General features: G+C 73.0%; 84 protein-coding genes (1 of these 84 only partly in view). 47 read left to right on the top strand and 37 right to left on the bottom strand.

Annotated elements, in window-relative coordinates; translation table 11 throughout:
- A protein-coding gene (locus tag LV78_RS05910) for a DUF349 domain-containing protein (protein ID WP_253843688.1) crosses the window boundary here: on the top strand, positions 1–142 show its 3' portion. The gene continues 1,205 nt to the left of window position 1, outside the view; the window shows 142 of its 1,347 coding nt (coding positions 1,206–1,347); its start codon lies beyond the left edge, outside the window; the stop codon is at positions 140–142.
- Between the two features lie 69 nt (positions 143–211).
- On the opposite strand, the gene LV78_RS05915 is transcribed toward LV78_RS05910, so the two are convergent.
- Together LV78_RS05915 and miaB are read right to left on the bottom strand one after the other, a co-directional pair.
- Positions 212–763, bottom strand: a complete 552-nt coding sequence (locus tag LV78_RS05915; RefSeq protein WP_253843689.1) for an Rv2732c family membrane protein — start codon at positions 761–763, stop codon at positions 212–214.
- Positions 760–2,235: a tRNA (N6-isopentenyl adenosine(37)-C2)-methylthiotransferase MiaB gene (gene miaB / locus LV78_RS05920; protein ID WP_253843787.1), complete on the bottom strand. Its 1,476-nt coding sequence runs from the start codon at positions 2,233–2,235 to the stop codon at positions 760–762. Before miaB ends, LV78_RS05915 begins: the two co-directional genes overlap by 4 nt.
- A 399-nt stretch (positions 2,236–2,634) precedes the next feature.
- Here miaB and LV78_RS05925 point away from each other — a divergent pair, with 399 nt between their 5' ends.
- On the top strand, positions 2,635–3,579 hold the full coding sequence (locus LV78_RS05925; protein ID WP_253843690.1) for a TAXI family TRAP transporter solute-binding subunit: 945 nt from the start codon (positions 2,635–2,637) through the stop codon (positions 3,577–3,579).
- A 56-nt stretch (positions 3,580–3,635) separates the two neighbouring features.
- On the opposite strand, the gene LV78_RS05930 is transcribed toward LV78_RS05925, so the two are convergent.
- Both LV78_RS05930 and LV78_RS05935 read right to left on the bottom strand, forming a co-directional pair.
- Positions 3,636–5,021 (bottom strand): sensor histidine kinase, encoded by a 1,386-nt coding sequence (locus LV78_RS05930; RefSeq protein WP_253843691.1) that lies wholly within the window; start codon positions 5,019–5,021, stop codon positions 3,636–3,638.
- Complete coding sequence (locus LV78_RS05935) at positions 5,022–5,690, bottom strand: response regulator transcription factor (protein ID WP_253843692.1); 669 nt, start codon at positions 5,688–5,690, stop codon at positions 5,022–5,024. It abuts the gene before it with no gap.
- 163 nt (positions 5,691–5,853) lie between these two features.
- Between LV78_RS05935 and LV78_RS05940 the strand changes: the two genes are divergently transcribed.
- From LV78_RS05940 to LV78_RS05965, 6 genes are all read left to right on the top strand, one after another.
- Positions 5,854–6,582: an amino acid ABC transporter ATP-binding protein gene (locus LV78_RS05940; protein ID WP_253843788.1), complete on the top strand. Its 729-nt coding sequence runs from the start codon at positions 5,854–5,856 to the stop codon at positions 6,580–6,582.
- A 65-nt stretch (positions 6,583–6,647) separates the two neighbouring features.
- Positions 6,648–7,535, top strand: coding sequence for a glutamate ABC transporter substrate-binding protein (locus LV78_RS05945; RefSeq protein ID WP_253843693.1), 888 nt, complete (start codon positions 6,648–6,650; stop codon positions 7,533–7,535).
- Positions 7,536–7,617: 82 nt separating this feature from the next.
- Positions 7,618–8,265, top strand: a complete 648-nt coding sequence (locus LV78_RS05950; protein WP_253843694.1) for an amino acid ABC transporter permease — start codon at positions 7,618–7,620, stop codon at positions 8,263–8,265.
- Positions 8,262–9,134 (top strand): amino acid ABC transporter permease, encoded by an 873-nt coding sequence (locus LV78_RS05955; protein ID WP_253843695.1) that lies wholly within the window; start codon positions 8,262–8,264, stop codon positions 9,132–9,134. Before LV78_RS05950 ends, LV78_RS05955 begins: the two co-directional genes overlap by 4 nt.
- A 99-nt stretch (positions 9,135–9,233) precedes the next feature.
- Positions 9,234–10,046, top strand: coding sequence for an EcsC family protein (locus LV78_RS05960; RefSeq protein ID WP_253843696.1), 813 nt, complete (start codon positions 9,234–9,236; stop codon positions 10,044–10,046).
- A 217-nt stretch (positions 10,047–10,263) separates the two neighbouring features.
- Positions 10,264–10,458 (top strand): hypothetical protein, encoded by a 195-nt coding sequence (locus LV78_RS05965; protein ID WP_096492065.1) that lies wholly within the window; start codon positions 10,264–10,266, stop codon positions 10,456–10,458.
- Positions 10,459–10,913: 455 nt separating this feature from the next.
- On the opposite strand, the gene LV78_RS05970 is transcribed toward LV78_RS05965, so the two are convergent.
- Positions 10,914–11,447 (bottom strand): CGNR zinc finger domain-containing protein, encoded by a 534-nt coding sequence (locus tag LV78_RS05970; RefSeq protein ID WP_253843789.1) that lies wholly within the window; start codon positions 11,445–11,447, stop codon positions 10,914–10,916.
- A 94-nt stretch (positions 11,448–11,541) separates the two neighbouring features.
- On the opposite strand from LV78_RS05970, the gene LV78_RS05975 reads away from it, so the two are divergent.
- The 3 genes from LV78_RS05975 to LV78_RS05985 all read left to right on the top strand — a co-directional run bounded on the left by LV78_RS05975 (position 11,542) and on the right by LV78_RS05985 (position 14,056).
- Complete coding sequence (locus LV78_RS05975) at positions 11,542–12,201, top strand: maleylpyruvate isomerase family mycothiol-dependent enzyme (protein ID WP_253843697.1); 660 nt, start codon at positions 11,542–11,544, stop codon at positions 12,199–12,201.
- Between the two features lie 32 nt (positions 12,202–12,233).
- Positions 12,234–13,169, top strand: a complete 936-nt coding sequence (locus LV78_RS05980; protein ID WP_253843698.1) for a DUF3500 domain-containing protein — start codon at positions 12,234–12,236, stop codon at positions 13,167–13,169.
- Between the two features lie 215 nt (positions 13,170–13,384).
- On the top strand, positions 13,385–14,056 hold the full coding sequence (locus LV78_RS05985) for an endonuclease V (RefSeq protein WP_253843790.1): 672 nt from the start codon (positions 13,385–13,387) through the stop codon (positions 14,054–14,056).
- Here the strand turns inward: LV78_RS05985 and LV78_RS05990 are convergent.
- Positions 14,053–15,276, bottom strand: coding sequence for a family 4 glycosyl hydrolase (locus LV78_RS05990; RefSeq protein ID WP_253843699.1), 1,224 nt, complete (start codon positions 15,274–15,276; stop codon positions 14,053–14,055). The genes LV78_RS05985 and LV78_RS05990 overlap by 4 nt on opposite strands.
- Before the next feature lie 28 nt (positions 15,277–15,304).
- A complete protein-coding gene (gene add, locus LV78_RS05995; RefSeq protein ID WP_253843700.1) occupies positions 15,305–16,303 on the bottom strand; it encodes an adenosine deaminase in 999 nt (332 codons plus the stop codon).
- A 126-nt stretch (positions 16,304–16,429) separates the two neighbouring features.
- On the opposite strand from add, the gene LV78_RS06000 reads away from it, so the two are divergent.
- Entirely contained in the window at positions 16,430–18,253 is a 1,824-nt protein-coding gene (locus LV78_RS06000; RefSeq protein WP_253843701.1) for a Xaa-Pro dipeptidyl-peptidase, read from the top strand.
- A gap of 151 nt (positions 18,254–18,404) precedes the next feature.
- Positions 18,405–19,415 (top strand): DUF4192 domain-containing protein, encoded by a 1,011-nt coding sequence (locus LV78_RS06005; RefSeq protein ID WP_253843702.1) that lies wholly within the window; start codon positions 18,405–18,407, stop codon positions 19,413–19,415.
- 502 nt (positions 19,416–19,917) lie between these two features.
- Here LV78_RS06005 and LV78_RS06010 read toward each other — a convergent pair.
- The 4 genes from LV78_RS06010 to LV78_RS06025 form a co-directional block, all read right to left on the bottom strand.
- The gene (locus LV78_RS06010) at positions 19,918–21,960 is read right to left on the bottom strand and encodes a S9 family peptidase (protein ID WP_253843703.1); all 2,043 of its coding nucleotides are present in this window, start codon (positions 21,958–21,960) and stop codon (positions 19,918–19,920) included.
- Positions 21,961–21,965: 5 nt separating this feature from the next.
- Positions 21,966–22,928 carry a UDP-glucose 4-epimerase GalE gene (gene galE / locus LV78_RS06015; RefSeq protein WP_253843704.1) on the bottom strand — a complete coding sequence of 321 codons (963 nt, stop codon included), beginning with the start codon at positions 22,926–22,928 and terminating at the stop codon, positions 21,966–21,968.
- A gap of 1,036 nt (positions 22,929–23,964) precedes the next feature.
- On the bottom strand, positions 23,965–25,149 hold the full coding sequence (galK, locus tag LV78_RS06020) for a galactokinase (protein WP_253843791.1): 1,185 nt from the start codon (positions 25,147–25,149) through the stop codon (positions 23,965–23,967).
- Positions 25,150–25,154: 5 nt separating this feature from the next.
- Positions 25,155–25,847, bottom strand: coding sequence for an iron-dependent transcriptional repressor DtxR (locus tag LV78_RS06025; protein ID WP_253843705.1), 693 nt, complete (start codon positions 25,845–25,847; stop codon positions 25,155–25,157).
- Between the two features lie 97 nt (positions 25,848–25,944).
- Between LV78_RS06025 and LV78_RS06030 the strand changes: the two genes are divergently transcribed.
- The gene (locus tag LV78_RS06030; protein ID WP_253843706.1) at positions 25,945–26,793 is read left to right on the top strand and encodes a sulfurtransferase; all 849 of its coding nucleotides are present in this window, start codon (positions 25,945–25,947) and stop codon (positions 26,791–26,793) included.
- Positions 26,794–27,364: 571 nt separating this feature from the next.
- Here the strand turns inward: LV78_RS06030 and LV78_RS06035 are convergent.
- A complete protein-coding gene (locus LV78_RS06035; RefSeq protein ID WP_253843707.1) occupies positions 27,365–28,000 on the bottom strand; it encodes a hypothetical protein in 636 nt (211 codons plus the stop codon).
- A gap of 190 nt (positions 28,001–28,190) precedes the next feature.
- Between LV78_RS06035 and LV78_RS06040 the strand changes: the two genes are divergently transcribed.
- The 5 genes from LV78_RS06040 (at position 28,191) to LV78_RS06060 (ending at position 34,612) form a co-directional block, all read left to right on the top strand.
- On the top strand, positions 28,191–29,384 hold the full coding sequence (locus LV78_RS06040) for an acetoin utilization protein AcuC (RefSeq protein ID WP_253843708.1): 1,194 nt from the start codon (positions 28,191–28,193) through the stop codon (positions 29,382–29,384).
- Entirely contained in the window at positions 29,384–32,095 is a 2,712-nt protein-coding gene (locus LV78_RS06045; RefSeq protein WP_253843709.1) for a bifunctional acetate--CoA ligase family protein/GNAT family N-acetyltransferase, read from the top strand. The genes LV78_RS06040 and LV78_RS06045 overlap by 1 nt, the downstream gene beginning before the upstream one ends.
- Before the next feature lie 276 nt (positions 32,096–32,371).
- Complete coding sequence (locus LV78_RS06050) at positions 32,372–33,196, top strand: glutamate ABC transporter substrate-binding protein (RefSeq protein ID WP_253843710.1); 825 nt, start codon at positions 32,372–32,374, stop codon at positions 33,194–33,196.
- 59 nt (positions 33,197–33,255) lie between these two features.
- Positions 33,256–34,029: a GntR family transcriptional regulator gene (locus LV78_RS06055; RefSeq protein WP_253843711.1), complete on the top strand. Its 774-nt coding sequence runs from the start codon at positions 33,256–33,258 to the stop codon at positions 34,027–34,029.
- Between the two features lie 256 nt (positions 34,030–34,285).
- Complete coding sequence (locus LV78_RS06060) at positions 34,286–34,612, top strand: hypothetical protein (RefSeq protein WP_253843712.1); 327 nt, start codon at positions 34,286–34,288, stop codon at positions 34,610–34,612.
- 260 nt (positions 34,613–34,872) lie between these two features.
- Here the strand turns inward: LV78_RS06060 and LV78_RS06065 are convergent, their stop codons facing one another.
- From LV78_RS06065 to LV78_RS06085, 5 genes are all read right to left on the bottom strand, one after another.
- Complete coding sequence (locus LV78_RS06065; protein WP_253843713.1) at positions 34,873–35,574, bottom strand: hypothetical protein; 702 nt, start codon at positions 35,572–35,574, stop codon at positions 34,873–34,875.
- On the bottom strand, positions 35,571–36,131 hold the full coding sequence (locus LV78_RS06070) for a hypothetical protein (RefSeq protein ID WP_253843714.1): 561 nt from the start codon (positions 36,129–36,131) through the stop codon (positions 35,571–35,573). Before LV78_RS06070 ends, LV78_RS06065 begins: the two co-directional genes overlap by 4 nt.
- Before the next feature lie 106 nt (positions 36,132–36,237).
- The gene (locus tag LV78_RS06075) at positions 36,238–37,392 is read right to left on the bottom strand and encodes an RtcB family protein (protein WP_253843715.1); all 1,155 of its coding nucleotides are present in this window, start codon (positions 37,390–37,392) and stop codon (positions 36,238–36,240) included.
- A 96-nt stretch (positions 37,393–37,488) separates the two neighbouring features.
- A complete protein-coding gene (locus LV78_RS06080) occupies positions 37,489–38,292 on the bottom strand; it encodes an ABC transporter permease (protein WP_253843716.1) in 804 nt (267 codons plus the stop codon).
- Positions 38,289–39,254, bottom strand: a complete 966-nt coding sequence (locus LV78_RS06085) for an ATP-binding cassette domain-containing protein (protein WP_253843717.1) — start codon at positions 39,252–39,254, stop codon at positions 38,289–38,291. Before LV78_RS06085 ends, LV78_RS06080 begins: the two co-directional genes overlap by 4 nt.
- A 102-nt stretch (positions 39,255–39,356) precedes the next feature.
- Here LV78_RS06085 and LV78_RS06090 point away from each other — a divergent pair, with 102 nt between their 5' ends.
- The 3 genes from LV78_RS06090 to LV78_RS06100 all read left to right on the top strand — a co-directional run bounded on the left by LV78_RS06090 (position 39,357) and on the right by LV78_RS06100 (position 40,960).
- The gene (locus tag LV78_RS06090; RefSeq protein ID WP_253843718.1) at positions 39,357–39,785 is read left to right on the top strand and encodes a GNAT family N-acetyltransferase; all 429 of its coding nucleotides are present in this window, start codon (positions 39,357–39,359) and stop codon (positions 39,783–39,785) included.
- Between the two features lie 144 nt (positions 39,786–39,929).
- A complete protein-coding gene (locus LV78_RS06095; protein WP_253843719.1) occupies positions 39,930–40,784 on the top strand; it encodes a helix-turn-helix domain-containing protein in 855 nt (284 codons plus the stop codon).
- Positions 40,781–40,960: a DUF397 domain-containing protein gene (locus tag LV78_RS06100; protein WP_015800321.1), complete on the top strand. Its 180-nt coding sequence runs from the start codon at positions 40,781–40,783 to the stop codon at positions 40,958–40,960. The genes LV78_RS06095 and LV78_RS06100 overlap by 4 nt, the downstream gene beginning before the upstream one ends.
- A gap of 444 nt (positions 40,961–41,404) precedes the next feature.
- Here the strand turns inward: LV78_RS06100 and LV78_RS06105 are convergent, their stop codons facing one another.
- The 4 genes from LV78_RS06105 to LV78_RS06120 all read right to left on the bottom strand — a co-directional run bounded on the left by LV78_RS06105 (position 41,405) and on the right by LV78_RS06120 (position 49,795).
- Positions 41,405–46,510: an NACHT domain-containing protein gene (locus LV78_RS06105; RefSeq protein WP_253843720.1), complete on the bottom strand. Its 5,106-nt coding sequence runs from the start codon at positions 46,508–46,510 to the stop codon at positions 41,405–41,407.
- A 163-nt stretch (positions 46,511–46,673) separates the two neighbouring features.
- Positions 46,674–48,167, bottom strand: a complete 1,494-nt coding sequence (locus tag LV78_RS06110) for an aldehyde dehydrogenase (NADP(+)) (protein WP_253843721.1) — start codon at positions 48,165–48,167, stop codon at positions 46,674–46,676.
- Positions 48,164–48,988, bottom strand: a complete 825-nt coding sequence (locus tag LV78_RS06115) for an NAD-dependent epimerase/dehydratase family protein (protein ID WP_301305845.1) — start codon at positions 48,986–48,988, stop codon at positions 48,164–48,166. The genes LV78_RS06110 and LV78_RS06115 overlap by 4 nt, the downstream gene beginning before the upstream one ends.
- Before the next feature lie 24 nt (positions 48,989–49,012).
- On the bottom strand, positions 49,013–49,795 hold the full coding sequence (locus LV78_RS06120) for an IclR family transcriptional regulator (protein ID WP_015800327.1): 783 nt from the start codon (positions 49,793–49,795) through the stop codon (positions 49,013–49,015).
- A 248-nt stretch (positions 49,796–50,043) separates the two neighbouring features.
- On the opposite strand from LV78_RS06120, the gene LV78_RS06125 reads away from it, so the two are divergent.
- From LV78_RS06125 to LV78_RS06145, 5 genes are all read left to right on the top strand, one after another.
- Positions 50,044–51,036: a 5-dehydro-4-deoxyglucarate dehydratase gene (locus LV78_RS06125; protein ID WP_253843722.1), complete on the top strand. Its 993-nt coding sequence runs from the start codon at positions 50,044–50,046 to the stop codon at positions 51,034–51,036.
- Positions 51,033–52,289 carry a glucarate dehydratase family protein gene (locus LV78_RS06130; RefSeq protein WP_253843723.1) on the top strand — a complete coding sequence of 419 codons (1,257 nt, stop codon included), beginning with the start codon at positions 51,033–51,035 and terminating at the stop codon, positions 52,287–52,289. The genes LV78_RS06125 and LV78_RS06130 overlap by 4 nt, the downstream gene beginning before the upstream one ends.
- Positions 52,283–53,422: a hypothetical protein gene (locus LV78_RS40575; protein WP_301305846.1), complete on the top strand. Its 1,140-nt coding sequence runs from the start codon at positions 52,283–52,285 to the stop codon at positions 53,420–53,422. The genes LV78_RS06130 and LV78_RS40575 overlap by 7 nt, the downstream gene beginning before the upstream one ends.
- Before the next feature lie 44 nt (positions 53,423–53,466).
- A complete protein-coding gene (locus LV78_RS06140; RefSeq protein WP_253843724.1) occupies positions 53,467–53,970 on the top strand; it encodes a hypothetical protein in 504 nt (167 codons plus the stop codon).
- An 87-nt stretch (positions 53,971–54,057) separates the two neighbouring features.
- Positions 54,058–54,612, top strand: a complete 555-nt coding sequence (locus LV78_RS06145; RefSeq protein ID WP_253843725.1) for a hypothetical protein — start codon at positions 54,058–54,060, stop codon at positions 54,610–54,612.
- 67 nt (positions 54,613–54,679) lie between these two features.
- Here the strand turns inward: LV78_RS06145 and LV78_RS06150 are convergent, their stop codons facing one another.
- The 5 genes from LV78_RS06150 to LV78_RS06170 form a co-directional block, all read right to left on the bottom strand.
- Positions 54,680–56,344 carry a fumarate hydratase gene (locus LV78_RS06150; RefSeq protein ID WP_308208677.1) on the bottom strand — a complete coding sequence of 555 codons (1,665 nt, stop codon included), beginning with the start codon at positions 56,342–56,344 and terminating at the stop codon, positions 54,680–54,682.
- 347 nt (positions 56,345–56,691) lie between these two features.
- Positions 56,692–57,684 carry a sigma-70 family RNA polymerase sigma factor gene (locus LV78_RS06155; protein WP_253843726.1) on the bottom strand — a complete coding sequence of 331 codons (993 nt, stop codon included), beginning with the start codon at positions 57,682–57,684 and terminating at the stop codon, positions 56,692–56,694.
- A gap of 221 nt (positions 57,685–57,905) precedes the next feature.
- On the bottom strand, positions 57,906–58,331 hold the full coding sequence (dtd, locus tag LV78_RS06160) for a D-aminoacyl-tRNA deacylase (protein WP_253843727.1): 426 nt from the start codon (positions 58,329–58,331) through the stop codon (positions 57,906–57,908).
- Positions 58,328–59,818, bottom strand: a complete 1,491-nt coding sequence (locus tag LV78_RS06165) for a DUF7782 domain-containing protein (RefSeq protein ID WP_253843728.1) — start codon at positions 59,816–59,818, stop codon at positions 58,328–58,330. Before LV78_RS06165 ends, dtd begins: the two co-directional genes overlap by 4 nt.
- Before the next feature lie 491 nt (positions 59,819–60,309).
- On the bottom strand, positions 60,310–61,818 hold the full coding sequence (locus LV78_RS06170) for a PucR family transcriptional regulator (RefSeq protein WP_253843729.1): 1,509 nt from the start codon (positions 61,816–61,818) through the stop codon (positions 60,310–60,312).
- Between the two features lie 56 nt (positions 61,819–61,874).
- Here LV78_RS06170 and LV78_RS06175 point away from each other — a divergent pair, with 56 nt between their 5' ends.
- Positions 61,875–62,201, top strand: a complete 327-nt coding sequence (locus tag LV78_RS06175) for a DUF3099 domain-containing protein (RefSeq protein ID WP_253843730.1) — start codon at positions 61,875–61,877, stop codon at positions 62,199–62,201.
- Here the strand turns inward: LV78_RS06175 and LV78_RS06180 are convergent.
- Both LV78_RS06180 and LV78_RS06185 read right to left on the bottom strand, forming a co-directional pair.
- Positions 62,183–63,085 (bottom strand): carbohydrate kinase family protein, encoded by a 903-nt coding sequence (locus LV78_RS06180; RefSeq protein WP_253843731.1) that lies wholly within the window; start codon positions 63,083–63,085, stop codon positions 62,183–62,185. The genes LV78_RS06175 and LV78_RS06180 overlap by 19 nt on opposite strands.
- Positions 63,082–63,990, bottom strand: coding sequence for a pseudouridine-5'-phosphate glycosidase (locus tag LV78_RS06185; RefSeq protein ID WP_253843732.1), 909 nt, complete (start codon positions 63,988–63,990; stop codon positions 63,082–63,084). The genes LV78_RS06180 and LV78_RS06185 overlap by 4 nt, the downstream gene beginning before the upstream one ends.
- 31 nt (positions 63,991–64,021) lie before the next feature.
- Here LV78_RS06185 and LV78_RS06190 point away from each other — a divergent pair, with 31 nt between their 5' ends.
- The gene (locus LV78_RS06190) at positions 64,022–64,267 is read left to right on the top strand and encodes a DUF3039 domain-containing protein (RefSeq protein WP_015800341.1); all 246 of its coding nucleotides are present in this window, start codon (positions 64,022–64,024) and stop codon (positions 64,265–64,267) included.
- Between the two features lie 95 nt (positions 64,268–64,362).
- Here the strand turns inward: LV78_RS06190 and LV78_RS06195 are convergent, their stop codons facing one another.
- On the bottom strand, positions 64,363–65,631 hold the full coding sequence (locus tag LV78_RS06195) for a YihY/virulence factor BrkB family protein (RefSeq protein WP_253843733.1): 1,269 nt from the start codon (positions 65,629–65,631) through the stop codon (positions 64,363–64,365).
- A gap of 185 nt (positions 65,632–65,816) precedes the next feature.
- Here LV78_RS06195 and LV78_RS06200 point away from each other — a divergent pair, with 185 nt between their 5' ends.
- The 5 genes from LV78_RS06200 (at position 65,817) to LV78_RS06220 (ending at position 73,017) form a co-directional block, all read left to right on the top strand.
- Positions 65,817–67,535 (top strand): DEAD/DEAH box helicase, encoded by a 1,719-nt coding sequence (locus LV78_RS06200; RefSeq protein ID WP_253843734.1) that lies wholly within the window; start codon positions 65,817–65,819, stop codon positions 67,533–67,535.
- 812 nt (positions 67,536–68,347) lie between these two features.
- On the top strand, positions 68,348–69,484 hold the full coding sequence (locus LV78_RS06205) for a sugar ABC transporter substrate-binding protein (RefSeq protein ID WP_253843735.1): 1,137 nt from the start codon (positions 68,348–68,350) through the stop codon (positions 69,482–69,484).
- Positions 69,485–69,579: 95 nt separating this feature from the next.
- Positions 69,580–70,353: an ATP-binding cassette domain-containing protein gene (locus LV78_RS06210; RefSeq protein ID WP_253843736.1), complete on the top strand. Its 774-nt coding sequence runs from the start codon at positions 69,580–69,582 to the stop codon at positions 70,351–70,353.
- Between the two features lie 65 nt (positions 70,354–70,418).
- Positions 70,419–71,843: a sugar ABC transporter permease gene (locus LV78_RS06215; protein WP_253843737.1), complete on the top strand. Its 1,425-nt coding sequence runs from the start codon at positions 70,419–70,421 to the stop codon at positions 71,841–71,843.
- Between the two features lies 1 nt (position 71,844).
- Positions 71,845–73,017: an ROK family protein gene (locus tag LV78_RS06220; protein WP_253843738.1), complete on the top strand. Its 1,173-nt coding sequence runs from the start codon at positions 71,845–71,847 to the stop codon at positions 73,015–73,017.
- A 553-nt stretch (positions 73,018–73,570) separates the two neighbouring features.
- On the opposite strand, the gene LV78_RS06225 is transcribed toward LV78_RS06220, so the two are convergent.
- Positions 73,571–73,750 carry a DUF7455 domain-containing protein gene (locus tag LV78_RS06225; RefSeq protein ID WP_015800348.1) on the bottom strand — a complete coding sequence of 60 codons (180 nt, stop codon included), beginning with the start codon at positions 73,748–73,750 and terminating at the stop codon, positions 73,571–73,573.
- A 528-nt stretch (positions 73,751–74,278) separates the two neighbouring features.
- Between LV78_RS06225 and LV78_RS06230 the strand changes: the two genes are divergently transcribed.
- Positions 74,279–74,836 carry a DUF4232 domain-containing protein gene (locus LV78_RS06230; RefSeq protein ID WP_253843739.1) on the top strand — a complete coding sequence of 186 codons (558 nt, stop codon included), beginning with the start codon at positions 74,279–74,281 and terminating at the stop codon, positions 74,834–74,836.
- A 97-nt stretch (positions 74,837–74,933) separates the two neighbouring features.
- Here LV78_RS06230 and LV78_RS06235 read toward each other — a convergent pair whose 3' ends face one another.
- Together LV78_RS06235 and ppgK are read right to left on the bottom strand one after the other, a co-directional pair.
- On the bottom strand, positions 74,934–76,241 hold the full coding sequence (locus LV78_RS06235; protein ID WP_253843740.1) for an RNA polymerase sigma factor: 1,308 nt from the start codon (positions 76,239–76,241) through the stop codon (positions 74,934–74,936).
- Positions 76,242–76,449: 208 nt separating this feature from the next.
- Entirely contained in the window at positions 76,450–77,211 is a 762-nt protein-coding gene (gene ppgK / locus LV78_RS06240) for a polyphosphate--glucose phosphotransferase (RefSeq protein ID WP_301305849.1), read from the bottom strand.
- Between the two features lie 94 nt (positions 77,212–77,305).
- Here ppgK and LV78_RS06245 point away from each other — a divergent pair, with 94 nt between their 5' ends.
- Entirely contained in the window at positions 77,306–78,106 is an 801-nt protein-coding gene (locus tag LV78_RS06245; RefSeq protein WP_253843742.1) for an inositol monophosphatase family protein, read from the top strand.
- A 539-nt stretch (positions 78,107–78,645) separates the two neighbouring features.
- Here the strand turns inward: LV78_RS06245 and cei are convergent.
- Positions 78,646–79,353 (bottom strand): envelope integrity protein Cei, encoded by a 708-nt coding sequence (gene cei, locus LV78_RS06250; protein WP_301305850.1) that lies wholly within the window; start codon positions 79,351–79,353, stop codon positions 78,646–78,648.
- A 418-nt stretch (positions 79,354–79,771) separates the two neighbouring features.
- Between cei and LV78_RS06255 the strand changes: the two genes are divergently transcribed.
- Positions 79,772–80,071 carry a DUF4193 domain-containing protein gene (locus tag LV78_RS06255; protein ID WP_015800354.1) on the top strand — a complete coding sequence of 100 codons (300 nt, stop codon included), beginning with the start codon at positions 79,772–79,774 and terminating at the stop codon, positions 80,069–80,071.
- Positions 80,072–80,599: 528 nt separating this feature from the next.
- Here the strand turns inward: LV78_RS06255 and LV78_RS06260 are convergent.
- Positions 80,600–81,148 (bottom strand): DUF3093 domain-containing protein, encoded by a 549-nt coding sequence (locus LV78_RS06260; protein ID WP_308208678.1) that lies wholly within the window; start codon positions 81,146–81,148, stop codon positions 80,600–80,602.
- A gap of 24 nt (positions 81,149–81,172) precedes the next feature.
- Between LV78_RS06260 and dut the strand changes: the two genes are divergently transcribed.
- Entirely contained in the window at positions 81,173–81,640 is a 468-nt protein-coding gene (gene dut / locus LV78_RS06265; protein WP_096492116.1) for a dUTP diphosphatase, read from the top strand.
- 4 nt (positions 81,641–81,644) lie between these two features.
- The gene (locus tag LV78_RS06270) at positions 81,645–82,268 is read left to right on the top strand and encodes a DUF3710 domain-containing protein (protein ID WP_253843744.1); all 624 of its coding nucleotides are present in this window, start codon (positions 81,645–81,647) and stop codon (positions 82,266–82,268) included.
- A gap of 137 nt (positions 82,269–82,405) precedes the next feature.
- On the opposite strand, the gene LV78_RS06275 is transcribed toward LV78_RS06270, so the two are convergent.
- The gene (locus LV78_RS06275; protein WP_253843745.1) at positions 82,406–83,197 is read right to left on the bottom strand and encodes an alpha/beta fold hydrolase; all 792 of its coding nucleotides are present in this window, start codon (positions 83,195–83,197) and stop codon (positions 82,406–82,408) included.
- Positions 83,198–83,309: 112 nt separating this feature from the next.
- On the opposite strand from LV78_RS06275, the gene LV78_RS06280 reads away from it, so the two are divergent.
- Both LV78_RS06280 and LV78_RS06285 read left to right on the top strand, forming a co-directional pair.
- Positions 83,310–83,687 (top strand): OB-fold nucleic acid binding domain-containing protein, encoded by a 378-nt coding sequence (locus LV78_RS06280; RefSeq protein WP_253843746.1) that lies wholly within the window; start codon positions 83,310–83,312, stop codon positions 83,685–83,687.
- On the top strand, positions 83,684–84,502 hold the full coding sequence (locus LV78_RS06285) for a DUF3159 domain-containing protein (RefSeq protein WP_253843747.1): 819 nt from the start codon (positions 83,684–83,686) through the stop codon (positions 84,500–84,502). Before LV78_RS06280 ends, LV78_RS06285 begins: the two co-directional genes overlap by 4 nt.
- Before the next feature lie 109 nt (positions 84,503–84,611).
- On the opposite strand, the gene LV78_RS06290 is transcribed toward LV78_RS06285, so the two are convergent.
- Both LV78_RS06290 and LV78_RS06295 read right to left on the bottom strand, forming a co-directional pair.
- Entirely contained in the window at positions 84,612–85,268 is a 657-nt protein-coding gene (locus LV78_RS06290; RefSeq protein WP_015800361.1) for a potassium channel family protein, read from the bottom strand.
- Positions 85,268–85,930, bottom strand: a complete 663-nt coding sequence (locus tag LV78_RS06295; protein WP_015800362.1) for a potassium channel family protein — start codon at positions 85,928–85,930, stop codon at positions 85,268–85,270. The genes LV78_RS06290 and LV78_RS06295 overlap by 1 nt, the downstream gene beginning before the upstream one ends.
- 83 nt (positions 85,931–86,013) lie before the next feature.
- On the opposite strand from LV78_RS06295, the gene LV78_RS06300 reads away from it, so the two are divergent.
- The 6 genes from LV78_RS06300 to LV78_RS06325 all read left to right on the top strand — a co-directional run bounded on the left by LV78_RS06300 (position 86,014) and on the right by LV78_RS06325 (position 93,889).
- On the top strand, positions 86,014–88,038 hold the full coding sequence (locus LV78_RS06300) for an APC family permease (RefSeq protein WP_253843748.1): 2,025 nt from the start codon (positions 86,014–86,016) through the stop codon (positions 88,036–88,038).
- On the top strand, positions 88,035–89,270 hold the full coding sequence (locus LV78_RS06305) for a class I SAM-dependent RNA methyltransferase (RefSeq protein ID WP_253843749.1): 1,236 nt from the start codon (positions 88,035–88,037) through the stop codon (positions 89,268–89,270). The genes LV78_RS06300 and LV78_RS06305 overlap by 4 nt, the downstream gene beginning before the upstream one ends.
- A gap of 87 nt (positions 89,271–89,357) precedes the next feature.
- The gene (gene dxs / locus LV78_RS06310) at positions 89,358–91,259 is read left to right on the top strand and encodes a 1-deoxy-D-xylulose-5-phosphate synthase (RefSeq protein WP_253843750.1); all 1,902 of its coding nucleotides are present in this window, start codon (positions 89,358–89,360) and stop codon (positions 91,257–91,259) included.
- Positions 91,260–91,480: 221 nt separating this feature from the next.
- Positions 91,481–92,044 (top strand): SPFH domain-containing protein, encoded by a 564-nt coding sequence (locus LV78_RS06315; RefSeq protein ID WP_253843751.1) that lies wholly within the window; start codon positions 91,481–91,483, stop codon positions 92,042–92,044.
- A gap of 35 nt (positions 92,045–92,079) precedes the next feature.
- A complete protein-coding gene (locus LV78_RS06320; protein ID WP_253843752.1) occupies positions 92,080–92,757 on the top strand; it encodes a response regulator transcription factor in 678 nt (225 codons plus the stop codon).
- Between the two features lie 100 nt (positions 92,758–92,857).
- On the top strand, positions 92,858–93,889 hold the full coding sequence (locus LV78_RS06325; RefSeq protein WP_253843753.1) for a sensor histidine kinase: 1,032 nt from the start codon (positions 92,858–92,860) through the stop codon (positions 93,887–93,889).
- The last annotated feature ends 237 nt before the right edge of the window (positions 93,890–94,126 follow it).

A 94,126-nucleotide genomic window follows, 5' to 3' on the forward strand; every position in this document is an offset into this window, starting at 1 on the left:
CGAGCGGGTCGAGCAGTTCGAGGCGCAGGCCGCCAAGGCCAAGGCCTCGGGCGACAAGCGCCGCGCCGAGCAGGCCGAGGCGCAGGCCAAGCAGTGGCGCGAGTGGCTCGCGGCGGCCGAGCAGGCCGTGGCCAGCCGCTAGTCGTCCCGGCACGTGGCAGAGGGGGCGTTCCCGAACACGGGAACGCCCCCTCTCCGCGTCGTGAGCCGCTCAGGCCTGCCCGGACTCCGGGAAGCCGGGGCGGGACACCGCGACCTTCAGCCAGCGCACCAGCAGCACCACCACGGCGACCACGGCGACGATCAGCCCCGCGCCGGGACCGGGGCCGGGGTCGTGGCCGTTGGTGGTCTGCGTCGTCCAGATCGACAGCACGCCCACCACCGAGCCCGCGAAGCACGCGAACCCGCTCACCCACGCCAGCGCCCACCGGCGCAGCACCAGGGTCAGCGCGGACAGCAGCACGCCGCCCACGACGGCGACGACCGCGAACATCCTCGGCACGATCGGCGCCGAGGTCACCAGCACCTCGAAGCCGCTGTGCTCCTCCAGCCACGGCAGCACCATCGACACCAGCACCGCCAGCACGCACAGCGCGATCACCAGCGCGCCGGGGCCGGGGTCGAACCGCTTGGCCGCCGCCCTGCCCACGCCGTCGATCTCGTCGCGCAGCCCGGACACGTCGTCGTCGTGCTGGTCGGACATCGTCTCCCCGGCCGTCCTCTCCTCGTCCGCCGCGCTGTTCCGCGCACCCGCGCCGCTCATCCGACCGAGCACCCGCCCACCGCCACCGGCTGCTGCGCGGGCGCGCCGAACGACGGCAGCCCGAGCGTCACGCCCTGCGTGGTCGGCCGCTCCCCGGCCTCGGAGCGGTCGCCCGCCCTGGTCCGCCGGTGGCTGATCAGCTCGCCGTCGGCGATCAGGTTGTGCGGCGCGCCGTAGGTGATCACCGTCTCGACCACGTCGCCCGGCCGCACCCGCGCGTCGCCGGGGGTGAAGTGCACGAGCTTGCCGTCGCGGGCCCGGCCGGACATCCGGTTGGTCTCGGTGTCCTTGCGGCCCTCGCCCGCCGAGGCGAGCACCTCCACGACCTTGCCGACCTGCGCCTTGTTCTCCGCCCATGCCAGCTCGTTGACCAGCGTCACCAGCCGGTCGTAGCGCTCCTGGACCACCTGCTTGGGCAGCTGGTCCGGCAGCTCGGCGGCGGGCGTTCCCGGCCGCTTCGAGTACTGGAACGTGAAGGCGCTGGAGAACCTGGCCTCGCGCACCACGTCCAGGGTGCCCTGGAAGTCCTCCTCGGTCTCGCCGGGGAAGCCCACGATGATGTCGGTGGTGATCGCCGCGTCCGGCATGGCCGCGCGCACGTTCTCCAGGATCGACAGGTAGCGGCCGGTCCGGTAGGAGCGGCGCATCTCCTTGAGCACCCGGTCCGAACCGGACTGCAGCGGCATGTGCAGCTGGTGGCACACGTTCGGGGTCTCGGCCATCGCCGCGATCACGTCGTCGGTGAAGTCCTTCGGGTGCGGCGAGGTGAACCGGACCCGCTCCAGGCCCTCCACGTCGCCGCAGGCGCGCAGCAGCTTGCCGAACGCGTGCCGATCGCCGAACTCGACGCCGTAGGAGTTGACGTTCTGCCCGAGCAGCGTCACCTCCAGCACGCCCTCGGCCACCAGCGCCTGCACCTCGGCCAGCACCTCGCCGGGGCGGCGGTCCTTCTCCTTGCCGCGCAGCGACGGGACGATGCAGAAGGTGCAGGTGTTGTTGCAGCCCACCGACACCGACACCCAGCCCGAGTACGCCGAGTCGCGGCGGGCGGGCAGCGTCGACGGGAAGGTCTCCAGCGAGTCCAGGATCTCCACCTGGGCCTCGCGGTTGTGCCTGGCCCGCTCCAGCAGCACCGGCAGCGAGCCGATGTTGTGGGTGCCGAACACGACGTCCACCCAGGGGGCGCGCTTGACGATCGCGGCCTGGTCCTTCTGGGCGAGGCAGCCGCCGACGGCGATCTGCATGTCCGGGTTGGCGGCCTTGGCGGGCGCCAGGTGCCCGAGCGTGCCGTACAGCTTGTTGTCGGCGTTCTCCCGCACGGCGCAGGTGTTGAACACGACCACGTCGGCGTCCTCGCCGCCGGACGCCGCCGCGTAGCCCGCCGCCTCCAGCATCCCGGCCAGCCGCTCCGAGTCGTGCACGTTCATCTGGCACCCGAAAGTGCGGATCTCAAATTTCTTCGGCCCCTGCATCCCGTCCACCCACTCACCATAACCACAGGTCAGCGGGCTGCAAGACCCGCTCGTCCGGCTCAGCGCGCCCCGCCCCGTCGGGCGTCCCACTCCGAGACCCTTCTCAGGAGCCCCGGCCCGCGCGCACGGGGAAGCGCGCCCTGCGCGCACGCACCGCCCGGTGCACCCGCCCGAGGTAACTCCGGAGTCCAACAGTGCCACACGCCGCCATCGGGCCGGGGAGCCCACCGGGCAGCGGGCGCCAGTGCCGCCGTGCCCGCCCCGCGAGGGCCGCCCGACCCGCGCCCGGCAGGGCACTGCGGCCGTCCCGGCGACTACCCCCGGTGACCCGGTGTGACCCGCCGCCCACATCGCCCATCCGGTGGACGCGCGCCCACCCCGACGTGCGACGATTCGGGTGTGTCGCGAACCCCTGCGGTCGTGCGCGCCGCACTGGCGGCGCTGCTCGCGCTGGCCTCCGTGGCGCTCTCCGGCTGCTCGGGCGAGTTCGCCTCGGTCCGCCTCACCATCGCCAGCGGCTCGACCGGCGGCGTCTACTCCAAGCTCAGCACCGCGCTCGCGGGCGCCTGGAGCCGCGACCCCGGCGTCCCCGCGCCCGAGGTGGCCGCCACGGCGGGCTCGCTGGACAACCTGGAGCGGCTGCGCAGCGGTCGCGCCCAGATCGGGTTCAGCGCCGCCGACGCCGCCCAGTCCGCCGCGTCCGGCCCGCACCGGCTGTACGCGCTGGCCCGGATGCACGACGACTACCTCCAGGTCGTGGTCCGCGGTGACCTGACCGCCACCAAGGTCGCCGACCTGCGCGGGTTGCGGGTCTCGCTGGGCGCGGTCGACTCGGGCGTGAAGCTGATCTCCGAGCGGCTGCTGTCCGCGGCGGACATCTCGCCCTCGTCCGACCTGAAGGCCCAGTACCTGTCGCTGGACGCGTCGGTCAGCGCGATGCGCGAGGGCGAGCTGGACGCGTTCTTCTGGTCGGGCGGCGTGCCGACCGACCTGGTCACCGACCTGTCCACCAGCGTCGCGCTGCGGATGCTGGACCTGGGCGACGTGCTGCCCGAACTGCGCGAGCGGTGGCCGGTCTACTTCTCGGCGACCCTGCCCGCCTCGGCCTACGAGCTGCCCGGCGGCCCGGTCACCACCCTGGTGGTGCGCAACTTCCTGCTGGTCAACGACCAGGTCACCGACGAGGTGGCCACCGCGCTCCTGCGCGGCATGTTCGCCGCGCAGGACGCGCTGGTCGCGGCGAGCCCGGTGGCCCGCTCCATAGAGGCCCGCTCGGCGATCGAGACCACGCCGATCCCGCTGCACCCCGGAGCCGTCGCCTACTACCGGGACGTCAAGGTCTGACGGCGGCGGGGCGGGCGCCCCTGGCCCGACGCCCCTGGCCCGCCGCCTGCCCGGCGTCACCCGGAAGCGGGAAAGTCCACCTCGACGCCCAGGCCGCCCTCGTCGCCCCGGAACAGCCGCACCCGGCCGCCGACCCGCTCCACGATCCGCCGCACGATCGACAGCCCCAGCCCCGAGCCCGCCACGTTCTGGTGCGAGGGCGAGCGCCAGAACCGGTCGGTGGCCCGCTCCATCTCCTCCCCGTCCAGGCCGGGGCCCTCGTCCACCACCGAGATCCGCACCCGGCCGTCGGCCCGCCGCACCACCACGTGCACGAGCGTGCCCTCGGCGGTGAACTTCAGCGCGTTGTCGAGCAGCGCGTCCAGCACCGTCTCCACCCCCCTCGGCGGGGCCAGCGCCACCCGTCCGGGTTCACCCCCGAGCACCAGGTGCACGTCGCGGGCGGTCGCGGCGGGCATCCACGCGGTCAGCCTGCCCGCCACCGCCCGGTCCACGTCCACCTCGACCGGGGCGACCGAGGACGACTCGGCGCGGGCCATCGCCAGCATCTCGTCCAGGATGCGGTTGAGCCGGTTCGCCTCGGCGAGCGCCGCCGCCTGGTGCGGCCTGCCCTCCTCGGTGACCGCGTCCTCCAGGTTCGACAGCCGCAGCTTCAGCGCGGTCAGCGGGTTGCGCAGCTGGTGCGAGGCGTCGGCCACGAACGCCCGCTGGGCGGCCAGCACGTCGCCGACGCTGGCCGCCATCTGGTCGAACGAGCGCCCGAGCTGCCGCAGCTCGGGCGGCCCCGACGAGCCGCCCACCGGCGGCACCGGCCTGCCCGAGACGATCGCGCCGACCAGCCCGCCGGTCGCGTCGTCCAGCGCCCGCACCGGGCGCAGCATCCAGCGCACCAGCGGCAGCGCCGCGAGCACCGCCAGCGCCAGCGCGCCGAGCGCCCCGGCCAGTATCGCCAGCCACCACAGGGCGACCCCCGTCCTGGTCTTGCCGGTGGGGGAGAAGGTCACCACGGCGCCGCGCACCTCGCCGTCGACCAGCACCGGCTCGGCCACCACCAGCGGGTCGTCCTGCCACGGCATCACCAGGTCGGGGTTGCTCGGCAGTCGCCCGGCCAGGGCGCCCCGGACCGTCTCCTGCACCGCCGGTGACGACAGATCGGGCTCCCGCTCAGCGGTGGACAGGGCAACCGCGCCGTCACGCCCCAGCAACACGACGTCGATCCCGTAAAGCTCTGAATAACGCTCGAGCTCGGGGAGCACGACCTTCGGCTGGTCGTCGATGACGGGCCGCTGCACCAGCGAGGCGAACCGCGCGGTGTCGGTCAGCCGGTCGAGGAACATCTCCTGCTGCTCGGTCGCGGCGACCCCGCGACCGAGCGGCACACCCATCCCCACCAGCACCAGCACCACCAGGGCGAGCACCACGCCGAGCAGCCTGGAGCGCACCTACGACCCCAGCCGGTAGCCGACGCCGCGCACCGTCTCCAGCAGCGAGGGCCTGCCGAGCTTGGTCCGCAGGGTCGCCACGTGCACGTCCAGCGTCCGGTTCGCCCCGGCCCAGGTCCGCCCCCACACCTCGGCGAGGATCCGCTCGCGGGTGCACACGGCCCCGCCCGCGGCCATGACCAGCGCCAACACCTGGAACTCCTTCCGCGACAGGGCCACCGCCGCCCCGCCGACGACCACCTCGTGCCTGGCCAGGTCGATCCGGACGTCCCCCGACTGGAAGACCTCCGTCCCGGTCCCGCCGTGCCCCAGCGGGTCGCCCCTCCTACGCCGGACGGCGTGCACCCTGGCGACCAGTTCCCCCACGTCGTACGGCTTGACGAGGTAGTCGTCGGCGCCCGCGTGCAACCCCAGAATCCGGTCGTCGATTTCCCCGCGGGCGGAAACCACGATGATCGCGACATCGGACGCCGCCCGAATGTTTCGGCAAAGTGTCACGCCGTCGATGTCGGGGAGCCCGATGTCCAGCAGAACGACATCAATGCCGGTCAGCCGGTCGAGCGTCCCCCGCCCGGTTGATTGGCGGTCGACGGTGAAGCCACGTCTGACCAGCGCGGGGACCAGCGCCTCTGCGACGCTGTCATCGTCCTCGACCAGCAGCACCCGCACTACAGCCCTCCCGGAAAAGGTGTCTTCGTCCTGTGACAGAGTTGAGACCCTAAGTCTTGCTCAACCGTCTGGACCGGTGTGGTGATTCACACCTAGGTTTCCCGCCATCGCACGACAACCCCCACTGGAGGAACGGATGACCGCCCCCACTCCTGCTCCGCCGATGATCCGGATGGCGGGCGTGGACAAGTTCTTCGGGCCCCTCCACGTCCTCAAGAACGTGGAGCTCGAGGTCCCGAAGGGCCAGGTCGTCGTGGTGCTCGGCCCCTCGGGCTCGGGCAAGTCCACGCTGTGCCGCACGATCAACCGGCTGGAGCCGATCAACTCCGGGACCATCGAGGTGGACGGCCAGCCGCTGCCCGCCGAGGGCAAGGACCTGGCCCGGCTGCGCGCCGACGTCGGCATGGTGTTCCAGTCGTTCAACCTGTTCGCCCACAAGAGCATCGTCGAGAACGTGATGCTCGCACCGGTGAAGGTCCGCAAGACCCCGACCGCCGAGGCGCGCAAGACCGCGATGGAGCTGCTGGAGCGGGTCGGCATCGCCACGCAGGCCGACAAGTTCCCCGCCCAGCTGTCCGGCGGGCAGCAGCAGCGCGCGGCGATCGCCCGCGCGCTGGCCATGAAGCCCAAGGTCATGCTGTTCGACGAGCCGACCTCCGCGCTGGACCCCGAGATGGTCCAGGAGGTCCTCGACGTGATGACCACCCTGGCCAAGGAGGGCATGACCATGCTCGTGGTCACCCACGAGATGGGCTTCGCCCGCAAGGCCGCCGACCGCGTCATCTTCATGGCGGACGGCGAGGTCGTGGAGGACAGTGCCCCGGAAGAGTTCTTCTCGGCGCCGAAGTCCAACCGCGCGAAGGACTTCCTTGGGAAGATCCTGACCCACTGAAGTCCCGTGAACGCGGCGCTCGCCCCTGGCGCCGCTCCACCAAGCAAAAGAGCAGGAGAACGACGATGAGGGTTCGCTCCCTTGCGGCGCTGTTGCTGGCCGGCGGCCTCGCCCTGACCGGTTGCGGCAAGGAGGGTTCGCCGACCGACACCGGCGCCGCCCCCTCCCAGGCCGCCGAGGCCGACGTGAAGGTCGACGGCTCCGCGACCTTCGAGAAGATGAAGAGCCGCGGCAAGGTCGTCATCGGCGTCAAGGAGGACCAGCCGGGCCTGGGCTTCAAGGACGCCACGACCAACAAGTACAGCGGTTTCGACGTCGACATCGCGCGCCTGGTCGCCGCGAAGCTGGGCTTCGACGAGACCAAGATCGAGTACAAGGCGATCGCGTCCGCAGGCCGCGAGCAGGCGCTGATCAACGGCGACGTGGACTACTACGTCGGCACCTACACGATCAACGACGGCCGCAAGGAGAAGATCGCCTTCGCGGGGCCGTACTTCGTCGCCGGGCAGGACCTGCTCGTCCGCAAGGACGACGCCAGCATCACCGGCAAGGACACCCTCATGGGCAAGAAGGTCTGCTCCGTGACCGGCTCCACGCCGATCAAGCGGATCAAGGACGAGAAGCTCACCGAGGACGCCAACATCACGGAGTTCCAGAACTACTCCCAGTGCGTCTCGAAGCTGGCTGAGGGCGCCGTCGACGCCGTCACCACGGACGACGCGATCCTCAAGGGCTACGCCGCCCAGGAGCCCGACAAGTTCAAGGTCGTCGGCGCGCCGTTCTCCAAGGAGCCCTACGGCATCGGCCTCAACAAGGAGGACAAGCCGCTGCGCGACAAGGTGAACGACATCCTGCAGGCCGCCATGGACGACGGCACCTGGAAGAGCATCTACGACGCCACGCTGGGCAAGTCGGGCTCCCCGGCCGAGGCGCCCGCCATCGACCGCTACTGAGCGGAGCTTCAGTGGCCGGTGACCCGCGCGAGCGGGGTGGGTCACCGGCCACTCCCATGACCTCTCCCGGCGAGGAAAGACGATGAGCGTCCTAACCAACTACTCCGACCTCTTCCTGAAGGCTTTCGGCACCACCATCCAGCTCTTCCTGTTCTCAGCGGTCGGGTCGTTGGTGCTGGGGACGATCCTGGCGATGCTGCGGGTCAGCCCGGTACCGGTGCTGCGCGCGGCGGGCGCCACCTACGTCACGGTCCTGCGCAACACACCGCTGACCCTGGTGTTCTTCTTCTTCGCGTTCGCCTACCCGCTGTTGAAGATCCTGGAGCTCGACCCCTTCAAGGGCGCGGTCGTGTCGTTGACCGTCTACACCTCGGCGTTCATCTGCGAGGTCATCCGGTCCGGCATCAACACCGTCCCGGTCGGCCAGGCGGAGGCCTCCCGCGCGCTGGGCCTGTCCTTCGGGCAGATGCTCGGCAGCGTGGTGCTCCCGCAGGCCCTGCGGACCGTGGTCCCGCCGCTGGCGAGCACCATGATCGCACTGCTGAAGAACACCACCATCGCGGCCGGCTTCTCGGTCGGCGACGCCGGGGCGATCATGTACACGTTCTCCGAGGACGGCGTGAACATGCTGGTCGGCCTGGGTTGGGTGGCCTTCATCTTCATCCTGCTGGTACTGCCGCTGACCGCCGTTCAGCGCGGCCTGGAGAGGCGCTGGAGCGTGGCCCGATGAGTTCTGTGCTGTTCGACGTCCCCGGCCCGAAGGCCAAGGTCCGGCACGCCGTCATGGCCGTGGTCGGTGTCGCGGCGGTGCTCGGCATCGTCGGCTTCATCGGCTACCGCTTCTACGACAGCGGCCAGTTCGAGCCGCGCATGTGGGAGTGGATGCAGTACGAGACCGTCCAGCTGGAGCTGATCAGCAGGCTCGGCAACACGCTCTCGGCGTTCGCCGTCGCCTCGGTGGCCGCCCTCGTGCTGGGCGCGGTGCTCGCCGCGGGCAGGCTCTCGGACCACGCCTTCTGGCGGATCCCGGCAGGCTTCCTCGTCGAGGTCTTCCGCGCGATCCCGCTGCTCATCATGATCTTCATCTTCTACTTCGGCCTGCCGACGATCGACATCAAGATGTCGCAGTTCACGGCCGTCGTGCTCGGTCTGACCCTGTACAACGGGTCGGTGCTCGCCGAGGTGTTCCGCGCCGGTGTCGCCTCGCTGCCGCGCGGGCAGGCCGAGGCCGCCTACGCGCTCGGCATGCGCAAGACCCAGGTGATGATGCAGGTCCTGCTGCCGCAGGCGCTGCGCGCGATGCTCCCGGCGATCATCAGCCAGCTGGTGGTGCTGCTCAAGGACACCGCGCTGGGCTTCATCATCAACTACAAGGAGCTCCTGGACTACACCAAGTACCTGGGCACGCAGGGCCAGTTCGGCCGTCCGCTGGTCCCGATGACGATCGTCACCGGCGCCATCTACGTCGCGCTGTGCCTGCTGCTGACCTGGTTCGCGGTGTGGCTGGAGAAGCGCAACCGGCGCAGCAAGAAGAACGTCGTCAAGGAGACCGAGGCCGAGCTGGAGCAGAAGGCCCACGCGGCCAGCGCCGCAGGCTGATCCTCGCGCTCGCTTTCCGTGCTGAAGGGCCCGACCGGGTGGTCGGGCCCTTCACTCGTTCAGGCGTTATCCGGGCCACTCGTGGGTAGTCTCGGTGGCATGGTCGAGGAGTCCTCCAGCGCGGTCCAGCGGGCCCAGCAGGGTGCCGTCGAGCAGCTCCTGCGGTTGGGCATCGACGGCTTCGGGCCGTTCAAGAGCGCGCAGCAGACCGCCGACGAGGCGCTCGCCGCCGGGCTGACCCGCGAGCGCGCGATCCGGCGGATCATCCGGCAGCACGTGGCCGCCGCGGGCGCCCAGGGGTTCGTGACCAACCTCGGCGGGCTGCTCACCCTCCCGGTGGCGCTGCCCGCGAACCTCACCGCCTCCTACCTGGTCCAGGCGCACATGATCGCGTCCATCGCGGCGGTGCACGGGCACGACCTGGAGAGCCAGGAGGTGCAGACCGCCGTGCTGGTGTGCATGGTCGGCAACGCGGGCACCGAGGTGCTCAAGAAGGCGGGCATCAAGGCCGGGACCAAGCTGACCGTGAACCTGATCGAGCGAATCCCGGCGAAGGTCATCGTCGAGATCAACAAGCGCATCGGGTTCACCCTGCTGGCCAAGTACGGCACCTCGCGGGCGACCCTGGTGCTGGCCAAGGGCGTGCCGCTGGTGGGCGGGGTGATCGGCGGCGGGGTCGACGCGGTGGCCACCAGGGCGCTCGGGGCGTTCGCGCAGCGGTTCTTCGGCGGGAAGGACGGGCAGCCCGAGGTCGAGGACGGCGAGGTGCTGGACGAGCGGCTGGAGGGGCGTGTGGTCGATGGCCGCGTCCTGGGGTCCGCCCCGGCCCCCGAGCTCGCCGACGAGGACGCGTCGGGCGCGGCGCGGGTGATCCGGCTGCCCCCGCGCGGCGAGCGCCGCGAGGACCGCTGAGGCGGCGTTCCCCCAGGTCGGAAAATCGGTTGGCGGGGGTCGGCGGGGCCCACTACCGTTCCCGCCATGAGCATCTGAGTTCCCCGCCCGAGGACGTCTTCCTCGCACGCGCTTGATCCAGCGCGCTCTTCCGGATGCCCCCGTGCGGGCACGCGCCGCAGACCGTCCAGCGGTCCGCGTTTTCCGTTGCGCCTCGACGTCGAGGAGGATCACCCCCGTGACCCAGCCCCAGCACGACCAGGTGGAGCCCGCAGAGCAGGCGCTCCCCACCGAGGACCTGCCCCAGGTCGTCCCCAACCGCAGGGAGCGCCGAGGCGGCAAGCAGCCGCGCGCGGGCGCCGTCCCCGGCCAGGGCAGGCCGAACCAGGCGGACTTCGTCGGCAAGCGGCTGTTCCGCCGCTCCGGCGGCTGACCGCACCAGGACCAACCGGGCCCGTCCCGGTTCGGAAGTGAAGTTCCACCCCCTTGGAGGGCAGCAGAGATGAAGAACTCCCGCTAACACCCCATGACGCGCCGAGGTCCGAGGTGGACCCGGCGTTCCCCAGGTCCGGTTGGTGTCGGACCGCACGCCTCGGAGGGCTGTCGTCATGAAGGACCAGCGCTAGGACCCAGCACATCGGAGCCCGTCGTGGGCCCGGTGTTCCCGAGGTCCGGCCGGAGCGGCCAGGACCCCGTCGTGGAGGGCTGTCGTCATGAAGGACCAGCGCTAGGACCCAGCACGCCGGAGCCCGTCGTGGGCCCGGCGTCCGAACGGGCCGGCCGACCGCCGGACCGGTATCGAGGAGGACCGTCGACATGGACCACAAGCGGTAGCTGTGAAGTGAGGACCGGGGCTCGTCGCAGGCAGCGGCGGGCCCCGGACCCGTCTCAGGCGCGCTTGCGCCGGTGGTGCCTGCTCACCCTGGCCCGGTTCCCGCACGAGGGCAGGCACCAGACCTGCTGCGGGTGCGAGCGCACGAAGTAGCGCACGCACCGGGGCGCCGGGCAGGCCCGCAGCTCGGCCGCCTCGCGCCCGGCCAGCAGCTCGATGGCGCCCGTGGCCAGGTCGGCGAGCAGCCGGTCCCGCGCGCCCGCGCCGGACAGGTGCACCAGCCTCGGCCCGTCCGCCCACTCCAGCCGGGCCACCCTCGGCGCCAGCGCGGCGGTCCGGTTGACCACGTCGAGCGCCCGCTCCCACGGCACCGCGAGCGGCGCGTCCAATCGCTCCCCGGCGCCCGTGACGCGCGCGAGCAGCGCCCGCACCGCCGCTCGCAGCTCCAGCGCGCGCAGCCGCAGCTCCTCGTCGTCCCGCTGCCCCGGCCAGGCCCGCTGCCCCAGCCAGGCCGCGAACCCCTCGGGCGTGCCCAGCTCGTCGACCAGGCCACCCCGGCCGTCGCCGTGCAGGGTGCCCACGAAGTCCATGACCCTCACCCGGACCAAGCTAATGGACTTGACCGGTCAACCCCGCTAGTTTCGAGGGGTCCTGTTCCGGCCGACCGATCCACCGGGGGTCGCTGTGCAGATCATCGAGCGGGTGCTTGAGGGGTACGCCAGGCTCGCCGACGCGCTCCACGAGCTGCCCGACGAGCAGCTGGGCCTGCCCACCGACCTGCCCGGCTGGTCGCGCGGGCACGTGCTGGCCCACGTCGAGGGTGTCACCTCCGCGGTGGCGCGGCAGGCCGAGCTGGAGGGCACGCCGACCGAGATGTACGAGGGCGGCAGGCCCGCGCGCGACGAGGCGATCGAGCGGGGGGCCGCCAGGACGGCGGCCGAGCACCGCCAGGCCATCGCGAGCGCCGTCGCCCGCCTCGGCACGGCCTGGTCCGGCGTGTCGGACTGGTCGGCCCGCGTGGTCTACCGGGACGGCACCCTCCTGGACACCGCGCAGGCGCTGTGGCGCGAGGTGGAGATCCACCACCGCGACCTCCTGCTCGGCCCGGTCCCGTGGTCGCAGGACTTCCGCGACCACGCGGTCGCCTTCCTGACCCCGCGCGTGCCGGACGGCGTCAAGCTCGTCCTGACCCCCGCCGACGCCCCCGGCTGGGTGCTCGGCGCGGGGGAGCGGGTGGAGCTGGCGGGCGCGGCGGACGACCTGGTCGCCTGGCTGGCCGGGCGCACCCCGGCGGGTGAGCTGACCACGACCGGCGAGCTGCCCGAGCTCAAGCCCTGGCCCTGACCGGCGGCCCCCGGCCGGGTAGCTTCGGTCCCGTGCGCGAGGAGATCACCGAGGCGACCGGGTCCCTGCTGGGCCTGCTCACCGCAGCCCAGCGCGAGAGCGCCGTGCGGGAGCTGGACGGCGGGCTGCTCGCCGAGTGGGCCTACGCGCCGATCGCGCGTCCCGGCCTGGTCGTCGGCGAGCTGGCGCGCGAGCAGCGCAAGGCCGTGCACCGGCTGCTCGCCTGCGTCCTGAGCCCCCACGGCTACGCCCAGGCCGCCGCCGTGATGGCGCTGGAGGACGTCCTGGACCACCGCGAGGGCGGCGTCAAGGACCGCCATCAGGGTGATTACTCGGTGCTGCTGTTCGGTGAGCCGGGGGACGCCCCGTGGGGGTGGCGCGTCGAGGGGCACCACCTGTCGGTGACCGCCGTGGTGGCCGAGGGCCGGGTGTCCGCGACCCCGGTGTTCCTGGGCGCCAACCCGGCCCGCACCACCTACCGGGGCCGCACCGTCCTGCAGCCGCTCGGGCTGGAGGAGGAGCTGGCCAGGGAGCTGCTGGACCGGATGGGACCCACCGCGCGCGGGCTGGCGGTGGTGGCCGACGCCCCACCGAAGGACATCCGATCGGGCAACGCGCCGTCGGTGACCGGGGACGTGGAGCCGCTGGGCATCGCCGCGAGCAGCCTGGACCGCGCGTCGCGCGCCCTGCTGGCCGCCCTGACCAGGCTGTACTTCGACCGCCTCCACAGCGACCTCGCCGACGAGGAGTTCGAGGCGCTGGACGCGGAGCGGCTGCACTTCGCCTGGGAGGGGTCCACCCGACCGGGCGAGGGGCACTACTACCGGTTGCAGGGGCCGGACCTGCTGATCGAGTACGACAACGCCGCGAACGGCGCGAACCACGCCCACTCGGTGTGGCGCAGGCGGGCGGGCGACTTCGGCCGGGACCTCCTGGCCGCGCACCGCGCGTCGACGCACCACCCCTGACCCGCCGAGGACCCCGACCCGCCGTGACCCCCGATCCCGCCGCCGCGCCCCGAACGGCCGCAGAGGCCGCGCCCCTCGCCGAGCCCGCAGCCGCCACCGTGCCCGTCATCGGCGCCGAGCCCGGCGTCGTCGAGCCCACCGCTGTCGATCCCGCAACCGTCGGCACACCTGCCGTCGCCGAGCCCGCCGCCGACCCCACCCCGGTCGCCGCGCCCGTGACGCGCGCCCAGGCCCGCCGACCCGCCGACGTCCGCACCGCCGAGGAGGCGATCGCCGAGCAGGAGCGCCTGCGCCCGCTGGTCCGCCCCACCGCCGACCCCGACCTGGACGTCCGCCTCGCCGCGGGCCTGGACGTGGGCTACGCCGACGACGACCGCCTGGTGGCCGCGATCGTCGTGGTCGACGTGGCCACGATGGAGACCGTCGACACCTCGGTCGTGCGCGCGACCGCCGAGTTCCCCTACGTCCCCGGCCTGTTCGCGTTCCGCGAGCTGCCCTCCCTGCTCACCGCCCTCGACCGCCTCACCACCATCCCCGACCTGCTGGTGTGCGACGGCCAGGGCCTGGCCCACCCGCGCAGGTTCGGCCTCGCCTGCCACCTGGGCGTGCTGGCCGACCTGCCGAGCGTCGGCGTGGCCAAGACCCCCATGGGCCGCTTCGAGCAGCCCGGCCCCGCGCGCGGCGCGTCCACCGACCTGCTCGACGACGGCGAGGTCGTCGGCCGGGCCCTGCGCACCCGCGCGGGCGTGAAACCGGTCTTCGTGTCCGTCGGCCACCGCGTCGACCTGGACCGGGCGTGCGCCGAGGTGCTGCGGCTGTGCCGGGACTTCCGCCTCCCCGAGACCACCCGCCGGGCCGACGCGCTGGGCCGCCGCCACCTCCGCTAGCGCAGGTGCGCCAGCTCCGGGTGCCTGCGGGCGTAGGCGTCCAGCAGATCGCGCGCCACCGCCACCGAGTCCACCAGCGGGTGCAGCGCGAACGCCTTCAGCGCGGCGGCCCTGGTGCCCTCGGCGACCAGCCGGTCCACCGCCTTGACCGAGCGCACCAGCCCGGCCGCGTGGTCCGGGAGCTGGCCCACCGCCAGCGGCCTCGCCCCGTGCCCGTCCACCGCGCACGGCACCTCCACGACCGCGTCGCCGTCCACGGCGGACAGCGCGGAGCCGTTGCGCACGTTCAGGATCAGCTCGGTCCGCTCGTCCCGCGCGAGCGCGGCCATGAGCGCCAGCGCCACGTGCTCGTACCCGCCGCCCTCCACCGAGTCCCGCTCCCGGCCCTCGGCCATGTAGGTGGCCTCGCGCTCCAGCCGGGTGGTCTCCCAGTCGACCTCGCCCGCGTAGAACCGCTCCTGCTGCCGCAGCAGGAACGCCCCGCGCTCGCCGCCGAACGACTCCCGCGTCGAGTAGTAGTAGTGCAGGTACTCGTTGGGCACCATCCCCAAGGCGCGCAACCACTCCGCGCCGAACAGCCTGCCCTCCTCGAAGCCGTCCAGCCGGTCCGAGGCGAGCAGCCCCGGCAGCAGGTCCTCCCCGTCGACCCGGACGGCCTGCAACCAGCCGAGGTGGTTCAGCCCCGCGTAGTCGAACTCGGCCCCGGTCACCCCGAGCGCGTTCGCGACCCGGTTGCACAGCCCCACCGGCGAGTCGCAGATCCCGATGACCCGGCTCCCCAGCCGCTCCGCCATCACCTCGGTGATCAGCCCGGCGGGGTTGGTGAAGTTCACGACCCACGCGTCCGGCGCGACCGCCGCGATCCGCTCGGCGATCCGCCGCGCCACCGGGACCGTGCGCAGCCCGTAGGCGATCCCGCCCGCCCCGACCGTCTCCTGCCCGACGACGCCGTGCGCGCGGGCGATCCCCTCGTCGGCGGCCCGACCGGCGAGCCCGCCGACCCGCACCGCCGAGAACACGAAGTCCGCGCCGCGCAGCGCCTCGTCCAGGTCGGTCGTCGCGCGCAACCGGGGGCCGCCCACCAGCACCCGGCGGATCGCCTCCAACCGGTCCGCGTCGACGTCGTGCAGCACCAGCTCGTCCACCAGGTCGCCGCCCACCAGCGCCTTGTGCACCAGCGGCACGCGGAAACCGCCGCCGCCCAGGATCACCAGCCTCATGCTCCCCATACTGCCCAAGGGGACCGGCTCAGCGCAGCGCGTCGATCCCGGCGACCAGCTCGGCCTTGAGCGCGTCGGGCGCGAAGCTCGCCGCGACCGCCGACGCGGCCAGGTCCGCCAGCTCCGCCCGACCAAGGCCGAACCGCTCGTGGCAGAGCAGGTACTCGCGGTTCAGGTCGGTGTGGAACATGCCGGGGTCGTCGGTGGCCAGCGCGACCGGCACGCCCGCCGCGAGCAGCGCGGGCAGCGGGTGCTCGTCCAGCGACCGCACCGCGCCCGTGCGCAGGTTCGACGTCGGGCAGACCTCCAGCGCGATCCCGCGCTCCGCCAGGTGCCGCAGCAGCTCCGGGTCGCGCGCGGCCGACGTGCCGTGCCCGATCCGCTCCGCCCCCAGCTCCCGCAGCGCCGCCCACACCTCGTCCGGGCCGGTGGTCTCGCCCGCGTGCGGCACGCTGCGCAGCCCGGCGTCGCGGGCCATCGCGAACGCCTCGCGGAAGCTCGCGCGCGGCGAGTCGGCCTCGAACCCGCCGATGCCGAACCCGACGCTGCCCTCCGGCCGGTGCTCCACCGCGTAGCGGGCGCTGGTCAGGCCGAAGTCGCGGTCCCACAGGCCGGGCACGTCGAACACCCAGGCCAGCTCCACGCCGTGCTCGGACCTGGCGCGCTCGCGGCCCTCCTCCAGCGCGGCGGTCAGCTCGGCGGCCGGGATGCCCGCGCGCAGGTGGCTGCTCGCGGTCACGGTCACCTCTGTGTAGCGCACGTTCCGCGCGGCCTGCTCGCGCGCCAGGCCCAGCACCAGGTCGGTGACGTCGGCCCCGGTGGTGACCAGGTCGTTGACCTTGCCGTAGACGTCGATGAAGTGCCCGAAGTCGGTGAACTCGTAGAAGCGCAGCAGCTCGGCCTCCTCGGTCGGCACCGGGCCGTCCGGGTGGCGGCGGGCCAGCGACAGGACCGTGGCGGGGGAGGCGGAGCCGACCAGGTGGACGTGCAGCTCGACCTTGGGCAGTGCGGCGATGAAGGAGCGCATGGTGCCCCCGAGCCTAGATCAGCCACGCGTGGAGTCCATTGTGGACTTCGGGTTCCCTTGACACCCCGCGCGCGGTACCGGGAGGGTCGGCCTACCTGAGTCCTGCGACGTGGATGGGGGTGTGCGGTGCGAGGTTCGTGGAGGGCCGCCGGTCTGGCCGCTGTGCTGGCGCTGCCGCTGGGGGCTGTTCCTGCCGCTGCGGCCGAGGAGGGGCCGGTCTTCGTGGACGGCGAGGCCCAGCCGGTGTTCAGCGCTTCGGACGTGGTGCGGGAGAGCCTGTGGGTGCGGGCGCCCGTGGACAGCGACCGCGACGGGCACGACGACGAGGTGTACACCGAGGTGGTGCGGCAGCGGGCCACCGAGCGCGGGCTGAAGGTGCCCGTGGTGTTCCTGCCCAGCCCCTACTACTCCGGCGGCAACGACGTCGACAACCACGACGTGGACGTCGAGCTGCACGTGCCCGGCGGTCGCGGGTCCGGGACGCCGCTGCGGGCCCGGTCCGACGAGCGGATCGCGGCGGCGGTCGGGCCGGGCGCCGCGCCGATCACCTCGACCCGGTACGAGTCGTACTTCGTCTCGCGCGGGTTCGCCGTGGTCTACGCCGAGTCGCTGGGCACCGGCAGGTCCACCGGCTGCCCGACCTCCGGCGGTCGGAACGAGACCACCGGGATGAGGTCGGTGGTGGACTGGTTGAACGGCCGGGCCACCGCGCGCGACGCCTCGGGCGGGGCCGTGTCCGCGGCCTGGAGCACCGGGAAGACCGCGATGATGGGCACCTCCTACAACGGGACGCTGCCGAACGCGGTCGCGGCCACCGGGGTGCGCGGGCTGGAGACGATCGTGCCGATCGCGGCGATCTCCAGCTGGTACGACTACTACCGCGCGGGCGGGGCGGTCGTCGCGCCCGGCGGGTACCAGGGCGAGGACGCCGACGTGCTCGCCGAGTACGTGCACACCCGCGCCGACCGGGCCGTCTGCGCGCCGGTGCTGGCCGGGCTGACCCGCGAGCAGGACCGGGTGACCGGCGACTACGGGCCGTTCTGGGCCGAGCGGGACTACGTCAAGGACGCGCCGCTGGTGCGGGCCTCGGTGCTGGCGGTGCACGGGCTCAACGACTGGAACGTCAAGGTCAAGCACGTGGCGCAGTGGTACGAGGCGCTCAAGCTCAACGGGGTCGAGCACAAGATCTGGCTGCACCAGTCCGGGCACACCGACCCGGACACGCTGCGGTCGGCGCAGTGGCGGCGCACGCTCAACCGGTGGTTCAGCCACTACCTCTACGACGTCGACAACGGGGTGGAGCGCGAGCCGAGGTCGACGGTGCAGCGCGAGGACCGCAGCTGGGTCGACGAGGCCGAGTGGCCCGCGCCGGGGACCGCGCCCGCGCGGCTGAACCCGTGGGTCGGCGGCGGGACCAAGGGGGTGCTGCGCACCGACGCGATGCCCGGTCGGCCGCTGGTGGAGGAGCTGCGCGACGACGCGGGGAAGTCCGTGGAGCAGCTGGTGGACCTGCCCGCCTCCGGCAACCGGCTGGCGTACGGGACCCGCGCGCTGACCGAGCCGGTGCGGCTGTCCGGCACGCCGAGGGCGGACCTGGCGGTGTCGTTCGACCGGCCCGCCGCGAACGTGACGGCGGTGCTGGTCGACCGGTCGCCGGACGGGACCAGCCGGGTGATCACGCGCGGGTGGGCCGATCCGCAGAACCGGCTCGACCCGGCGGTGACCAGGCCCGTCGAGCCGGGGAAGCGGTACCGGGTCGAGGTGGAGCTCCAGGCGAACGACTACGTGGTGGCGGCCGGGCACCGGCTCGAACTGGTGCTGCTGTCCAGCGACCACGACTACACCCTGCGGCCCGCGCCGGGGGCCGGGCTGTCGGTGGACCTGACCGGGACCTCGGTGGAGCTGCCGGTGGTCGGCGGGAAGGCGGCGCTGCGCCGGGCGGCGGGCTGATCCGCTCCGGGATCTCGCGGCGGTGGCGCGGGGCGGGCAAGTTACCCGTCCCGCACCACCGCCGTTCCCGTTTCTCCACAACCCGCCGGGTTGTCCACAACTCGTGCTCTTCCCCGCTGACCGCCCGTCCCGCGCCGGTCACAGTGGGGGCATGACAACACCCGTCCTGCCCTCGGCGAGGATCCACGGCCCCGGTGACCTGGTGGCCGCCGTCCCGCACCTGCTGGGGTTCCACCCCACCGACTCGGTGGTGGTGCTCGTGCTGCGCGGGGACTCCGTCGCGGTGGTCCTGCGCGCGGACCTGCCCGACGTGGAGCAGCTGCGCGACGCGGCCGAGAAGCTGGTCCCCGTCGTGCGCAGGAACCCCGGCTGCTCGGTGGCCGTGCTCGTGGTGGGCGGCGGCGGCGCCGACCCGCCCGAGGTGCTGCCCAGGCCGGACGTGGTGCGGAGCCTGCTGGTGCGGCTGGACGCGCTCCGCGTGCCGCTGGCGCGCGCGGTGTGGGCGCCGGGCACCTCGGGCGGCGAGCCCTGGTTCGACTACGCCGACGTGGGCCGGACCGGCACCGCGCCGGACGCGCGCGCCACCTACCTGGCCGCGCTGTCGGCCGCCGCGGGGCACGTGACGTACGGCAGCAGGGCGGAGATGGCCGAGCTGCTGTCCCCGGACCCACCGGAGGCGCTGGCCCGGCGCGCGGCGCTGCTGGACCGCCTCACGGCGGCGCTGGAGAGCGCCGACCCGGACGAGCTGGTGGCCAGGCACCGCAGGGCGCTGCTCGCGGCGGTGGAGCGGACCCCGAGCCGGACCACGCCGCTGCCCGACGACGAGGTGGCGGAGCTGGCGTTCGCGCTGTCCAGCCCGCGCGTGCGCGACCTGGCGCTGACCCTGGCGCTGGGCGCGCACGCCATGGCGGCCGAGCGGCTGTGGACGGAGCTGACCAGGGCCGCGCCCGCCCCCGAGCGGGCCGAGGCCGCCGCGCTGCTGGCCTTCGCGACCTACCTGAGGGGCGAGGGCGCGCTGGCCGTGCTCGCACTGGAACGCGCGGAGGCCGCGTCCCCAGGCCACCGCATGACCACCCTGCTCCGGGGCGCGCTGCAGGGCGCGATGCCACCGGACTACCTGCGCTCGCTCGCCGAGGAGGCCGCCCGTGCCTACCCGTCCTGACCGGGCCTGTTCTGGCTCAGCCCGTTCTGTCCAGGCCCGTCCTGGCCCGACCCGTCCTGACCGGGCCTGTTCTGGCTCAGCCCGTCCTGACCAGGCCCGTCCTGGCTCGGCCCGTTCTGTCCAGGCCCGTCCTGGCCCGACCCGTTCTGGCTCGACCTGTCCTGCCCGGGCCTGTTCTGCCCAGGCCGGTCCTGGCCCGACCCGTTCTGCCTGGGCCCGTTCTGATCCGACCGGGTTCCTGGCCCGTTTTCCGACCCGTGCTCTGGCCCGGTTCGCCGCCCGTGCTGCGGGCCGTGCTGCGCACTGCGTCCTGGCACGCGTGCGCCGGGCGTGCTCACCACCCGCCCAGGAAGCACGAAGCCCCCTCGACGCCCGGACCGGTTCGTCCGAGCGCCGAGAGGGCCGTGGTGCCGTGCGCTCCGCTGCCGCATGTTCCGCTGCCGCGCGCTTCGCTGCCGCGTGTTCCGCTGCCGCGGGCTTCAGCGCCGCGCGCGCCGCTCCGTCAGAGCAGTTCCGGCCTGCGCCAGGGCTCCCCGTGCACGTGCTGCGCGAGGAACGCGAAGACCGTCTCGTACCAGACCGTCGCGTTGCCGGGGGTCAGGATCCAGTGGTTCTCGGTCGGGAAGTACAGGTACTTGGCGTCCACCCCGTGCCGCACGAGGTCGAAGTACAGCCGCTGCCCCTCGCCGATCGGGACCCGGTAGTCCTTGTCCCCGTGGATGACCAGCACCGGCGTGCGCACGTTCGCCACGTACAGGTGCGGCGAGTTCTCGGTGATCCGCTCCGGGCGCTGCAGCGGGTCGCCCATCTCGCGCATCCAGTAGTACGAGTCGTCCGTCGTGCCCGTGAACGCGTCCAGGTTCCACAGCGACGCGTGCGTCACGATCGCCTTGAACCGGTCGGTCCGGGTGGCGATCCAGTTCGCCATGTACCCGCCGAACGACCCGCCCATCGCGGCGGTCCTGGTCTCGTCGACGTCCGGCCTCGCCTCGGCGACGTCGGTGATCGCCATCAGGTCGGTGTACGGCTTGCCGCCCCAGCTGCCCCAGCCCGCGCGGACGAAGTCCTGCCCGTAGCCCAGCGACAGCGCCGGGTCCGGCAGCAGCACCGCGTAGCCCTTGGCCGCCATCAGCCACGGGTTCCAGCGCCAGCTCCAGCCGTTCCAGCTCATCACCGGACCGCCGTGCACCCACAGCAGCAGCGGCGCGGGCCGCTCGGGGGACGCGCCCTCCGGCAGCACCAGGTACGACCGGACGGTGCGGCCGTCCTCGACGACCACCTCGATCTCGGTCAGCGTGCCGGGGAGCGAGTCAAGGCCGCCGGGGGCCTGGAGGTACACCGGCTCCTGCTCGACCCCGGCCGGGTCCAGCCGGACCGGGCGGGCGGGCGAGTCCACGGCGTTGCGCAGCGCGTACAGGGCCGTGCCGTCCCGGCTGACCCGCACGTCCTGGTAGGCGCCGGTCGTGGTCATCCGCACCACGGCGCCGGTGGCCAGTTCGAGCCGCCACAGCGCCTGGTGGCCCACCGCGAAGCAGGTGAAGAACACCACCGCGCCGTCCGGGCTGACCAGGGGGTGCTCGGGGGCCAGGTCGAAGCCGGGCAGCAGGTCGGTGACCTCGCCGCTGGCGGCGTCGATCCGGACCAGGGTGGACTCCCACGGCTCGTCCGCAGTCGAGTCCAGGCTGCGCACGGCGATCACGGCCGACGCGTCCGGCAGGAACGCGGGCTCGTCGTACGAGTGGCCCGCGTCCTGGGCCAGCACCCGGTCCTGCGTCCCGTCGGAGCTGGTCAGCCGCAGCCGGACGTGGTTGCCGTAGGCGGCGTCCACCTCGACGGTCTCGGTGTGCGCGACCCACCGCCCGTCGTCGCTGATCGCGGCCGAGGCGAACCGGGCCCGCTCGGTGACCGGCGTCAGGTCGACCAGGTCCTCGGTCCCCAGCCGGGGCGAGTCGCCGTCGACCGGGGCGGTGCTGGCCAGCAGCCTGCTGTGGAACGGGCCGAGGTCGTGGTCCCAGTACCGGATCGGGTAGCTCTCGTGCAGGACCGCCGTGACCCCGGCGTCCTCGCGCGCCTTGCGCACGTCCGCGTCCGACTCGCCGAACTCCGCGCCCCGGTGCACCGACGAGCCGAGCAGCACCGTGCCCGAGCCGCCCGCCACCAGCACCCGGTCGACACCGCCCGAGGGCCGGTGCAGCTCGCGGGCCTCACCGGAGGTCGGCAGCAGCCACAGCGCAGGCTTGTCCTTGGCCTCGCCGGGCTTGCGCTCCTGGTCCGGCCGCGCCGACAGGAACAGCAGCGAGCCGTCCGGGGTGAACACCGGCGACGAGTCGCCCTTGGCCGAGCGGGTGAGCCTGCGCGCGGGCCGCCCGCCGGTCGGGTCGACCTCCCACAGGGAGCCCTGCCAGGTCTTGCCGTCGGCCGACAGCTCGGACACGACCGTCACCAGGCGGTCGCCGTCCGGTGACACCGCCAGCGAGCCGAGCCTGGGCAGCGCGGCGAAGCGCGCCAGGTCGGCGAAGTCCGCCGCTGATCCCGTCGTCGTCATGCGGCTCAGGCCTCCTGGCGGGCCTGGGTGAACTCCCAGGCGTCGCGGACGATGCCGGACAGGTCGGCGCGCTCGGGCTTCCAGCCCATCTCGGTGCGGGCGCGCTCGCTGGAGGCGATCAGCACGGCGGGGTCGCCCGCGCGGCGGCCGTCGACCACGGCGGGGATCGCGTGGCCGGTGACCTCGCGGCAGGCCTCGATGACCTGGTTGACGGAGAAGCCGAGCCCGTTGCCCAGGTTGTAGATGCGGTGCTCGCCCGCCGTGGCGTGCTCCAGCGCCTTCATGTGCGCGTCGGCCAGGTCGAGCACGTGGATGTAGTCGCGCACGCACGTGCCGTCGTCGGTGGGCCAGTCGTCGCCGAAGACCTTGATGCTCTCGCGCTTGCCCAGGGCGACCTGGAGCACGAGCGGGATCAGGTGGGTCTCGACGGCGTGCCGCTCGCCGAAGCGGCCGTACGCGCCCGCGACGTTGAAGTACCGCAGGCTCACGGCGGCCAGGCCGTGCGCGGCGGCGTAGGAGGTGATGGCGTGGTCGATCGCGAGCTTCGACGCGCCGTAGGTGTTGGTCGGCCGGGTCGGCGCGGTCTCCAGGATCGGCACCTGCTCGGGCTCGCCGTAGGTCGCGGCGGTCGACGAGAACACCAGCCGGGGCGTGCCGTGGGCGCGCATCGCGTCGAGCAGCTTCAGGGAGGTGACCACGTTGCCCTGCCAGTACTTGGCCGGGTCCACCATCGACTCGCCGACCAGCGACTTGGCCGCGCAGTGCACGATGCCGTCGAAGCCACCCGCGAGCACGTCGCCGATCGCGTCGTCGATGTCGGCCTGGACGAACTCGGCGCCCTCGGGCACGGCGTCCGCGTGCCCGGTGGACAGGTCGTCGAGCACGACGACCTCGTGCCCGGACTCGACCAGCCGTGCGGCGGTCACGCTGCCGACGTACCCCGCACCGCCCGTGACGAGCAGCTTCACCCTGTGTTCCCCGCTTTCCGCTTGTTCTCCACCGGTGGTCCCACCAGGTCCGGCCACGCGGTCGTGCCACGCGCTCCGGTCGAGCCGGGACGTTCGGTCCAGGTCGTGCAGTTCGGTTCGGGACCGGGGAGGAGAGCGGACGGCCCAGGCTCGCGCCGACCGCTCCGCACCGACCGCAGCCGGTGCTCCCGCTCCGCACCGGAGGCCGACGCGCGCGCCACCTCCGGCGGATGTTCAGTTGTCCCCGCCCGAGCGGGCGGGCGCGGGGTCCGCCACGAGAGCGGACCTGCGGACCCCAAGCTTGCCGGATCGCCGAAACCACCGCTCCGGCGACCGCACCCAACGCCCACGAACCGCGCTGACCAGCGGACACGGTGAGGAAGGAGGATCCAGCGAACCCCGTCGCAGCCGCAGCGACCACGACCCAAGCCTGAGGGGGATCGTTCTGCGGCCCGCCGAGGGCTGCCGGCTGCCCGAGCCGGTCTGCGGAAGCTGAAGCTGATTCGCGTGGCCTGCGCGCGGGTCCCGGCGGGGCCTATCCGAGGTGACCCCTGCCGCCTGCCGCTGCTGTCTGCCGTTGACGCCTGCCGTTGACGCCTGCCGGGTGAGTTGATCTTGCTTGTCGGGCAACTCGCCGCTGTCCGCCGCTGTTCCGCCTGGTAGCGGGCTAGTCGGTAGCGCCCCGGTCGTTAGTGCTCTCCACCCGTCGAGCCCAAAGGAGGCTGCTCGCGTCCGCACGCCAAAGCGGGGGAGTGCTCTCGTGGGGACCGCACGGTTGTCGCGCAGGTCCGCTGAGGACAGTGCCCGCCGCTCGGTCGACCTGCCTGGCGGGTGTCGTGTGGTCTGGCCCTGCTGCCCAGCCCGGCCGCCGCCGGATTCGGCAGTCGTCGGCTCTGCTGGATCTGGCTGCCATTGCTCTGGCCGCCGTTGGGCCTGCTCGCCGACCGGTTGGTCAGCGAGCAAGCCCGCTCGGTGGTCCGCTGGATCGCGCGATCCGCTGGATGGCGCGTTCCGCCGGACTCGTGCTCCGCCAGCGCTAGATGTCGCGGCCGGCGCCAGGGGACGGCACGGCCGTGAAGGTGCGCGGCGCGGTCCAGCCCTTCGCCGCGAACGCGGCCTCGACGTCGGCGACCACCTTGTCGTGCAGCTCGACGGGCACCAGCGCGATCGCCGAGCCGCCGAAGCCGCCGCCGGTCATGCGGGAGCCCAGGGCGCCCGAGGCCAGCGCGGAGTCCACCGCGACGTCCAGCTCCGGGCAGGACACCCGGTAGTCGTCGCGCAGGCTGACGTGCGACGCGGTCAGCAGCGGGCCCAGCTCGGCCAGTTCGCCCGAGCGCAGCACCTCCACCGCACGCAGCACCCGCTCGTTCTCGGTCACCACGTGCCGCACCAGCGGGCGCAGGTTCTCCGGGAGCTTCGCCAGCGCCTCGTCCAGGCCCTCGGCCGTGACGTCGCGCAGCGCGTCGACGCCCAGCAGCGCCGCCGCCTCCTCGCACCCCGCCCTGCGGGCGCCGTAACCGCCGTCGCTGTGCGAGTGGCTGGCGCGGGTGTCGATCACCAGCACCTCCAGGCCGCGCGCCGACGCGTCGAACGGGACCTGCTCGGCCTCGCCCGAGCGCACGTCCAGGAACAGCACGTGCGCGTCGGTGCAGCACAGCGACGCGGTCTGGTCGAGCAGACCGGTCGGCGCGCCCACGAAGTCGTTCTCCGAGCGCTGCACCAGCCGCGCGACCTGGGCCAGCGAGGGCGTGCCCGGCCCGGAGTTCGCGGGCTTGCCGCCCAGCTCCAGCAGCGCCAGCGCCACCGCGCACTCCAGCGCGTGCGACGAGGACAGGCCCGCGCCGGAGGGCACGTCACCGGCGATGACGACGTCCGCCCCGCCCTTGAGCCCCTCGGAGCGCAGCGCCCACGCCACACCGGCCGGGTAGGCGGCCCAACCGGGCACCGAGCCCGGCTCCAAGTCCGCGACCAGCACGTCCTCGGCGTGGCGGGCCGCACCGTCGTCGCCGACCGTGACGACGCTCAGCACGCCGTCCTCGCGCGGCGAGGCCGCGGCGGCCAGCCGGTGGGGCAGGGCGAACGGCAGCACGAAGCCGTCGTTGTAGTCGGTGTGCTCACCGATCAGGTTCACCCGACCGGGAGCCGACCAGACGCCCGCAGGCGCACGGCCGTGCAACTTCTCGAACTCGGCGGCCGCCTTGTCGGCGGGCCGCTGCCGCACGGCGCTCACCTGGCCTGCACCAGCACGGCGTGGGCGATGGACTGGCTCAGCTCGGCCGTCGTCCCACCGCTGCCGACCCGCACGACCTTGCTGTCGTCCAGCGACTCGACCTTCACAACACTTCCCGGCATCACACCCGCAGCTTTCAGATCCGCCATGAGATCGGGGTCGAGCTGAACGTGCTCGGCGATCCGCTTGACCTCCACCTGGCCCCCACCGCGCCTGGCCACCTCGTCGATGCGCTGCAGGTCCGCCTCCACGGGGGGAGCGGGCTCGCCGTCGCCGAGCTTGTCCAAGCCGGGGATGGGGTTGCCGTAGGGGGAGGTGGTCGGGTTGCCGAGCAGCTTCACCAGCTTGCGCTCGACGGCCTCGCTCATCACGTGCTCCCAGCGACATGCCTCGCTGTGCACGTGCTCCCACTCCAGGCCGATGATGTCGACCAGCAGCCGCTCGGCCAACCGGTGCTTGCGCATCACCGACACCGCGAGGTTGCGGCCCTGCTCGGTCAGCTCCAGGTGCCGGTCGTCGGCGACGACGACCAGCCCGTCCCGCTCCATGCGGCCGACGGTCTGGCTCACGGTCGGGCCGCTCTGGCCCAACCGCTCGGCGATGCGGGCGCGCAGCGGAACCACGCCCTCTTCTTCGAGCTCGTAGATCGTGCGGAGGTACATCTCCGTGGTGTCGATGAGGTCGTTCACACCCGCTCCCCTTCTTATGCCTTCATGCTAGTCGCACCGGTCAGGGCGACCTCTCGCGCTCACGGCGAACAGGTGCGCGCCGGTGCAGGATGGCACCGTGCACCCCTTGATCAGCACTGAAGCACTGGCTGTCGCGCTGGCGGGCGAGCGCCCCCCGGTCGTGCTCGACGTCCGCTGGCGGCTCGGCGGTCCGCCCGCACGACAAGACTACGAGGTCGGTCACGTCCCCGGAGCCGTCCACACCGACCTGGACGCGGCTCTGGCCGCACCGCCCGGTCCGGAGGGCAGGCACCCGCTGCCGGAGGCGTCCGCGCTGCAGCGCGCGCTGCGTGCGGCGGGCGTCCGCGAGGGCGTCCCGGTGGTGGCCTACGACGACAAGGACGGCTCGGTGGCGGCCAGGGCGTGGTGGCTGCTGCGCTGGGCGGGCCACGACCAGGTGGCCGTCCTGGACGGCGGTTACTCGGCGTGGTCGGCCGAGGGCAGGCCGGTCACCGCCGAGGAGCCGGAGCCCGCGGAGGGCGACGTCGTCGTGCGGCCGGGCCGGATGCCGATCGTGGACGCGGACGGTGCCGCCGAGCTGGCCCGCGAGGGCGTCCTGCTGGACGCGCGCGCCGGGGCCCGCTACCGGGGCGAGGTGGAACCGGTCGACCCGAAGGCGGGCCACATCCCCGGCGCGGTGAGCGCCCCGTCCGCCGAGCACGCGGGCGAGGACGGCCGCTGGCTGCCCGCGCGGGCACTGGCGGACCGCTTCCAGGCGCTGGGCGTGACCCCGGACCGCCCGGTGGGCGCGTACTGCGGCTCGGGCGTCACGGCGTCCTCGGTGGTCCTGGCCCTGGAGGCGGCGGGCCTGACCACCAGCGACACCCCGGCCCTGCTGTACCCCGGCTCGTGGTCGAACTGGTCCGCCCAGGACCGCCCGGTGGCGACCGGAGACCAGCCCGGTTAGTCGGTGGGTCGACCAGCCCGATTGACCAGCCCGATTGACCGGCCCCGTTGGCCACCTCGGTTGATCGGCCCGGCTGATCGGCCCGGCTGACCGGCCCGGCTGACCGGCCCGGCTGACCGGCCCGGCTGACCGGCCCGGTCGGCTGGCTCGGTCGGCTGACTTGGCTGACCGAGCCGGTTGGCCGGTTCGGCTGACCTGCCCGGCTGACCCGCCCGGTTGGCCGGCTCGGTTGGCCTGCCGGGCAGGGTCGGTCCGGCTGACCCGCCCACCCGCTTGGTCGGTTCGGCTGGCTGGCCGGGTCGGCTGGTGGAGCCCGGCTCGGGTGATCTCAGGCGACCTGCCCGACCGATTACCTGCGATCTGCGAGGTTCGTCACCGGAGACGGCTCGGCTGAGCATCGACGCCCGGCTCGGCTGATCACCGATGTCCGATCCGGCCGATCACCGGCAGTCAGCCCGGTTGACCACCGGCGTCCAGCCCCACCGATCACCGCGAAACCGATCATCGCCAACCACTCCGCGCGAGCCCGCGCGGTCGGGACCGAGCGGGTTCCGGCCGCGCGCTCCGCTCGTCAGGCGTCGGGGATGCGGTCGAAGGCCTTGGTCGCCAGGTCCAGCGCCAGCTGGCACGGCTCGGCCGAGCCGTCCGTCGTCACGTCGACGCGCAGCGCCGCCGTCGCCTCCTGCGGGTCCTCCGTCAGCGCCACCAGCACCGCGCACCCCTGCTCGGTCTTCATCCGGTACGCGCTGTTCCCACCCACCTGGATCTTCCCGACCTCGGCGTTCGCGTCCGGGATGAAGTACGAGGACTGCAAGATCACGATCTTCATCGGGTCGTAGGACGAGTGCAGGCACCCGTTGGTCTCCAGCATCTCGCTCGCCCCGAACACCACGGCCACCTCCTGCGCGCTCAGCAGCTTGCAGGCGTCGTACCCGGCCTTCTTCCGCTTCCCCAGCGCCACCTCGCCGCTGCCGCTCTGCCCGGAACCGGAACCGGGATCGGTCGCCTTCGGCTCGGTCGCGCCCGGCTCGTCGGAGCCGCTCGGCTCGGCGGCCCCGCTCTCGGCGGAGGCGGGAGCGGAGGCGGGAGCGCTGGCCCCGCCGCCCGAGGCGCTGCTCGCGCTCCCGGTGACGGGGCTGCTGCACCCCACCACCCCGAGCACGGCGGCGAGGCAGGCGGTCACCACTGAGGCACGTCGCAGGCGCATGGTCGGTTGGACCCCGTTCCCCCGCTCGGGGTTCCCGCCCACCCGGCGGCGCTCGCCCCCGGCGCGTCGACCCGACCCTAGGGCCCACCACCGACGACCACGGCGCCGCCGCCGGGGAAACCACCGACCGGGCAACACCGACCCGCCGCAGCCGTCGTGCGATTACCGGTCAGTAGGCTAAATTTCGGACATGGGAGCGGAACAGCGCGAAGCGCGGCCACCCGCCGTGGTCTGGGACGAGTCGGTGCTCGCCTACGACCTCGGCGGCGACCACCCGCTCAACCCCGTGCGCCTCGACCTCACCGTCCGGCTCGCCACGGCGCTCGGCGTCCTCGACGGCGTCGACCCGGTCGCCCCCGCCCACGCCACCGACCCCGAGCTCGAACGCGTCCACGACCCCGCCTACCTGGCCGCCGTGCGCGCCGCCCCGAGCACCGCCTGGGACCTCGGCCACGGCCTCGGCACCACCGACAACCCGGTCTTCGACCGGATGCACGAGGCGTCCTCCCTGATCGTCGGCGGCTCGCTCGCCGCAGCCCGCCGGATCGCCTCCGGCGCCGCCGACCGGGCCGTCAGCATCGCGGGCGGCCTGCACCACGCCATGCGCGACCGCGCCGCGGGCTTCTGCGTCTACAACGACTGCGCCGTCGCCATCTCCTGGTTGCTGGACAACGGCTTCGACCGCGTCGCCTACGTCGACACCGACGTGCACCACGGCGACGGCGTCCAGGCCGCGTTCTACGACGACCCGCGCGTGCTCACCATCTCCCTGCACCAGAGCCCGCTGAGCCTGTGGCCCGGCACCGGCCGCCCGACCGAGCTCGGCGGCCCCGGCGCCGAGGGCACGGCGGTCAACGTCGCCCTCCCGCCCGGCACCCCCGACCGGGGCTGGCTGCGCGCCTTCCACGCCGTCGTGCCCTCGCTGCTCGGCGCGTTCCGCCCGCAGGTCCTCATCACCCAGTGCGGCGTGGACAGCCACCGCGAGGACCCGCTCGCCGACCTGTCGCTGACCGTCGACGGCCACCGCGCGATCTACCGCGCCCTCCGCCACCTCGCCGACACCACCGCGAACGGCAAGTGGCTGGCGCTCGGCGGCGGCGGGTACGAGCTGGTGCGCGTCGTGCCCCGCTCCTGGACGCACCTGCTCGCCACCGTGCTCGACCGCGACGTCGACCCGCGCACCCCGCTGCCCGCGTCCTGGATCTCGCACGTCAGCAGGACCGCCCCCAACTGGCCGCTGCCCACCGCCATGACCGAGGGCGCCGACACCTCCTTCACGCCGTGGGACGGCTCCGGCGGCGACCCGGTTGACGAGGCCGTCCGGGCCACCCGGCGCGCCGCGTTCCCCCTGCACGGCCTGGACCCCGAGGACGCGAGGGACTAGTGGACCCGTTCGACTACCCGCGCAGCTGGGAGGCCGACGTCGTGCTCGCCGACGGCGGCACCGCCCACCTGCGCCCCATCACCCCCGACGACGGCCAGCGCCTGCTGGCGTTCCACTCCCGGCTCTCCGAGCGCACCCGCTACTTCCGCTACTTCGGCCCCTACCCGAGGATGCCCAAGCGCGACGTCGTCCGGTTCACCACCGTCGACCACGCCGACCGGGTCGCGTTCGTGACCATGCTCGGCGACGACATCGTCGCGGTGGGCCGCTACGACCGGCTGAACAACGGGTCCTCCGCCGAGGTCGCGTTCGTCGTGCAGGACGAGCACCAGGGCCGGGGCCTCGGCTCGATCCTGCTGGAGCACCTGGCCGCCGCCGCCCGCGAGCGCGGCCTGACCCGGTTCACCGCCGAGGTGCTCGCCGAGAACGGCCAGATGGTCCGGGTGTTCCGGGACGCCGGCTACTCGGTCAGCCGCGCGTTCGACGAGGGCGTGCTGCACCTGGAGTTCGACGTGGACCCGACCGAGCAGTCGCTGGAGGTCGCCCGCGCCCGCGAGCAGGCCGCCGAGGCGCGCAGCGTCCACAACCTGCTGCACCCGCGCTCGGTCGCCGTGATCGGCGCCTCCACCGACCGCACCAAGATCGGCCACGCGGTGCTGGCGAACCTGCTCGTCGGCGACTTCCACGGCCCCGTCTACCCGGTCAACGCCGAGCACCGCGCGGTGCGGGGCGTGCGCGCCTACCCGTCCGTGCTGGACATCCCCGACGACGTCGACCTGGCCGTCGTCGCGGTGCCCGCCGCCGGGGTCGACGAGGTCATGGACGCCTGCCTGGCCAAGGGGGTCAAGGCGCTGGTGGTGGTCACCTCCGGCTTCGGCGAGACCGGCCCGGACGGGCGCACCGCCGAGCGCAGGCTGGTCACCGAGGCCCGCGCGCACGGGATGCGCGTGGTCGGCCCGAACGCGCTGGGCGTGGTCAACACCGACCCGGACGTGCGGCTCAACGCGACCCTGGCGCCGACCCTGCCCGCGCGCGGGCGCACCGGGTTCTTCTGCCAGTCCGGCGCGCTCGGCAGCGCGATCCTGGCCACCGCCGCCGAGCGGGGCCTCGGCCTGTCCACGTTCGTCAGCGCGGGCAACCGGGCCGACGTGTCCGGCAACGACCTGCTCCAGTACTGGGAGACCGACCCGGCCACCGACGTGGTGCTGCTGTACCTGGAGTCGTTCGGCAACCCGCGCAAGTTCGCCCGCCTCGCCCGGCGCCTGGGCCGCAGCAAGCCGATCGTGGCGGTGAAGTCCGGCAGGCACGCGGTGACGCCCGCGCTCGCCGCGACCTCGGTGCACGTGGACGAGCAGAGCGTGCAGGCCCTGTTCGAGCAGGCGGGCGTGATCCGGGTCGAGTCGCTGGCGCAGCTGTTCGACACCGCGCTGCTGCTGGCCCACCAGCCGCTGCCCGCAGGTCCCAGGGTCGCGGTGGTCGGCAACTCCACCGCGATCGGCGTGCTCGCCGCCGACACCGTGCTCGGGCAGGGCCTGGACCTGGTCGGCGACCCGGTGGACGTGGGCGCGCAGGCCGGGCCGGAGGAGTTCGCGGACGCGGTCCGCACCGCGCTCGCCGACCCGGACACCGACGCGCTCGTCGTGGTCTTCGCGCCACCGCTGGCCGTTCCCGGCACCGAGTACGCCCGCGCGCTGCGCGCCGCCGTGCAGGGTGTCGCTGAGCAGGCGGGCGCGGGGCAGGCGGGCGCAGGGCAGGGAGGCGCCGCGGGGGCCAAGCCGATCGTGTCCACGTTCCTGGCCGTGGAAGGGGTTCCCGCCGAGCTGGCGGTGACCGGTCCGGACGGCGCGCCGGGACGCGGCTCGGTGCCGTCGTACCCGAGCCCGGAGCGGGCCGTGCTCGCGCTCGCGCGGGTGACCCGCTACGCGCGCTGGCGCTCCCGGCCCGCCGGGTTCTTCACCCGTCCCGGTGGCATCGACCCGGAGGCGGCGCGGGCGCTGGTCGAGGCGGTTCCGCACGCCGAGCCGGTCAAGCTGGACGACGACGCCGCGATGCGGCTGCTGGCCTGCTACGGCATCGACGTGGTGCCGTTCCGGGTGGTGTCCTCGGCGGACGACGCGGCCCAGGCCGCCGCCGAGCTGGGCTACCCGGTGGCGCTCAAGTCCACCGCCGAGCGGCTGCGGCACCGCACCGACCTGGTCGGGGTGCGGCTGGACCTGGCAGCCGAGGAGGCCGTGCGCGAGGCGTACCGGGGGCTCGCGGACATCTCCGGGCTGACCGAGGTCTACGTGCAGCGCATGGTCCCCAAGGGGCTGTCCTGCGTGCTGGGGCTCCAGGACGACCCGTCGTTCGGGTCGCTGGTGTCGTTCGGGCTGTCCGGGTTGGTGAGCGACCTGCTGGGGGACCGGGCGTACCGGGCGGTGCCGCTGACCGACGCGGACGCCGCCGCGCTCGTGCGCGCCCCCAAGGCCGCGCCGCTGCTCGCCGGGTTCCGGGGCGGGCAGGTCGCGGACCTGGCCGCGCTGCAGGAGCTGGTGCTGCGGCTGGCCGCGCTCGCCGAGGACCTGCCGGAGGTGCGGGAGCTGGCGCTGGAACCGGTGCTGGCGTCGGCGGAGGGCGCGTTCGTGGCCAGCGCGCGGGTCACCCTCGGGCCGAGGCCGTCGCCGCGCGACTCCGGCCCCCGGCGGCTGCGGCTGCCCGGCGGGGCGCGCTGACGGCCCGCGTTCACAGTTCCGCAGGTCGACCCCGCACCCCGCCGGGGTCGACCACCGCCGGTGCGCGAACCCCGCCACCACAGGCGTTCCCGCCACCCGCGCCCGTCCGGACCCCGGAGCACCGCACGGCCACCCGCACCAGCGCGCTGCGGTGTTCAGGTCCGTTCGGGACGATCTTCTGGGGTCTTTCGGCCTGATTCCGCCGTGAAGCGCAGACGCCGCGCCCCCCGGCCCCTAGGTTCCCCCGAAAGCACGGGACAGGGGAGGGGAACCACCGTGGCAGCGTTAAGCAAGTCATCCCTGGTCTGGGCCACCGCGGCGGTGCTCGCGCTGACCTCCTGCGGGGCGGACGACAGCACCGTCGTCGGCCGCGCGGAGCAGGGGAGGATCACCATCGGGGTCGCCCACGACCAGCCGGGGCTCGGCCTGCGGCGCCAGGACGGGAACCTGCGCGGCTTCGACATCGACGTGGCCCGCTACGTCGCCACCGAGCTGGGCGTCCCCGAGTCGGGCATCACCTGGGTCGAGGCCCCGCCCGAGGACCGCGAGCGGCTGCTCACCTCGGGGGAGGTCGACCTGGTGGTCAACGGCTACTCCATCACCCCGAAGCGGCGCGAGGTCGTCGACTTCGCGGGTCCGTACTACACGGCGGGCCAGGACCTGCTGGTGCTGATCGACAACCAGGAGATCACCGGGCCGGACTCGCTCAGCCGGGGTCAGCGGCTCTGCTCGGTCACCGGAACCACCTCGGCGCAGTACGTGAAGGACACGTTCGCGAAGAACGTGAAGCTGGTCGAGCAGCCCAGGTTCAGCGAGTGCGTGACCGCGCTGCTCGCCGGGGAGGTCGACGCGCTCACCACCGACGACGTCGTGCTCGCCGGGTACGCCGCGCAGAACCCGGAGCTGCTCAGGGTGGTCGGCGAGCCGTTCAGCGAGGAGGAGTACGGGATCGGCCTGCCCAAGGGGCAGCAGGAGACCAAGGACGCGGTCACCGCCGCGCTGCGCAAGATGGTCGACAGCGGCGAGTGGAAGCGGGCGCAGGAGGCCAACGTCGGCGGCTCCGACTACCGGTTGCCCGAGCCGCCGCAGATCGCTTCGTGACCTCCGACCCACCCCGTTGGCGGGTCCTGCGCGGACCCGCTGGGGCCTAGGGTCGCCGGGTGATCAGCTCCCACACCTCCCCCGGCCGCCGGGCCGACAAGCCCGTCCGCGCCGGGATTCCCGAGCACGGGCGGGTTCCCCGCTACTACGCGGTCAAGACCGAGCTGCTGTGGCTGGTCGAGGCGCTGGGGGAGGGGGCGGCGCTGCCGTCGGAGCGGGAACTGGCCTGCCGGTTCTCGGTGTCGCGGGTGACGCTGCGCCAGGCCGTCGCCGAGCTCGTCCTGGAGGGCAGGCTCCTGCGGCGGCACGGCAGCGGCACCTACGTCGCCCCGCCCAAGCTCGTGCAGCCGCTGTCGCTGGTGAGCTATGCGGACGGGATGCGCGCGCAGGGCATCCGGCCCGAGCGGGGTGTGGTGACCGTCGAGCGGTTACCCGCCGACGAGGTGCTCGCCGAGGACCTGCTGGTGCCGCACGGGGACCCGGTGCTGCACCTGGAGCGGGTCATGCTCGCCGACGGCGCGCGGGTCGGGCTGGAGTCGACCTACCTGCCGCTGTCCCGCTTCCCCGGCCTGCTCGACGCGCTCGACCCGGCCGGATCGCTGCACGCGTGCCTGCGCGAGCGGTTCGGCGTCGAGTTCGGCGGGGCCGAGGAGCGGGTGGAGACCGTGCTGGCCGCGCCGCGCGAGGCGCTGCTCATCGGCACCAACCCCGCGCTGCCCATGCTGCTGCTGCACCGGGTCGCGCACGACCGGGCGGGCACGCCGGTGGAGCGCTCGCGCTCGCTGTACCGGGGCGACCGCTACAGCCTCGCCGCGCGGTTGCGCGCGGAGTAGGGACCGGGCCGTTCCGAGGAATGCCGGTTTCGAGTCCGCGCAACCGGAACCGGGGCGTGAACGTCCACAGTGGACTCAATTTCTCCGGATATCACCCGGATGTGCGCTCAAGTTCCGAAAAATGGCCTGAACGTTGCCGATTCGACGCTTTGCGCCCCCCATTAGCAGGCATTTCGCCCTGCCTTCGCGGCGGTACCGTTGGTACTCGGATCGAGTGCTCCTCGCTCGCAGCGGTGCGGGGGAAGCGGGGTGGATCGTGACATTCAAGGAGGAGTTCCTCAGGGAACTGGACGACTGCCTGCGCGGTTTCGGGGCGGTGCCCGCCGCGCACCCGGCCGAGCTGGCCAGGTTCGTGGACTACGTCCGGGCGCTGCCCGAGGACGACAACCGGTTGCGCTCGCTGGCCGGGGTCGACCAGGGATCGGGCTCGTTCTGGAACAACCCCGCCGTGTGGTGGGAGCAGGTCCCCGGATTCGGCGCGGACGACGCGGATTGCGCGCGACTGCTGGACCGGATGCTCGACGAGGCCATCAGCGACGAGATCGACGTGCTGGAGATGGAGATCAGGGAACTGCCCGGCTGATCCCGCTCCGCCGGTCCGGGGCGCGGTCGGGCGCGCCGGACCGGAAAGCGCGAGGCGTGCGAAAGGGCCCTGAAAAGGCTGACACCCGCTGTGCGTCCGGGTCGCCGGACGCACAGCGGGGTGCTCATCGCTCTGCTGTTCCTCTTTTGCGTTCTGACGCCTGCCGCGCCGGGCTTCGGGACAAGCGTTGTGGCGTGCTGCCCAGCGGTCAGGTGGTGCTGGTCTGGCGTGCTGTGAGGCTGCGCCTCACAGGCTGCGCCTCACACGGAGAGCAGCTTGTCGAAGAACGACCGGTAGCTCTTGAGCGCGAGGCGCAGCTCCTCGGTCTCGGCCTCGCTGCCCTCCTGCCAGCGGCCCTCCAGGGTCCGCTTGTGCTCGGAGAACGTGGTGGCCAGGCTCTGGATCACCTGGGCGACCAGCTCGTCGGCCCGGTGCACGGCCTCGCGGGGGTTGTCCACGAAGTCGCCCTGCAGCGAGCGCCACTCCTCGCGGAAGCCGCCCGCCTCGTCCTGGCCGAACAGCGGGGACTCGGCGTCGAAACCGCTGTGGTGCGCGGGCTCGACCTCGGCCTGCACCGGGATCTCGGTGGTGGCCATGGCCTCCGCGCCGGGGGCGTCGGTGACCGGGGTGGTGGTGCCGGTCGTGCCGTGGGCCTTGGCCGGGTCGTGGGTCTTGTCCGCGTCCAGGTCGGCGGACGCCACCGGCTCGGTCACCGGCTCGCGGGTGCTCTGCGCGGGCACCAGGTCGTCCTCGCGGTCCCGCTCCTCGTTGTAGGCCGCTTCCTCCGCGTAGGCCAGGTCGTCCTCGCGCTCCGGCGAGTCGTGGCCGTGCTCCAGCACCGGGTCGTGGTGCTTGCCGCGCTCGTCCACGAGGTCCTCGCGGACGTCGGTCCGGCCCTGGGGGCGGGCGAAGTCGTCGGTGGTGAGCCGGTGGTCCTGGCGCTCGTCCGGTCGATTGATCATCGTGCTCCCTCCTTGCGCTCGCCTCGGTCGCCGAGCAGGTCGTTGAACAGGGTTCGGTAGTGCACCATCGCGGCCCGCAGGTCCTCCGTGGACGCCTCGCCCTGCTCCTGGCGGCGGGTGATGGCGTGGGCCTGGCGGTAGCTGTCGATGGTCCGGGAGTGCTCGACCGACAGCACCGAGGCGTTCGCCTCGTGGTCGCCGTTCGTGGGGTAGCCGCGCTCGGACATCAGGTCGGTGACGAGCCGGTGGGCGCTGGCGACCGCGTCGCTCGGCGCGTCCACGAACTGCTCCTGCACCTGGACCCAGTGGCGGGAGTAGCTCTCCCGCGTGCCCTGCGTCAGCGGCTTCAGCTCCAGGGACCGGTGGGCGCGCTCGCGCTCGGCCAGCTCGCGCTCGGCCTCCATGCGGTTGCCGCTGCGCTCCACGACCCGGTCGTACTCGGGACCGAACTGCCGCCGCAGGTGCTTGCGCTGGGAAGCCTTCCTCCACAGCACCACACCGACTGCGACGACGACCAGCACGGCGATCACAACGCCGATGGTGGTGCCGGTGGACATCTTCGCCTCCCGTTGGGGTCTCTCTCAGCTGCCCCACGGGTAACCCTGTCGTGTGAGAGGCAAACCTGGCCCTTGACAAACCGGGCCAGGTCCGCCTCGCTCCGCGTCAGCCCTTCACGCAGAGCACCTGCTTGAGCTTCGTGACGACCTCCACGAGGTCGGCCTGCTGCTCGATCACGCTGTCGAGGTCCTTGTACGCGGCCGGGATCTCGTCGACCACGCCCGCGTCCTTGCGGCACTCCACGCCCGCCGTCTGCGCCGCCAGGTCCTCGGCGGTGAACAGCTTGCGCGCCTTGTTCCGCGACATCCGGCGGCCCGCGCCGTGCGAGGCCGAGTGGAACGAGTCCGGGTTGCCCAGCCCGCGCACGATGTACGAGCCGGTGCCCATCGAGCCGGGGATGATGCCCAGCTCGCCCCGGCGCGCGCTGATCGCGCCCTTGCGGGTGACCAGCACGTCCTCGCCGAAGTGGCGCTCCTCCGACACGTAGTTGTGGTGCGCGGAGATCGGCTCGTCGAACCGGACCTGCGGGAACTGCCCGATGAGCACCTTCGTGACCAGGTCGAGCATGGTGGCCCGGTTCAGCCGCGCGTACTCCTGCGCCCAGTACAGGTCGTGCCGGTAGGCCGCCATCTCCGGCGTGCCCGCGAGGAACACCGCCAGGTCCGGGTCGACCAGCTCGTCGTTGTGCGCCAACGTCTTCGCGATGGCGATGTGGTGCTGCGCCAGCTGGTTGCCGATCCCGCGCGACCCGGAGTGCAGCATGACCCACACCCGGCTGCTCGTGTCCAGGCAGACCTCCAGGAAGTGGTTCCCGCCGCCCAGGGTGCCCATCTGGTTCAGCGCCTTCTCCTCCGACAGGGTCGGGGTCAGGTCGCCGAACGAGCGCCACAGCCGGTCGTGGAACACCACCGGCGCGCGGTGCTGCCCGAAGCCCACCGGCACGGCCGCCTCGATCAGCGAGCGCAGCCGCGACAGGTCGGCGGGCAGGTCCTCGGCGGACAGCGACGTGCGCACCGCGGTCATCCCGCAACCGATGTCGACGCCCACCGCGGCCGGGGACACGGCGTCCTTGAGCGCGATGACCGAGCCGACCGTGGCGCCCTTGCCGAAGTGCACGTCGGGCATCACGGCCACGTGCTTCACGGCCCACGGGAGGGTGGCGATGTTCTGCAGTTGCCGGAGCGCCTCGCCCTCCACCTCGTCGGGACGTGCCCACAGGCGGATGTCTACGCGTGCTCCGGGGAGCGTGGTCGGGGACATGCGGGCAAGGCTAGGTCGGCCCCCTCCCGCCGGGCGAGGGAATTAACGCAGGTGGGCGGCCCCGGACGGCCCGCCCACCCGCGCCATCACCGGGCGTCAGCGGCTCACCGCCCTGCGGTACTGGCGGGTCGCCAGCGGCACGAACACCAGCAGGATCAGCACCACCCAGCCGAGCGTGGCCAGCACCGGGTGCTGGAGCGGCCAGGCGTCCGGCGGCGGGAACGCGTCGTTGGTGTTGCCGAACAGCACCCGCGCCGCCTGCGTCACCGCCGACACCGGGTTCCACTGCGCGAACACCTTCAGCGGACCGGGCAGGTTGCCCTCTTGCACGAACGTGTTGGCGATGAACGTCAGCGGGAAGATCGCCATGAAGCTCGCGTTGTTGAACACCTCCGGCGTGCGCACCATCAGCCCCACCAGCGCCATCACCCACGACATGGCGTAGGCGAACAGCAGCAGCAGCGCGAACCCCGCCAGCGCCTCCAGCGGCGACGAGTGGATCCGCCAGCCCACCAGCAGGCCGGTCAGCGACATCACCACCACCGAGATGCCGTTGCTGACCAGGTCGCTCGCCGTGCGCCCGGCCAGCACCGCCGACCGCGCCATCGGCAGCGAGCGGAACCGGTCGATCACGCCCTTCTGCATGTCCTCGGCGAGCCCGCTGCCGGTGGTCGTCGACCCGAAGATCACCGTCTGCGCGAAGATCCCGGCCATCAGGAACTCCTCGTACGCCATGCCGGGGATGTCGATCGAGCCGCCGAACACGTAGCTGAACAGCAGCACGAACATGATCGGCTGCAGGGTCGCGAACACCAGCAGGTCCGGCACCCGCTTGATCCTGATCAGGTTGCGCCTGGCGACCACCGCGCTGTCGCCCAAGGCCTGGATGAACGCGCTCACCGGTCCCCCTCGCTCTCGTCCAGCTCCGCCGCGCGCCCGGTCAGCGCCAGGAACACGTCGTCCAGCGTCGGCCTGCGCAGGCCGACGTCCAGCACCTTCACCGCCTCGGCGTCGAGCCTGCGCACCGCCTCCACCAGCACCTGCGCCCCGCCCGCCACCGGCACGAGCAGCCGGTGCGACCGCTCGTCCAGCACCACCTCGCCCACCGCCAGCGGCGCCAGCGCGCGCGAGGCCGTCGCCGCGTCGGCGGCCGTGCCCACCGACAGCTCCAGCCGCTCGCCGCCCACCTGGTCCTTCAGCTCGTCCGCCGTGCCCAGCGCGATCACCCGACCCCGGTCGATCACCGCGATCCGGTCGGCCAGCCGGTCCGCCTCCTCCAGGTACTGGGTGGTCAGCAGCAGCGTCGTGCCGCCCGCCACCAGCTCGGAGATCACCTCCCACATGCCGAGCCTGCTGCGCGGGTCCAGGCCCGTGGTCGGCTCGTCCAGGAACAGCACCGGGGGAGCGGCCACCAGCGCGCCCGCCAGGTCCAGCCGCCTGCGCATCCCGCCGGAGTAGCCCTTCACCGGCCGGTCGCCCGCCTCCACCAGGTCGAACCGGGCCAGCAGCTCGCGGGCCCGCTCCCGGCTGCGCCGCCTGCCCAGGTGGTAGAGCCTGCCGATCATGTCGAGGTTCTCGAACCCGGTCAGCGCCTCGTCCACCGCCGCGTACTGCCCGGAGAGCCCGATCCGGCCGCGCAGCTCGCGGGCCTGCGTGCGCACGTCCAGCCCGGCCACGCTCGCCCGGCCGCCGTCCGCCTCCAGCAACGTGGTCAGCACCCGCACCGCCGTCGTCTTGCCCGCCCCGTTGGGGCCCAGCAGCCCCATGACGGTGCCCTCGGGCACCTCCAGGTCGAGCCCGTCCAGCGCCACCACCGAGCCGTAGCGCTTGACCAGGCCCTCGGCCGTGATCACGTTTCCCATGCCGGCCATGATGACCGCGAACCCCGACAAGAACGGTCCGCGTTCGGGCTCCCGGCGGGGGGATCCTGCGGGAATTGCCCGTTCGGGTGGCGCGGGTGTGCGATGACCGGCGTGCTGATCAGAAGAGCCGCGCCCGAGGACCTGGGCGCCCTGCTGGAGCTGGTCCGCGAGTTCTACCTCGTGGACGGGCACGACTACGACCGCGACGCGCTGGCGCGCGCCCTGGGCCCGCTGCTGAGCGGGGACGAGCACGGTGGCGCGTGGCTGTTCGACACCGGGTACGCGGTGCTGACCTGGGGGTACTCGCTGGAGTCCGGCGGGCGCGAGGCGCTGCTCGACGAGTTCTACGTGCGCGACCGGGGGCGCGGCACCGGGTCGGCGGTGCTCGCGGAGCTGGTGGGCGTGGCGCGGGACGCGGGGGCGTCGCGGGTGTTCCTGGAGACCGAGCGGCCGAACGGCGCGGCCCGCAGGTTCTACCGCCGCAACGGTTTCACCCAGGAGGACTCCACCTGGCTCAGCCTGGTGCTCTGACCGGGTGAGCGCGGCGAGCCTCCGCCACCCGTTCGCGTTTTTCCTGCTATTGGGTGGTAAGTGCACCCGTGAAGCGGGCGATCGAGTGAACGGTCGCCCCTCACTAGGGTGTTCGCGAATCGTGCCGAGGTGGAGGAGCGTCCGATGGCAGCCGTCCAGACCCGCCGCAAGCGCAAGCTGGGTCAGTTCCTGAACGCGCTGCGCAAGCGCGCGGGCAAGACCGAGGTCGACTACCACGCGCTCACCCGCAAGACGCAGTCGACGCTGTCGCGGATGGAGAACGGGTACATCAGCCCGAGCTGGACCGAGCTGGGCGCGCTGCTCGGGCTCTACGGCGCCAGCGACGTGGAACGGCGTGAAGCCGAAGCGCTGTGGGAGGACGCGAAGCAGGACGGGACCCGGTTGGTCTACGCCGCCGCGTTCACCCCCGAAGCGCGTACGTACGCGCGGCAGGAGGCGGACGCGACGGAGGTCCGCACCGTGGAGATGAACGTGATCCCAGGGCTGTTGCAGACCCCCGCCTACGCGGCGGCGGTGCGGCGGGCGGGCAAGCGGTTCGTCGACGGGGGCGTCAGCGTCGACCAGGCGAAGGCGGCGCTCGCCGGGCGGCAGCGGAGGTTGCGGACGGTCCGGCTCGACGCGGTGATCGACGAGTCGGCGCTGCACCGCCTCGTCGGCGGAGCGGACGTCATGCACGAGCAGCTGCTGCACCTCGTGGCGGCCACGCAGAATTCCAACACCACCATTCGGGTGATTCCTTTCAGCGTCGGTGCTTACGGAACCATGTCAGGAGGCGGGGCAACCGCCCTCCTATTCGAGGACGGCGATCCCTCGGCCGTGTACTTGGAGTACGCGGGCGGGGGTAAGTGGGTGGACAATCCCGCCGATGTGCAGAATTACCTGCTGCACTTCAGCGAGATCGCCGGCGGGCTGGCCCTGTCGCCCAAGGACTCGGTCTCGCTGATCCGAAAAATGGCTTCGGCACTGAAGGAAACATGAACAACACCAAGACGTGGCGCAAGAGCACCCATTCCGGCGCGGGCAACAACTGCGTCGAGCTGGCAGTGGGTCGAACAGCCACACACGTGCGGGACAGCAAGAACCCCGGTCACGGGCGCCTGACCTTCGCGGACCGCCCCTTCCGGGCGTTCCTCACCACCCTGGTGCAGGCCTGATCCACCTCGGCGGGCAAGGCGGGCGCAACGAGGCGCCGCCCCGGCCGACAGCCATACCGACCCCTCCCCTCACCCGCGCGGGGGATGGTGGTGAACGCCCCACCGGGTGAATCACCCGGTCGGCGCGGGTTGAGAACGATTGCACCCACCCACGGCAGCGTCGTCGTTTTCCCGGTGCACTCGTTCGGCCTACTGGCGGGGGGTGAACGTCCCCCGAACCGGCCAACGCGGCGTGAATAATGTTCCGCTATGTCGCGGAACGCCGCCGTGAATAAGTTTCCCGACCGAAGTTCCTTCGGTCCAACCGGGTAATCCCGGTTCGTGGTCTTGCCGGAGTCATCCGGTTGTGCGTGCAAAGCCGGGAGGCGGACCCTGTGGCCGCCTCCCGGCTTTGGCATGTTCGGGGGTGGATGGGAATTGCGAGGAATGCTCGGGTTGAGGTGACTAGTGGGGGAGGGCGCGGAGGAGTTCGCGGGCTTCCTCGCGGCAGACCTCGCTCCAGCGGGCGAGGTGCCGGGCGGCCGTGCGACGTACGTGCCACGGGACGCGTACGTCGAACGCGATCTGCCGCGCGGTGAGGGCGGCCTTGTCCTTCCAGTCGCGCCGGAGGATCGTGATCGCCTCGGCGCAGCGGACGCGGGTGACCGGGGTGTGGGCGGGGTTCCTGGCCATCTCCAGCAGCCCCAGGGCGGCCTCGGTGGGCTCTGCGACGCCGATCGCCAGCCAGACCCCGCGGCGCTGGAACGGGGTGGTGGTGGGCAGGAGGCTGCGGAGGGTCTTCAGCGCGCGGGAGCGGCTTGCGGGGGCCTCCTCAACTAGAGCTCGCGCTGCCCTCGTGCGGGCGGACGCCGGGAGTGCTTCGTCCTGGGCCAGTCCGAGGAGCAGGGGGAGGGCTTGCTCCCGGCCTGCCGCACCACAGCCGAGCAGATCGACGGCGCTCCTGACGCGCAGTGCGGGCGGTGCTGCCCGGTCGTGCGCGATGGTCTTCAGCAGGTGCGTCTTGGCGACCCTGTCCTGGGGCGCGAAATGCCCGAGAAGATCCCCGGCTTGGCACCGCATTGCCGCAGAGGTCTGCTCGTCATCCCGAACCCGACGCAGTGGCGACAGCCCGATCACGTGCCTGAGAGCGTGCAGCACCGTGACCCGGTCCCGGACCGAGAGACGGAGGTCCCCGGACAGGTCTCGCACCCCGTCCGCGAGTTCGGGTGGTGCGATGTCCACGACGAGGGACATGGCGGCGACCCGATCGCGAGGCGGGAGCCGTCGGTCCGAGGCGATCCGCACGGCTTCGGGCACCACGTCCTGCCAACCCTCCGTGCCGGACTCCGCCAGCGTACGCAACGCCTGTCGCCTGTGGGAGGGGCGCCGGGTCAGCTCGCGGAGGGTGTCAACGGCTTCGTCGGCAAGTCGGGTCGAGAGGCTCAGCAGAGCCTCTACTGCGGCGACCCGTTCGGCGGGACCGCTCTCCGGCGCTGAGAGGCGATCGCGCATGATCGCCTCTGCTTCTCCTTGAAGCGGCAGGTTGCCCCAGCGGTCTTTGGTAGGCGTGCTGCTCTTCGGCGGCAGAGTGCGGTCCTCCAGGAGATCGCGTTCCACCTCGGTGCGCAGGCTCCTGGGGAGGTGAGGTAGCAGTGAGCTGGAGATGTGAGGGAAGTTCCGAGCGGTCTCGGCGATCAGATCGACTTCCAACGTGGTGTGCTGGCCCAGCAGGATGAGCCAGCGCGTGTACTCGGCTCGATCGCTGTCCCGCAGGTCGCGCAGGAGGGAGACAGCGCTCTGCGCGGTCGAGCGGGCGAGCCTGGTCAGTTCGACCGCAGCCCAGGCGCGGTCGTGGGCCCGTGCGGTCTCGTCCCCCGCCACCTCGCGGTGGAAGGCGACGGCTGCTCCCAGGTCTGATTCGCTCACAGCCGCGAGCAGCATGTGAGCCTCGCTGCGCCGCGCTGGAGGTAGGTGCTCTTCCACTGCCAGGTGGCGAAGTGCGGTAAGTCCCCTGCCGTCGCCAGGGATCAGGGTGCACAACACCTGTCCCGCTGTCATGCGCACTCGGTAGTCACAGGTCTCGTCGTCGATGAGCGACACCAGCCCTGGAACGACGTCTGCGCCCATGCTCGCCAACTCCGTCACCGAACTTCCCCAAGCGTGGGTGGTGACTTCCTCGGGGGGCAGCGCCTTTCTTGTTACGGAAGCGAGGTGCGTCGGGGCGATGCGGGCTAGAAGGACACCAGCCTCCCGCTGTGCTCCACGATCGGCCACCGGGTGCTCGAAAGCGGAGCGCAGCGCCTCCACGATGACGGGGTCCGAATCGAAACCCAGCTTGAACACGGCGTACGCGATCACCACCACTTGCCGTGGACTCGCGTGTAGCACCTCGTGCATCGCGTCCGCGACCTCTTTGCGCAGTGGTGCACTGAGAAAGGAGACCAGACCTGCGAGGTAGAGGAAGTCGAAACCGGGCACCATGGTCGAACGTGCCAAGTCGCAGGTCAGGTCCGCCGCACGTCGGTGGAACGGCTTGCCGAGCGCCAGCAGGCAGGACAAGGCGGAGAAGCGGACATAGCGCCCGGCCGACGTGGCCGCCACTGAGGCCAGCGCATTGCCGACCACCTGTCGATCCCCGGATGACTTGGTGAACTTGGTTATGGAGTAGAGCCAGAGGTCCTCGGGGGGAGCCGTGAGCAGGTCGAGCAGGAACGCCAAAGCCGGGCCTTGAAAGCTCTCGTCGAGTGACAGCAACCCTTCCCATGCTTTGAGCGCAACTGCTGGGTCCTGAGCGCTACCAGCGATCTCCACCAGACACGCACGGGCTTCCGCGTGGAACCGGGGATCAGAGGTGATCAACCACGTCGCCGCCTCGCAGCGGTCCAGGGCAGGACTGAGTCGATCGGTCATCAACTCGTGCAGTTCACCCAACGCCCTGTCCCGGTGAGGGGTTCCGAGAGCTGCCATATCGCTGAGGGCGCTCGCTCGTCCCTGCCCGTGCGTGGGGAGCTCGACCAGCAGGGCCCACAACACTTTTGCGGCCTCCTCGAAGTACTCCGGGCTTATGTCGCCCAGGGCACTCGCCGCCATGCGAACCAATGGCGTTGAGGTGCTGTGGTGAGTGATCACGGCTCGGAGTTCTTCCACCGCGCGATCCCTGAACCGGGAGCCGAACCCCGACAGCGCGCTCGCGCAGGTGTACCGATCACCGATGGTGCGACCGGGCTCTTCGAGCAGCGCGATCGTTAGTTCGCCCGCCACCGCTTCGTGTTGTAGGCCAAGTCCTGCTAGAGCCTGTGCGGCTATCACCCGGATAAAGCAGTTCCGCGCACGGTCCTGCACCACGGCCTGCAAGGAGCGGACCGCCTCGGCGGTGTGGTCGGGTCCGAGTTGGGACATGCCCAACGCCGCGTCATCCCACCCCAGAGTGCTCGAATTGGGATCGTTCAGCACTCGGCGGTACACCTCGGCGGCCTTCACCTGGTGGGCAAAGTCGATTTCTAGCAGGCCGGTCGCCGCTGTCACCAGGTCGTTGGGGGGTGTCTCGGCGTCGTCCAGCTCGCCCAGCAGGAAGTCGGTGGCATCGCGGTTGCCGTCCGGACCCATCGCCGCCAGCAGTACGGCGGCCGTTCGGTGGTCATTGGGGGAGGCGTACCGGTCCGCTAGAACGGCGCGCAACCCCCGCTCCGCCGGAGCCCGGTGGGCGGTTCCCGCCTCGGACAGCGCCTCTGCGGCCTTCAACTTGATCTCCGCGACTGCGGTCCCATCGTCGACCAGTGCGGTGAGGAACGCGATCGCCTCCTCTCGGTGCTCTCCCCGCAGCCGCACGCCCAGCGCCTTGGCCGCCTCAGTTCTGCTCGCCCACGGGGCGAGCGGGTCCCGCATCAGGTCGAGCAGCCAGTCCCGGAGGCCGGGATACCCGGTCGCCCTGCTGGCCCGCGACACCAGGGCCAGGCTCGGGTACTGGCTGGTCATTGCCCAGCCGCGCGCGGTGGTGAAGAACTCCGTAGTGGCGTCCGAGCCGGTGGGCAGGTGCATGGCCAGCAGCCGCGCAGCGAGCAGGTGTGCCTCCCGGTCGCCGTTGTGCAGCCAGCGCAGCAGCGGGTCCGCTTCACCGGGGTGCAGGTGGCTGTGGTGCAGCAGCACCGACCGCGCGAACCGGCCTCGGTCCTCGCCACGTGCGGTGTGCAGCAGCGTCGCGAACGGCTCGCCTGGGGTGAAGGTCTCCGGCAGCTCCTTGGCCCGTGACGTGGCCGCCAAGTGCTCGGCGAAGCTGTGGTGCAGGAAGCGCAGGTCGTCGTTGCGGACGGTCAGCAAGCCCGCCGAGGTCAGGTCGTCCAGTTGCACGGCCGGGGCGTGCTCGGCCGTCCACTCGCGCGCGGCGACGGCCAGGGACGTGTCCGTCTCCACCCGCACCCTGCCCAGGTGCTCCAGCAGCGGCGTCCGGTGCGGGGCGAACGTCGCCGAGGGCGTGCGCAGGGACAGCAGGAACCCCAGGTACGCCTCGTACAGCTCGTACTGGCTGTCCGGCAGCGGTCGCCACCCGCGCTGCTCGAAGACGATCGCCGCGAGCGTCGCCAGCAGCGGGACGCTGACCAGCTCCCCCAGGTGCGCCTTGTCGATCTCGCGGATGAACCGCTCCGCCACCTCCGGCCCCTCGTCGAACCACTGGGCCGCGAACCGCTTCAGCGCCTCCTCGTCGAACGGTTGCAACTCGTACCGCCGTGCCCCCGCTCGGTGCAGCGGGGCGAGTGCCGCGCCGTCCAGGGGGCGGCTGGTGAGCACGACCCGGTAGGGCGAGTCCACCGCGCACCGCGCCAACGCCCGCACCAACCGCTCCTGGTCATCCAGGTCTGCCACCTCGTCCAAGCCGTCGACCAGCAGCAACCACCGGCACCCCGCGAATCTGCCGCGCAGCAGCTCGGGGGACGGCGGCGAGTGGAGCAGGGAGTCGTACTCGGCCTGCAGGCTCTCCGCCAGCACCTCGGGGAACGGGCCCCGCCGCTTGGCCAGCTCCCGCGCGGTCACCCGCAGCGGCAGCACCGGCTCAGCCAGTGGACGCGCCGTGCTCGCGGTGAGCCAGCAGGCCGCGATGTCCGATGCCAGGCGCAGCGACAGGGTCGACTTGCCCTGGCCCGCCGCCCCGACGACGAGCAGGTGCGCGTCACCGTCCAGCGCCTCCCGCACGGTCTTCGCGGGTGGTCGCACCGACAGGCGGATCGCCTTGGGCGGCACGGGCTCCACCCAGTTGCCTCGCTCGTCCAGGACCGGCTTCGGCTGCTCGCTCGAACGCTCCTCGATGCTGTTGCCCAAGTCCTGGCGCACGTACACCGTCGACAGCGCCGGGTTGCGCGCCCCCGGCAACTTGTGGGGTGTGTGCTCGGCCGCCTCGATCTGGGCGTGCAGCAGCGAGACGACCGCAGCAGGCAGCGTCACCTGGTCACCCCAGGCCCGGACGTGCTGCTCCGGCGGCGGTGGCGGAGGACCGTGGAAGTGGATACCGCCGCTGACCGTTCCCGCCAGCACCGCCTGTCCCAGCGAGCTGTCCCGGATCGTGTTGGTGGCGACCACCCTCGGGTCCTCGTGCACGCCTGGCCGCCTCTCCGCACTGAGCGCGTGTGACCCCGCCATCAATAGGCCACGTCACGCCAATGCCAACCGCACTCCTGCGGACAACCCCAACAAAAGCGGGGCGGCAGCCCGAAGACCACCGCCCCGCCCGTCAGAACCGCCCTCAGCGCGTCCCCAGCACCCCGTCCACCCGCCTCGGGATGCCCAGCGGGTTCCCCGCCTGCAACTCCGGCGGCAGCAGTTCGTCCGGCCACGACTGGTAGCTCACCGGCGCCAGCCAGCGCCGGATCGACGTCGCGCCCACCGACGTGTGCAGCGGGTTCGTCGTCGCGGGCCACGGTCCGCCGTGGTGCATCCCCCACGCCACCGCCACGCCGGTCGGCCAGCCGTTGAAGATGATCCGGCCCGCCACGCCCCGCAGCGCCTCCGCCGCCTGGGCCGCCAGGCCGTGCTCCTCCGGGTCCGCGTGCACCGTCCCCGTCAGCGTCCCCGGCAGCGACGGCAGCATCGCCAGCACCCGCGCGGGGTCGTCGTAGGTCACCACGACACCCGCCGGGCCGAAGTGCTCCTCGGTCAGCTTCCCGGCGTTCTCCTCGAACACCTCCACCGGCACGGTGAACAGCTTCGGCGCCGCCGTCCAGCCCTCCTCCGGGGCCGTGCCCTCGGCGACCAGCGACGCCAGGCCCGACGCCGCCAGGCCCTCGGTGCCCGACCGGTACGAGTCGCGCATCCGCTCGTTCAGCATCGCCCCGCCCGCCGACGCCGACACCGCGTCCGCCAGCGCGGGCACCAAGCCCGCAGGGGCGAACAGCAGGCCCGGATTCGTGCAGAACTGGCCGACGCCCATCACCAGCGACCCGGCGAACCCCGCCGCGATCTCCGCCCCGCGCGCCGACGCCGCCGCGGGCAGCACCACCGCCGGGTTCACGCTCCCCAGCTCGCCGTAGAACGGGATCGGGTCCGGCCGCGACGACGCCAGGTCGAACAGCGCCCGACCACCGCCCGTGGACCCGGTGAAGCCCACCGCCCGCACCGCCGGGTGCCGCACCAGCGCCACCCCGGCCTGCGTGCCGTACACGATCCCGAACACCCCGGCGGGCAGCACCGACGCCACCACCCGCGCGGTCTCCCGCGCCGTGCCCGGGTGCGCCGAGTGGGACTTCACCACCACCGGGCAGCCCGCCGCCAGCGCCGACGCCGTGTCGCCGCCCGCCACCGAGAACGCGAACGGGAAGTTCGACGCCGAGAACACCGCCACCGGCCCGATCGGGCGCAGCAGCCGCCGCAGCTCCGGCCTCGGCGGGATGATGTCCGGATCGGCGCCGTCCAGCACCGCCTCCACGTAGCTGCCCTCGCGCAGCACCCCCGCGAACAGCCGCAGCTGGTTCGTGGTCCGCTTCAGCTCCGTGGTCAGCCTCGGCACGCCCAGCGCCGTCTCGCGGTCGGCCGTTTCCACCAGCAGCCCGGACTCCGCGTCCAGCGCGTCCGCCAGCCGCTCCAGCACGTCGGCCCGCTCCGCGCCCGGCAGCGTCGACCAGGACGGGAACGCCGCCTGCGCCGCCCGCGCCAGCGCGTCCACCTCCGCGTCCGTCGTCACCGGCACCGGCTCGCCGAACGGCTCCCCGGTCCTCGGGTCGTACCCCTGCACGACGCTCATCGCCCGGCCTCCTGAACCGCCGTGTCGAAGTCCGGACCGACCCACACGCCGCCCAGGTACTTCAGCGCCAACGACTCCGGGTCCGGCTCGCCGTGCTGGGCGATGACCTCCGCCGCGAACACCTCCGAGTCGTCCTCGGACACGTACCCCAGCTCCCGCGCCGCGTCCAGCGAGAACCACCGCCGGGTGTTGTCCGAGACGCCCCACACCACCCGGAAGCCCGGCGACGGCGCCGACAGGCACGCCTCGAACAGTCGCGCCCCGTCGTCCGGGGACAGCCACGTCGACAGCATCCGCACGTCGCGCGGCTTCTCGAAGCACGACCCGATCCGAATCGCGATCACGTCCAGCCCGTACCGCGCCGAGTACATCGACCCCAGCGCCTCCAACGCCACCTTGCTCACGCCGTAGTAGCTGTCCGGCTGCGGGAACAGCGCGTCACCGGCCTCGCCGGACGCCCGCTCGTAGAACCCCACCGCGTGGTTCGAGCTGGCCAGCACCACGCGCTTCACGCCCGCCCGCCTGGCGGCCTCCAGCACCGCGTGCGTGCCGTTGATGTTCACCTCCAGGATCTCCGCCCACGGCCGCTCCAGGCTGTGCCCGCCGAGGTGGATCACGGCGTCCACGCCCTCGCAGGCCCGTTCCACCGCCTCCAGGTCGGTCACCGAGGCGGTCACCAGCTCGACCTCCTCGCCCTCCTCGGCGGGGCGCTGCTCGGCGACGTCGAGCAGGCGCAGCACTCGGCCGGGCGCGGCCAACCGGGGGCGCATCAGCGAGCCGACGATGCCCGCCGCGCCGGTGATCAGGATCCGTGCGGTCAACGGGGGAGCCTTTCCGTGAGGGGATCAGCGGCCGAACTGCCGCAGCAGCTCGGTGACGGTGCGGGCCGCGTGCAGCAGCGCCCCCACCACCTGGCGCTCGTGCTCGCCGTCGAGCCTGCCCAGCGGCACCGAGCAGCTCATCGCGTCGAGCACGGGCGTGCGGTAGGGCAGCGCCACCGCGAAGCAGCCGAGACCGGGCGTGTTCTCCTCGCGCTCGTGGGCGTAGCCCACCCCGCGGAAGCCCGCGAGCTGCGCGTGCAGCGCCGCCCGGTCGGTGACGGTGTTCTGGGTGAGCGGGTCCAGCGTGGCGGGCAGGACGGCGTCGACCTCCTGCGGGGTGCGCGCGGCCAGCACCGCCTTGCCCAGCGACGTGGAGTGCGCGGGCAGCCGCCTGCCCACGCGCGAGACCACCCGCAGGTGGTGCTCGGACTCGCGGCTGGCCAGGTAGACCACGTCCGAGCCGTCGAGCCGCGCCAGGTGCACGGTCTCGTTGACCTCGCGCCTGACCTGCTCCATCACCCGGATGGCGACCTGCACCACCGGGTCGTGGTCCAGGTACGAGGTGCCGACGAGCAGCGCCCTCACCCCGATGCCGTACGTGCCCCTGGTGGAGTCCAGCTCCACCCAGCCCCGCGCGACCAGGGTCTGGAGCAGCATGTACAGGCTGGACTTCGGGTAGCTCAGCTCGCGGTGCAGCTCGGTGAGGGTGAGCGGGCGCTCCGAGGAGGACAGCACCTCCAGCAGTTCCACGGTCCGGTCCGCCGACTTCACCGCGTTCGGCCGAGCGGGTGACGTGCCTCCAGCCACTGGGTCCTCCACGGAAACGTTCAGGCAACACGCACTTGACACGTCGCTGCGCCGATTCTTACAGTCCGCCCCAGGGGTTCACAAGTACGACCGTAATTCAGATATGTGAACACAGCTGAGCGTCGACAAGTGAACACCGCCAACGAGACGCGGGAGCGCCGGCCGCCGCCGGTCCCGCCCCGGCGCCGGGGGCGCGATCGGCCACCCGGCGCGGGAGCCACCCAGCGATCAAGGGATGAAGGTCTGGTATGCAACTCGACGGGGTGCTGTTCTTCCCGGTGACGCCGTTCGACGCGGGCGGCGGGCTCGATGAGGCGGTGCTCGCCGAGCACGTCAGGCGCGGCGTCGCCGCCGGGGCAGGCGGGGTCTTCGTCGCGTGTGGCACCGGGGAGTTCCACGCGCTGGATCCGGACGAGTTCGAGCGCGCGGTCGCGGTCGCCGCACGGGTCACCGAAGGCCGGGTGCCGGTGTTCGCGGGCGCGGGCGGGCCGCTGCCCACCGCGCGCCGCTACGCCGAGGCCGCCCACCGCTCCGGCGCGGACGGCCTGCTGCTGCTCCCGCCCTACCTGGTGTCCGGACCGCCCGCCGGGCTGGTCCGCTACGTCGCGGGGGTCGCGGACGCCACCGACCTGCCGGTGATCGCCTACCAGCGCAACAACGCCGTGTTCACCCCGGCCACCGCGGTCGAGATCGCCGCGCTGCCGACCGTGGTGGGCCTCAAGGACGGCCTCGGCGACATCGACCTGCTGCACCGGATCGTGCTCGCCGTGCGCGACCAGGTCGACAAGCCGTTCCAGTTCTTCAACGGCCTGCCCACCGCCGAGCTGACCGTCCCGGCCTACCGGGGCATCGGCGTGGACCTGTACTCGTCGGCGGTGTTCTGCTTCGCCCCCGAGGTCTCGCTCGGCTTCTACCGGGCCGTGCACGCCGACGACACCGCGCTGGTCCGCCGCTACCTCACCGAGTTCTACCGGCCGCTGGTCGAGCTGCGCGACCGGGTCCCCGGCTACGCGGTCTCGCTGGTCAAGGCCGCCGTGCTGGCCACCGGCCTGGACGTCGGCGGCGTCCGCCCGCCCCTGGTCGACCCCTCGCCCGAGCACCTCGCGGAGCTGGAGCTGATCGTCGCGGCCGGTCGGGCGCTCGCGCTGGAGACGGCCGAACCTGGCCGGGGGACGAACGGGGCAGCGGCGAACGGGACGGCGGCGGGCGGGGCGGTCGGCCAGCCGGAGCTCGCCGGATGAGGATCACCGACGTCGTCGTCACCCCCATCGCCTTCCCCGACCCGCCCCTGCTCAACTCGGTCGGCGTGCACGAGCCCTGGGTGCTGCGCACGGTCGTGGAGGTCCGCACCGACGCGGGCCTCACCGGCCTCGGCGAGACCTACGGGGACATCGGCCACCTCAACCGGGTCCTGGCCGCCGCCCCCGCCCTCACCGGGCTGGACGTGCACGACCTCAACGGCATCCGCGCCCGCGTCTCCACCGCCCTCGGCGGCCAGGCGGGCTCCGACCGGCACGGCCTCACCGGTCAGCTGACCGTCGAGTCCACGGTCGACCGGGTGTTCTCCCCGTTCGAGGTCGCCACCTGGGACATCCGGGGCAAGGCGCTGGAGCGCCCCGTGGTCGACCTGCTCGGCGGCGCCGTCCGGGACGCCGTCCCGTACAGCGCGTACCTGTTCTACAAGTGGGCGGGCCACCCCGGCGCGGAGCCCGACGGGTGGGGCGCCGCGCTCGACGTCGACGGCGTCGTCGCCCAGGCGCGGGAGCTCACCCGCAGGCACGGCTTCCGGTCGATCAAGCTCAAGGGCGGCGTGCTGCCGCCCGACGAGGAGGTCGCCGCGATCCGCGCCCTGCGCGAGGCGTTCCCCGACCACCCGCTGCGGCTCGACCCCAACGCGGCCTGGTCCCCCGAGACCGGCCTGAAGGTCGCGCACGAGCTGGACGGCGTCCTGGAGTACCTGGAGGACCCCAGCCCGGAGATCGCGGGCATGGCCGAGGTCGCCGCAGGCTCGCCGCTGCCGCTGGCCACCAACATGTGCACGATCGCGTTCGAGCACCTCGCGCCCTCGGTGGCGGCGGGCGCGGTGCAGGTCGTGCTGTCCGACCACCACTACTGGGGCGGGCTGGCCAGGACCAAGGAGCTGGCGGCGATCTGCCGCGCGTTCGGCCTCGGCCTGTCCATGCACTCCAACTCGCACCTGGGCGTCAGCCTGGCCGCCATGACCCACCTGGCCGCCGCCACGCCCAACCTCGACTACGCGTGCGACACGCACTACCCGTGGAACAGCGAGTGGGACGTGCTCACCGAGCCGCTGTCGTTCGTGGACGGCGCGCTGCCCGTGCCCGCCGGTCCCGGCCTCGGGATCGAGCTGGACCGCGACAAGCTCGCCGCGCTCGCCGAGAACTACCGCCGCTGCGGCATCGTCCAGCGCGACGACACCGGCTACATGCGGACCATCGACCCGAGCTACGAGAGGAAGCGACCCCGGTGGTGACCACCGTCGCGCACGCCTACCCCTGGGACCTCGTCGGCGACCCGGCGGCAGCCGAGCGGATCGCCGCGCTCGGCGTGGACGCGGTGGCGCTGGCCGCCTCGTACCACACGGTCCGCGCCGCAACCCCGCTCCACCCGGAGCACCGCCTGGTCGACGCCAGGCACGCCGCCTTCTACCTGCCGGTCCGCCCGCAGGCGTGGGGGCGGCTGGCGCCCGCCGCGCCGACCTGGGTCGACGGCGAGAACCCGTACGGCGCGGCCTCCGACGCCCTGCGCGCGGTCGGGCTGCCCGTGCACGCCTGGACCGTGCTCACGCACAGCAGCAGGCTCGGCGACCAGCACCCCGACCTGGTGGTGCGCAACGCCTTCGGGGACCGCTACCCGTACGCCCTGTGCCCGGCGAACCCCGATGTCGCCGAGTACGCCGCGAACCTGGTGACCGAGGTGCTCGACCAGGGCGCCCCGGACGGCGTGGTGCTGGAGGCGTGCGGACCGCTCGGCCTCACCCACGGCGGGCACCACGAGAAGACCGACGGCGCGGACTGGGACCAGGTCGCCCAGAAGCTGCTGTCGCTGTGCTTCTGCGCGGCCTGCGAGCGGCGCTACGCCGACCCGGACGCGGTCCGCGCGGCGGTGCGCGCCGGTGTGGACGGCGGGTCCCCGAGCGTCGAGGAGGCGCTGGGGGAGTGGGCGGCCGGGGTGCGGGCCACGCGCACGGCCCTGTCCCGCGACCTGCGCCGCGACCTGGTCGCGCTGGTCAGGGGCGCGGGCGCCAAGGCCGTCGTGCACGCGACGGCGGACCCGTGGGGCACCGGTCCGTTCGCGACGGTCGCCGACGGCGTCGGGACCGACGTGGACGTGCTCACCCTGACCTGCTGGGGCGGCCCCGAGGCGTCCCTGCCCGCCATCGAGGCGCTGCGGGAGGCGGCGCCCGGCGTCCCGATCGCGGCCTACGTGCTGGCCCTGCCCCCGAGGACCGCCGACGCGGCGGCCCTGGTCGACGAGTGGCGGCACTACGGCGTGGACGAGCTGCACCTCTACCACGCCGGCCTGGCCTCGCCCGCCCGCCTGTCGGCGGTGGGGGAGGCGCTGGGCGCCCTGCGCGGGCAGCCGGTCCTTCACCCTGGAGTGTGAGAACCCCGAGCAACCCCGCGCCCGTCCCGTTCCGTCCTAGGCGCATGAGGAGCCTAGGAACCGCAATCGGAACGGGTGCGCTGCTGGCCGCTGTGCTGGTCGGCTGCGCGTCCGGCCAGTCCGAGCAGGTCGGGACGGGCGCGGGTTCGGGCCCGACGCTGAGCACCGAGCCCGCGCCCACCACCAGCTCGGTCGAGGCCGAGCCCGACCCCGGCTTCGACTCGGCCGTCCCCGAGGGCGGCGTCGAGGTGCCCGCGACCCAGCTGAACGCCAGCGCGCTGGCCGAGGGCAGCCCGCGCACCGCGTGGACCGAGGACGGCGGGCTGGTGCTCGGCGCGATCGGCCAGGAGGGCGGCTGCGGCACGTCCCGCATGGAGATCGCCGAGCAGAACGCGCAGCAGGTGATCGCCGTGCTGGTGGAGACCCTGTCGGGCGCCGACGAGATCTGCACCATGGACATCCGCTTCCCGCCCCTGACCGCGAAGCTCGACCAGCCGCTGGGGGAGCGCGCGGTGGTGCTCCAGGCCAAGCAGGAGCAGAAGAAGTAGCCCGCTCGCCGAAGGCCCGCCCGCGCCGGGCGGGCCTTCGGTCCGCACGGCTGCAACCGTCCCGGCCGGTAGTACCGTCCTAGGACCATGAGGCCCAGCAGGACGCGGAACGCCATGGTCGCCGTCACCCTCGCCGCGCTGGCCGGGTGCTCGGGAGGCGGGCAGGACACCACCGGCGCGGTCGGCGGCTCGTCGGCCCCGAGCGGAGTCCCGACGTCGGCGTCGTCGGCGCCCACCGGCTCGGTCCCGTCCGGCTCGCCCGGCGGCGGCGACCCCACCGGCGCGCCCGGCGCCCAGCCGCCCCAGCGCAGCGCCGAACCGCTCCCGCAGGCCGCGCCGCTCGACGGCGCCAAGGTGGACGCCGCCACCCTGCCGGAGACCTACGACAAGCAGGTCCGGATCGGGCAGGACGGCCGCGTGCTCGTCGTCAACGGCCTGGCGGGCGGCTGCAAGAACGCCTCGGCCGAGGTCGCCGCGCAGTCGGTCGACCAGGTCCTGGTCACCCTGGTCACCACCTACTACCCGCCGCAGGGCGGCGGGGTCTGCACCGACGACCTGCGCCCCGTGCCGCTCACCGTGAACCTCGACGCCCCGCTCGGCGAGCGCAGGCTCGTGCTGGAGAGCCGCGAGGAGGTCGGCTGACCCAGGGACGACCGCGACGGCGGCGCCCCGGACGACCGGGGCGCCGCCGTCGCGGCAACACCTCGCGCTACTTGCGGAACGAGATCTGGAGCGTCGGGGCGGACGTCTCGGCGAAGAAGTCGTTGCCCTTGTCGTCCACGACCACGAACGCCGGGAAGTCCTCGACCTCGATCTTCCAGACCGCTTCCATGCCCAGCTCGGCGTACTCCAGCACCTCGACCTTGCGGATGCAGTCCTGGGCCAGCCGGGCGGCCGGACCGCCGATCGAGCCCAGGTAGAAGCCGCCGTGGGTGGCGCACGCGGAGGTGACCTGCTTGGAGCGGTTGCCCTTCGCCAGCATCACCAGCGAGCCGCCCTCGGCCTGGAACTGCTCCACGTAGGAGTCCATCCGGCCCGCCGTGGTCGGCCCGAACGAGCCCGACGCGTAGCCCTCGGGGGTCTTGGCCGGGCCCGCGTAGTACACCGGGTGGTCCCGGAGGTACTGCGGCATCCCCTCGCCCGCGTCCAACCGCTCCTTGATCTTGGCGTGGGCGATGTCGCGCGCCACCACCAGCGGACCGGTCAGCGACACCCGCGTCTTCACCGGCAGCGCCGACAGGGCCGCGCGGATCTCGGCCATCGGCCGGTTCAGGTCGATCTGCACGACCTCGTCGGACAGCGCCTCGTCGGTCACCTCCGGCAGGTACTTCGCCGGGTCCCGCTCCAGCTGCTCGATGAACACGCCCTCCGGCGTGATCTTCGCCTTCGCCTGGCGGTCCGCCGAGCAGGACACCGCGACGCCGACCGGGCAGGACGCGCCGTGCCTCGGCAGCCGGATCACCCGCACGTCGTGGCAGAAGTACTTGCCGCCGAACTGCGCGCCGATCCCGAAGTTCCTGGTCAGCTCCAGGACCTGCTTCTCCAGCTCGACGTCGCGGAACGCGTGCCCCGCCGCCGAGCCCTCGGTGGGCAGGTTGTCCAGGTACCGGGCGGACGCCAGCTTCGCGACCTTCAGGTTCTGCTCCGCCGACAGCCCGCCCACGACCACCGCGAGGTGGTACGGCGGGCACGCGGCGGTGCCCAGCGAGCGCAGCTTCTCGTCCAGGAACCTGGCAAGGCGCGCGGGGTTCAGCAGCGCCTTGGTCTCCTGGTACAGGAAGGTCTTGTTGGCCGAGCCGCCGCCCTTGGCCATGAACAGGAACTCGTACTTCGGCTCGACGCCAGGCGCGGTGAACAGGTCCAGCTGCGCGGGCAGGTTGGTGCCGGTGTTCTTCTCGTCCCAGAAGGTGACCGGGGCCATCTGCGAGTACCGCAGGTTCAGCTCCTGGTACGCCTCGAAGATGCCTCGGGAAAGCGCTTCCTCGTCGGAACCGCCGGTCAGCACGGACTCGGTGCGCTTGCCCATCACGATCGCCGTGCCGGTGTCCTGGCACATGGGCAGCACGCCGCCCGCGGAGATGCAGGCGTTGCGCAGCAGGTCGGTCGCGACGAACCGGTCGTTGCCGCTGGCCTCGGGGTCGTCGACGATCGCCCGCAGCTGCGCCAGGTGCGAGGGGCGCAGCAGGTGCTGGATGTCCCGGATGGCCTCCTTGGCCAGCAGGGTCAGCGTCTCCGGCTCGACCTGGAGGAACTTGCGCCCCGCGGCCTCCACGACCGAGACGCCCTCCTGCGTCACCAGGCGGTACTCGGTGGTCGTGTCCGCCGCGAGCGGCAGGACGTCGGTGTACTGGAATGTGGTGGGTACTGCGGGCACGTCGCGGCTCCCTTGCGCGCGTTCGGGTTCCGACGAACCTATACCGCCGCGCCGGGAGCGGGCGGTGTCCAGCGGTGTGATTCGCGTCGTGGGGACGGCGGAACCGCGCCCGGAACGCGAAGAGGCCCGGCGCCGCTCGGCGCCGGGCCTCCTCGAACGTCTACCGGGATCTTCCGGGAATCCCTGCGGGATAGGGGAAGGCCGGGCCGGCCCCCGACCGCCCCGACCTTCCTCGGCACGCGACACCCCGGCGGATGCTTCTGGGTTGGGGTGTCGCGAGGCTCGTGTACGCAGACCGTGCTCCTGCGTGAGCCCCAAGTCAACACCGCCAACCGGGTGAGACCGTCTCAGCTCGCGTAAGCGCGCAGCTTGGCGGCCCTTTCCCCCTGGCGCAGCTTGGACATCACCTCGCGCTCGATCTGCCGCACCCGCTCCCGCGACAGCCCGAACTGCTTGCCGATCTGGTCCAGCGTGCGCGGCTGCCCGTCCTCCAGGCCGTAGCGCAGCCGGATCACCGCCTGCTCGCGCTGCTCCAGCGTGGCCAGCACGCGGCGCAGGTCGTCCTGCAGCAGACCGGAGATGACGGCGCTCTCGGCGTCGGTCGCGTCCGAGTCCTCGATGAAGTCACCGAGCGGCGCGTCCTCCTCGGCGCCCACCGGCATGTCCAGGCTCACCGGGTCGCGGGCGTGGTCGAGCAGGTCCGACACCTTCGCCGGGGAAAGGCCGGATTCCGATGCCAGTTCCTCGTTCGTCGCCTCTCGGCCGAGTTGCTGGTGCAGATCCCGCTTGATCCGCGCGAGCTTGTTCACCTGTTCCACCAAGTGGACCGGAAGGCGGATCGTGCGACCCTGATCGGCCATTCCTCGGGTGATCGCCTGGCGAATCCACCACGTGGCGTACGTGGAGAACTTGAAACCCTTGGTGTAGTCGAACTTCTCGACCGCGCGGATCAGACCCAGGTTGCCCTCCTGGATCAGGTCGAGCAGAGGCATTCCACGACCGGTGTACCGCTTCGCCAGAGAAACGACCAACCGGAGATTCGCCTCCAGCAGGTGGTTCTTCGCCCGCAGTCCGTCGCGGACCAGTGCGCGCAGCTCGCCAGCGCGCTCGGCGTTCAGCGCGGTGGTCGTCTCCAGCACGTGGTGCGCGAAGACGCCCGCCTCGATCCGCTTGGCCAGCTCCACCTCTTGGGCGGCCGTGAGCAGCGCTGTCTTGCCGATCCCGTTCAAGTAGACCCGGACCAGGTCGGCGGCCGGTCCCTGGGCGTCGAGGTCCAAGTCGACGCTCGGGGCACTCGTGTCGTACCCGACCTCGCGGTCGAGGACCTTCGGGACGGTCATGGAGATCCCTCCCCCTTCTCGCGGGCTGGCGTTCGGTCGTGTCGCGAGCCCGCGCTGCGCTGCGCGGCCCCGGCCTTTCAGCGTTCGAACGGCCGTTTGGCTGGACACTTGAGGAAACGCGCCTACCCTCGAAATGGTTCCCGCTTCCTCAACAGACAAGACGTCACTGCGGTCACAGCGGTTGCGCGCCCTATCCTGAGGATTGCCTGAGAAGGGGTCCGTCAGAGTTCAACCAGGACCGTGAACGGGCCGTCGTTCACGCTCCGAACGGACATCTCCGCGCCGAACTGCCCGGTTTCCACTCGTGCGCCCTTCTTGCGAAGTTCCAGCACCACCGCGTCCACCAGCGGAGCCGCCGCCTCGGGCCGGGCGGCGGCCGTCCAGGACGGCCGCCGACCCTTCCGCGTGTCGCCGTAGAGCGTGAACTGGCTGACCACCAGCAGGGGCGCGCCGGTCGTCGCGCACGACTGCTCGTCGCGCAGGACGCGCAGCTCGTGCAGCTTCGCGGCCATCCGCACGGCCTTGGCCGCGTCGTCGTCCGCGTGCACGCCGAGCAGCACCAGCAGCCCCGGCTCGTCGATGGCGCCGACGACCTCGCCCGCCACCTCGACGCTGGCCGAGGTCACCCTCGCGGCGACGGCCCTCACGCGGGCGCCACCATGCCGTGCCGCACCAGGTCCCTGACCACCGGCAGCGCCGCCTCGGTGAGCGCGCCCACCGGCAGGTCGTGCGCGTACGCCAGCAGCGCGATCAGGTCCTCCAGCGGCAGCGCGCCCCGGAACCCGGCCAGCAGCTTCGCCGCGACCTCGTCCAGCTCGTGCTGCCAGCCGGGCCCGTCGGTCCGGTGCAGCCGCCGCACCACGGACTCCCAGCCGTCCTCCACCGCCGAGGACACCTCCTCCAGCAGCACCGTCGGGGGCAGGGTGAACCGGGTGGCCAGCAGCCGCTCGGCGGTCCCGTTCTCGCGCAGCCAGGTGACCCGGTCCAGCCAGGCGGCCGTCTCCGGGCCCAGCGGGTCGTCGTAGGCGTGGCGCAGGTCCTCGCACACCACCTCGGGCACGGCCGCGTCGGTGCGCCGCAGCGTCACGAACCCGAAGCCCACGCCGAGCACGTCGTTCTCCGCGAACCAGTCCAGCCACCCGGCGGCCTGCGCGCGGCCCTCCGGCGAGCGCGGGTCGACGCCCGCGTCGCGCAGCCAGGTGCCCACGTACAGCGCCGGGTCGGCGACGTCGCGCTGCACGAACCAGGCGTCGACGCCGCCGCGCGGCAGCCAGGACGCGACCCGGTCCTCCCAGTCCTCGCCCTTGCGGTGCAGCCAGGAGGCCAGCAGCTGCCCGGTGCCGCCCTCGTTCAGGAACGCGGGCAGCTGCCGGACCACCAGCGCGCTGGCGTCGTCGCCGCCGAGGCCGGAGTCGCGGTACACGTAGTCCACCCGCGGCGGCCCGACCACGAACGGCGGGTTGCACACGATTTGGTCGAACTTGCGCCCGCGCACCGGCCCGAACCACTCGCCCTGGCCGAGGCGGACGTCGATCTCGTTCATCCGGAACGTGGCGGAGGCGAGCGCGAGCGCGCGGGCGGACAGGTCGGTGGCGGTGATCTTCTCGGCGTGCCTGCTGGCGTGCAGCGCCTGCACGCCGCAGCCGGTGCCGAGGTCGAGCAGGGACTTGACGGGCCTGCGCGCGGTGGCGCGGGCCAGGCTGATCGAGGCGTGGCCGACGCCGAGCACGTGGTCGGTCGGCACGGGCCCGCCGCGCTGGTCGGAGTCCAGGTCGGCGATCACCCACCAGGAGCCCTCGTCGTCGCCGTAGGGCCGCACGTCCAGCCCGGCCCGGAACCCGTCGCCGTCGGGGGCGAGCACTCCGGCGCGCACGGCCTCGTCCAGGTCGACGCCGGCGAGGGCGGAGCGGACGCTCTTGTCGGGCTCGGTGTCGCCGAGCAGGAACAGCCGGACGAGCGCGCCGAGGTCGCCGGAGTCCTCGGACTCGCGCTTGGCGACCTCGGGCTCACCCCGCCCGAGCGCGGCGTGGGCGACCGGCCCGAGCGCGTCGACCACCCCGTCGGCGGTGTAGTCGGCGGTCCGGAAGGCCTCGCGCAGGCGCGTGATCAGGTCATCGGATAGTTCAGGGAGCACCGGCACATGGTGGCACCCCGAGCGCCGGTCGCCAGACCACGCGCGGGGGGCGTGGACGGCCCCTGCCATCCGCACTCGTGCAGCCGCCGCTCCCGCGCGCCTCCGACCTGGGCGAACTCCGCCACCGCCTGCGCGGCGGGGGGCACGTGGCGGGGCGGGGCTGGTCCGGGTCGTGTGGCAGCGGGCTGGACAGGGCTGCTCCGGGTCGCGTGGCAGCGGGCCGCGTGGGGCCTGGTCCGGGTCTCGTGGCGGGGGAGCGGGGTGCTGCGAGGGTGCGGACTCCGGTGGACCGGGCACGTGCGCGCTGATCCGAACTGCTGACTGTTGACCGCCAACTGTTGGCAGTCCGGCCACTGCGGCCCGACGAGCCCTCCACCCCGGCGCCCCGCTGCCCCCTGCGCGCCTCCGGTCCGGAGCCACCGCGCCCTTCTGGCCCGGAACCACCGCGACCCGACGGCCCGGTTCCCCACGATCCAGAGGTCGGGTCCCCGTCACCCCCGCCGCCGCAGCTCCCCGTGCACCGCCAGCGCGACCTCCAGCGCCAACCGCTCCACCGGGTCCCCCAGCGGGAGGACCGCCACCTCACCCATCCGCTGCAACCGGTACCGCAGCGTGTTCGGGTGCACCCCCAGCGCCCGCGCCGCCCCACGGGCGTCGCCCCGCGCCGCCAGCCAGGCCCGGAGCGTCTCGGCGTACCGGGTGCCCCTCTCCTCGTCGTGCCGCAGCAGGTCCGCCACCGGCCCCCGTACCGGCAGCCGTCCCGCCTCCGCCTCCACCGCCAACCGCCGCAGCAGCACCCGCGCCCACGCCAGCTCGTAGACCACCGGCCGCTCCCCGCCCAGCGCCAGGCACTCGTCCGCCTCCAGCCGGGACACCGGAGCCGAACCCCCGTCGCACACCCCGCCGATCCCGGCCCGCACCACCACCTCCGGCGGCAGCTCGCGCCGCAGGCCGCGCACCCACTCCACCGCCGCCGCCGGGTCGCCCCCGCACGGCAGCACCGTGTACAGCACGTTCCCGAACAGCGCGCTCCGCCCCGGCCGCGACCAGCCGAACCCCGACGTCGCCCGCTCGAACGCCAGCAGCGCCGCCCCGTGCTCCGCGTCCCCCACGTGCGCCCGCACCGCGATCACCCGCAGCTCCCCGCCCGGCAGCCCCAACCGGTCCAGCGCGCCGGGAGCCCCCGAGTCCAGCAGCGCCGTCACCAGGTCCGCCTCGACCTGCCGCTCCAGGTCCGAGCCCGCCCGCGCCCGCAGCAGGTGCAGCGCCGCCGTCCGGGCCCCGTCCACCAGCGCCGCCTCGCGCGCCGGGCTCGTCCCGTCCACCTCCACCCACACCGACCCGAGCAGCTCCCGCCCGGCCCGGACGGCGGCCACCAGCCGACCGCCCAGGTGCTCGGTCAGCTGCGGCACGAACAGCGCCTCGTCGCTGTGCGCCAGGTGGGTGAACACCCCGGACGAGTCCAGCGCCCGCCGCGCCTCCTCCGGCACCCGCCGCCCCAGGATCGTCTCCACCCGGACCGCGTCCACCCCCTGCTGCCGGTGCGAGTACGCCAGCACCCGCGACCCCCGGTCCTCGATCGTGACCGGCCCGCCCACCAGCGCCGCGATCGCGTCGGCCACCGCGAACAGGTCCCCCGACCCGCGATCGCCCAGCACCAGCGCCTGCGCCACGCTCACCAGCTGCCCCCACGGCACCGCCGGGTCCACCAGCAGCACCGCAGCCCCCGACCGCCGCGCCGCCGCCGCGACCCGCCCGTCCAGCGGCGCGCTCCCGTGCAGCGCCACGGCGGCGGCCCGCGTCGTACCCACCAGCCGGGCGGCGGCGGCCGACGACCCGACCCCCACCCCGATCAGCAGCTCGTCGCTCCCCGCGCGCGGTCGCTCGACCGGGTCGTGCAGCGCGACCCCGCGCAGCACCACGTCCCGCCCGCGCGGAGCGCACCCCAGGTGGGTGCCCAGACTGCCGAGGACGTCAACCAACCGGTCCAGCGCTACCACGCCCGGATCGTAGGACCGGGGCGGGCGGGTGTCGCCGCGATCGCGGCGGTGGGACGATGGTGGGCGGAGGTGGTGTCGTGAGCAACCCTGAGCCCCCGGTGCTGATCACCGAGGCAGCGCCCTCGTACGAGGACCAGCTCGCGGCGCGCAAGCGCAAGTACGTGATCATGATGGGCGCGCGGGTGCCGTGCCTGGTCCTGGCGATGGTCTTCTACGACACGTGGTGGCTGGCGCTGGCGCTCATCGTGCTGTCCATCCCGCTGCCGTGGATGGCCGTGCTGATCGCGAACGACCGCCCACCGCGCAAGTCCGAGAAGGCCAGCAAGCACGACGCCGAGAGGCGCGCCCTGGGGGCGCGCCCCCGTCACGTCATCGACGGCTGAGCCCGCTGCGGCGGCTGCGCGCCGACCGCCGAGACGGCCCGGCCCGCGGCGCGCACCCCGCCGAGGAGCGCGTCGCGCCGGGACGCCCCGGCCAGCCAGGCCACGAGCAGGCCCGCGTCGAACGCGTCGCCCGCGCCCGTGGAGTCGACGCACTCCACGTCGGTCGCGGGCGCCGACACCACGCCCTCGGCGTCGACCCAGCTCGCGCCGTCCGCGCCGGAGGTGGCCGCGACCGCGCCCACCACGTCCAGCAGCGCCGCCGCCGACGCCGGGTCGGCCGACCCGGTCAGCGCCACCAGCTCCTCCGCGTTGGGCAGCAGCAGGTCGACGCCCCTGATGTCGTCCAGGAACCCGTCGTAGATCAGCGCCGCCGACTGCGGGTCCACCGACGTGGTCAGCCCCGCCTCGCGCGCCATCCGCAGCACCTCCAGGCCCGCGGGCCGGGAGGAGGCGTCCAGCAGCACGTACCCGGACAGGTGCAGGTGGGACGAGCCCGCCAGCAGCTCCGGGTTCACGTCCTCGGGCGAGAACCGGGCGTTCGCGCCCCGGTCGGGCAGCATCGTGCGCTGCCCGGTGTCGTCGACCAGCACCACGACGCAGCAGGTCGCCGCGTCCGGGTCGACGGCGAACGCGCAGCGCACCCCGGCCGAGGTCAGCTCGGCGTGCACCTGCCGCCCCGCCGAGTCCGCGCCGACCCTGGCGACCAGCACCGGCGAGGCGCCGCAGGCGGCCACCCACACCGCCGTGTTGGCCCCCGCGCCACCGGGCTCGATGGTCACCGAGGCGCGCGAGTCGCCGCCGTGCACGATCGGACCGGAGTGGCGGGCGACGACGTCCAGTCCGGCGTCGCCCACCACGACGATCCCGCTCCCCGCCGCTCTCACGCGGCTAGGGCGACCGCGACCCGCGCGGCCAGCGCGGCGTTGGACACCACGAGCGCCTCGTTGGCGTCCAGGCTGACGCCGCCGCTGGCGGTGTGGAAGTGCTCCAGCAGCGCCGGGGTCACCTCCTTGCCGGTGATGCCCCTCTCCTCCAGCAGCGCCAGGCCCTCGGCGAGCAGCCGGTCGTGCAGCTCGACGTCCATCTCGAACTCGACCGGGATGGGGTTGGTCAGCAGCACGCCCGCGTCGCCGGGGACGCCCCGGTGCGCGGCCACGACGGCGGCGGCCTGCTCGGGGGTGTCCACCCGCCACGGGACGCCGAAGTCGGACTCGCGGCGGTAGAACGCGGGGAAGCGGTCGGTGCGGTAGCCCAGCACCGGCACCGAGCTGGTCTCCAGCAGCTCCAGCGTCGCGCCCATGTCGAGGATCGACTTCACCCCGGAGCACACGACCAGGACGGGCGTGGACGCGAGGACGTCCAGGTCGGCGGACACGTCCCAGGTCTCGCTCGCGCCCCGGTGCACCCCGCCGAGGCCGCCGGTGGCGAAGACCCCGATGCCCGCGGCGTGCGCCAGCGCGGCCGTGCCCGCGACGGTGGTCGCGCCGTCCCTGCCCAGCGCGAACGCCGCGCCCAGGTCCCGGCGGGACAGCTTGACCAGGTCGTTGTCCCGGTCGCAGACGTAGTCCAGCTCGGCGTCGGTCAGGCCGACCTTCGGCACGCCGCCCAGCACGGCGATCGTGGCGGGGACGGCGCCCGCCTCCCGGACGATCGCCTCCAGGCGCGCGGCGACCTCGCGGTTGCGGCCCGGCGGCAGGCCGTGGGACAGGATGGTGCTCTCCAGCGCGACCACCGGCCGGTTCTCGGCCAGGGCGTCGCGGACTTCTTCGGTGCTGCTCGGCGTGCTCACGAGGGGCCATCATCCCAGGTAAGGTGAGGCTGTGAGCACGCAGACCCTCCCTGAGCTGGACACCAGGCCGGAAGGCACTGACACCACCGGGGACGACACGCCCAAGATGTTCCACTACGTGCGCAAGGAGAAGATCGCGGAGAGCGCGGTCATGGGCACGCACGTGGTGGCGCTGTGCGGCGAGGTCTTCCCGGTGACGAAGTCGCCGAAGCCCGGCTCCCCGGTGTGCCCGGACTGCAAGAAGATCTACGAGAGCCTGCCCATGGGCGGCGAGTAGCCCCCGACGTCCGGGCTGCCCCGGCGTCCCGCGCTCGAAGCGGGACGCCGGGGCAGTGCTGTCCCCGGACCGGGTGCTGGCGGGGTTCTCCCCGGTCAGGCGTTCTCCGGCTGACCGGTCCGCCCGGCCGCGCCCTTGTCGCCGGGACCGCTGCCCGTGCCGCCGGGGTCGCCGCCCTGCTTCAGGCCGCCGGAGCCGGTCCCCGCACCGCCGCGCTTGCCGCCCCGGCCCGCGACCCGCCGCCGCACGCCCTTGCCGCTCTTGCCGCCGCCGTGGCCGTGGCCGCCCTGACCGCCCGCCTTGCCCTGACCGGCGCCCTTGCCCCGGCTGCCGCCGCGCCCGGCGACCTTCCTGGCCGTGCCGCGCGCCCGCCGCTCCCCGGCGTCGTCGGACGCCTCGCCGCCGTCCCGGCTCATGATCCGCTCGGCCGCCCGCACCAGCTCCAGCCGCCGCCAGCGCCGCCGCTGCCGCCGGGTCATCCGCGCGGGCCACATCTCCTGGATCGCGCTGTTGAAGTACGCCCCGATCGTGATCGCCAGCCCGATGAAGAACACGAACAGCAGGAACGCGATCGGCGTCGCCAGCGCCCCGTACGTGTAGCCCGTCGTGGTGATCCACCGGATGTACAGCCGCAGGCCCACCGACGAGAGGATGAACACCACCATCGCCAGCACCGCGCCCGGCGCGAGCCGGTGCCACGGCAGCTTCCTGGGCAGCGCGAGCTTGTACAGCGTCGCGAGCGCCAGCACGAGCAGCACGCCGATCACCGGGTAGTAGAACGCGCTCAGCCACGACTCGGCCACGGCCTGCCACCGGTCGGGCAGCAGGCGGGGCAGCACGTCGGGACCGAGCGCCAGCACCGGCAGCCCGATGATCAGCAGCACCAGGCTGACCACGTACAGCAGCAGCGCGAAGATGCGCTGCCACACCTCGTGGCGGACCCCGTACTGACCGTGCGCGACGGTGACCGCGTCCACGAAGGACGCCATCGCCGACGACCCGGCCCACAGGGATATCAGGAAGCCGACGGACACGATCTCGCCCTTGCCGACGGTCAGGATCTGATCGACCGTGGGGGTGATCACGCCGTTGACGACGTCACCGCTGAAGATCGTCCGGCAGGTGGAGACGATCTTGTCGCGCACCGCTTGGACCACCTCGGGACCGAACCACTCCCCGACGTAGCCGATGCTGCCGAGCAGACCCAGCAGCAGCGGGGGGAACGACAGCACCTGCCAGAAGGCCGCCTCGGCGGCCTCCGAGAAGATGTTGCCCTCCCACGCCTTGGTGATCGTGCGCGCGACCAGCCGCAGTGGGCGCCGTTCCGGCGCGCTGCGGTCATCCTGCCCAGTAGGCGAACCCATCTCGGGATCAAGCATGGAGCATGAGGGGTGTTTTCGCGGCATCGTTCCCTGAACCGCGCGTCGGGATTGGGTACGCTGTCGGGGCCCTCGACGGTCGCCCGCACCGAGGGCATTCGCATGTCGCCGCTCGCCGCAGGTCGCCCCGAGCGCGCCCGTCCGCCCCTGCACTGAGAAGAGGTCCGAGGTTGTCCGCACCCCAGGTCGCGTCGACCCGACCGCTGCGGGCGTGGCAGCGCCGCGCGCTGACCAAGTACCTCGCCTCGGGGCCGAAGGACTTCCTCGCGGTCGCCACGCCCGGCGCGGGCAAGACCACGTTCGGGCTGCGGGTCGCCGCCGAGCTGCTGGCCGACCGCACGATCGAGGCCGTGACGATCGTCGCGCCGACCGAGCACCTCAAGCACCAGTGGGCGAAGTCCGCCGCCGAGGCGGGCATCGCCATCGACTCGAACTTCCGCAACACGAACGCGGTCACCTCCAGGGACTACCACGGCGTGGCGGTCACCTACGCGCAGGTGGCCGCGCACCCCACGCTGCACCGGGTGCGCACCGAGAACCGCAAGACGCTCGTGCTGCTCGACGAGGTGCACCACGGCGGTGACGCCAAGTCGTGGGGCGACGCGATCCGCGAGGCGTTCACCCCGGCGACCCGCAGGCTGTCGCTGACCGGGACGCCGTTCCGCAGCGACGACTCGCCGATCCCGTTCATCTCCTACGAGCACGCGGCCGACGGCACCCAGCGCAGCCGCTCCGACCACGCCTACGGCTACGCCGACGCCCTGCGCGACGGCGTGGTCCGGCCGGTGATCTTCCTGGCCTACTCGGGCGAGGCGCACTGGCGCACCAGCGCGGGCGAGGAGTTCGTGGCGCGCCTCGGCGAGCCGCTCACCCAGGAGCAGACCGCGCGCGCCTGGCGCACCGCGCTCGACCCGACCGGCGAGTGGATGCCGTCGGTGCTGCTGGCCGCAGACAAGCGGCTCACCCAGCTGCGCGCGAACGGCATCCCGGACGCGGGCGGCCTGGTCATCGCCACCGACCAGACCGTGGCGAAGGCGTACGCGGAGATCCTCAAGCGGGTGACCGGCCACGACGCGACCCTGGTGCTCTCGGACGACCCCAAGGCGTCGGGCCGCATCGCCGAGTTCGCGGCCACCACCGAGCGCTGGATGATCGCGGTCCGGATGGTGTCCGAGGGCGTGGACGTGCCCCGGCTCGCCGTGGGCGTGTACGCCACCAGCGCGTCGACGCCGCTGTACTTCGCGCAGGCCATCGGCCGGTTCGTGCGCTCGCGCGCGAAGGGCGAGACGGCCAGCGTGTTCCTGCCGAGCGTGCCGGTGCTGCTGGGGCTGGCCAGCGAGCTGGAGCAGCAGCGCGACCACATCCTCGGCAAGCCGCACCGGGAGAAGGACGGCTGGGACGACGAGCTGCTCGCCCAGGCCAACCAGACCAAGGACGAGGAGGGCGAGGAGGACCGCGCGTTCACCGTCCTGGGCGCCTCGGCCGAGCTGGACCAGGTGATCTACGACGGCTCGTCGTTCGGCACGGCGGCGCACGTGGGCAGCGAGGAGGAGCAGGAGTACCTGGGCCTGCCCGGCCTGCTCGCGCCGGACCAGGTGCGCGCCCTGCTGCGTCAGCGGCAGGAGAAGCAGCTGGTGGAGGCCAGCAAGCGCAAGGCCGACGCGCCCGCCCCCGTCGCACCCCCGGTGACCAGGCCCGCGGGCGTGCAGGAGCAGCTGGCGGCGCTGCGCAAGGAGCTGAACTCGCTGGTCGCGATGCACCACCACCGCACGAAGAAGCCGCACGGCAAGATCCACAACCAGCTGCGCGAGTACTGCGGCGGCCCGCCGACCGCGATGGCGTCGATCGAGCAGCTCGAAGAGCGCATCGCGACGCTGCGCTCCTGGTAGGCGCCGAGCGGCCGGGGGCGTCGACCGGTCGGGGGCCGACCGGCCAGGGCGCCGAGGAGGCGGCCCGGCTGGGCGCGAACCGGTTGGAGGCCGGCTGGGGGAGTCGCCAACCCGCCGGTGCGCGGGCCGGGGACGCCGACCGCCGGCGTCCGCCGCCGAGCCCGCGCCGGGCGTCCGCCCCGCTGTCGCCCGCCCACCGGCGCCCGTGAGTCCCCCCGAAGCCCGCCGCGCCCCGCAGGCTTCCGCCCGCAGCCCGCAGCCCGCAGCCCGCAGCCCGCAGCCCGCAGCCCGCAGCGCCCCGCAGCCCGCAGCGCCCCGCAGCCCCCGTGCTCCCGTCGCACGCGCGCTCCCGCCTGCCGCCCGCGCCCGCCATCCCCGGCGCCGCACCCCCGTGCTCCCGCCGCCCGCCCGTTCGGGCTTTCCGGCCCCTGATCCGGGCGCGAATCCCTCCCGAACCGGGCCGCGCCCCTCCCGCGCGCCCCCTCCCCACCCCCACCGCGCCGCCCCGTTCGCGTCGCCCGGTGCTCCGTCCGCGCGCCCCTCCGGCGCCCCCGCCACACCCCGGATCCGGATCTTCACCCGACCGCTGGGCCGTTCGTGTCGATGCGACCGCACCGGTCGCTGTTCATCACGCCTGGTGGTTTACTACTGCATTCGGCGTAACGTCATGTCCGTTCGGTTACACCTCCGTTAGCTCTTCGTGTCCCTTGACCGATCTAGTGTGCTTCCGGTCACCGGCCTTCCGGACATACGTTGTGCGCCACAACATTTTCTGCCCGCCGGCAGACACAGCGCAGTGAAAGGGATGGCGGATGCGGACCAAGAGCCTCGCCCTCATCGCCGTTGGCACGGGTCTCGCCGTGGCCATGACGGCGTGCGGCGCCAACACCTCCTCGGGTGGCAGCACGACCTCGGACACCAGCTCGGCCAGCGGATCGGGCGGCGAGAAGGTCGGCGTCATCCTCCCGGAGACGAAGTCCTCCGCCCGCTGGGAGGGCTTCGACAAGCCCCTCCTGGAGAAGGCGCTCAAGGCCGAGGGCCTCGACCCCGACATCCAGAACGCCCAGGGCGACGTGCAGAAGTTCTCCACCCTCGCCGACGGCATGATCAACTCGGGCGTCAAGGTCCTGATCATCGCCACGCCCAACAGCGAGATCGGCGCGACCGTGGCCAAGAAGGCCGAGGCGCAGGGCATCCAGGTCATCGACTACGACCGCCTCAACCTCGGCGGCAGCTCGAAGTACTACGTGTCCTTCGACAACGTCAAGGTCGGCGAGCTGCAGGGCGAGGGCCTGGTCGCGGGCCTGAACGCGCTCGCCCCCGGCAAGAAGGGCGCCGAGGTCATCGAGATCGAGGGCGCGCCCACCGACAACAACGCCACGCTCTTCTACAACGGCCAGCAGAACGTGCTCAAGCCGAAGTACGCCTCTGGCGACCTGAAGCTGGTGCAGTCCCAGCCCATCGACGACTGGGACAACCAGAAGGGCGGCACCACCTTCGAGCAGATCCTCACCGCCAACGGCCAGAAGGTCGACGGCGTCGTGGCCGCCAACGACGGGCTCGCGGGCGCGGTCATCACCGTGCTGAAGAAGTTCGGCCTCAACGGCAAGGTCCCGGTCACCGGCCAGGACGCCACCCCCGAGGGCCTGCAGGCCGTGCTGCGCGGCGACCAGTACATGACCGTCTTCAAGCCGATCGACGAGGAGGCGGAGGCCACCGCCAAGCTCGCCGCCGCGCTCGCCAAGGGCGACACCGCCGCCGCCGACAAGCTCGCCTCCGGCACGGTGAACGACCCCAAGGGCAACCGCGACGTCAAGTCGGTCCTGCTCACCGCCCAGCTGATCACCAAGGACAAGGTGAAGACCGTGGTCGACGCGGGCTTCGTCAAGGCCTCGGAGATCTGCGTCGCCGACACCACCGCGATCTGCGCCGAGCTCGGCATCAAGTAGCCCGACCCAGCAAGCCCACGCGCGCCGAAGGCGGGACGTCCCCGGATCGGGGGACGTCCCGCCCGTGGCGGGCCAGCACCGTGAGGACTCAAGCAGTGAGCGAGCCGATTCTCGAACTGCGCGGCGTCAACAAGAGCTTCGGACCCGTGCACGTGCTCCACGACATCGACTTCACCGTTCGCGCGGGTGAGGTCACCGCGCTCGTCGGCGACAACGGCGCGGGCAAGTCGACCCTGGTCAAGTGCATCGCAGGCATCCACCCCACCGACTCCGGCGACCTGCTGTTCAAGGGCGAGCCGGTCACCGTCACCGGCCCGCGCGACGCGGCGGCCCTCGGCATCGAGGTCGTCTACCAGGACCTCGCGCTGTGCGACAACCTGGACATCGTCCAGAACATGTTCCTCGGCCGCGAGCGCGGGAAGTTCGGCACGCTCGACGAGGCCGACATGGAGCAGGCCGCGCGCAAGACCCTCACCTCGCTGTCCGTGCGCACCGTGAAGTCCGTGCGCACCCAGGTCTCCTCGCTGTCCGGCGGGCAGCGGCAGACCGTCGCCATCGCCAAGGCGGTGCTGTGGGACAGCAAGGTCGTGCTGCTGGACGAGCCGACCGCCGCGCTCGGCGTCGCGCAGACCCGGCAGGTGCTCGACCTGGTCCGCAGGCTCGCCGAGCAGGGCCTCGGCGTGGTGCTGATCAGCCACAACATGAACGACGTCTTCGAGGTCGCCGACCGCATCGCCTGCCTCTACCTGGGGCGGATGGCCGCCGAGGTGAGCACCAAGGACGTCACGCACGGCCAGGTGGTCGAGCTGATCACCGCGGGCCGCTCCGGCGACCTGGGCATCGCCCGAGCCGAGAGCGCGACCATCTGATGGCCAGCCACCCCGACCGCCCCGAAGCGGCGGACCCCGTTACCCGGCCGCGTGAGGACCCGAGCATGACCAACACCACCGCGGAGAAGGCGTCCCCGGACGGCGGCGCCATCTCCGACTTCGGCATCGACACCACCTCCCGGTCCACCGGGGAGGCCGTGCGCGACTACTTCGCCCGGCTGCGCGGCGGTGAGCTCGGCTCGCTGCCCGCCCTGCTCGGACTGGTCGTGCTGCTGATCGTCTTCAGCTCGCTGTCCGACTCCTTCCTGACCCTGGGCAACATCGCGAACCTGCTCGCGCAGGGCGCGGGCGTCACGATCATCGCCATGGGCCTGGTGTTCGTGCTGCTGCTGGGCGAGATCGACCTGTCCGCGGGCACCGCGTCCGGCGTCACCGCCTCGGTCATGGCGCTGCACCTGGTCAAGGGCGGCAACCTCATGGGCGGCATGGGGGACACGGTGTTCTACGTGTTCTGCGGCCTGCTCGCGCTCGCCGTCGTGCTCGCCGCCGTCATGCGGATCTGGGCGGGCGCGGCGCTGTCCGCCGTCGCGCTGGCGATCGCCGCGATCGGCGTGCCCGCCAACCCGTGGGTGGAGATGCTGCTCGCGGTCTGCGTCGGCGCGGCCATCGGCTGCATCACCGGGTTCCTGGTCGCCCGCGTCGGCATCCCGTCGTTCGTGGTGACCCTGGCGCTGTTCCTGGCCTGGGGCGGCGTGATCCTCCAGTTCATCGGGCAGGGCGGCACGCTCGGCCTCAACGACGACGTGCTGTTCAAGGTGGCCAACGGCAACCTCGACACCACCGGCAGCTGGGTGCTGTTCGTGCTCGCGGCGGGCGGCTTCTCCGCCGTGGTGCTGGGCAGGCACTTCTCCCGGCTGCGCAGGGGACTCGTCGCAGGGCCCACCCCGCTGGTGCTGGTCAGGGTCGGGCTGGTCGTCGTGCTCGGCGCCGTCGCGACCTACGCGCTCACCCTCAACCGCTCGGTCAGCGACCTGGTCGTCATCCAGGGCGTGCCGTACGTGGTGCCGATCGTGCTGGTGCTGCTGGTGATCGGCACGTTCGTGCTCGACCGCACCCGCTACGGCAGGCACGTGTACGCGGTGGGCGGCAACCAGGAAGCGGCCAGGCGCGCGGGCATCAACGTGCCGCAGATCCGGATGAGCGTGTTCGTCATCGCCTCCAGCGCGGCGGCGATCGGCGCGATCGTCTACTCGTCCAAGGTCGGGTCGGTCGACCCGAACGCGGGCGGCGGCAACACGTTGCTACTGTCGGTCGGTGCGGCGGTCATCGGCGGTACCTCCCTGTTCGGCGGCAAGGGCCGCCTGCGGGACGCGGTCATCGGCGGCGCCGTGCTCGCCACCATCACCAACGGCATGGGCCTGCTCAAGCAGCCCGCGGCCGTGGTGTTCATCGTGACCGGACTGGTCCTGCTGCTCGCCGCGAGCGTCGACGCGCTGTCCCGGCGCCGGGCGGCGGCGTCCCCGCGCTGACGTGACCACACCCACCGCGGGTGCCCGGCCGGACGAGGTCCGCAGGCACAACCGCACCGCGCTGCTGCGCAGGCTGCACGTCGACGGACCGTCCACCAGGGCCGAGCTGGCGGCTGAGCTCGGGCTCAACCGCAGCACCATCAAGGCCCTGGTGGACGGCCTCGCCGAGTCCGGTGTGGTCGCCGAGCGGGTGCCCGCGCAGCGCTCCGGCGCGGGGCGGCCGTCGCTGCTGGTGCTGCCGCAGCCCACCGCCGCCGTGGTGCTCGCGGTGGACGTGCGGGTCGAGCAGGTCGCGATGGGCGTCATCGGCCTCGGCGGCGACATCCTCGGCCGCGACTCGTGGAACCTGCACCACCGCTCCCGCCAGCCCGCCGAGGTCATCACGCACGTCGCCGACTCGGCGAAGCTGCTGGCCGACGAGCTGGACGTGGTCCCGGTCGCGGTCGGCGTCTCGGTGCCCGGCGTGGTGCGGCGCTCGGACGGGCTCGTGCACGAGGCGCCCAACCTGCACTGGACCGAGGTGGAGCTGGGCAAGCGCCTGGAGGCGGTGCTGAAGGCGCCCGTCCAGGTCGGCAACGACGCCGAGCTGGGCGCGCTGGCCGAGCACCTGCGGGGCGCGGCGCGCGGGGCCTCGGACGTCGTCTACATCTCCGCCGACGTGGGCGTCGGCGGCGGGGTGATCTCGTCCGGGCACCCGCTGCGCGGCGCGGGCGGGTACGTCGGCGAGCTGGGGCACATGCTGGTCCGGCCCGACGGGCGCACCTGCTACTGCGGGTGCCGGGGCTGCTGGGAGACCGAGGTCGGCGAGTCCGCGCTGTGCCGCGCGCTGGCCCTGCCCGAGGACGCGCCGCGCGGGGCGGTGGTCGCCGAGCTGCGGTCGCTGGCCGACGACCCGTCCTCCGTGGAGCACCGGCTCGGCGAGTTCACCGAGTGGCTCGCGCTCGGGCTGGTCACGGTGGTCAACATGTTCGGACCGGAACTGGTGGTGCTGGGCGACCTGCTCGCCGTGCTGCCGGACGCGGTCGTCGACCGGGTGCGGGCGGTGGTGCGCGAGCGCAGCCTGGTCAGCCGGGCCATCGGCGGCACCAGGATCACCAGCTCACCGCTGGGGCGCGACGCGAAGCTGATCGGCGCGGCGGAACTGGCGTTCGAGCCGGTGCTCGGCCTGGTCTGAGCGCGGTCCGCGCGCGGGTCCTGTTCGGACTTCCCGGCGCCGGACTTCCCCGCGCCGGACCACGCGGTGTCGGACCACGCGGTGTCGGATCTCCCGCACCGGACTTCGCCGTGGTGGACTTCCCCGCACCGGACTTCGCGGTGTCGGATTTCCGGTGCCGCAAACGCTTCCGGTCCTCGCGCACCACGATCCGCCGGTGCCGCAAACGTTGTCGTCCTCCGAGCGCGGTGTTCCGCTGACGCCCCAAGGACTTCCAGTCCACGCGCTCGGGCGAGTCGCCCGTTCCGCGCGTCCACCGGCGACGCGGCCACGTCCGGCCGCGCCCTCGCCGTCCCGCACCGCTCTCCGCGCCGTGGCAGCGGATCGGTGTTCGGGACCTGTTTCCGCGTTCTCCCGCTCCGGGACCCCTGCACCGCCCGAATGGGCCCTGCTGCCCGGAGGACGGCGGTCCTCCGGATGCAGGGGAGCGGGGACCAGCGCGGCTTTCCCACCGCGTCGAACCCCGCCCCGGACGGCTTGGGTGTTCGGGCCGCCTGTTCGGCGGCCCACCGGATCAGCCCTGCTGCAGCTCGGCAGCGAGCTCGCGCAGCTTCGTGCTGTGCTCGCGGGCGTGGTGCCCGCAGAACAGCAGCTCGCCCCCGGAGGGGAGCACGGCGCGAACCTGGGCAGCGGCCCCGCAGCGGTCGCAGCGGTCGGCAGCGGTCAACGCGGGGCGGGTGAGCGTAGTAGTCATGGAAATCTCCCTCCGTCCCGGCACCGGGGATCGGTGCCTCACACCTAGCTGCGACCAACTCGCACCTGGCTGGCGCGCGGTGTTCGCTTGCTTCCACTCTTGCAGACGCACGGGCGTAAGTCAGTGTTCCCTGGGCCGTGGCGACCCGCGTCACTCCCACTCTTACCCGCGCCATCCGGTGTTCGAACCCGCGTCGCCACCGGTTCGGCACCCCTGCGATCACTTTCCGCTGTCAGGTCGCCACGCCTGGACCAGCCGCAACGGGGCCGGGAGGCCCAGCACTGCTCCGGAAGGAGGTTTCTGCGGGGCTGACCGTGTGATGGGTCGCACACACGTCCGCCTAGAGCGAACACACCCCGCAGAGCCCACGATCCGGGCCGAAAGCGTCTCCCGCACCATCGGCAGCTCCGCGCGGATCGGAGCGGAACCGAGGTGTGACTCAGGTCTCTTTTCCTTCGGGGGACTGATCCCCGTCACTGCGGGAAACCGGGTGACCACCGTGGAAGCACACCGCTCGGAAGGGGAGACATGCGCCCAGCGCACCTGATCGCGCCCGTCGTGGCCGCCATCGTCCTGTCGGCCTGCGGAACCGGGGGGAGCCCCGAGACCCCGGACTTACCGGACGGTCCCGGCAGCGCGGCCTCCCCGGTGGACAGCACCCGGCCGCGCGGGACGAGCACGCCGCCCGACGACGCCTGCGCCCCGGAGCAGCTCACCGTCACCACCGCCGAACGACCGGCGCCGGTCGCCGACGAGACCCTGTTCGTCCTCCGGTTCACGCCCAACGAGGGCGTCACCTGCGCCCTGCGGGGCGCGCCGGAGGACCTGGAGTTCTTCGACGCGGACGGCAACGCCCTGCCCGTCGAGGTCACCCCGGCCCCGAGCGGCGACCCCGAGCGGGTCGTGCTGACCGGCGGGGTCCCGAAGGTGGTCTACCTGTCGGCCCCGAAGCGGGAGGACGGCCAGCCCGCCGCCAAGGTCGGCTTCACCCTGCCCGGCGGCCTCGGCGGCTTCACCACGCACGACTGGCCCGCCCCCGTCACCGGCCCGGTGACCGTCGCCCCGATCGGCGACGAGGTCGGCTGACCGCTCCCGCGAATGCCGGAGGGCCCGCACCCCGGTGGGTGCGGGCCCTCCCCGCAGCGGGTCGGCCGGTCCGACGGGGACCGCCCGGCGCCGCTTCCTAGTCCAGGTAGTCGCGCAGCACCTGCGAGCGCGACGGGTGGCGCAGCTTGGACATCGTCTTCGACTCGATCTGCCGGATCCGCTCGCGGGTGACCCCGTAGACCTGGCCGATCTCGTCCAGGGTGCGCGGCTGGCCGTCGGTCAGGCCGAAGCGCAGCCGGACCACGCCCGCCTCGCGCTCGGACAGCGTCGCCAGCACGGACTGGAGCTGGTCCTGGAGCAGCGTGAACGACACCGCGTCCACGGCCACCACGGCCTCGGAGTCCTCGATGAAGTCGCCGAGCTGGCTGTCGCCCTCGTCGCCGATCGTCTGGTCCAGCGAGATGGGCTCACGCGCGTACTGCTGGATCTCCAGCACCTTCTCGGGCGTGATGTCCATTTCCTTCGCCAGCTCCTCCGGCGTGGGCTCGCGGCCCAGGTCCTGGAGCAGCTCGCGCTGGATGCGGCCGAGCTTGTTGATGACCTCGACCATGTGCACCGGGATGCGGATGGTGCGGGCCTGGTCGGCCATCGCGCGGGTGATCGCCTGGCGGATCCACCACGTGGCGTACGTGGAGAACTTGTAGCCCTTGGTGTAGTCGAACTTCTCGACCGCGCGGATCAGACCCAGGTTGCCCTCCTGGATCAGGTCCAGGAACGCCATGCCGCGACCGGTGTAGCGCTTGGCCAGCGACACCACCAGGCGGAGGTTGGCCTCCAGCAGGTGGTTCTTGGCGCGCTCGCCGTCGCGGACGATCCAGCGCAGGTCGCGCCGCATCTGCGGGGTGAGCTTCTCGCTCTCGTCCTCGGCCCGGCGCAGCCGCTCGGCGGCGTAGAGGCCCGCCTCGATGCGCTTGGCGAGCTCGACCTCCTCCTCCGCGTTGAGGAGCGCGACCTTGCCGATCTGCTTGAGGTAGGCGCGGACCGAGTCGGCCGAGGCGGTGAGCTCGGCGTCCTTGCGGGCCTGCCGCAGCGCCTCCGACTCCTCCTCGTCCCAGACGAAGTCGCCCTCGCCGGGCTTGGCGTTCTCCTCCTCGGCGGGCTCCTCCTCGACGGGCTCGTCGATCAGCTCGACGTCCTCCACGAGGTCCTCGTCGCCAGGGGCGCCTTCCATGTCCTCGGGCTCGTCGCCCTCGCCGGCCTTCTTCGCCTTGGGGGAACCCGCGGCGGCCTTGGCGGCAGTCTTGCGCGGCGCGCGTGCTGTCGTCTTGCCCGCCGCGGCGGTCTTCGCTGCCGGCTTCCTCACCGGAGCCTTCCTCGCCGAGGTGGCCTTGGGCGTCTCCTCGGCATCGGCCTTCGCTGCCTGAGTCGTCTTCGCGGCTGCCACGTACGCCCTTTCACGACTGTCGATCAAGGCAGGCCGAGGCGCGCGATCCTCGGCCGCCGGAGTATGGGGGAGCGCCCGCCGGTCTGAGGCCGGGAGGGGCGCCGTTCCATTGTAACGACGGAAAGCGCGTGCCGTTGCGCCCCGGCCTCAACGAAGCCGCTCGGGCACGCGATCCCGAGGTGCGGAACTCGACGAGAACTGCAGGTGATCAGTGCTGGAAGCCCCTGGTGGCGGCCACCGCGGCCCCGACGATGCCCGCGTCGTTCTTCAGCGCGGCGGCCACGACCGGGGTGCGGACCTCCAGCAGCGGGAGCCACTTCTCCGCCTTCTTGCTCACCCCGCCGCCAGCGATGACCAGGTCCGGCCAGATCAGGTTCTCCAGCACGTTGACGTACCGGGAGACCCTCGGCGTCCACTCGGCCCAGGACAGGCCCTTGTCCTCCTTCACCGAGGCCGCCGCGCGCTTCTCCGCGTCGTGCCCGTCCACCTCCAGGTGGCCGAACTCGGTGTTGGGGACGAGCTCGCCGTCGAGGAACACGGCGCTGCCGATGCCGGTGCCGAAGGTCAGCAGCACGACCAGGCCGTCCTTGCCCTTCCCGGCGCCGAACTCCATCTCGGCGACGCCCGCCGCGTCCGCGTCGTTGAGCACCACCACCTGGTCGGCCGCCCGACCCAGCCTGCGCGCGAACAGCGCCTGCGCGTCGGTGTCGATCCAGCCCTTGTCGACGTTGGCCGCGGACAGCGCGACACCGCGCTTGACCACGCACGGGAGGGTGATGCCGACCGGGCCGTCCCAGCCGAACTTCTCCACGATCTCCGCGACCACGTCGGCTACCGCGTCCGGCGTGGACGGCTGCGGCGTGGCGATGCGCAGCCGCTCACCGTCCAGCGCGCCCATCTCCAGGTCCACCAGACCGCCCTTGATGCCCGAGCCGCCGATGTCCACGCCGAACCCGCGGGTCATGACCATCCCCGTGGCCTTCCTACTCGATTCAGATGCCGTGGCCGAAGACACTAGCCTGGCCACGTCCGATAGTCCCGTTGGAGTGACGCAGGAGGAGCACGTGCCTTTCGATCACCGGTCCCTGGTCGACGTCGCGGTGCGGGTGGCCACCGAAGCGGGTGAGCTCGTTCGCACCAGCAGGGACCAGGCGGTGTCCCTGGTGGACACCAAGTCCACGATCACCGACGTGGTCACCGCGGCGGACCGCGCCTCCGAGCGTCTGGTCCGCGCCCGTCTGGGTGAACTTCGCCCCGGCGAGCCGGTGATCGGCGAGGAGGAGGGCGGCGAGGCCGCGCTCGACGGCCTCACGTGGGTCGTGGACCCGATCGACGGCACCGTCAACTACCTCTACGGCATCCCCCACTACGCGGTGTCGGTCGCGGCGCAGGAGGACGGCGAGTCGGTCGCGGCGGCGGTGGTCGAGCCCGCGACCGGCCGGGTCTGGACGGCCTCGCGCGGCGGGGGAGCGTTCCTGGACGGCGCCCCGCTGCGGGTCTCCGCGCCCGAGCGCCTGGACGTGACCCTGCTGGGCTACGGGTTCGCGTACCGCGCGGAGCGCAGGCGGCGGCAGGCGCAGACCTGGGCGGCGCTGTCCGAGGTGCTGCGCGACATCCGGCGGGCCGGGGCGGCGTCGCTGGACCTGTGCGCGGTGGCGGCGGGCAGGCTGGACGCGTACGCCGAGCACTCGCTCGGCCGGTGGGACTGGGCGGGCGGCGCGCTGCTGGCCCGCGAGGCGGGCGCCGTGGTGCTGCTGCCGGGCGAGGCCCCGGAGCTGGGCGCGGACGCGACCTTCGCGGCGGCCCCGTCGATCGCGGACGCCCTGCGGACGGCGCTGGTCGAGGCGGGGTTCGGGGAGGTCTGACGGGCGGGTCCGGCGGGGTGGGCCGCCACCGGTCGGCGGCTCGCCGGACCGCGCTCCGGGGCTCGAAGCCGCTCGACGGCCGCGCGTCACCTCCCGACCCGGCGGCTCGCGCACGTCACCCGCACTCCTGCGGGCCCCCACGCGCCCCCACCGCCGTCCGCGGCCCACGACCCACCCCGGTCCACCCGCACGGTCCACCAACAGCTCTGGCGCGTTCTGAGACTCCCCGAACTCGCAGCGGGCCCGCCCGCCCGCCAGCCCGCCGGCCGGTCCGCCTATCGGTCTGCCTACCCGCCGGGACCCCGCCACCGGGACCTGCCCGCTGGTCTGCCTATCCGCCGGGGACCCACCCGCCGGTCCGCCCACCCACCGGTCCGCCTACCCGTCGGGGACCCTCACTGGGGACCCGCCCGCCGGTCCGCCCACCTGTCGTGACCCGCCCAGGGGCACCCACCCCGGAGGCCCCACGAAAACGGCTGTGCCGCCCACCGGAACCGGTGGGCGGCACAGCCGTTGCTCGCTCGGATCTTCTCCGGGTGCTAGCAGTGCACTTCGCGCGCTGCCGCCAGGTGGTCGGCGTCCAACTGAGGCGAGGAGGGCTCGGCGGCCTGGCCGCCCTGCTGCTCCGGCTGCTGCTCGGCCCAGGCCGCCAGCTGGTCCAGCACCTTCCGCGCCTCGTTGTTCGGCTTCACCTCGGTGAACTTCTTGCCCACCGCGATGTCCACCGTGGCGTCCTGCCGGTCGTCGCGGACCAGCTCCATGCACGGCTCCATGACGCTGAGCGTCCGTGCCGCCTCCGCGCCCGGCGCCCCGAACCGGATCTGTCCCCGGCAGGCCATGTCCTGCGCGGGGTAGACCGGGTCGTTGCCGGGCTCGGCGGCCTGCTGGGCGCCCATCTCCGTGAGGGAGGTGGCCACGAACTTGGCCTGGTTGCGCTGCGTGCTCGCGTTGAACGCCCGGAAGTGGATCTCGCCCACCGGAGCCAGGTCCGTTCGATCGAGCGCGTCGTGCCCCAGCGCCGTTCCCAGCACCTGCTCCTGGCCGGGGGCGACCCCGCCGGGAGCGTTGCACTTGATGGCCGCGTCCATGTCCTCGGCCTCGCCGAGGACCTTCACCCACACGACAACCGAAGACACCACAAGCACCAAGAGCAGGATCAGCGCAGGCACCGGCCTCCGCCGCCGGTAGCGCGCTGACCCGCCGCTCACCGATCCGCTCGCGGGTTCCACGTCCGCCGACCTCCCCATTGGCGCAGTACTCCTCCTGATCAGGCTATGCCCAGCTACGGCTTCCCGCGTTCCGGGAATACCAGTGACGACGGGCAATCACCCTGTGGCGGGCAGTGGTCGCCCAACCGAGTGACGACACCCGTCCGCACCGGGATCGGCGCCACTCGCGGACCAGCCTATCGGGCCTGGGAGAGAAGGGACCGTCACCCTTCTGCTCAATTAGGGGGAACCCGGTGCACGCGAGCCTGATCAGTGAGCTACCCTCTGCGCGCTCCGCGCATCGCCGGACACCCGTCCGACCGACGTGTGGAGGGGGCTTGTCGCCCGGTGTGCGGGCGTAGAGACCTCCGTCACCCGTGGCGGGGGCACAAACAGGAGCGCTGGTGCGTTAACCAGCGCGCGACACAGTCTCCGTTGACCGCAGGGGTGAAAGAAGATGGCGACCGACTACGACGCTCCGCGTCGCAGCGAGGCGGACGAACTCGCTGAGGACTCCCTCGAGGAGCTGAAGGCGCGGCGCAATGAAACGCAGTCCGGGGTCGTCGACATCGATGAGGACGCGACGGCCGAGAACTTCGAGCTGCCCGGCGCCGACCTGTCCGGCGAGGAGCTCACGTTCAAGATCCTTCCGAAGCAGGCTGACGAGTTCACCTGCTCGAAGTGCTTCCTCGTGCACCACCGCAGCAGGCTGGCCGAGGAGGAGAACGGCCAGTACATCTGCCGGGACTGCGCCTGAGCGACCGGGCGCAGGCCCCCTCACCGGGACGACCCCACCGCAACGCCGCTTCGGAACCATCCGGGGCGGCGTTCGGCGTTCCGGGGTGCGTTCCGGTGACGGTTCCGCCGAACGGTCGCGAGCCGTTCTCCGGACGCGGCGGGGCGACTTCTCCGCCGGGCCGACCGAGTTCTCCCGCGCGGGCGCCGGGGTTCTTGTCACCCGTCCGGGGAGCCGGAGCGCGGGAATCGACGGCTAATCACCCGTCTTCGCGACCCGTCACCCGGAAGCGGGTGTAAACGGAATCATTCGGGGTAACCGGTGAAGTTGGCCCGGACTCGCCGCCCGCGCCCGCCCGCCGGTTCGGGAACGCCGCTTTCCGCACGAATGCGGACAACTCCGGTTCAGCTCGCCGATCGTTAGTGGATCGAAACCAAGCCGTTCGACGGGCGGACGAGGTGATCGACAACCGCCTGAGCCGTCCGAAATTCCACCATTCGGGATTTCCGCCGGGCCCGACCGCGCATTCCGCAGCCGCCGATCGGCCGCTCACGCCTTGGCGTCGTCCTCGGCGGGTGCTTTCGCCGCAGCCGCAGCCGCAGCCGCAGCCTCAGCCGTCCCCGCCCTCGCAGCGGCCTCCGCGCGCAGCGCCTCGACCAGCTTCTCCGGCGACCGGGTGCTGAACACCCAGTACGGCGTCGGGTCCTCCGGGTCGTCCAGCCGCACCCGCACCATCGTGGGCACCCAGCCCCGGTGCAGCACGAACGCCATCGGGTCCAGCTCGGGGCCCATCACCCTGCGCTTGGCCTTGGCGTCGACCACCTCGACCTCGCCGAGCAGCCGCACCGGCACGTGCGCGGAGCCGACCCGCAGCTCCCCGCCGGACACCTCGACGCGGGTCCAGCCCATCCGGACGATCAGCGCCAGCGTCAGCGGCAGCACGATCACGTAGGGCAACCAGGACCGGACGCCGGGGAAGCCCATGTGCACCTCGGCGGCGAGCAGGGACGCGGCGGCGAGCGGCAGCAGCCACCCCCACCAGGGGATGAACAGGCGCTCGCGGAAGGTGGTCGGGGCGGTCACAGCACTCTCGCTCACGCGGTCAGGGTAGTCTCGCGCGCCGTGCCCAGCGTCGAGGTCCTGTTGTCCCGGCTCGATCCCTCAGTCCCGCCCCCGTCCTACGCCCGGCCGGGTGACGCGGGCGCCGACCTGGTCACCACGTCCGACGTGGTGATCGAACCCGGCGAGCGCGCCGTGGTCGGCACCGGCGTCGCCATCGCGCTGCCGCAGGGCTACGCGGGCTTCGTGCACCCGAGGTCGGGGCTGGCCGCCAGGGTGGGGCTGAGCGTGGTGAACACGCCGGGGACGATCGACGCGGGGTACCGGGGCGAGATCAAGGTCTGCCTCGTCAACCACGACCTGCGCGAACCGGTGGTGCTGAGCCGGGGCGACCGGATCGCCCAGCTGGTGGTGCAGAAGGTGGAGCACGCGGTGTTCCGCGAAGTCGACGAGCTGCCGGAGTCCGAGCGCGGCGACGGCGGCTACGGCTCTACTGGCGGGCACTCGGTGCTCGCCCGGACTAAGGGGTGAGGCGATGTTCGGACGGCGCCGCAAGCGCGGTCGGCACTCCACGAACCGGGGTGGCGAGGACGACCTGCTGATGGAGGAGGACGAGGCCGCCACCGGCCCGTTCGACTCCACGCAGGCGCCGGAGGACGGGATCAACCGGCTGGACCTCGGCTCGGTCCTGCTGCCCGTGCCGGACGGCGTGCAGCTGCAGGTCGAGATGGACCCGACGGGCGCGGTCAGGGCGGTGCACCTGCTGACCCCGGTGGGGCAGCTGACCGTGAGCGCCTTCGCGGCCCCGAAGACCGAGCGGCTGTGGCCGGAGGTGAGCGGCGAGCTGATCACCCAGCTCAAGGGCGACAACTTCCGCATCAACCGGCTCAACGGCGAGTGGGGCGAGGAGATCACCGCCCGCTCGCCCGAGGTGCACCTGCGGTTCGTCGGCGTGGACGGCCCGAGGTGGATGCTGCGCGGCGTCGCGGCGGCCCCCTCGGAGGAGCAGGCCGAGCAGGCCCTGATGGCGCTGCGCGACCTGCTCCGCTACACGGTGGTCGTGCGCGGCACCCAGCCGATGCCCGTCCGCACCCCGCTGCCGGTCGAGCTGCCGGAGGCGATCGCCCGGCACATCGCCGCGCAGCAGCAGGAGCAGTAGGCGCGAGCGCGGGCGGCGCGGAGCTCGGGCCGAGCTGCTCGGGGGCCCAGCTGTCCGAGGGTGCTGCCAACAGTTAACTGCCAACTGTTGGCAGCACCCGTTCCCGGTGCGGTGTCCCTGCGGGCGGCCGGTGGCGCTCAGCTCGGCGTTCGGTCCACGAATCCGGCCCCGGCTACGGCTGCGGACTCGGCCCACGCCGCCACCGCCGCCGCGCCCAGGCTCTCCCGGTCGCGCCCGAGGTCGGCCAAGCCGATCCGCCGCACCACCGCGCCCGGCGCGGTCCGCCCCCACAGCTCCGCCACCTCCAGCGGGTGCACCGGGTCGTCGGCGCACGCCGCGATCCCCACCGGCGCCCGCACCCCGGCCAGCTCCGCCAGGGTCGGCCCGGCCGAGGCCGCCGCCGCGCGCAGCACCGGGACCAGCCGGTCGCCGTGCCGGGTCCAGGCCCGCCGCAGCTCCTCGCCCAGCCAGCCGGTCACCCCGCGCAGCGCGCCCTCGACGCCCGCGTCCACCGCGCCACCGGCCCCGGTCCCTCCCGCCTCGGCCCCTCCCGCCCCGGACCTCCCCGCCCGAGCCCGCCCCGCCGCAGCCCGCCCGGCCTCCACCGCCGCCGCGCTCGCCAGCGCCGACAGCGCGGCGGGCGCGCCCTCCGGGTCCCCGGTCCACGCGGGCAGCGCCAGCAGCAGCCCCAGGCACCGCTCCGGGTTCCGCGCCGCCCACCGCACCGCCACGTGCGCCCCCAGCGACACCCCGCCCACGACGAAACGCCCAGGTCGGGCATCCAGCAGCGCGAAGTGCTCGGCCACCGTCACGCTCGTCGCGGCCACCAGCTCCCCACCCGCCCGACCCACCGGTCCGGCGAACACCGAGCGCACGAAGACCTCGTCCGAGGCGGTCCCCGGCACCATCAGGACGGTTGTGTTGTTCACGACCCCACATCCTCCCCCGGTCGGATACCCGAACGGGTGCGCACGGTTACCCTGACGAGCAGATGGGGCCTCGGCGTCGAGGCCCCGCACCCACAGCACCCAGGAGTCGGGGATGGCTAGTTCCGGGGGCGGTTACTGGCGTCGCCTCGTACGTCGGCTCACCACCGACGTCAGCGAGCTCGACGCCGACGACCTCTCGCGAAAAGCCGCGGAGGTCGGCGCGGTCCGCGCGTGCGACTGCAAGTCCGGCGAGCAGGTGACGGTGATGGGCAGGCTGCGCAGCGTCGAGCTGTGCCCGCGCGACGCCGCCGCGACGCTGGAGGCCGAGCTGTACGACGGCACCGAGGGCGTGACGCTGGTCTGGCTCGGCCGCCGCCGCATCGCGGGCATCGAGCCGGGCCGCACGATCAAGGCCAAGGGCCGCATCGCGGTCCGGAACGGCCGCAAGGTCCTCTACAACCCCTACTACGAGTTGCAGACGGCTTCATGACCCGAGCGAACAAGTCCGACCACCCCGACAACCACCCCGAGCAGCCGGAGCAGCCCGAGGCGCAGCCGACCATGCTGGAGCAGATGGGCGGGGTCGTCGGCCTGGCCTGCTCCGCGCTCCCGGTCGTCGTCTTCGTCCTGGTGAACTCCTTCGCGGGCCTGGTGCCCGCCATCTGGAGCGCCCTCGGCGCCGCGCTCGTGATCGGCGTCGTGCTGGCCAAGCGCAAGGGCTCGATCCAGCCCGCGATCTCCGCCGTGTTCGGCGTGGGCCTGGCGGCGTTCATCGCCTACCGCACCGGCTCCGCCAAGGGCTTCTTCCTGTTCGGCATCTGGCAGAGCCTGGTCTACGGCGGCGCGTTCCTGCTGTCCATCGCGCTGCGCTGGCCGCTGGCGGGCGTCGTCTGGTCCTTCCTCAACGGGAAGGGCCGCGCGTGGCGCGAGGACAAGGCGTCGATCCGCGACTACGACATCGCCACCCTGGTGTGGGCGCTGGTGTTCCTGTCCCGCTTCGCGGTGCAGCGCTGGCTCTACGACGGGGACTCGGTGGGCTGGCTGGCCTTCGCCCGCATCGCGATGGGCTACCCGCTGATGGCGGTCGCCGTGGCCACGACGGTCTGGGCGGTCCGCCGCTCCGACAAGCGCCTGGCCGCCCTCCAGGAGAGCGCCGAGGCCGAGGAAGCGGCCGAGGAGGAGCGCCTGCGCGCCCGCTACGGCGACCCGGCGGGGCAGGCGGCGCCCGAGCCCCGGACCGAGGTCGCGGGCGACCCGGCCGATGCCGAGGCGCCCAACCGCTCCGGCACACCCGGCCAGCGCTAGCCGCGCCGCACCGGCCTCGCAGCCGGGCAGAGCAGCCGGAAAGACCCGCCGGAAAGACCCGAGGGGCCCGGAACCACCGGTTCCGGGCCCCTCGCACGTCCGCGGCCCCTCAGTACCCGAGCGCCGTCCTGATCTCCCGCTCCACGTCCTGCGCCGCCACGAACAGCAGCTCGTCCCCGCCCTCCAGCGCGTCGTCCGGGGTCGGCACGATCACCCGCCCGCCGCGCAGGATCGTCACCAGCGCCGCGTCCCTGGGCAGCGCCAGGTCCCGCACCGGCGTCCCGGCCAGCGGCGTGTCCTCGGTGAGCGTGATCTCCACCAGGTTCGCCTGCCCCTGCTGGAGCGTCACCAGCCGCACCACGTCCCCGACCGTGACCGCCTCCTCCACCAGCGCGGACAGGATGCGCGGCGTCGACACCGCCACGTCCACCCCCCACGCCTTGGTGAACAGCCACTCGTTGCTGGGCACGTTGATCCGCGCCACGACCCGCCGCACCGCGAACTCGGTCTTCGCCAGCAGCGACACCACCAGGTTGACCTTGTCGTCCCCGGTGGCCGCGATGACCACGTCGCACAGCTGCAACCCGGCGTCCTCCAGCGAGGACAGCTCGCACGCGTCGGCCTGCACCCACTCGGCCTGCTCGACGGTGTGCGGCTCGAAGTGCGCCCGGTCCCGCTCGATGAGCATCACCTGGTGCCCGTCCGCGACCAGCTCCTGCGCGATGGAGCGCCCCACGGCGCCCGCGCCTGCGATGGCGATCCTCATCAGCCCTCCTCCGGGGCCTGCGCCGCGGCCGAGGCGACGTCGGTGATGGTGCCGGACAGCGCGGCCACGTACACCACGTCGTCGGCCTGGAGCAGCGTCCTCGGCCCCGGCAGCACGCCGGTGCCGAACCGCATGACGAACGCCACCCGGCAGCCCGTCACCGCCTCGAACTCGCTGACCGGGTGGCCCACCCAGTCCTCGTGCGGGTCCAGCGGCAGCACCGCGACCGTCCCGGACGGGTCGCGCCACGCCGTGGACGCCCCCTCCGGCAGCAGCATCCGCAGGAACCGGTCGGTGCTCCACGGCACCGTCGCCACGGTCGGGATGCCCAACCGCTCGTACACGGCCGCGCGCCGCTCGTCGTAGATCCGGGCCACGACGGCCTCGACGCCGAACGTCTCGCGCGCGACCCGCGCGGAGATGATGTTGGAGTTGTCGCCGCTGGACACGGCGGCGAAGGCGCCAGCCCGCTCGATGCCCGCCTCCACCAGCACGGCCCGGTCGAAGCCGTTGCCGACCACCTGCTGGCCGTGGAAGTCCGGGCCGAGCCTGCGGAAGGACTGCGCGTCCTTGTCGATCACCGAGACCTGGTGGTCGAGGCGCTCCAGCGCCTTGGCCAGGGAGGAGCCGACCCGGCCGCATCCCATGATCACCACGTGCACGTTGCCTCCTGAGCGACGCCTTCCGGCAGAACCTACCCACGACTACTCCGAGCAGGGGAGGTGACCCCGTACGCTTACCCCCCGTGTCCAAGCTCGCAACCGCGGCCAAGCGCCTGCTGGTCGGCAGGCCCTTCCGCAGCGACCGGCTCGCCCACACCCTCCTGCCCAAGCGGATCGCGCTGCCGGTGTTCGCCTCGGACGCCATGTCCTCCGTCGCGTACGCGCCGGAGGAGATCTTCCTGGTGCTGTCGGTGGCGGGCCTGTCGGCCTACGCGATGGCCCCGTGGGTGGGCGTGGTCGTGGTGCTGGTGATGCTCGTCGTGGTCGCCAGCTACCGGCAGAACGTGCACGCCTACCCCTCCGGCGGCGGCGACTACGAGGTCGCCACGGTCAACCTGGGCCGCAGGGCGGGCCTCACGGTCGCCAGCGCGCTGCTGGTGGACTACATCCTCACCGTCGCGGTCTCCATCTCCTCGGCGGCGGCCAACATCGGTTCGGCCATCCCCTTCGTGGCCACGCACAAGGTCGAGTTCGCGGTCGTCGCGATCGTCCTGCTCACCGCCGTGAACCTGCGCGGCATCCGCGAGTCCGGCGGCGCCTTCGCCATCCCGACCTACGCCTTCATGGGCGGCGTGCTGCTGATGATCGGCTACGGCCTGGTGCGCGCGTTCGTCCTCGGCGACGAGATGCGCGCCGAGTCCGCCGACCTGGTCATCCGCGCCGAGCACGACGACCTCGCGGGCTTCGCGTTCGTGTTCCTGGTCCTGCGCGCCTTCTCCTCCGGCTGCGCGGCCCTCACCGGCGTCGAGGCCATCAGCAACGGCGTGCCCGCGTTCCGCAAGCCCAAGTCCCGCAACGCGGCCACCACGCTGCTGATGATGGGCGGCGTCGCGGTGGTGATGCTGATGGGCCTGATCGCCCTCGCCCAGCTCACCGGCGTGCGGATGGCCGAGCACCCGAAGGAGCAGATCGTCGGGGCCCCCGAGGGCTACGAGCAGAAGACCATGATCGCCCAGATCGCGGGCGCGGTCTTCGACGGCTTCCCGGCGGGCTTCTTCTTCATCGCCGTCGTCACCGCCCTGATCCTGGTGCTGGCCGCCAACACCGCGTTCAACGGCTTCCCCGTGCTCGGCTCGATCCTCGCCCAGGACCGCTACCTGCCGCGCCAGCTGCACACCCGAGGCGACCGGCTCGCGTTCAGCAACGGCATCGTGTTCCTCGCGGGCGCCGCGATCGTGCTCGTGGTCGCGTTCGACGCCGAGGTCACCAAGCTCATCCAGCTCTACATCGTCGGCGTGTTCGTCTCGTTCACGATGAGCCAGCTCGGCATGATCCGGCACTGGACCCGGCTGCTGGCCGACGAGCAGGACCCCGAGCGCCGCGCCCGGATGCGCCGCTCCAGGGTCATCAACGCGATCGGCCTGGCGATGACCGCGTCCGTGCTGGTCGTGGTGCTGCTCACCAAGTTCACCAAGGGCGCCTGGATCGCGATCGCCGCCATGGCCGCCATCTACGCCCTGATGACCGCCATCCGCAGGCACTACGACCGGGTCGCCGAGGAGCTGCGCCAGGAGGAGCGGCAGAAGCTGCTGCCCTCCCGCAACCACGCGATCGTGCTGGTGTCCACCCTGCACATGCCGACCCTGCGGGCGCTGGCCTACGCCAAGGCGACCCGGCCGGACGTGCTGGAGGCGGTCACCGTCAACGTGGACGACGGCGACACCCGCAAGCTGGTGCGGTCGTGGGAGAAGGAGGGCTTCAAGGTCCCCCTGAAGGTGGTCGAGTCGCCCTACCGCGAGATCACCAAGCCGGTCCTGGACTACGTCAAGCGCATCCGCACCGCGAACCCGCGCGACGTGGTCACCGTCTTCATCCCCGAGTACGTGGTCGGCCGCTGGTGGGAGTCCATCCTGCACAACCAGAGCGCCCTGCGGCTCAAGGGCAGGCTGCTCTTCGAGCCCGGCGTGATGGTCACCAGCGTGCCGTGGCAACTCGCGTCCTCCCACCGGGTGACGCACCGGGACGACGCGCTGGCTCCCGGCCAGGTCCGCAGGGGCCTAGACCAGCGCGACCTCGAACAGCGAACGAAGAACCGGAGCGGCGAGTGAGCACCACCACCTGGCTGAAGCAGGTCGTCGAGGTCGAGGTCGGGGCGGTCGCCCACGGCGGGCACTGCGTCGCCCGGCACGAGGGCCGCGTGATCTTCGTGCGGCACGCGCTGCCCGGCGAGCTGGTCCGCGTCCTGATCACCTCCGACAACGGCGGCTCGTTCTGCCGGGGCGACGCCGTCGAGGTCCTGCGGGCCAGCCCGGACCGGGTCACCCCGCCGTGCCCGTTCTCCGGACCGGGCAAGTGCGGCGGCTGCGACTGGCAGCACGCCTCCTGGGGCGCCCAGCGCGACCTCAAGGCCGCCGTCGTCGCCGAGCAGCTCCAGCGCCTCGCGGGCGTCGAGCGCGAGGTGGTGGTCGAGCCGCTGCCCGGCGGCGTCCGCGACTGGCGCACCCGGCTGCGCCTCGCGGTCGGCCGCGACGGCAAGCCCGGCTTCCGGGGCCACCACAGCCACGACGTCATCCCGGTCGACCACTGCGTGATCGCCGCCCCGCACGCGCTGGACGACGTGCTCGACCGCGCCTGGCGGCCCGGCTCCGAGCTGGCCGTCACGCTCGACTCCACCGGCAAGCAGCACGTCACCGAGATCGCCCCCGCCCAGCGCAGGGGCGGCAGGCGGCCGACGCCCGGCCCGTCCAAGCTGCGCAGGGGCAGCGGCGGCGCCGTCGAGCGGGCCGCCGACCGCGACTGGCTGGTGCGCGCCGACGGCTTCTGGCAGGTCCACCCGCACGCGGCCGACACCCTCGCCCGCGTCGTCGGCGAGTGGGCGGCCTGCGAGCCCGGCGACCGCGCCTGGGACCTGTACGGCGGCGCGGGCCTGTTCGCCTCCGTCCTGGCCGCCCAGGTCGGCGAGACCGGTTCCGTCGAGGTGGTCGAGTCCGCCGCGAACGCTGTCCGCGACGGGCAGCGCGCCCTCGCCGACCTGCCGCAGGTGACGTGGCACGTGGGCCGGGTGGAGGACTCCGTCACCCGCGCGCCGTTCACCGACCAGTCACCCTCCGTCGTCGTCCTCGACCCGCCCCGCAAGGGCGCGGGCGCGGCCGTGGTCGACGCCATCGCCGCCCACTGCCCCGCCCGAGTGGTGTACGTCGCCTGCGACCCCGCCGCCCTGGCCAGGGACGTCGCCTCGCTCGCAGGCCACGGCTACCGGTTGGCCCAGCTCAGGGCGTTCGACGCGTTCCCCATGACGCACCACGTCGAGTGCGTCGCCCTGTTCACGCGCGGTGACTGACCGGGCGCGGGACCGAACGTCTCAACGGGTGGTCCGTAGACTGGCCGGACGAGCAAGGACCAACCCCCAGGACACGAGGTGGAAGCGGTGTCGCTGCTGGAATCCGTCAACGGACCGGCTGACCTGAAACGGCTTGACCACGACCAACTCGCCGCGCTGGCCGACGAGGTCCGCCGATTCCTGATCGACAAGGTCTCCCGCACGGGTGGGCACCTCGGCCCCAACCTCGGGGTCGTCGAGCTGACCATCGCGATGCACCGGGTCTTCGACTCGCCGCACGACTCGGTGGTGTTCGACACCGGGCACCAGAGCTACGTCCACAAGATCCTCACCGGTCGGCGCGACGGCTTCGACACCCTGCGCAAGAAGGGCGGCCTGTCCGGCTACCCGTCCCGCGAGGAGTCCGAGCACGACGTCGAGGGCAACAGCCACGCCTCCACCGCGCTGTCCTACGCGGACGGCCTGGCCAAGGCCTACCAGCTCACCGGCCAGCGGGACCGGCACGTCGTCGCGCTCGTCGGCGACGGCGCCCTCACCGGCGGCATGTGCTGGGAGGCCCTGAACAACATCGCCTCCGGCACCGACCGGCCGGTGGTCATCGTCGTCAACGACAACGGCCGCTCCTACTCGCCCACCATCGGCGGCCTCGCCGACCACCTCACCTCCCTGCGCCTGCAGCCCGGCTACGAGCGCGCCCTGGAGCGCGGCAAGTCCGCCCTCCAGTCGGCCCCGATCCTGGGCAAGCCGCTCTACGCCGCCCTGCACGCCGCCAAGCGCGGCATCAAGGACGCCATCAGCCCGCAGGCCATGTTCGAGGACCTCGGCCTGAAGTACCTCGGACCCGTCGACGGCCACGACATCGCCGCCGTCGAGTCCGCGCTGCACCGCGCCAAGTCGTTCGGCGGACCGGTCATCGTGCACACCGTCACCCGCAAGGGCAACGGCTTCGCCCCGGCGGAGAACCACGAGGCCGACCAGATGCACGCCACCGGCGTCATCGACCCGATCACCGGCGAGAACCTCAGCCCGTCCAAGCGCACCTGGACGCACGTCTTCGCCGACGAGCTGGCCGCGCTCGGCGCCGAGCGCTCGGACCTGGTGGCCATCACCGCCGCCATGCGCGGTCCGACGGGGCTCGACAAGTTCGCCGCGGCCTTCCCGGACCGCTGCTTCGACGTCGGCATCGCCGAGCAGCACGCCATGACCTCGGCCGCGGGCCTGGCCATGGGCGGGATGCACCCGGTCGTCGCGATCTACGCGACGTTCCTCAACCGGGCCTTCGACCAGCTCCTGCTCGACGTCGCCATGCACCGCCAGGGCGTCACCGTCGTGCTCGACCGCGCGGGTATCACCGGCCCGGACGGCGCGTCCCACCACGGCATGTGGGACCTGTCGATCCTCGGCGTGATCCCCGGCGTCCGGGTGGCCGCGCCGCGTGACGCGGGCACCCTCGCCGAGGAGCTGCGCGAGGCGGTCGCGGTCGACGACGCCCCCACGGTCATCCGCTACCCCAAGGCGTCCGTGGGCGCCGACCTGCCCGCGGTCGAGCGGATCGGCGCCGTGGACGTGCTCAGCCGCGACGGCGACGACGTGCTGCTCGTGGCCGTCGGCGCCTTCGGCGAGCTGGGCCTGGCCGCCGCGCGCAAGCTCGCCGACCAGGGCATCGGCGTCACCGTGGTCGACCCGCGCTGGATCTACCCGGTCCCGCCCGAGCTGGTCGACCTCGCCGGGCGCCACCGCCTCGTCGTCACCGTCGAGGACGGCGGCAGGCACGGCGGCTTCGGCTGGGCGCTGGCCGCCGCGCTGCGCGACGCCGACGTGGAGACCCCGCTGCGCGACATCGGCGTGCCGCAGGAGTTCCACGACCACGCCGAGCGCGCCGAGGTCCTCGCCGACCTCGGGCTCACCGCGCAGGACGTGGCCCGCCGCATCACCGAGTGGGTCGTCGCCGAGCAGCCGGTGGAAAACCAGGCGACAGCCCGCAAGTAGTCGATCTGACGTTCCCCCTGCCCGCGAGCGGCCCTGACGGCTCTGCCCACCTCGGTCCCGCGCGTGGCAACGGGCAGCAGAGATGCTTTCCGCCATCCTGAGTCGCCGACCCCCGTGACAGGAGCAGGCGCCCGGCCAAGCGGACCCCCGAGGTCCCCGCCGTGCACCCGCGTCGCGGGGGTCGGCGCGTGGGAGGGGCGGGAGCCGGAGGGGGAACACCGATGAAGGTCACCGTCATGCCGTGGCACCGCGCCGCGCGCTTCCGCGACGGGGAGCACGTCGGCGAGCTCGGACCGGGCAAGCACCGCGTCGGCCGCCGCGACTCGCTCCAGCGGATCGACACCCGGCTCCAGACCAGCACGCCCTCGGCCCAGGACATCCCCACCGCCGACGGCGTCCACGTCCGCGTCACGCCCGCCCTCACCTGCGCGGTGGTGGACGCGTCCCGGTACGTGCCGGCCGCCGACTCGCCCACCCAGGTCCTCCACCTGGCCTGCCAGCTGCGCCTGCGCGCCGCCATCGCCGAGATCACCGCCCGCGCCGAGGGCCGCGCCGCCCTGGAGCGCGCGAGGGGCGAGACCGCCGCCCTGCGCTCGCTGCTCAACGCCGCCCGCCTCGCCGAGGAGCACCCCGTGCTGCTCCAGCTCCGCTCGCTCCAGAACGCCCAGACGGTCGTGGTCGAGCAGAGCGGCGCGCCCCGGCGGTCCAAGCGGGCCAAGCGCGAGGCCACCGGTGCCGCAGGCCCCGCCGATCAGGCGGCTCAGCCGGACGACAGCCCTCGCTAAGCACCCTCTCAGGTGCCTGTGGCACCTTTGTCGGCGTGCGCATCCTGGTAGTCGAGGACGAGGCGCCACTGGCCGACGCGATCGCGCGCGGCCTGCGGCGCGAGGGCATGGCCGTGGACGTGGCCTACGACGGGGAGAGCGGGCACGAGAAGTCCTCGGTCACCCGCTACGACGTGGTCGTGCTCGACCGCGACCTGCCCGGCATGTCCGGCGACGAGCTGTGCGGGGAGATCCTCAGCTCGGGGGCACTGACCAGGGTCATGATGCTGACCGCCAGCGCCGGGATCGAGGACCGCGTCGAAGGCCTGTCCCTCGGCGCGGACGACTACCTGGCCAAGCCGTTCGCGTTCCCCGAGCTGGTCGCGCGGGTCAGGGCGCTGGCCCGCCGCGCCACCCCGGCCACCCCGCCGCTGCTCACCGCCCGCGACGTCGAGCTGGACCCGGCCCGCCGCACCGTGCGGCGCGGCGGCCAGCCGGTCGAGCTGACCCGCAAGGAGTTCGGCGTCCTGGAGGTCCTGCTCGCGGCCAAGGGCTCCGTGGTCAGCAGCGAGGAGCTCCTGGAGCGGGTCTGGGACGAGAACGCCGACCCGTTCACCACGACCGTCCGGGTCACCGTCATGACCCTGCGCAAGAAGCTCGGCGAGCCTGGCATCATCGACACCGTGGTCGGCTCCGGTTACCGAGTCCCGACGGCAGGCTCCGCTGAAGGCTGAGCTGAGCCGCCGCAGGGGGCCGGGGCTGCGCGCGCGGATCACCCTCCTCGCCACCGGCCTGGTCGCGTTCGTCAGCGCGCTCCTGCTCCTGCTCGGCTGGATGCTGGTCAGCCGGGTGGTCGAGTCGTCGCCGCGCTTCCCCGAGGGCAGCACGGTGGTCGTCGACGGGGTCGAGGTCGACGCGGCCTCCCTCACGGACCTGCTCGGCAGGCAGGCCCAGGACGACGTCCTGCGCTCGGGCAGCGTGGCGTTCCTGTGCGTGGTGGTCGCCGCCGCCCTGCTGGCCTGGACGATCACCGGGCGGGTGCTGCGGCCGGTGCACGAGGTCACCGACGCCGCCCGCAGGCTCTCCGCCGAGTCGCTGGGGGAGCGGCTGCGCCTGGTCGGCCCGCGCGACGAGGTCGCGGAGCTGGCCGACACCTTCGACGAGATGCTCGACCGCCTGCAGGCCGCGTTCGACTCGCAGCGGCGGTTCGTCGCCAACGCCTCCCACGAGCTGCGCACCCCCCTGTCGGTGATCCGCACCGAGCTGGACGTGACGCTGTCCGACCCGGACGCGGACGCGGAGGAGCTGCGGCGGATGGCCGAGGTGGTGCGCTCGGCGGGGATGCGGGCCGAGCAGCTGGTGAGCGCGCTGCTGCTGCTCGCGCGCACGGACGGCATCGGGCTGGCGGTGCGGGAACCGGTGGACGTGTCCGCGCTCGTGGAGTCGGCGTGGCGCGCGGTGCGGGCCGAGGCCGAGCAGCGCGGGGTGCGCGCGGTGTTCCACCTCGCCCCGGCGCCCGCGGTCGGCGACCCGGCGCTGCTGGAGCGCATCGCGGGGAACCTGCTGGAGAACGCGGTGCGGCACAACGCGCCGGACGGGTGGGTCGAGGTGCGCGCCGAGGGCGGGCCGGTCTGGACTGTGCTGCGGGTGTCGTCGTCCGGTCAGCTCATCGCGCCGGAGCTGGTGGAGAAGCTGTTCGAGCCGTTCCGGCGCGGTGGCACCGACCGGACCGCGCGCACGGGGACGGGTCTTGGCCTGTCGATCGTGCGGGCCGCGGTGGCCGCCCACGGCGGGAACGTGCAGGCAGCGGCCGTGCCGGGGGGTGGCCTGTCGGTCACCGTGCACCTGCCGGGCGCCCCCGCGTGAGGCCTCGACCGGGGTTCGTCAAAACACTTTTGAGTGGTCCCGGTCACATGATCGCGGGTTTGAGGGCCTCCACACCGGGTACTACCTGCGAAGACACCCCTCCGGGGCCCGGATTTGTAACCGCGTTGGCATGGGTGTAACTTTCTCTCTGCCAGCGCGGAACGGGCCGGGAAACACCGGAACGGAGCGGGGCGAAAAACTTGAAACACCAGCCCCGGATCGGGTCGCGGATCAACG

Source organism: Actinosynnema pretiosum, from assembly GCF_024171695.1.
Classification (GTDB): Bacteria; Actinomycetota; Actinomycetes; order Mycobacteriales; family Pseudonocardiaceae; genus Actinosynnema; species Actinosynnema pretiosum.

Bases quoted from the DNA above. Each gene is read 5' to 3' on its own strand.
- LV78_RS05915 (WP_253843689.1), bottom strand. From the start codon at position 763: ATGAGCGGCGCGGGTGCGCGGAACAGCGCGGCGGACGAGGAGAGGACG.
- miaB (WP_253843787.1), bottom strand. From the start codon at position 2,235: ATGCAGGGGCCGAAGAAATTTGAGATCCGCACTTTCGGGTGCCAGATG.
- LV78_RS05940 (WP_253843788.1), top strand. From the start codon at position 5,854: ATGATCCGGATGGCGGGCGTGGACAAGTTCTTCGGGCCCCTCCACGTC.
- LV78_RS05945 (WP_253843693.1), top strand. From the start codon at position 6,648: ATGAGGGTTCGCTCCCTTGCGGCGCTGTTGCTGGCCGGCGGCCTCGCC.
- LV78_RS05950 (WP_253843694.1), top strand. From the start codon at position 7,618: ATGAGCGTCCTAACCAACTACTCCGACCTCTTCCTGAAGGCTTTCGGC.
- LV78_RS05955 (WP_253843695.1), top strand. From the start codon at position 8,262: ATGAGTTCTGTGCTGTTCGACGTCCCCGGCCCGAAGGCCAAGGTCCGG.
- LV78_RS05960 (WP_253843696.1), top strand. From the start codon at position 9,234: ATGGTCGAGGAGTCCTCCAGCGCGGTCCAGCGGGCCCAGCAGGGTGCC.
- LV78_RS05970 (WP_253843789.1), bottom strand. From the start codon at position 11,447: ATGGACTTCGTGGGCACCCTGCACGGCGACGGCCGGGGTGGCCTGGTC.
- LV78_RS05990 (WP_253843699.1), bottom strand. From the start codon at position 15,276: ATGAGGCTGGTGATCCTGGGCGGCGGCGGTTTCCGCGTGCCGCTGGTG.
- add (WP_253843700.1), bottom strand. From the start codon at position 16,303: ATGCGCTCCTTCATCGCCGCACTGCCCAAGGTCGAGCTGCACGTCCAC.
- LV78_RS06005 (WP_253843702.1), top strand. From the start codon at position 18,405: ATGACAACACCCGTCCTGCCCTCGGCGAGGATCCACGGCCCCGGTGAC.
- LV78_RS06010 (WP_253843703.1), bottom strand. From the start codon at position 21,960: ATGACGACGACGGGATCAGCGGCGGACTTCGCCGACCTGGCGCGCTTC.
- LV78_RS06035 (WP_253843707.1), bottom strand. From the start codon at position 28,000: ATGCGCCTGCGACGTGCCTCAGTGGTGACCGCCTGCCTCGCCGCCGTG.
- LV78_RS06040 (WP_253843708.1), top strand. From the start codon at position 28,191: ATGGGAGCGGAACAGCGCGAAGCGCGGCCACCCGCCGTGGTCTGGGAC.
- LV78_RS06065 (WP_253843713.1), bottom strand. From the start codon at position 35,574: ATGATCAATCGACCGGACGAGCGCCAGGACCACCGGCTCACCACCGAC.
- LV78_RS06070 (WP_253843714.1), bottom strand. From the start codon at position 36,131: ATGTCCACCGGCACCACCATCGGCGTTGTGATCGCCGTGCTGGTCGTC.
- LV78_RS06075 (WP_253843715.1), bottom strand. From the start codon at position 37,392: ATGTCCCCGACCACGCTCCCCGGAGCACGCGTAGACATCCGCCTGTGG.
- LV78_RS06085 (WP_253843717.1), bottom strand. From the start codon at position 39,254: ATGGGAAACGTGATCACGGCCGAGGGCCTGGTCAAGCGCTACGGCTCG.
- LV78_RS06090 (WP_253843718.1), top strand. From the start codon at position 39,357: ATGACCGGCGTGCTGATCAGAAGAGCCGCGCCCGAGGACCTGGGCGCC.
- LV78_RS06095 (WP_253843719.1), top strand. From the start codon at position 39,930: ATGGCAGCCGTCCAGACCCGCCGCAAGCGCAAGCTGGGTCAGTTCCTG.
- LV78_RS06100 (WP_015800321.1), top strand. From the start codon at position 40,781: ATGAACAACACCAAGACGTGGCGCAAGAGCACCCATTCCGGCGCGGGC.
- LV78_RS06110 (WP_253843721.1), bottom strand. From the start codon at position 48,167: ATGAGCGTCGTGCAGGGGTACGACCCGAGGACCGGGGAGCCGTTCGGC.
- LV78_RS06125 (WP_253843722.1), top strand. From the start codon at position 50,044: ATGCAACTCGACGGGGTGCTGTTCTTCCCGGTGACGCCGTTCGACGCG.
- LV78_RS06130 (WP_253843723.1), top strand. From the start codon at position 51,033: ATGAGGATCACCGACGTCGTCGTCACCCCCATCGCCTTCCCCGACCCG.
- LV78_RS06140 (WP_253843724.1), top strand. From the start codon at position 53,467: ATGAGGAGCCTAGGAACCGCAATCGGAACGGGTGCGCTGCTGGCCGCT.
- LV78_RS06145 (WP_253843725.1), top strand. From the start codon at position 54,058: ATGAGGCCCAGCAGGACGCGGAACGCCATGGTCGCCGTCACCCTCGCC.
- LV78_RS06155 (WP_253843726.1), bottom strand. From the start codon at position 57,684: ATGACCGTCCCGAAGGTCCTCGACCGCGAGGTCGGGTACGACACGAGT.
- LV78_RS06175 (WP_253843730.1), top strand. From the start codon at position 61,875: ATGGTGGGCGGAGGTGGTGTCGTGAGCAACCCTGAGCCCCCGGTGCTG.
- LV78_RS06195 (WP_253843733.1), bottom strand. From the start codon at position 65,631: ATGGGTTCGCCTACTGGGCAGGATGACCGCAGCGCGCCGGAACGGCGC.
- LV78_RS06205 (WP_253843735.1), top strand. From the start codon at position 68,348: ATGCGGACCAAGAGCCTCGCCCTCATCGCCGTTGGCACGGGTCTCGCC.
- LV78_RS06215 (WP_253843737.1), top strand. From the start codon at position 70,419: ATGACCAACACCACCGCGGAGAAGGCGTCCCCGGACGGCGGCGCCATC.
- LV78_RS06225 (WP_015800348.1), bottom strand. From the start codon at position 73,750: ATGACTACTACGCTCACCCGCCCCGCGTTGACCGCTGCCGACCGCTGC.
- LV78_RS06230 (WP_253843739.1), top strand. From the start codon at position 74,279: ATGCGCCCAGCGCACCTGATCGCGCCCGTCGTGGCCGCCATCGTCCTG.
- ppgK (WP_301305849.1), bottom strand. From the start codon at position 77,211: ATGGTCATGACCCGCGGGTTCGGCGTGGACATCGGCGGCTCGGGCATC.
- cei (WP_301305850.1), bottom strand. From the start codon at position 79,353: ATGGGGAGGTCGGCGGACGTGGAACCCGCGAGCGGATCGGTGAGCGGC.
- LV78_RS06255 (WP_015800354.1), top strand. From the start codon at position 79,772: ATGGCGACCGACTACGACGCTCCGCGTCGCAGCGAGGCGGACGAACTC.
- LV78_RS06270 (WP_253843744.1), top strand. From the start codon at position 81,645: ATGTTCGGACGGCGCCGCAAGCGCGGTCGGCACTCCACGAACCGGGGT.
- LV78_RS06280 (WP_253843746.1), top strand. From the start codon at position 83,310: ATGGCTAGTTCCGGGGGCGGTTACTGGCGTCGCCTCGTACGTCGGCTC.
- LV78_RS06285 (WP_253843747.1), top strand. From the start codon at position 83,684: ATGACCCGAGCGAACAAGTCCGACCACCCCGACAACCACCCCGAGCAG.
- LV78_RS06290 (WP_015800361.1), bottom strand. From the start codon at position 85,268: ATGAGGATCGCCATCGCAGGCGCGGGCGCCGTGGGGCGCTCCATCGCG.
- LV78_RS06315 (WP_253843751.1), top strand. From the start codon at position 91,481: ATGAAGGTCACCGTCATGCCGTGGCACCGCGCCGCGCGCTTCCGCGAC.
- LV78_RS06325 (WP_253843753.1), top strand. From the start codon at position 92,858: ATGCTGGTCAGCCGGGTGGTCGAGTCGTCGCCGCGCTTCCCCGAGGGC.